The 115,343-nt window shown below is 39.2% G+C and carries 118 protein-coding genes and 2 riboswitches (1 of these 120 only partly in view); of the genes, 69 read left to right on the top strand and 49 right to left on the bottom strand.

Annotation, left to right across the window (positions count from 1 at the left end; translation table 11 throughout):
- Positions 1-54: 54 nt before the first annotated feature.
- The 15 genes from ACFSQJ_RS12675 to ACFSQJ_RS12605 form a co-directional block, all read right to left on the bottom strand.
- Positions 55-480 carry a Fur family transcriptional regulator gene (locus ACFSQJ_RS12675; protein WP_082171028.1) on the bottom strand — a complete coding sequence of 142 codons (426 nt, stop codon included), beginning with the start codon at positions 478-480 and terminating at the stop codon, positions 55-57.
- A gap of 122 nt (positions 481-602) precedes the next feature.
- A complete protein-coding gene (locus tag ACFSQJ_RS12670; protein ID WP_339337330.1) occupies positions 603-1,163 on the bottom strand; it encodes a DUF2652 domain-containing protein in 561 nt (186 codons plus the stop codon).
- A gap of 98 nt (positions 1,164-1,261) precedes the next feature.
- Complete coding sequence (locus ACFSQJ_RS12665) at positions 1,262-2,557, bottom strand: TolC family protein (RefSeq protein WP_339337329.1); 1,296 nt, start codon at positions 2,555-2,557, stop codon at positions 1,262-1,264.
- Positions 2,558-2,566: 9 nt separating this feature from the next.
- Positions 2,567-5,695, bottom strand: coding sequence for an efflux RND transporter permease subunit (locus ACFSQJ_RS12660; RefSeq protein WP_339337328.1), 3,129 nt, complete (start codon positions 5,693-5,695; stop codon positions 2,567-2,569).
- 3 nt (positions 5,696-5,698) lie between these two features.
- On the bottom strand, positions 5,699-6,769 hold the full coding sequence (locus tag ACFSQJ_RS12655; RefSeq protein WP_225603953.1) for an efflux RND transporter periplasmic adaptor subunit: 1,071 nt from the start codon (positions 6,767-6,769) through the stop codon (positions 5,699-5,701).
- A gap of 435 nt (positions 6,770-7,204) precedes the next feature.
- Entirely contained in the window at positions 7,205-7,795 is a 591-nt protein-coding gene (locus tag ACFSQJ_RS12650) for a helix-turn-helix domain-containing protein (RefSeq protein ID WP_225603954.1), read from the bottom strand.
- Between the two features lie 153 nt (positions 7,796-7,948).
- On the bottom strand, positions 7,949-9,019 hold the full coding sequence (locus tag ACFSQJ_RS12645; RefSeq protein ID WP_225603955.1) for an iron-sulfur cluster-binding domain-containing protein: 1,071 nt from the start codon (positions 9,017-9,019) through the stop codon (positions 7,949-7,951).
- Positions 9,020-9,126: 107 nt separating this feature from the next.
- A complete protein-coding gene (locus ACFSQJ_RS12640) occupies positions 9,127-9,543 on the bottom strand; it encodes a hypothetical protein (RefSeq protein WP_225603956.1) in 417 nt (138 codons plus the stop codon).
- A 111-nt stretch (positions 9,544-9,654) separates the two neighbouring features.
- Complete coding sequence (locus tag ACFSQJ_RS12635; RefSeq protein WP_225603957.1) at positions 9,655-9,897, bottom strand: heavy-metal-associated domain-containing protein; 243 nt, start codon at positions 9,895-9,897, stop codon at positions 9,655-9,657.
- 110 nt (positions 9,898-10,007) lie between these two features.
- Complete coding sequence (locus ACFSQJ_RS12630; RefSeq protein WP_225603958.1) at positions 10,008-10,514, bottom strand: plastocyanin/azurin family copper-binding protein; 507 nt, start codon at positions 10,512-10,514, stop codon at positions 10,008-10,010.
- A gap of 181 nt (positions 10,515-10,695) precedes the next feature.
- Positions 10,696-11,082 carry a hypothetical protein gene (locus ACFSQJ_RS12625; protein WP_225603959.1) on the bottom strand — a complete coding sequence of 129 codons (387 nt, stop codon included), beginning with the start codon at positions 11,080-11,082 and terminating at the stop codon, positions 10,696-10,698.
- Between the two features lie 53 nt (positions 11,083-11,135).
- Complete coding sequence (locus ACFSQJ_RS12620) at positions 11,136-12,086, bottom strand: cation diffusion facilitator family transporter (RefSeq protein ID WP_225603960.1); 951 nt, start codon at positions 12,084-12,086, stop codon at positions 11,136-11,138.
- A gap of 12 nt (positions 12,087-12,098) precedes the next feature.
- The gene (locus tag ACFSQJ_RS12615; protein ID WP_225603961.1) at positions 12,099-12,371 is read right to left on the bottom strand and encodes a DUF5661 family protein; all 273 of its coding nucleotides are present in this window, start codon (positions 12,369-12,371) and stop codon (positions 12,099-12,101) included.
- Positions 12,372-12,391: 20 nt separating this feature from the next.
- Positions 12,392-14,803, bottom strand: a complete 2,412-nt coding sequence (locus ACFSQJ_RS12610; RefSeq protein ID WP_225603962.1) for a heavy metal translocating P-type ATPase — start codon at positions 14,801-14,803, stop codon at positions 12,392-12,394.
- Between the two features lie 90 nt (positions 14,804-14,893).
- Positions 14,894-15,457 carry a helix-turn-helix domain-containing protein gene (locus ACFSQJ_RS12605; RefSeq protein ID WP_339337327.1) on the bottom strand — a complete coding sequence of 188 codons (564 nt, stop codon included), beginning with the start codon at positions 15,455-15,457 and terminating at the stop codon, positions 14,894-14,896.
- Positions 15,458-15,710: 253 nt separating this feature from the next.
- Here ACFSQJ_RS12605 and ACFSQJ_RS12600 point away from each other — a divergent pair, with 253 nt between their 5' ends.
- From ACFSQJ_RS12600 to ACFSQJ_RS12565, 8 genes are all read left to right on the top strand, one after another.
- Complete coding sequence (locus ACFSQJ_RS12600; protein ID WP_249601195.1) at positions 15,711-16,556, top strand: RteC domain-containing protein; 846 nt, start codon at positions 15,711-15,713, stop codon at positions 16,554-16,556.
- A gap of 263 nt (positions 16,557-16,819) precedes the next feature.
- Positions 16,820-17,173, top strand: a complete 354-nt coding sequence (locus ACFSQJ_RS12595; RefSeq protein WP_249601196.1) for a helix-turn-helix domain-containing protein — start codon at positions 16,820-16,822, stop codon at positions 17,171-17,173.
- A 12-nt stretch (positions 17,174-17,185) separates the two neighbouring features.
- Complete coding sequence (locus tag ACFSQJ_RS12590) at positions 17,186-17,494, top strand: helix-turn-helix domain-containing protein (RefSeq protein WP_002978404.1); 309 nt, start codon at positions 17,186-17,188, stop codon at positions 17,492-17,494.
- Positions 17,495-17,579: 85 nt separating this feature from the next.
- Positions 17,580-19,055, top strand: coding sequence for a DUF3945 domain-containing protein (locus ACFSQJ_RS12585; RefSeq protein ID WP_249601197.1), 1,476 nt, complete (start codon positions 17,580-17,582; stop codon positions 19,053-19,055).
- Between the two features lie 6 nt (positions 19,056-19,061).
- The gene (locus tag ACFSQJ_RS12580; RefSeq protein ID WP_249601198.1) at positions 19,062-21,155 is read left to right on the top strand and encodes a type IA DNA topoisomerase; all 2,094 of its coding nucleotides are present in this window, start codon (positions 19,062-19,064) and stop codon (positions 21,153-21,155) included.
- A complete protein-coding gene (locus ACFSQJ_RS12575; protein ID WP_249601199.1) occupies positions 21,145-22,026 on the top strand; it encodes an ORF6N domain-containing protein in 882 nt (293 codons plus the stop codon). The genes ACFSQJ_RS12580 and ACFSQJ_RS12575 overlap by 11 nt, the downstream gene beginning before the upstream one ends.
- A gap of 146 nt (positions 22,027-22,172) precedes the next feature.
- The gene (locus tag ACFSQJ_RS12570) at positions 22,173-22,610 is read left to right on the top strand and encodes a DUF1896 domain-containing protein (RefSeq protein ID WP_120181168.1); all 438 of its coding nucleotides are present in this window, start codon (positions 22,173-22,175) and stop codon (positions 22,608-22,610) included.
- Complete coding sequence (locus ACFSQJ_RS12565; protein ID WP_120181169.1) at positions 22,597-28,017, top strand: N-6 DNA methylase; 5,421 nt, start codon at positions 22,597-22,599, stop codon at positions 28,015-28,017. Before ACFSQJ_RS12570 ends, ACFSQJ_RS12565 begins: the two co-directional genes overlap by 14 nt.
- 54 nt (positions 28,018-28,071) lie before the next feature.
- On the opposite strand, the gene mobC is transcribed toward ACFSQJ_RS12565, so the two are convergent.
- The 7 genes from mobC to mobA all read right to left on the bottom strand — a co-directional run bounded on the left by mobC (position 28,072) and on the right by mobA (position 34,125).
- Positions 28,072-30,072, bottom strand: coding sequence for a conjugal transfer protein MobC (gene mobC, locus ACFSQJ_RS12560; protein WP_120181170.1), 2,001 nt, complete (start codon positions 30,070-30,072; stop codon positions 28,072-28,074).
- A 225-nt stretch (positions 30,073-30,297) separates the two neighbouring features.
- Complete coding sequence (locus ACFSQJ_RS12555; RefSeq protein ID WP_120181171.1) at positions 30,298-30,831, bottom strand: GNAT family N-acetyltransferase; 534 nt, start codon at positions 30,829-30,831, stop codon at positions 30,298-30,300.
- The gene (locus ACFSQJ_RS12550; protein ID WP_120181172.1) at positions 30,832-31,290 is read right to left on the bottom strand and encodes a GNAT family N-acetyltransferase; all 459 of its coding nucleotides are present in this window, start codon (positions 31,288-31,290) and stop codon (positions 30,832-30,834) included. It lies immediately after the preceding gene.
- A gap of 16 nt (positions 31,291-31,306) precedes the next feature.
- Entirely contained in the window at positions 31,307-31,636 is a 330-nt protein-coding gene (locus tag ACFSQJ_RS12545; RefSeq protein WP_120181173.1) for a DMT family transporter, read from the bottom strand.
- A 75-nt stretch (positions 31,637-31,711) separates the two neighbouring features.
- Entirely contained in the window at positions 31,712-32,275 is a 564-nt protein-coding gene (locus ACFSQJ_RS12540; protein ID WP_120181174.1) for a Crp/Fnr family transcriptional regulator, read from the bottom strand.
- A 126-nt stretch (positions 32,276-32,401) separates the two neighbouring features.
- Positions 32,402-33,685, bottom strand: a complete 1,284-nt coding sequence (mobB, locus tag ACFSQJ_RS12535) for a conjugal transfer protein MobB (protein WP_120181175.1) — start codon at positions 33,683-33,685, stop codon at positions 32,402-32,404.
- Positions 33,686-33,687: 2 nt separating this feature from the next.
- Positions 33,688-34,125: a conjugal transfer protein MobA gene (mobA, locus tag ACFSQJ_RS12530; protein ID WP_120181176.1), complete on the bottom strand. Its 438-nt coding sequence runs from the start codon at positions 34,123-34,125 to the stop codon at positions 33,688-33,690.
- A gap of 699 nt (positions 34,126-34,824) precedes the next feature.
- On the opposite strand from mobA, the gene ACFSQJ_RS12525 reads away from it, so the two are divergent.
- From ACFSQJ_RS12525 to ACFSQJ_RS12510, 4 genes are read left to right on the top strand one after another with little or no spacing between them, the layout of a single operon-like run.
- Positions 34,825-35,592, top strand: a complete 768-nt coding sequence (locus tag ACFSQJ_RS12525; RefSeq protein WP_019974889.1) for a ParA family protein — start codon at positions 34,825-34,827, stop codon at positions 35,590-35,592.
- Between the two features lie 12 nt (positions 35,593-35,604).
- Entirely contained in the window at positions 35,605-36,009 is a 405-nt protein-coding gene (locus ACFSQJ_RS12520; protein WP_066434606.1) for a DUF3408 domain-containing protein, read from the top strand.
- Positions 36,009-36,314: a DUF3408 domain-containing protein gene (locus ACFSQJ_RS12515; RefSeq protein ID WP_066434593.1), complete on the top strand. Its 306-nt coding sequence runs from the start codon at positions 36,009-36,011 to the stop codon at positions 36,312-36,314. Before ACFSQJ_RS12520 ends, ACFSQJ_RS12515 begins: the two co-directional genes overlap by 1 nt.
- Before the next feature lie 12 nt (positions 36,315-36,326).
- Complete coding sequence (locus tag ACFSQJ_RS12510) at positions 36,327-36,962, top strand: hypothetical protein (RefSeq protein WP_019974892.1); 636 nt, start codon at positions 36,327-36,329, stop codon at positions 36,960-36,962.
- A 56-nt stretch (positions 36,963-37,018) separates the two neighbouring features.
- Here the strand turns inward: ACFSQJ_RS12510 and ACFSQJ_RS12505 are convergent, their stop codons facing one another.
- The 3 genes from ACFSQJ_RS12505 to ACFSQJ_RS12495 are packed head-to-tail and all read right to left on the bottom strand — an operon-like array spanning position 37,019 to position 40,336.
- A complete protein-coding gene (locus ACFSQJ_RS12505; RefSeq protein WP_026357461.1) occupies positions 37,019-38,773 on the bottom strand; it encodes an ATP-binding protein in 1,755 nt (584 codons plus the stop codon).
- Positions 38,774-38,775: 2 nt separating this feature from the next.
- Entirely contained in the window at positions 38,776-39,981 is a 1,206-nt protein-coding gene (locus ACFSQJ_RS12500; protein ID WP_019974894.1) for an SIR2 family protein, read from the bottom strand.
- A 55-nt stretch (positions 39,982-40,036) separates the two neighbouring features.
- A complete protein-coding gene (locus ACFSQJ_RS12495; protein ID WP_019974895.1) occupies positions 40,037-40,336 on the bottom strand; it encodes a helix-turn-helix domain-containing protein in 300 nt (99 codons plus the stop codon).
- Positions 40,337-40,540: 204 nt separating this feature from the next.
- On the opposite strand from ACFSQJ_RS12495, the gene ACFSQJ_RS12490 reads away from it, so the two are divergent.
- The 17 genes from ACFSQJ_RS12490 to ACFSQJ_RS12410 all read left to right on the top strand — a co-directional run bounded on the left by ACFSQJ_RS12490 (position 40,541) and on the right by ACFSQJ_RS12410 (position 52,746).
- Entirely contained in the window at positions 40,541-40,846 is a 306-nt protein-coding gene (locus ACFSQJ_RS12490; protein ID WP_002979435.1) for a DUF4134 domain-containing protein, read from the top strand.
- Between the two features lie 11 nt (positions 40,847-40,857).
- Entirely contained in the window at positions 40,858-41,190 is a 333-nt protein-coding gene (locus ACFSQJ_RS12485) for a DUF4133 domain-containing protein (RefSeq protein WP_019974897.1), read from the top strand.
- Positions 41,187-43,691, top strand: coding sequence for a TraG family conjugative transposon ATPase (locus ACFSQJ_RS12480; protein ID WP_123860958.1), 2,505 nt, complete (start codon positions 41,187-41,189; stop codon positions 43,689-43,691). Before ACFSQJ_RS12485 ends, ACFSQJ_RS12480 begins: the two co-directional genes overlap by 4 nt.
- Positions 43,692-43,717: 26 nt before the next feature.
- A complete protein-coding gene (locus tag ACFSQJ_RS12475) occupies positions 43,718-44,350 on the top strand; it encodes a DUF4141 domain-containing protein (RefSeq protein WP_019974899.1) in 633 nt (210 codons plus the stop codon).
- Between the two features lie 2 nt (positions 44,351-44,352).
- Positions 44,353-45,348, top strand: a complete 996-nt coding sequence (gene traJ, locus ACFSQJ_RS12470; RefSeq protein WP_249601200.1) for a conjugative transposon protein TraJ — start codon at positions 44,353-44,355, stop codon at positions 45,346-45,348.
- A 19-nt stretch (positions 45,349-45,367) separates the two neighbouring features.
- Positions 45,368-45,991, top strand: coding sequence for a conjugative transposon protein TraK (gene traK, locus ACFSQJ_RS12465; RefSeq protein WP_249601201.1), 624 nt, complete (start codon positions 45,368-45,370; stop codon positions 45,989-45,991).
- Between the two features lie 12 nt (positions 45,992-46,003).
- Positions 46,004-46,432, top strand: a complete 429-nt coding sequence (locus ACFSQJ_RS12460) for a hypothetical protein (protein ID WP_066439692.1) — start codon at positions 46,004-46,006, stop codon at positions 46,430-46,432.
- Between the two features lie 19 nt (positions 46,433-46,451).
- A complete protein-coding gene (locus ACFSQJ_RS12455; RefSeq protein ID WP_377767295.1) occupies positions 46,452-46,739 on the top strand; it encodes a nitrogen regulatory IIA protein in 288 nt (95 codons plus the stop codon).
- Entirely contained in the window at positions 46,726-48,060 is a 1,335-nt protein-coding gene (traM, locus tag ACFSQJ_RS12450; protein ID WP_066439696.1) for a conjugative transposon protein TraM, read from the top strand. The genes ACFSQJ_RS12455 and traM overlap by 14 nt, the downstream gene beginning before the upstream one ends.
- Before the next feature lie 24 nt (positions 48,061-48,084).
- The gene (gene traN, locus ACFSQJ_RS12445) at positions 48,085-48,978 is read left to right on the top strand and encodes a conjugative transposon protein TraN (protein ID WP_066439697.1); all 894 of its coding nucleotides are present in this window, start codon (positions 48,085-48,087) and stop codon (positions 48,976-48,978) included.
- Between the two features lie 21 nt (positions 48,979-48,999).
- Complete coding sequence (locus ACFSQJ_RS12440) at positions 49,000-49,560, top strand: conjugal transfer protein TraO (RefSeq protein ID WP_066439701.1); 561 nt, start codon at positions 49,000-49,002, stop codon at positions 49,558-49,560.
- 11 nt (positions 49,561-49,571) lie between these two features.
- Complete coding sequence (locus ACFSQJ_RS12435) at positions 49,572-50,021, top strand: DUF3872 domain-containing protein (RefSeq protein ID WP_066439702.1); 450 nt, start codon at positions 49,572-49,574, stop codon at positions 50,019-50,021.
- Between the two features lie 111 nt (positions 50,022-50,132).
- Complete coding sequence (locus ACFSQJ_RS12430; protein WP_066439704.1) at positions 50,133-50,414, top strand: molybdenum ABC transporter permease; 282 nt, start codon at positions 50,133-50,135, stop codon at positions 50,412-50,414.
- A gap of 62 nt (positions 50,415-50,476) precedes the next feature.
- Entirely contained in the window at positions 50,477-51,277 is an 801-nt protein-coding gene (locus ACFSQJ_RS12425) for a TIGR02391 family protein (protein ID WP_066439705.1), read from the top strand.
- Positions 51,278-51,430: 153 nt separating this feature from the next.
- Complete coding sequence (locus ACFSQJ_RS12420) at positions 51,431-51,742, top strand: helix-turn-helix domain-containing protein (RefSeq protein ID WP_066439706.1); 312 nt, start codon at positions 51,431-51,433, stop codon at positions 51,740-51,742.
- A complete protein-coding gene (locus tag ACFSQJ_RS12415; protein ID WP_066439707.1) occupies positions 51,723-52,022 on the top strand; it encodes a helix-turn-helix domain-containing protein in 300 nt (99 codons plus the stop codon). The genes ACFSQJ_RS12420 and ACFSQJ_RS12415 overlap by 20 nt, the downstream gene beginning before the upstream one ends.
- 274 nt (positions 52,023-52,296) lie before the next feature.
- Positions 52,297-52,746, top strand: a complete 450-nt coding sequence (locus tag ACFSQJ_RS12410) for a response regulator transcription factor (protein ID WP_066439708.1) — start codon at positions 52,297-52,299, stop codon at positions 52,744-52,746.
- A gap of 278 nt (positions 52,747-53,024) precedes the next feature.
- Here the strand turns inward: ACFSQJ_RS12410 and ACFSQJ_RS12405 are convergent, their stop codons facing one another.
- The 11 genes from ACFSQJ_RS12405 to ACFSQJ_RS12355 all read right to left on the bottom strand — a co-directional run bounded on the left by ACFSQJ_RS12405 (position 53,025) and on the right by ACFSQJ_RS12355 (position 60,859).
- Positions 53,025-53,831 carry a PRTRC system ThiF family protein gene (locus ACFSQJ_RS12405; RefSeq protein WP_055133019.1) on the bottom strand — a complete coding sequence of 269 codons (807 nt, stop codon included), beginning with the start codon at positions 53,829-53,831 and terminating at the stop codon, positions 53,025-53,027.
- Entirely contained in the window at positions 53,831-54,553 is a 723-nt protein-coding gene (locus ACFSQJ_RS12400) for a PRTRC system protein B (RefSeq protein WP_123860962.1), read from the bottom strand. The genes ACFSQJ_RS12405 and ACFSQJ_RS12400 overlap by 1 nt, the downstream gene beginning before the upstream one ends.
- Positions 54,550-55,716 (bottom strand): hypothetical protein, encoded by a 1,167-nt coding sequence (locus tag ACFSQJ_RS12395; RefSeq protein ID WP_213189191.1) that lies wholly within the window; start codon positions 55,714-55,716, stop codon positions 54,550-54,552. Before ACFSQJ_RS12395 ends, ACFSQJ_RS12400 begins: the two co-directional genes overlap by 4 nt.
- Before the next feature lie 17 nt (positions 55,717-55,733).
- Positions 55,734-55,952, bottom strand: a complete 219-nt coding sequence (locus ACFSQJ_RS12390) for a PRTRC system protein C (protein WP_002978317.1) — start codon at positions 55,950-55,952, stop codon at positions 55,734-55,736.
- A gap of 27 nt (positions 55,953-55,979) precedes the next feature.
- Complete coding sequence (locus tag ACFSQJ_RS12385; protein ID WP_123860964.1) at positions 55,980-56,582, bottom strand: PRTRC system protein E; 603 nt, start codon at positions 56,580-56,582, stop codon at positions 55,980-55,982.
- A 12-nt stretch (positions 56,583-56,594) separates the two neighbouring features.
- Complete coding sequence (locus ACFSQJ_RS12380) at positions 56,595-56,789, bottom strand: hypothetical protein (protein ID WP_123860965.1); 195 nt, start codon at positions 56,787-56,789, stop codon at positions 56,595-56,597.
- 14 nt (positions 56,790-56,803) lie between these two features.
- On the bottom strand, positions 56,804-57,142 hold the full coding sequence (locus tag ACFSQJ_RS12375) for a molybdenum ABC transporter ATP-binding protein (RefSeq protein ID WP_123860966.1): 339 nt from the start codon (positions 57,140-57,142) through the stop codon (positions 56,804-56,806).
- 17 nt (positions 57,143-57,159) lie between these two features.
- Positions 57,160-57,537 carry a hypothetical protein gene (locus ACFSQJ_RS12370; RefSeq protein WP_228445162.1) on the bottom strand — a complete coding sequence of 126 codons (378 nt, stop codon included), beginning with the start codon at positions 57,535-57,537 and terminating at the stop codon, positions 57,160-57,162.
- 58 nt (positions 57,538-57,595) lie between these two features.
- Complete coding sequence (locus ACFSQJ_RS12365) at positions 57,596-58,669, bottom strand: DUF932 domain-containing protein (protein ID WP_249601202.1); 1,074 nt, start codon at positions 58,667-58,669, stop codon at positions 57,596-57,598.
- Between the two features lie 44 nt (positions 58,670-58,713).
- Positions 58,714-59,106, bottom strand: coding sequence for a single-stranded DNA-binding protein (locus tag ACFSQJ_RS12360; protein ID WP_123860968.1), 393 nt, complete (start codon positions 59,104-59,106; stop codon positions 58,714-58,716).
- A 427-nt stretch (positions 59,107-59,533) separates the two neighbouring features.
- A complete protein-coding gene (locus ACFSQJ_RS12355; RefSeq protein ID WP_228378468.1) occupies positions 59,534-60,859 on the bottom strand; it encodes a site-specific integrase in 1,326 nt (441 codons plus the stop codon).
- A gap of 417 nt (positions 60,860-61,276) precedes the next feature.
- On the opposite strand from ACFSQJ_RS12355, the gene ACFSQJ_RS12350 reads away from it, so the two are divergent.
- The 4 genes from ACFSQJ_RS12350 to ACFSQJ_RS12335 all read left to right on the top strand — a co-directional run bounded on the left by ACFSQJ_RS12350 (position 61,277) and on the right by ACFSQJ_RS12335 (position 68,610).
- On the top strand, positions 61,277-61,591 hold the full coding sequence (locus tag ACFSQJ_RS12350) for a YdhR family protein (RefSeq protein WP_377767291.1): 315 nt from the start codon (positions 61,277-61,279) through the stop codon (positions 61,589-61,591).
- A 660-nt stretch (positions 61,592-62,251) separates the two neighbouring features.
- A riboswitch (SAM riboswitch) is annotated at positions 62,252-62,385 on the top strand.
- 197 nt (positions 62,386-62,582) lie between these two features.
- Entirely contained in the window at positions 62,583-63,875 is a 1,293-nt protein-coding gene (locus ACFSQJ_RS12345; protein ID WP_377767290.1) for an O-acetylhomoserine aminocarboxypropyltransferase/cysteine synthase family protein, read from the top strand.
- Positions 63,876-63,964: 89 nt separating this feature from the next.
- Positions 63,965-67,351, top strand: coding sequence for a bifunctional aspartate kinase/homoserine dehydrogenase I (gene thrA / locus ACFSQJ_RS12340; RefSeq protein WP_377767288.1), 3,387 nt, complete (start codon positions 63,965-63,967; stop codon positions 67,349-67,351).
- Between the two features lie 92 nt (positions 67,352-67,443).
- The gene (locus tag ACFSQJ_RS12335) at positions 67,444-68,610 is read left to right on the top strand and encodes a trans-sulfuration enzyme family protein (RefSeq protein WP_377767287.1); all 1,167 of its coding nucleotides are present in this window, start codon (positions 67,444-67,446) and stop codon (positions 68,608-68,610) included.
- 42 nt (positions 68,611-68,652) lie between these two features.
- On the opposite strand, the gene ACFSQJ_RS12330 is transcribed toward ACFSQJ_RS12335, so the two are convergent.
- Positions 68,653-69,486, bottom strand: coding sequence for a sugar phosphate isomerase/epimerase family protein (locus tag ACFSQJ_RS12330; RefSeq protein ID WP_377767286.1), 834 nt, complete (start codon positions 69,484-69,486; stop codon positions 68,653-68,655).
- Positions 69,487-69,660: 174 nt separating this feature from the next.
- Between ACFSQJ_RS12330 and ACFSQJ_RS12325 the strand changes: the two genes are divergently transcribed.
- The 13 genes from ACFSQJ_RS12325 to ACFSQJ_RS12265 all read left to right on the top strand — a co-directional run bounded on the left by ACFSQJ_RS12325 (position 69,661) and on the right by ACFSQJ_RS12265 (position 84,132).
- Positions 69,661-70,071: an RrF2 family transcriptional regulator gene (locus ACFSQJ_RS12325; RefSeq protein WP_377767285.1), complete on the top strand. Its 411-nt coding sequence runs from the start codon at positions 69,661-69,663 to the stop codon at positions 70,069-70,071.
- 159 nt (positions 70,072-70,230) lie between these two features.
- Complete coding sequence (locus tag ACFSQJ_RS12320) at positions 70,231-70,857, top strand: phosphoadenosine phosphosulfate reductase domain-containing protein (RefSeq protein WP_377767283.1); 627 nt, start codon at positions 70,231-70,233, stop codon at positions 70,855-70,857.
- A 67-nt stretch (positions 70,858-70,924) separates the two neighbouring features.
- A complete protein-coding gene (locus ACFSQJ_RS12315) occupies positions 70,925-73,015 on the top strand; it encodes a HEPN domain-containing protein (RefSeq protein WP_377767282.1) in 2,091 nt (696 codons plus the stop codon).
- Positions 73,008-73,775: a uroporphyrinogen-III C-methyltransferase gene (gene cobA, locus ACFSQJ_RS12310; RefSeq protein ID WP_377767281.1), complete on the top strand. Its 768-nt coding sequence runs from the start codon at positions 73,008-73,010 to the stop codon at positions 73,773-73,775. Before ACFSQJ_RS12315 ends, cobA begins: the two co-directional genes overlap by 8 nt.
- Positions 73,775-74,353, top strand: a complete 579-nt coding sequence (locus ACFSQJ_RS12305; protein WP_377767280.1) for a precorrin-2 dehydrogenase/sirohydrochlorin ferrochelatase family protein — start codon at positions 73,775-73,777, stop codon at positions 74,351-74,353. Before cobA ends, ACFSQJ_RS12305 begins: the two co-directional genes overlap by 1 nt.
- A gap of 12 nt (positions 74,354-74,365) precedes the next feature.
- Entirely contained in the window at positions 74,366-75,427 is a 1,062-nt protein-coding gene (locus ACFSQJ_RS12300) for an NAD(P)/FAD-dependent oxidoreductase (protein WP_377767279.1), read from the top strand.
- Positions 75,428-75,579: 152 nt separating this feature from the next.
- Positions 75,580-75,681: riboswitch (SAM riboswitch) on the top strand.
- A gap of 78 nt (positions 75,682-75,759) precedes the next feature.
- On the top strand, positions 75,760-76,755 hold the full coding sequence (locus ACFSQJ_RS12295) for a homocysteine S-methyltransferase family protein (protein ID WP_377767278.1): 996 nt from the start codon (positions 75,760-75,762) through the stop codon (positions 76,753-76,755).
- Positions 76,756-76,758: 3 nt separating this feature from the next.
- Positions 76,759-79,482 carry a methionine synthase gene (metH, locus tag ACFSQJ_RS12290; RefSeq protein WP_377767277.1) on the top strand — a complete coding sequence of 908 codons (2,724 nt, stop codon included), beginning with the start codon at positions 76,759-76,761 and terminating at the stop codon, positions 79,480-79,482.
- Positions 79,483-79,643: 161 nt separating this feature from the next.
- Positions 79,644-80,597, top strand: coding sequence for a methylenetetrahydrofolate reductase [NAD(P)H] (gene metF, locus ACFSQJ_RS12285; protein WP_377767276.1), 954 nt, complete (start codon positions 79,644-79,646; stop codon positions 80,595-80,597).
- A 60-nt stretch (positions 80,598-80,657) separates the two neighbouring features.
- Positions 80,658-81,758 carry an acyloxyacyl hydrolase gene (locus ACFSQJ_RS12280; protein WP_377767275.1) on the top strand — a complete coding sequence of 367 codons (1,101 nt, stop codon included), beginning with the start codon at positions 80,658-80,660 and terminating at the stop codon, positions 81,756-81,758.
- Between the two features lie 8 nt (positions 81,759-81,766).
- Positions 81,767-82,579, top strand: a complete 813-nt coding sequence (locus ACFSQJ_RS12275; protein WP_377767274.1) for a head GIN domain-containing protein — start codon at positions 81,767-81,769, stop codon at positions 82,577-82,579.
- Between the two features lie 58 nt (positions 82,580-82,637).
- Entirely contained in the window at positions 82,638-83,723 is a 1,086-nt protein-coding gene (locus ACFSQJ_RS12270) for a serine hydrolase domain-containing protein (protein WP_377767273.1), read from the top strand.
- Between the two features lies 1 nt (position 83,724).
- On the top strand, positions 83,725-84,132 hold the full coding sequence (locus ACFSQJ_RS12265; protein ID WP_377767272.1) for a group III truncated hemoglobin: 408 nt from the start codon (positions 83,725-83,727) through the stop codon (positions 84,130-84,132).
- A 240-nt stretch (positions 84,133-84,372) separates the two neighbouring features.
- On the opposite strand, the gene gldA is transcribed toward ACFSQJ_RS12265, so the two are convergent.
- Both gldA and ACFSQJ_RS12255 read right to left on the bottom strand, forming a co-directional pair.
- Complete coding sequence (gene gldA / locus ACFSQJ_RS12260) at positions 84,373-85,266, bottom strand: gliding motility-associated ABC transporter ATP-binding subunit GldA (protein WP_377767270.1); 894 nt, start codon at positions 85,264-85,266, stop codon at positions 84,373-84,375.
- 58 nt (positions 85,267-85,324) lie between these two features.
- Positions 85,325-85,885 carry a porin family protein gene (locus tag ACFSQJ_RS12255; RefSeq protein WP_377767269.1) on the bottom strand — a complete coding sequence of 187 codons (561 nt, stop codon included), beginning with the start codon at positions 85,883-85,885 and terminating at the stop codon, positions 85,325-85,327.
- Between the two features lie 326 nt (positions 85,886-86,211).
- Between ACFSQJ_RS12255 and ACFSQJ_RS12250 the strand changes: the two genes are divergently transcribed.
- From ACFSQJ_RS12250 to ACFSQJ_RS12235, 4 genes are all read left to right on the top strand, one after another.
- A complete protein-coding gene (locus ACFSQJ_RS12250; RefSeq protein ID WP_377767268.1) occupies positions 86,212-87,042 on the top strand; it encodes a prephenate dehydratase in 831 nt (276 codons plus the stop codon).
- Positions 87,039-88,181 carry a pyridoxal phosphate-dependent aminotransferase gene (locus tag ACFSQJ_RS12245; RefSeq protein ID WP_377767267.1) on the top strand — a complete coding sequence of 381 codons (1,143 nt, stop codon included), beginning with the start codon at positions 87,039-87,041 and terminating at the stop codon, positions 88,179-88,181. The genes ACFSQJ_RS12250 and ACFSQJ_RS12245 overlap by 4 nt, the downstream gene beginning before the upstream one ends.
- A gap of 38 nt (positions 88,182-88,219) precedes the next feature.
- The gene (locus ACFSQJ_RS12240; protein WP_377767266.1) at positions 88,220-89,080 is read left to right on the top strand and encodes a prephenate dehydrogenase; all 861 of its coding nucleotides are present in this window, start codon (positions 88,220-88,222) and stop codon (positions 89,078-89,080) included.
- Positions 89,081-89,202: 122 nt separating this feature from the next.
- Positions 89,203-90,285: a chorismate mutase gene (locus tag ACFSQJ_RS12235; RefSeq protein ID WP_377767264.1), complete on the top strand. Its 1,083-nt coding sequence runs from the start codon at positions 89,203-89,205 to the stop codon at positions 90,283-90,285.
- A 67-nt stretch (positions 90,286-90,352) separates the two neighbouring features.
- Here the strand turns inward: ACFSQJ_RS12235 and ACFSQJ_RS12230 are convergent, their stop codons facing one another.
- Positions 90,353-91,165 (bottom strand): hypothetical protein, encoded by an 813-nt coding sequence (locus ACFSQJ_RS12230; RefSeq protein WP_377767263.1) that lies wholly within the window; start codon positions 91,163-91,165, stop codon positions 90,353-90,355.
- Positions 91,166-91,271: 106 nt separating this feature from the next.
- On the opposite strand from ACFSQJ_RS12230, the gene rsgA reads away from it, so the two are divergent.
- The 10 genes from rsgA (at position 91,272) to ACFSQJ_RS12180 (ending at position 100,308) form a co-directional block, all read left to right on the top strand.
- On the top strand, positions 91,272-92,219 hold the full coding sequence (rsgA, locus tag ACFSQJ_RS12225; protein ID WP_377767261.1) for a ribosome small subunit-dependent GTPase A: 948 nt from the start codon (positions 91,272-91,274) through the stop codon (positions 92,217-92,219).
- Positions 92,220-92,221: 2 nt separating this feature from the next.
- On the top strand, positions 92,222-92,674 hold the full coding sequence (gene dtd / locus ACFSQJ_RS12220; protein ID WP_377767260.1) for a D-aminoacyl-tRNA deacylase: 453 nt from the start codon (positions 92,222-92,224) through the stop codon (positions 92,672-92,674).
- Positions 92,674-93,000 (top strand): nucleotide pyrophosphohydrolase, encoded by a 327-nt coding sequence (locus ACFSQJ_RS12215; RefSeq protein ID WP_377767258.1) that lies wholly within the window; start codon positions 92,674-92,676, stop codon positions 92,998-93,000. Before dtd ends, ACFSQJ_RS12215 begins: the two co-directional genes overlap by 1 nt.
- Before the next feature lie 44 nt (positions 93,001-93,044).
- Complete coding sequence (locus ACFSQJ_RS12210) at positions 93,045-94,274, top strand: 3-phosphoshikimate 1-carboxyvinyltransferase (RefSeq protein ID WP_377767256.1); 1,230 nt, start codon at positions 93,045-93,047, stop codon at positions 94,272-94,274.
- A gap of 85 nt (positions 94,275-94,359) precedes the next feature.
- Positions 94,360-95,409: a tRNA preQ1(34) S-adenosylmethionine ribosyltransferase-isomerase QueA gene (queA, locus tag ACFSQJ_RS12205; RefSeq protein ID WP_377767255.1), complete on the top strand. Its 1,050-nt coding sequence runs from the start codon at positions 94,360-94,362 to the stop codon at positions 95,407-95,409.
- A gap of 82 nt (positions 95,410-95,491) precedes the next feature.
- Positions 95,492-96,532 (top strand): 23S rRNA (adenine(2503)-C(2))-methyltransferase RlmN, encoded by a 1,041-nt coding sequence (rlmN, locus tag ACFSQJ_RS12200; RefSeq protein ID WP_377767254.1) that lies wholly within the window; start codon positions 95,492-95,494, stop codon positions 96,530-96,532.
- 135 nt (positions 96,533-96,667) lie between these two features.
- Positions 96,668-97,645, top strand: coding sequence for a polyprenyl synthetase family protein (locus ACFSQJ_RS12195; RefSeq protein ID WP_377767253.1), 978 nt, complete (start codon positions 96,668-96,670; stop codon positions 97,643-97,645).
- A gap of 85 nt (positions 97,646-97,730) precedes the next feature.
- A complete protein-coding gene (locus ACFSQJ_RS12190; RefSeq protein WP_377767252.1) occupies positions 97,731-98,294 on the top strand; it encodes an RNA polymerase sigma factor in 564 nt (187 codons plus the stop codon).
- A gap of 112 nt (positions 98,295-98,406) precedes the next feature.
- Complete coding sequence (locus ACFSQJ_RS12185) at positions 98,407-99,147, top strand: hypothetical protein (RefSeq protein ID WP_377767251.1); 741 nt, start codon at positions 98,407-98,409, stop codon at positions 99,145-99,147.
- A gap of 81 nt (positions 99,148-99,228) precedes the next feature.
- The gene (locus tag ACFSQJ_RS12180; protein ID WP_377767249.1) at positions 99,229-100,308 is read left to right on the top strand and encodes a hypothetical protein; all 1,080 of its coding nucleotides are present in this window, start codon (positions 99,229-99,231) and stop codon (positions 100,306-100,308) included.
- On the opposite strand, the gene ACFSQJ_RS12175 is transcribed toward ACFSQJ_RS12180, so the two are convergent.
- On the bottom strand, positions 100,309-100,551 hold the full coding sequence (locus ACFSQJ_RS12175) for a zinc-ribbon domain-containing protein (RefSeq protein ID WP_377767248.1): 243 nt from the start codon (positions 100,549-100,551) through the stop codon (positions 100,309-100,311).
- A 73-nt stretch (positions 100,552-100,624) separates the two neighbouring features.
- Between ACFSQJ_RS12175 and dnaG the strand changes: the two genes are divergently transcribed.
- A complete protein-coding gene (dnaG, locus tag ACFSQJ_RS12170; protein ID WP_377767247.1) occupies positions 100,625-102,598 on the top strand; it encodes a DNA primase in 1,974 nt (657 codons plus the stop codon).
- 54 nt (positions 102,599-102,652) lie between these two features.
- Here dnaG and ACFSQJ_RS12165 read toward each other — a convergent pair whose 3' ends face one another.
- Together ACFSQJ_RS12165 and nadE are read right to left on the bottom strand one after the other, a co-directional pair.
- On the bottom strand, positions 102,653-103,282 hold the full coding sequence (locus tag ACFSQJ_RS12165; protein ID WP_377767246.1) for a response regulator: 630 nt from the start codon (positions 103,280-103,282) through the stop codon (positions 102,653-102,655).
- A 152-nt stretch (positions 103,283-103,434) separates the two neighbouring features.
- A complete protein-coding gene (gene nadE / locus ACFSQJ_RS12160) occupies positions 103,435-104,238 on the bottom strand; it encodes an NAD(+) synthase (protein ID WP_377767244.1) in 804 nt (267 codons plus the stop codon).
- Between the two features lie 65 nt (positions 104,239-104,303).
- On the opposite strand from nadE, the gene gldB reads away from it, so the two are divergent.
- Both gldB and gldC read left to right on the top strand, forming a co-directional pair.
- Entirely contained in the window at positions 104,304-105,275 is a 972-nt protein-coding gene (gldB, locus tag ACFSQJ_RS12155; protein WP_377767243.1) for a gliding motility lipoprotein GldB, read from the top strand.
- Complete coding sequence (gldC, locus tag ACFSQJ_RS12150) at positions 105,275-105,610, top strand: gliding motility protein GldC (RefSeq protein WP_377767242.1); 336 nt, start codon at positions 105,275-105,277, stop codon at positions 105,608-105,610. Before gldB ends, gldC begins: the two co-directional genes overlap by 1 nt.
- A 1-nt stretch (position 105,611) precedes the next feature.
- Here gldC and ACFSQJ_RS12145 read toward each other — a convergent pair whose 3' ends face one another.
- Complete coding sequence (locus tag ACFSQJ_RS12145) at positions 105,612-106,196, bottom strand: DUF1287 domain-containing protein (protein WP_377767241.1); 585 nt, start codon at positions 106,194-106,196, stop codon at positions 105,612-105,614.
- Between the two features lie 2 nt (positions 106,197-106,198).
- Positions 106,199-106,678: a hypothetical protein gene (locus tag ACFSQJ_RS12140; protein WP_377767239.1), complete on the bottom strand. Its 480-nt coding sequence runs from the start codon at positions 106,676-106,678 to the stop codon at positions 106,199-106,201.
- Positions 106,679-106,767: 89 nt separating this feature from the next.
- Here ACFSQJ_RS12140 and ACFSQJ_RS12135 point away from each other — a divergent pair, with 89 nt between their 5' ends.
- Entirely contained in the window at positions 106,768-107,142 is a 375-nt protein-coding gene (locus ACFSQJ_RS12135) for a GTPase (protein ID WP_377767238.1), read from the top strand.
- A 47-nt stretch (positions 107,143-107,189) separates the two neighbouring features.
- Here ACFSQJ_RS12135 and ACFSQJ_RS12130 read toward each other — a convergent pair whose 3' ends face one another.
- The 4 genes from ACFSQJ_RS12130 to ACFSQJ_RS12115 all read right to left on the bottom strand — a co-directional run bounded on the left by ACFSQJ_RS12130 (position 107,190) and on the right by ACFSQJ_RS12115 (position 110,299).
- A complete protein-coding gene (locus tag ACFSQJ_RS12130) occupies positions 107,190-107,579 on the bottom strand; it encodes a hypothetical protein (RefSeq protein WP_377767237.1) in 390 nt (129 codons plus the stop codon).
- Between the two features lie 114 nt (positions 107,580-107,693).
- The gene (locus ACFSQJ_RS12125; protein WP_377767236.1) at positions 107,694-108,821 is read right to left on the bottom strand and encodes a helix-turn-helix transcriptional regulator; all 1,128 of its coding nucleotides are present in this window, start codon (positions 108,819-108,821) and stop codon (positions 107,694-107,696) included.
- A 90-nt stretch (positions 108,822-108,911) separates the two neighbouring features.
- A complete protein-coding gene (yihA, locus tag ACFSQJ_RS12120) occupies positions 108,912-109,529 on the bottom strand; it encodes a ribosome biogenesis GTP-binding protein YihA/YsxC (protein ID WP_377767234.1) in 618 nt (205 codons plus the stop codon).
- Positions 109,530-109,534: 5 nt separating this feature from the next.
- Positions 109,535-110,299 carry an alpha/beta fold hydrolase gene (locus tag ACFSQJ_RS12115; RefSeq protein ID WP_377767233.1) on the bottom strand — a complete coding sequence of 255 codons (765 nt, stop codon included), beginning with the start codon at positions 110,297-110,299 and terminating at the stop codon, positions 109,535-109,537.
- Between the two features lie 234 nt (positions 110,300-110,533).
- On the opposite strand from ACFSQJ_RS12115, the gene ACFSQJ_RS12110 reads away from it, so the two are divergent.
- The 5 genes in view from ACFSQJ_RS12110 to ACFSQJ_RS12090 are tightly spaced (at most 12 nt apart) and all read left to right on the top strand, a layout consistent with a single transcriptional unit that may run on beyond the window.
- Positions 110,534-110,992 (top strand): division/cell wall cluster transcriptional repressor MraZ, encoded by a 459-nt coding sequence (locus ACFSQJ_RS12110; protein ID WP_377767232.1) that lies wholly within the window; start codon positions 110,534-110,536, stop codon positions 110,990-110,992.
- Positions 110,979-111,887, top strand: a complete 909-nt coding sequence (gene rsmH / locus ACFSQJ_RS12105; RefSeq protein WP_377767231.1) for a 16S rRNA (cytosine(1402)-N(4))-methyltransferase RsmH — start codon at positions 110,979-110,981, stop codon at positions 111,885-111,887. The genes ACFSQJ_RS12110 and rsmH overlap by 14 nt, the downstream gene beginning before the upstream one ends.
- Positions 111,888-111,899: 12 nt before the next feature.
- Complete coding sequence (locus ACFSQJ_RS12100; RefSeq protein WP_377767230.1) at positions 111,900-112,220, top strand: FtsL-like putative cell division protein; 321 nt, start codon at positions 111,900-111,902, stop codon at positions 112,218-112,220.
- A complete protein-coding gene (locus ACFSQJ_RS12095) occupies positions 112,221-114,230 on the top strand; it encodes a penicillin-binding protein (protein WP_377767229.1) in 2,010 nt (669 codons plus the stop codon).
- Positions 114,227-115,343: the 5' portion of a UDP-N-acetylmuramoyl-L-alanyl-D-glutamate--2,6-diaminopimelate ligase gene (locus ACFSQJ_RS12090; protein ID WP_377767228.1), read on the top strand. It continues 347 nt past the right edge of the window; 1,117 of the gene's 1,464 nt are visible here — the first part of the coding sequence; it begins with the start codon at positions 114,227-114,229; its stop codon lies beyond the right edge, outside the window. The genes ACFSQJ_RS12095 and ACFSQJ_RS12090 overlap by 4 nt, the downstream gene beginning before the upstream one ends.

Genomic DNA, 115,343 nt, shown 5'->3' with positions numbered 1-115,343 from the left:
AAGCAGCCATATCCTGAAATATGACTGCTTTTGATTAACCGATTGGGATAAAAATTATTTTTTCTTAACGAACCTCGAACATTCGTTACACATTCCTTTCATCACGAAATTGACACTTTCCAACAGAAATTTATCGGGAAGCTGAATGGGCGGTATGGAAATGCTTTCAAGGCAAAAGGTATTTTTACAACGGTTACAGTTAAAATGTACGTGCAGCTCGCCAACGGTACACATACAGGTATCACTGCAAATGGAATACTTCATTGAGCCGGAACCGTCATCAATCGTATGGATGAGCAGGTTGTCGTGAAAAAGGCTCAACGTTCTGAAAATGGTCGATTTATTGACAGTTTCCAATTCGGTTTCCAAATCGGTAAGGCTGAACGCTTTTTTAAAGTCAGACATTGTTTTAAAAATTAACAGCCTAACTGATGTTGGTTTTATACTCCTGTTCAATAATTTTTGTTCCAAGCGTTCCATTTTTAGTATTTTATATGCTGTCCGTAGCTAAGGTGATTACACAAAAATAGACAACCTTGCTGCCGACAATTTTACGATATTCTTTGTTTGATTTATGATATTTACTGTTTAGGTTTTTACAGCTAATGTATGTAGCCGATTTCGGGCAAATACATACAGTCATCGCAATTGTCGTATTCTACGGTTGCTTTTTCGGGTTGGTCGAAATTGGCTTGTAAAAAAGCATCAGAAAACAAGGCATAAGGCGGATGTTCGGCAATATGATTTTTCAGCATCTTGTGTGCTTCTACCACAGGTGCGCCGTAGAGCTTCTCGAATTTCCCGATTTTGTATTTGGTAAATTCTCCATAGTGTACGATTATCTTCAGCGAAAGCGGAATTTCGATTGCCAGTTGCATTGCCAGGCGTTTGAGTTCCTTTTGAAAATCGTTGTACATCTGTTCTATCTGCATCAGGGTTTCTTCAAAAGTGGGCAGGTTATGGTGCTTGTAAAATAGTATGGCATCGCCCTCTATTTCCGAAATTTCAAGGCAAAGGATATTGCTGTCCATTATTGATTTGAGCAGGCTTTCGGTTATATATTTACCAACAAACATATTGGATTTGATAACGAAATCTGTAAAACCTGAAATGTCGGGTATCATTACCATTCCTTTTTTATTATCGGCGGTATGTTCTTGCATTATTCCATCGTATTATTAATTAAAAATGCAGGGGCGTATGACTGCCCCTGCATTTTGAGTATATCAGTGCCGTAGCATTAACTCCATTTCAACAAAAGCTATTTTATCTGCCCGATGGCTTTGCGGTACACTGCTTCGGCAATTTTGTACCGTACTTTTGCATCTAACATATTGCTGTATGCTCTCTGCCAAAGTGTTTCTGCTATCAGCACATCTTCTCCGGTAATAGTTCCGGCTTTAAAGCGGTCATTACTCAATTTAAGGTTCTCGTCAGCTTCGGTTAATGATGCCTGCATCAAATCAATATTTTTTGTCTGTAATTGCAGGTTAAGTGTTGCCTGCTCAACCTCCACATTGATTTGGCTTTTCAGTTCTTTCAAACCGTATTCAGCCGAACGGATTGTCGCTTCCTGTTGTTTTACTTTTTCCCGTTTGCTTCCCCAGTCGAAAACAGGGATATTCACGCTTAGCATACCGAAGTAGGTCAGCATATGTTTTTTGGTCGGGTCGCCAAAGTTGATGCCCTCTTTTCCAAAGGCAGCCACTCCGTTAAGTGCTAAACCAACGGTTGGTTTCAGGTCGGCTTTGAGCATACTTTTTGTTAGTTCGCCTATTTTAACGGCATTGGCAGCCAAATCAATTTCCGGTCGCACGGCATCGGTGTTTTGCAAAATGCCCTGATTTGAAAAGTCGCCCGTACTCAATGTATCAGCTACGTCTATCACTGTGGGGTCTTCCATTCCGATTAACTGGCTCCATCTTCTTTTTGCCAAAATGAGCTTGTTTTCCGCTGCCTGTAAGCGGGCTTCGTTTTCGTTTTGAAGCACCTTTGCCCGCAACACATCGTTTTTGTAAATCAATCCTGCTTCAAACTGATTGTTCAGGAAAGTGTAATGCGAAGCCAGTTGCTTTTTAACCTGCTGTTCCAGTTTTATTTCTTCCTTTGCCTGCACTACAAGCCAGTAAGCGGTTTCGGTAGCCAATAATACTTCATCTTCGACCAATCTTTGTTGAGCGTTGCTCATCTGTATATTGGTTTCCGCCATTTGCTTACCGTACTTAATTTTACCTCCGGTATAAATCGGCTGTGTAACGCTGACCATTGGTGCAAGACCATATTCGGGAAGCATTGTGTTTAACGGTTCGCCAAAGTAAAAGGCGGTTGCCGAAGCATCCAGTTTCGGTCTGCCTGCCACATCAGCAATCCGCTTGTCGGATTGGGTGGCAATTACGTCCTCTTTGGCTTTGCCTATCCTGTTGTTGTTTTTTAATGCCAGCTCTTTGCTTTCCGCAAGGGTTAACTGCTGTTGTGCAAAGAGGTTGTTTGTTCCCTGCAAAAGAGCGAAACCGCATATAAAAACCTTTATGACTGTTTTATATCTTTTCTGTAACATAATCCCTTTTTATGATAAGTATTTTTGGTTGTGAGCATCGGCATTCAATTCTTGTTGCTCATCCAACTGTTTGTTTTTTGGTGGTTTTACGAACCTGTAATACAATACTGGAACGATAAACAAAGTAGTAATCATTGATACCAGAATACCGATTGAAATGGTACTGGAAATCGGTCCCCATTCCGGAGAGCCACTCGCCATTAACGGTATCAAACCGATAGCCGCCGCCATTGAGGTAAGGAAGATGGGACGCATTCTTCTTTTGGCTGCTAATAAAGCTGCTTCTCTAATTGTATGACCGTGCTCGCTTACCAGTTCATCCGCATAGTCAACGAGGATAATCCCGTTACGAACCACAATACCCAATAAGGCGGTAATACCGATGATTGCCATAAACCCGAACTCGTAACCTGTAAGGAACAAGCCTAACATTGCACCAAGCAAGCTCAACGGGAACGAAGCCAGTACAATGAATACTTTACCAACACGCTTGAACTGGAATAACAGGACAAGGAAAATGAGGACGAAACTTATCATAAAAGCTTTTCCCATTTTGGGACCGCTTTCCAGTCCGTCTTCATATTCGCCACCGTAGGCAATCTTAATGCCTTTCGGTAATTTCAGGCTGTCAATTTTCGGCTGTACCTCTGCAAATACTTCTGCGGGTTTTCTGCCTAACTGTGCTTCGGAAGAAACGGTTAACGTTCTTAATCCGTTACGGTGTACAATAGCCCCAGTATGCCAAGACGGTTGTAAATCTACCACTTGCTTTAAAGGTACTTTAGCACCGAATGTTGAATTGATGTACATATTACCCAAAGCATCCAGACTTTCCCGGTCGGTTTCGTCTGTACGCAATACAATGTCGATGGCTTTATTGCCCTCCCACATTTGTGATACAGGGTAGCCTTTTATTTTTGCACCGAGTGCGTGAGCAATCTGCGCTTTGCTAACGCCTAAACGCAGGGCTACATCTTCTTTAACAACGGCTTTCAGCCCTACATAATCATTCTGATAATCGGTGCGCACCCAGTTAGAGCCTTTGGTATTTTCCAGTAATGCCGCAACCTGTTTGGCTACTTTTTTCTGCTCGGTCATATCCTTGCCAATCACACGTATCTCAATCGGTGCGGGCTGCTGCTTCTTGCTTAACTGCCTTACCCGTACATAACCGTTCGGCAAGTAGTTGTTGAATTTCTGCACATACTCATCAATCATTTCAGAAGTGGCATCCTTGCTTGTGGTATTGATGAATATCTGCGCAAAGTTCTCACGTGGGTGCTCCGGTGCGTAGGTGGAGTAGAAACGTGGCGAGCTTGTACCTATAAAGCTCGCTGTGGTTACAATTCGTTTATCGCCTGCAATTTCTTTTTCTATCTTCTTAACGGCTGTTTCGGTTTCGTGGATATTTGTACCGTTATCCATCCACAATTCAAGGTTAAACTGGTTTCTTTCAACGATTGGGAAAAACTCGGTTTTCACCTGACTACCTACCACGAACGAAAGTAAAAAGATGAATATTCCTGCTACCAATGTGGTTTTCTGCCATTTCATACAGAACTCGATAGCTCTGTCAAAGCCTGCCTGCATTCTGTCTAAGAAATTGCGTTTCTTCGGCTTTTGGGCATCGTGGCTTTTCAATCCTTTTTTCAGGAAGTGGTAACACAAGTAAGGTGTAAGGAACAAGGCTACCAAGAACGAAACTGCTAAGGCAATAGTTACGGTAATCGGTATCCATTGCACAAACTCCCTTGTTAGTCCGGTTAGCGTAAATGCCAACGGCAGGAACGATAGGACAATGGTTAGTGTAGCAGTAAAAATTGGAACCATTAATTGCGTTGCACTTTGCCAAGCGGCAGTCCACGACGGTATTTTTTCGTCCACTTTCTCAATGTAGTTATCCACTACGATAATGGCATCATCTACTACCATCCCCAGTACAATAATCATTGCCGCCAAACTAACCTGGTGCATTTCGATACCAAGTAAATTTAGGATAGCGAATGTTACGGCAATTGTAACAGGTGCGGCAATAGCAGAAATTGTAGCCACTCTAAACGGTAGCAGAAGCATCACTACCAAGATAACGGAGGCAATGGCAATACCGAACTCAATAAAGAAATGCCCCAAATTCATATCCACCACTTTGGGTTGGTCGACAATAGTGTTGACCTGCACATCTGATGGCAGGATTTCTTTTACTTCAGCAACTTTTTGTGTCAGCGCATTTCCCAAATCGACAATATTCTGTCCGGGTTGCATTTCTACGGTCAGCATCATTACATCATTTCCCGCAACCGTAATTTTACTTTTCAGGTCTTCGTATCTCCTTTCGATTTTGGCTATATCACGCAAGCGGATATTGCCACCCTGCGGAGAACTATATACAATAAGGTTTCCGATTTCATTTTCATTCTGATACTGCGCATCTGTAAAAATGAGGAAACGGTTTTTGTCAATCTCAATATCGCCGCTCGGAATGGTTACATTCTGTTGGCTCAATGTTGCTGTGATTTCATTGATACCGAAGCCGTATTGTTTCAATACATCTTCACGCAGGGTAATGAATATTTGCTGCTTCTGACCGCCGTATCGCTTGATTTTGGAAACCTGCGGAATGGTCTTAATACCGTCTTCCAGTTCGTCCAGATAATTTTCTAACTGGGCGTAAGAACGACCGGGAGCTGATACAGCAATCATCTGAACGACCACATCGCCGAAGTCGCTGTTCACATACGGTCCCTGTACGCCCCGTGGCAATATCAGAGGCATATTGGCATCCAAACCGTGTTGTAAGGTGTTCCAGAATTTTTTGGTGTCCTTTACATAGTCCTGCAATTCTACCGTTACAACTACCTGTCCGGGCTTACTTTCCGAATGGGTTTTATCTTTTTTGATTTCCTCAAAACCGAACAGGTATTGTTCCAGTTTATCGGTAACTTCTTTTTCCATCTGTACTTCGTCGCTTCCGGGATAGAAAGCCACGACAAGCCCCGTTCTGACTGTCACACGGGGGTCTTCACTTCTCGGCATCGTCATTAATGAAATCAGTCCTGCAAGCACCATAATAACGGTAATCGCTATCGGTACTTGCGGAAATTTCATTGCCGCTTCAATGATGTTTATTTTCCTTTTCATAAATTATTCAGTTTTTGGAGCGGAGGTTGTTACCGATGCTGTTTCTGCTTTTACTTTTTGCCCGTCTTTGACGTTTTTTTGTCCGGCAAGGATAATGGTTTGGTTTTCTTCAAGCCCATTGGTAATAATGACTTCATCGCCTACGATTTTGCCAACGGTTACCCTTGTCAGCTTGGCGTTGTTGTTCTTATCTACCACGTACACGTGAGGGATTTTATCAACGTTGTTCACGATAGCGGTAAGCGGTACACGTACCTGCTTAACCTTAACTGGAACGCCTGCAAGCACTTGGGTAATCATTCCCGGCATCAGCACACCACCGGGATTGTCAAGGCGTACTTTCAGTGTATATGCTTTGGAAATTTCATCAGCCACGGGATTGATGATTGTGATTTTGCCCGTGAAATTGCGTTGCAATGTAGGTATGTGCATATCCACCTGCATCCCTTGTTTAAAGTTCCCGATTTCGCTTTCGGGTACTGCGAACTGCGCATATACCATATCCGTTTTTACGATGGTAAAGGCAGGTACTCCCGGTGCTGCGATACCGCCCACCTCGGCGGCTTTCACGGTTATAATTCCGTTGGTAGGCGAATGCAGGCGGCTGTCGGAAATGCGCTTGCGGTTAATCTTTTTGTTTGCCTGCGCCTGTGCTACTTTGGTTTTGATGTCGATGTAATCCTTTTCGGGGAAGCTCCCTTTTTTGTACAGTTCATCAAATCTTCTGAACGCATCCTCGCTCTGTTCAAGGCTTGCATTGGCAATCTGCAATGCGGCTTCGTACTCGGTGGCATCAATGCTTGCAAGGAATTGTCCTTTGCTTACACGTTGTCCCTCATTTACGCCCACACTGTTAATTGTTCCGCTTACGGCAAAACTTACGGTAGTCATATTATCGGGTACAATAGAACCCGAATAGGAAACGGACTGCTCTGTTTCCGAACTGTTGATGGTGGCTACGGTTACTACCGGAGGCTCCTCTTTTAACTGTTTTTCTGCTTGTTGCTTACAGCTTTGTATTAAGCCTGCTCCCATTACGAAGAGGGATAGCAAGCCAATTTTATGTGTTCTCATTTTAAATTTATTTTGTTACTTAATTTTTGGAGCAATGCGCTATTGATTTTTCCTGTTTCAACATATTTTTAAATTCTATGGAAAAGCTATCCGTCAGTTTTGGGAACCTGGTTGCAAATGCTGAATAGCTTTTTTGTTATCCTTTGTTCGGGCGTAAAACGGAACGGGGTTCTCCTGCAAATAGCCGGATTAAGTGCAGTTGTTGTATCTGTCATCTTATTTGTTGTTAAACTTTGAAAATCTTAAAATATCAGGAGCAAAGGTCGGGTTAGCGCCATAGAGCAGCCATACGAAATGACGGGTAAAAGTTGTGAAATTTACTTTTTTGAATGGCTTGTATGTGCCGTAAACAAACAGAGCTACTGATGTTTCAGTAGCTCCGATGTCCGCATTAATAAATTCAGCGTATTGCCTTGTTGATGGATTGAAAAACCCTTAATGCGGGGTATGCTCTTCGTCCATTTGCATATTTAGGGTATGCTCGTGCTCCTGCTTTACCTGCCTGAAATAGCTTGATGTAAAGCCTGTGTGCTTTTTCAACTGGTTGGAAAGGTATGCCTGACTGCTGTACCCCAATAGGTGGGCAATCTCGGTCAAAGACATTTCGGTATCTGCCAAAAGCTCTTTTACCTTTTCAATTTTCCGATGAATGATGTACTTTTCAAGTGTTATTCCCTCTGCCGAAGAAAATAAGGCACTCAATGTATCGTAGTTCTTGTGCAGCTTATTACTGATTAAGGTCGTGAATTTGGTAGGCGTTCCGCTATCCAGTTGCATCCTGATACCTTTTTCTACCAACTCTTTTATCTTGTTTATCGTTTTTTGGTTTTTGTCGTACATCAGCTCAAATCCGTTGCTTTTCAGCATCGTTTTGATTGCTCCCAACTTCTGCGAAAAGTCTTCCGTATCTTTTAAAACCACTTGTCCCAGTTTTATATCCAAAACCTCAAAACCCAAAGCTGTCATTTCCTGTTCAAGAACATACATACATCTATTGCACACCATTCCTTTTATTAATAGTGTCATAGCTTCTAAAAATTGTATTAATCCCTTTATTCAGGGGTCAAAATTCTGCATTTGCTACCTACAAAGTGTTATGATATTCCGGTTTTGTTTTGTGAAATTTTATGAAAATCGGTGCAGTAACATTAAATATTATAAACTTACTTGTGTGCGGTATTACTGTACCGTAACACAAACATCCGCATTCATCGGGTAGCTTTGGCAAAGCAAAATTATTCCCTCTGCAATATCCTGTTCGGTCAATGCGGCATTGTTTAGCATCCGAACTTCTCCGTCTGTCTTTACAGCCCAACAAGCTCCGCAGGTTCCGTTCTTACAAGAACTCGGCACATTGATATGATGGGCTTTCATCGCATCCAAAAGCGACTGCTTCGGCTGAACCTCAATGAGCGATGTACATTCAAAAGTCTGCGTTTCATCATTAATGTAATTTTCCTCGTAGTAGTTTACAATCACATCTTTGGCATTGCCGTCCGTTTCCATATTGCCCGCATCTATCGGTATGGGGTCGAAGTATTCCAAATGGATATGCGTTTCGGGAATGTTCAAGCCCGTTAAGGCATCCCTGTACAAATCCATCAGCCCATTGGGTCCGCAGATGTAATAATGGGCTTCGGCAACCTCGCCAACCAGTCTTTTGATGACGGAACGCAAAACAAGCAAATTGAACCTGCCTGCAACGTGGTTGATTTTGGTTGAAACAAATTCGGGTGCGGTAAAGGAATAGCAGATGTTCAGCTTTTCATCCGCCTGCATCGCTTCCAGTTCATTCCAGAATATAGTATCTTCCGGCGATTTGTTGCTGTACACCAGTAAGGGAATTGGATTGGTGCTTTCAATGCTTTTCAGCATTGCGTATAACGGCGAAATACCGCTGCCGCCTGCCAATAGTACGATTTGGGATTGTTCTGCTATCGGTTTTTCCAAAACAAAGTTTCCAAAGGGTGCTTCTATTTCCCAGTTTTCGATATGGTCTGCATTATCCAAAATGTAATTGCTCATTTTTCCGCCTGTGACCCTTTTAATGGTAACGGCGGGAAATTCTTCAGACGGCTTAGAACTGAACGAATACGAACGTATGAGCAGTTCGCCGTTTACCGTAAGCCTGATATTAAGGTATTGACCGGGCAGATAGGTAAATGCCTGCTGCGCTGTGTCAAAGTATATGGTAATGGTGTCTTCGGTTTCCTTTATAATTTTGTGTGTCTGCCACGTGTATTTCTTCATCTCTCGGTAGTTTCCTGTCTTCCATTGCTTATAAAAAGAAAACCTCTGCTTTAGTACACAAAGAGAGGTTAATGAAGACTTTTATTTAAAAGTTTGCTGTTCTGACATTATAATTTGTTTTGTCTATCCTGCTGTCTTTTGATGATTTCGAGCTTGTTTTTTCGTATTTGCTTAAAATGTGCAGACGTTAATCCTGTATAGGTTATTAACTGACCCGATAGTTCAGTCGGCTTTTGGTAGCCTAATGCTTTTGCTATCTGCGATATGGATTGTTCGGTGTACACCAGTAATTCTTTTACCTTTTCGATAATACGCTTTATAAAAATAATTTCAAGGGTGATATTGCATTTAACAAGGAGCAGGTTATTCAACTGCTGGTAATCCGTTTGTAGCTCGTTAGTAATTTGGACGGTAAATGGTGCGGATGTACCTGTATCCAATCGTGTCTGAATATTCAGGTCTGCTACCCCGCAAACTTTCGTCATTATTTCCGAACAGTCGCCTGAATTTTGTTTATGTGACATAGCTTCTTATTTATGGAACAACGTTCTAAAGTGTTTCATATTTTCTTTGAAATAGTTTCGAGAAAAAAATCCCGGAGACGCACTTTCATACATTCCCGGGATTGCCCAAATTTAATTGCAGCATCCGGTTGAGCAACTTGAAGCCTCATTGCTGTCGCCGCCAACTTTGTAGCCTGCTTTTTCAATCGCCTCAACCAGCTCTTCTTTTACTTCATCGCTTTCAACTGAAACAGCCAATTTTCCTGCTTCTAATTTTTCGATTTTGATGCCGTCTATGTCTTTGATAGCACCGTTTACTCTTGCCTGGCAGTGTGCACTTTGCATATCTGGTATGCTTAATTCTACATTTTTCATTTTGAACTTGTTTTTTTTATTGTTCTACAAATTTCCGTATTTAACGGTGAGTTACTATTATGCTATTCCTTGTAAGATTTGTGATTTTTACTGATTTAGAAATTGCCGTATTATTCTACAATGAACTTGCCTTTCATATAGATGTAATGACCAGGAAACGAGCATAGGAAATCATACGAACCTTTTGCCGGAGCAGCAAAGGTGATTTCGGCGGTTTGCCCGCCGCCAATCATATCGGTTTTGGCAATAATGGAGTTTTCCATTCCCTTTGGAATGTAGCCGTTCTCCTTAGCATCTATTGATGCATTGGCAAAGGCGTTAAAGTCTGTCCCTTGTGCAAGAATGACAACATTGTGCCCCATAGCTTCAATCGGTGCTTTGCCGATGTGCTTCAGAATGAGCTTTACAGTTTGTCCCTCTTTGGCTTTAAGTTCGGTCTTGTCGAATTTCATATCATCTCCGCCATTAATGGTAATTACGGCTTCGTTACCAGTTTCTGCTGGTGCAACCGTTTCTTCTGTTTCGGGATAAAGGCTTTCCTTTGCCTTTTCTTCTTTTGGTGTATTGTTACAGGCAGTAAAAGCGATTACCGACAATGCTAACACTAACTTTTTCATTTCTATTTGAGATTTTATTTGTTTTCTGATATTGCAAATTTCAGCACATTACGGCAGTTCCTTATTACGCTTTTCCCTGATAGATTTGTGATATTTACTGATTTGGAAGTGCATAAAAAAACGGCAGTTCCTGTTGAATGGAACTACCGTTAAGCAAACGCAATAAAGCTAAATTCGATGATTATTTTTTCAGTTTATCCGCAGGTGGGTTGTAGTCTGCCAAAGCAGTTACCCTTACCGTATCTACTCCTGTAATATCCCAAGTGATAGGTATCATTACCATATATTCGCACTTCGGGCACATATCGCCCTGCGAACCTATCATTTCTTTATGCCCCGGACAACCCGTAATCAGGTGTCCTGACGCATCAACTAATTCGCCTTTTTCATTTCTGTTTTTTGCGGTTGTTTTTTCGGCAGGTTTTTCAACCTGTTCCGTAGCGTGGTCGTGTCCATCGCCCGCTGTGTGTACGTGTCCGTCCTTTGCTGTTTTGGTATCGCCACCGCAAGATGCCAAGAGGATAGTTAACGAGGCGAATGCGCCTATCAATAATTTGCTCACTTTCATTTCTATTTCCTTTTTAGAGATTAAAACTTGTTTTTAAATAGTATTCAACTGAATTAATGATGATGATGGTCGTGTCCTGATGGGTCTGCCTTTACATTGCACAATACTGAATTATCGTGTGTATGGGCAGGTGTTTCTAACTGAATAGTTACGTGATGAATGTTCAGGTGTTCCAAATCGTGCTCTATTTTACGAAGCATTACTTCACTTTCTCCAATCGTCATTTTTTCATCAACTACGGCGTGGCAGGTAAGGGCGTTCAAACCGCTTGTAATCGTCCAGATATGCAGGTCGTGAATGCCGCTGATACCGTTGGTGTTCAGGATTTTTCCAGTTACCTTTTCAACCTCAACATTCTCCGGTGTGCCCTCCATTAATACGTGTACCGATGATTTGGTTACTAAATAACCGCTTCTCAATACCAGTATGGAAACGATAACACTTGCCAATGGGTCTGCCCATCCCCAACCAAAGAACATAATGAGCAAGGCTGCGATGATAGCACCAACCGAACCAAGCATATCGCTGATTACGTGCAGGTATGCGCCACGCATATTGAGGTTTTCTTTTACGTCAGCCCCACGCATCATTATCCAGGCTACAAGCACATTAACGAGTAAGCCGATGAATGCCACGATGAGCATACCGCTTGATTGAATTTCCGGCGGGTTTTGGAAGCGTTCTATCGCTTCGTAAATGATATAAGCTGAAATCAAAATCAGCGTTGCGCCGTTGATAACCGCCGCCAGTATTTCAAATCTTTTGTAGCCGTAGGTCTTGCCGTAGTCGGCTACCTTGCTGCTGAACTTAAATGCCATCAATGCAATGAACAATGATACCGCATCGCTCAACATATGTCCGGCATCTGCTAATAATGCAAGGCTGTTTGTCAGTAATCCGCCGATTACCTCTACTGCCATATACAACGTAATGATAACCAAGCTAATGGTTAAGGTCTTTTTATTCGCACTGTGCGAGTGGCTGTGCCCGTGGTCGTGTCCCATATTCTTTCTTAATTATTCGTTGCCTAATTGTGGAACTTCCATTCCAAAACCTTTGTACAATCTTGTATAATAATCTGAAAATGCGTTTAAGTGGGATAAGGCAATTTTTGCCGTAAGAATAGGGTCATTACCTGTTACATTGGTTGCCTCATCTTGCAAGCCGTGTTCCAGTTCCACTTCAAGCCCTACACGAAACTCATTTAATGGAATTTTATTCCAGTCAATATTCAACTGGTCGCCAATAGATTTGGCTTGCTCTGCCGTAAAATGTGTTTTCTTTTCCATTGTCTTTAATTTTTTAGAAGTTATTTTTTCCATTTTAAACGTAAACTATTGCTTACCACACTCACACTGCTTAATGCCATTGCCGCTCCTGCAATCATCGGGTTTAATAAGAAGCCGTTGATTGGGTAAAGAATACCTGCTGCAATAGGAATACCGATAAGGTTGTAGATGAATGCCCAGAACAGGTTTTGCTTAATGGTAGCAACGGTCTGCTTTGATAATCTTATTGCCTGTGGTATTTTGGTAAGGTCTGATGAAATGATGGTCATTTTAGCTACGTCCATTGCGATATCCGAACCTTTACCCATTGCGATACTGACATCGGCTGTTGCTAAAGCTGTACTGTCATTGATACCATCGCCAACCATCGCTACCACTTTGCCTTGTTGTTGCAGTTCTTTTACAAAGTCGGCTTTGTGCTGTGGCAATACTTCCGCTTTGTAATGCTTGATACCTGTTTGTTGTGCAATGGCTTTGGCAGTTGCTTCGTTATCTCCGGTCAGCATATACAGGTCAATGCCCATATCCTGCATTTCTTTGATAGCTGCTACCGATGTTTCTTTGATTTTATCGGAAATAGCCACTACCGAAAGTGCCTGTTTGCTGTTTGCAAACCAAATAACGGTTTTGGACTGTTTGCCCCATTCATCGGCTTGCAGTTGCAGTTGCTCCCCAATGGTAATCTTGTTTTCAGCTAAGAGCTTTTTATTACCTACAAAATAGGTTTCGTTATTGTGATTGGCTTTTGCTCCTTTACCTGTAATACTGTCGAAGTTTGATAACGTAGTGGTAGAAACTCCGTCCAGATGTTTAACAACGGCTTCCGCCAACGGGTGTTCCGATTGTTTTTCGATGCTCAATAAAATATCTTTGGTCGCATCGTCATTGTTCAGCCATTGGATGCCTGTAACCTGTGGTCTTCCCTCGGTAATGGTTCCGGTTTTGTCTAAAACGATAGCGTTTACTTTTTTAGCCAATTCCAGACTTTCCGCATCTTTAATCAAAATACCGTTTTCAGCACCTTTACCAACGCCCACCATAATAGCGGTTGGTGTTGCCAAGCCCAAAGCACAAGGACAAGCAATAACCAATACGGTAACGGCTGCCAATAATCCCTGTACTACACCGTTATCGCCACCCAAAATGAACCATAGTACAAATGTCAGGATAGCAATACCCATTACTACCGGAACGAAAATACCTGCGATTTTATCGACCAATTTCTGTACCGGAGCTTTGCTTCCCTGTGCATCCTGTACCATTTTGATGATTTGGGCAAGCATTGTTTCTTTGCCCACTTTAACCGCCTTGAACTGGAAGCTGCCTTTTTGGTTGATTGTACCTGCAAATACCTTTTCGTTTTCTTTTTTCAGTACAGGTACAGGCTCGCCGCTTAGCATACTTTCATCTACATACGAATTGCCCGATACCACCATACCATCTACCGCAATTTTTTCGCCTGGCTTAACTAAGATAATATCGCCTGCGTTCACATCTTCGATGGCTTTTTGTCTTTCCGTACCGTCAGCTTCTATCACGATAACCGTTTTCGGCTGTAAGCCCATCAGTTTTTTAATAGCTGATGAGGTGTTTCCTTTGGCTTTTTCTTCCAGCAGCTTACCTAACAGAATGAATGCGATAATAACGGCGGCTGCTTCAAAATACACGTGAGCGTGTAAGCCTCTCTGATGCCAAAAGTCCATAAACAGCATATTGAATACACTGAATATATAAGCAATACCTGTACTCAATGCTACGAGGGTATCCATATTGGCAGAACGGTGTTTTGCCTGTTTCCACGCATTAATAAAGAAGTCTTTACCTAACCAAAGGACTACCGGAGTGGAGAATGCCCACATTATCTCATTACCGTAAGGCATATCCATAAAGAACATACCGATAATGACTACCGGAAGCGATAGGATTACCGCCCAAATGGTTTTGTTTTTAAGTTTTCTGAATTTTTCGGCGTGGATAGCTTCTAATGTTTCCTGCTGCTTGTTTTCGTCTTCAAGCAGTAAGTCATAACCGCCATCCTGTACCGCCTTTCTGATTTGCTCGGAATTGGTCATATTCGGCAGGAACTCCACGGTAAGGTTGCCCGTACCAAAGTTTACCGAAGCATCTACCACGCCCGGAGCGTATTTTACCATACTCTCGGCACTGCCCGCACAAGATGCGCAGGTCATACCCAATACGGGATATGTATGTTTAACGGTTGGAACGCCGTAGCCTAAATCTTTAATCGCTTTTACAGCTTCTCCTACTACCTCGTTATCATTTACGGTAATAGCCGCCCTGCGGTTATTTAGCTCTACTTTGTGGGTTTCTACGCCTTTTACCTGTGCCAGTCCTTTTTCGACTATCAATGCACAGTGTTCGCTTTCTACATCCTCTAAAGGAATGTAAACTGTTTCTTTATTTGTTGCCATATTTCGATTGCTTTGTTTTCACATTGCAAAGTTGGCAACAATAAGGGGGAGTTCTATTGTGAAATTATGGGTTTGATTTGTAAGATTTACTTAAACCTTATCCAAAGGCTTGCGCTTGTCTTCCCGTATCTGCTTGAAATGGCTTGGTGTAAGTCCGGTTACTTTCTTGAACTGGTTGCTCAAATACGCCACGCTCGAATAATTCATACGGTCGGCAATTTCGCTTAAAGACAGCTCATCATATACCAAAAGCTCTTTTGCCTTTTCTACTTTCTGTGCGATAAAATATTTCTCAATGGTCGTGCCCTCAATATCGGAAAACAGGTTGGAAAGATAGTTGTAGTCGTTGTGCAGCGCATCGCTCAATACATCCGAAAGATTGGTTTTGGCATCATTGTCCTGATGGTGCACCAAATCAATGATAACATTTTTTATCTTCTCAATCATCCGGCTCTTTTTGTCGTCAATGACCTGAAAGCCCAAAGGGTCTAAAACATTTTCCAATGCTTCACGCTCTTTTGTGGTTAAATCTTTTTTAAGGGTTATTTCGCCCAACTTTATATTGTTAGCCTCTATACCGAGCTTGTCGAGTTCGTTTTGAACTACGAGAATACAACGGTTGCAGACCATATTTTTGATAAATAATTTGCTCATATTTCCCTAAATCACTGTTCATATTATTGCATAAATACGCAAAGACAAATTTAGGATTAAAATTTAAGTATTTATTGATTGTGAGCGACTAAGTGATACGGGTAAGGTTTTTTACAGGAGAAAACAGGCATAAATGGTTCAAAATCTTCCCCATTGTAGGGGCATATTGGCAGTTAAATCCCTGTTTATTAATAACATTTGTGCAGGTACACTGTATCAGTAACAAAGTATCAGTAACAAAATCCTCCCTACTATGAGAAAATCATTAGGCAATATTGTTAGCGAAATTCAGGAGAAGGAACGGAAACTATCACTTACGTGCTCGGGGCTGATTGAAGAGGCTTTTCAAATGACGGTTTATCTTCAGGAGCTACTGGTTTCGTCAAAAGAATGTGTTTTAAATTCGGGCTTTGTCAATGAGGCAAAAGAGATTGAGTTTTTCAAAATGGTTAAACCCCAAATCCTGGGCAAACTCATCTACTACAATAAGCTCTACCGGATAGAAACCGCTTGCCCGGTTAATAACGGGAAAATGTATCATACTTATTTCGCTAACCATTTACAGGAGTTAAAGATTGAATTTAGGGAACATATCTGCAACTCCCATTTTTATAGGTACTACCGTTCGGGCAGGGTGGATAAGGATAACGAATACTTTAAGCGAGGGCAGATAAATTACCTCGATGGGCTTAACAGTTACGTCTTTGAAATCGACCCGCAATTCTCTACCTATTACGATTACAAAGTAGCCCGCATCATCGCTAATGACCTATTATACGCCTACCTCTTAACCAAAATCAACCCCGAAGATAATCTCGATGTATATTTTCAGAACGCAGAAGGTATCAAAGAACTTTCTTGGACGGACAGCAAAAACGCACTGGTTGAGCTGATGTATGCCCTGTACGCATCGGGCGCTATTTCAGGTGGTAAAATCGGCATCCGAAAGCTCACTGCCATTTCGCAGGTCTTATTCCGAATTTCACTGACCGATGTGCATCACGCATTCCATAGAATGAAAACCCGTGCAGGCTCACGGACATTATTTTTAGACCAGTTGAAACAGGCTCTTGAAGAATATATGGATAAGGATTTATAAATAGTCCGTCCGTAAAGGGTTTGAAAGCAATACACATTCCGTATTGCTTTTTTTTGTGCCTGCACTTACCCATATATGCCAATTGGCAAATGGACTTATTTCCATAACCGAAAAATGGGAAAATCTACCGAAACTCTTATTTAATAAGGGTTTACGACAAATTGTAAAATTTTCAAAAAAACGCTTTTTCAATTGGCAAGCATTGGCAGACAAACACTGCCACAGTTCTGAATTTTGTCCTGTGAACATTAAACAGCAGTGCTATGAACATTATAACAGTTGACGAAGAAGTGTGGAAGCACCTCAATGAACGGTTGAAAGCCATAAGCGAATATATCCTCAAACTTGAAGATACAAGTTACGATAGCTTATGGCTCAACAATCACGAAGTCTGCCAGTATCTCCACATCAGCGAAAAAACATTGTGGCGTATGCGTACCAACGGGCAGATTGCTTTTTCAAAAATGTATGGACAGTATTACTATACGATTGGTGCTATCAAGGAAATGCTCAACGCAAACGCTGTGCAGACCACCAATGAATATGTAGAAGAGCTTATGGCGAAAGGCAAAAGCTATATCGAAAAAGGCAGAAAGCTGAAATCAGGTAATAATTAAAGGCGTACTCGTATGAATATCGACAAAATGGAATTTGTGGCGTGGATGGAACGCATAATGGATAGGCTTGACATTCTCGGCAACCACATAGACGATTTACAAAAGAAGCGCAACAGCATAGACGGCGAGGAATTACTGGATAATCAGGATTTATTGCAAATGTTGAAAATAAGTAACCGTTCCCTGCAACGGTATCGCTCCATCGGCAAGCTCCCTTATTATACCATTAGCGGAAAACTGTATTACAAGCTGTCCGATGTGCATCAGTTCATCAGGGAAAGTTTTAACCCTCCCTTGCCCAAACTGGATGCCAATAAGTGACAAACACTGCCTTTGACTGCCACATAATGCAAATCAGTGAAGGCTTCCTTTACATTCGACAGTGAATTTTTAAAATTTTCAGATTATGAGCGAAGAAACAACTAATAAACAGGATATGCCTGAACAGCTATCGGACATATTACTGGTGCTGGATAAAGAGAAAATGAAAATCCAAGCCGTAAAGAGTATTGACGAAAACGGGAAAATGGAAACCGTAGAACCCACAAAGAAGAACCAAAACCAGTTTATGCGTGTGGACAAAAGCGGTGATTTCTTTTCCAACTTCTTTTCCAATTTTTTCAGTCAGTTAAAGAACCCTACCAATTTTTCATTCTTCAAAGTGCCTGCACCTCTTGCTATTGATAAAGCACAGGAGTTGCAAAAGCAGGTAGATAAGCCTACTCCCGAGGGCGAAAAAGTGATGAAAGAATACGAAGTGAAGACAGAACCACAGCAGGATAAAAAACAAGAAAATCAAAATAATATGGCAACAGCACAAACAACACCGGAAGTAAGCGAATATCGCTACAAGCCGGAACAGATTGATTGGGACACAATGAAAAATCTCGGGTTAAGCAAGGAATATCTTGAAAAAAGAAACCTGCTTGACCCTTTGCTACGAGGTTACAAAACCAATGAACTTTTACCGATTGGCGTTAATTTCGGAGGTTCTGTTCTTCGCACAGATGCCCGCCTGTCTTTACAGCAAGCCGAAGATGGAAATGTTATCGTAGCAATACACGGTATCAAAAAAGAGCCTAACCTCCACTTCGAGTTTTTTGGTCACAAGTTTACCGATGAAGACAAGAAAAACCTGCTCGAAACGGGCAATATGGGGCGTGTCGTTAATTTGGTAAATTCCAAAACAGGCGAATTGATGCCGTCTATTATCAGTATTGACAGGCTGACAAACGATGTAATTGCATTACGGACAGAGTTCATAAAAATTCCCGATGAAATTAAGGGCGTAAAGCTGAATGAGGAACAAAAGCAAACTTTAATGGAGGGTAAACCGCTAAAGTTAGAGGGTATGATTTCCACCAAAGGAACGGAGTTCTCGGCAACAGTACAGTTCAATGCAGACAAGCGTTATGTGGAGTTCCTGTTTGACCGCAATAATTCCAACAGGCAAACCCAAAGCAACGGTCAAGCCCAAAGCAAAGGACAAAATAATCAGCAAAGCCAACCGCAGGAAGCTCCAAAAACATTTAGGGGCAAAGAGCTGACCGATGAGCAACATAAGGATTTCAAAGCAGGTCAAACCATCTACATTGATGGATTAAAAGATAAAAAAGGGCAACCTTATCAGGGCTATATCACTTTCAATAAGGATACAGGAAAAACCGGGTTCGAGTTTCCCAATCAGTATAAGGAAAGAGTAAAACCCACCGAAGCCCACAAAACGCAGACTGCCGTCAATTCGGAGGGCAAAACCAACGAAGCGACCAAAAACGTCCAAGAGCCTTTAAAGTCCGGGCAGCAAAGTCCAAAAAACAAGCAGCAGCAGGAACAACAGGAAAAGCCCGAAACCCCTGCAAAATCCAAAGGCAGAAAAATGTAGTACGATATGAAAACAATTATTGCAGAAAAACCAAGCGTAGCAAGGGAAATAGCCGGACTTGTGGGAGCATCCGATAAAAAGGACGGCTACCTGACAGGTAACGGCTATTTTGTTACGTGGGCATTCGGTCATTTAATAGGACTGGGAATGCCCGAAGATTATGGCATTTCGGGATTTGATAAAGCATCCCTGCCGATATTGCCCAACCCGTTTTTATTGACCGTCCGCAAGGTCAAAAAAGATAAAGGGTACACCGCCGATACTGGCGCATTAAAGCAATTGAAAGTCATTGAGCAACTTTTTAAGCAAAGCAACAGCATCATCGTTGCTACCGATGCAGGTCGTGAGGGCGAACTCATTTTCAGGTACATTTATGAGTACCTGAAATGCAACAAGCCTTTTGAACGCCTTTGGATAAGTTCACTTACCGAAAAGGCAATAAAGCAGGGTTTTGACAACCTGAAAGACGGGGCAGCATTTGACGGATTGTACCAGGCTGCGCAAGGCAGAAGCCGTGCCGACTGGCTTGTAGGCATCAATGCTACACAGGCATTGAGTATAGCCGCAGGTAACGGTATCTATTCGCTCGGAAGAGTGCAAACACCCACACTGGCTTTGATATGCAAACGCTACCTTGACAATAAGAATTTCACGGTAAAGAAATACTGGCAGATACAGTTGATGCACAACAAAACGCAGGTTGATTTCAAAAGTATTTCCGCTACCAAATGGGAAGAAAAGCAACTTGCCGATGATACCCTTAGAGCTATTCAGCGTGGCACAACGGCAACTGTTACCTCGGTAGAAACCAAAAGCGTTACAGAACAACCGCCCTTGCTTTTTGATTTGACAGGCTTACAAAAGGAAGCTAACAAAAGACTGAAATTATCTGCTGAAGCAACGCTTAATATCGCACAAAGCCTGTACGAAAAGAAATTTATCACGTACCCACGTACCGGAAGCAAATACATTCCTGAAGATATGTGGGCTGAAATTCCAAACCTTGTGCGGGCATTGCAGAACCGTGAAGATTGCAAGCAAGCCCTTACCAAAATCAAATGGGGACGGTTCAACAAACGTATCGTGAATGACCTCCGTGTAACGGACCATCACGGTTTGTTGATTACGGATAAAGTGCCGTCCGTACTCAATGCAGACGAAAACAAGATTTACAATATGATTGCGCTTCGGTTGCTCGAAGCCATATCACAAGCCTGTGTCAAAGAAATAACCGATGTATCATTACAGGTATTGCATTACGACTTTACGGCAAAAGGCTGTAAAATTCAGGAAGCGGGTTGGCGTTCCATCAAAGGAAGTTTTACCGATGATGGCGAAGAGCCGGTACAGGAACTACCTGAACTGAATAAAGGCGATGAACTCAAAATAAAGGAAGCCGCCGTTTTGGAAAAGCAGACCAAACCGCCAGTGCTTTACACCGAAGCCGGGCTTTTGTCGGCTATGGAAACCGCAGGGAAAGAAATCGAGAACGAGGAAGAGCGCAAAGCCCTCAAAAATATCGGTATCGGTACTCCGGCTACAAGAGCCGCCATTATCGAAACCCTGTTTACCCGCAATTATATCCAAAGGGATAAACGTTCATTAATCCCTACGGAAAAAGGATTGCAGGTGTACGGGCTTGTCAAAGACCGAAAAATTGCGGATGTGGCAATGACCGCCGAATGGGAATTGGCATTGCAGAAAATCGAGAACAACGAAGCGGATGCCGGAACATTTCAAAAGGAAATGGAAACCTATGCCAAATCCATTACCGATGAATTGCTGCAAACTTCTATTGCTCAAAACAACCTACCGAAGTTGGTTTGCCCTAAATGCAAAAGCCAGCAACTCATTATCCGTGATAAAATTGTGAAGTGTCCCGATGAGGTTTGTAGTTGGGTACAGTTCCGTATCGTCTGCGGTGTGCAAATCAGTATCGAAAATGTAACAAGCCTTGTCAATAAAGGCAAAACCTCTTTAATCAAAGGAATGACAAGCAAAGCAGGTAAGAAATTCGATGCGTATATCGTGTTGAATGCCGATTGTAGTACCTCTTTTGAGTTTGAGAAAAACAAAAGCAGTAAACGCAATGGAAAATAAACCGTCAATCGTACCCAAAGAAATCAGGAACCTGATTTATACTATCCGGGGCAAACAGGTAATGTTGGATAGTGACCTCGCTGCCTTATATCAGGTAGAAACAAAGAACCTGAACAAAGCCGTTAAAAGAAATATTGAGCGATTTCCTGTATCATTCTGCTTTCAACTGACCGAAGAGGAAGTTGAAAACTTGAGGTTCCAAATTGGAACCTCAAGTTTGAGCTACGGCGGCAGACGTTATTTACCCTATGTTTTTACCGAACAAGGCGTTGCAATGGCATCTGCCATACTCCGTTCAGACATAGCCGTTAAAATGAGTGTTGAAATAATGGAAGCCTTTGTAGAAATGCGGCGTATGCTTATTAGCAATGCTTCTTTGTTTCATCGTTTGGATAATATCGAGTTAAAGCAACTGGAAGCCGACCAAAAATTTGAAGAGATTTTTAAGGCTTTGGAAAGTGATAAGCTGCACAGCGAAAAAGGCATTTTCTATAACGGGCAGGTTTTTGATGCCTATGCCTTTGTTTCCGATATTATCCGCAATGCCACAAGTTCCATTATCCTGCTTGATAATTATGTGGATGATACCGTGCTTACGTTATTGGGGAAACGCAAAGACAATGTAACAGCCACAATCCTTACTAAAAATATCAGTAATCAATTACGGTTGGATTTACAACGCTACAATAGCCAATATCCTCCGGTAGATATTGAGCTTTTCTCCGATGCCCACGACCGTTTCTTGATTATTGACCATACAGAACTCTACCACATCGGGGCATCACTCAAAGACCTGGGCAAAAAATGGTTTGCCTTTTCAAGAATGGATATTGAAGTCGGCAGGATGCTTCAAATCTTGAATAAGCCATAAAAATGAACCTCCGAATTATCGGAGGTTTTTTGTTGCCTATTACGCCAAATCCTGCCTTTCAAAGCCAAACCCTGCAACATTCTCATAGGCATTTGCTCCTGCTTCTAATTTTAGGATTTAAGTAAAATTCTAAAACAAAATATAGTATGGATGTACAGCAAAAAGACCTATCGTATTTCAGATTACGACTGCAAGAACTGTTAAACAGTAGCTTCCCCGAAAAGGCACACGACCAAAAATTTATCGACCAGCGTTCTTCGTGGGCTTCCAATGCTTATGAGGGTGCTTTCAGGGCGGGAAACCCCATTGAGCAATGCAATGAAATAGCCAACTACATACTTTTTGAGGGCTTACACTTCTCCAAATTCGACACTGTTTTTCAGGTGGTATGCAATGAGTTTGATACCGTAATGGCAGATGAGGAACTGCGACCGTTTGCCCTTAAAATGTTCCCTGTCTGTGAGGCTGTTCTCGCAGGATATGAATTAACCGATGATTTCGCCTACGGTTATGAGTTTGATTTACTCTATACCGAACTGACTGGAACCATCGCAATATGGATAGAGGAAAATGGGCTTCAGTAAGAAGCAACATCTCCAACAGAATATTGATGCCCTGCGAATTGCTTTTAAACTGGAAAAGGAGAAACGGCAAGCCACCGTAGGCGAAAGACTGCTAATGATGCAATACAGCGGATTTGGCGGTCTTAAATTCGTGCTGAACCCCATAGCCAACGAAATAGACATCAATCATTGGAGAAAAACCGAACACGACCTTTTCCCTATTACGCAGGAACTCCACCAACTGCTCAAAGAAAATTCCGAAGACGATAAGCAATACCGCAGGTATGTGGACAGTATGAAAAGTTCCGTACTGACAGCTTTTTATACACCGCCACAGGTAATAGATGCGATTTCCGCAACCTTGCGTGAAAGAGGTCTGAACATTGATAAATTCCTTGAACCGTCCGCAGGTATCGGCTCATTCGTACAGTCCTTTTCGGAAAACCAACAAAGTATTACCGCTTATGAAAAAGACTTGCTCACAGGCAAGATTTTAAAACAGCTTTACCCCGAAAGCAATATCCGTGTAAGTGGTTTTGAAGAAATTCTCGAAAAGGAACAAAACAGCTATGATGTAATTGCCAGCAATATACCATTTGGCGATACTTCCGTTTTCGACCTTTCCTATTCCCGTAGCAGGGACAGTGCAAAAGTACAGGCAGCCCGAAGCATACACAATTACTTTTTTCTGAAAGGTGCTGATATGCTCCGTGAGGGCGGTTTGTTGGTTTACATTACTTCACAGGGCATTCTGAACAGCCCTAAGAACGAACCCATACGCAAGGCGTTAATGCAGGATAATAATCTGGTTTCGGTTGTTCGCTTACCCAACAATCTTTTTACAGAATATGCAGGTACAGAAGTCGGAAGCGACCTGATTATCCTGCAAAAGAATACGGCAAAACAAAATCTGACCGAAAGGGAAGATCTGTTTTGCCAAAGCAGGCAAACAGAATACAATACACCTGGTAATGCACTCTTTCAGGACAACACAAGGATTGTGCATACCGAACGTAAATTAGATACCGACCCATACGGACAACCTGCATTAATCTATACGCATAAAGACGGCGTTGAGGGAATTGCCAAAGATTTAAAACAAATGCTTTCCGAAGATTTTGGCAAGCACCTGAATATAGGTTTGTACAAAGGCGAACGGAACGATGAACCTATAATACAAATTCCGATTGAACCAACGGTTACACCTCCGGTTATTGAGCCTGTAATCATTCAGCCAAAACCGCAACCTGTACCCACGCCTGTAACCCATCGGGAAAGCCCACAGGAATTAAAGCAACTAAGCATCTTCGACCTGTTTGAAAATGCGGACGAACCTGTAATGGTTGCTGCTCCGCCCAAAAGAACCACGCAAGCCAAAAGGCAAAGCACTAAAACAAACCGCCGTGCAATAGGTCGCCAAACCGACCTGTTCAGTGCGATGCAACAACCTTATACGCCTCCTGTTACTAATAGACCTACCAATGGAAATACATCAGCCAACGGCAAAAAACAGGAAGTTATCGGCGACCTGTTTTCAAGTATCAATGAGAATGGCCAAGCTGATAAGCCAGCTATTCCCGATACCATTCCCGAACCTGCTCCGTACAGTGGCAAACTGCAATCGTTCCATCGCAACGATTGCCTTGTGGTGGATAATGGTTGGGTCGGTCATCTGCAAGATGTAGATATAGCAGACGGTACGGCTGTATTCCACCCTTTACAGTTACCGACCTTACAGAAAGCAAGAGCCGAAGCGTATATCGGGGTGCGTGATGTTTACCAACAGCTTTACACAAAAGAGGCACAGCATCAGACCGAATACAAAGAAGAAAGGGAAAACCTTAATCGCCTTTACGATGCCTTTATTAAAAGGTACGGCAACCTCAACAGTGCCGATAATATCAAGCTCATCAAAACGGATAGTTCCGGTAAGGAAATCCCTTATTTGGAACGTGTTATTGGTGGCGTGGTACACAAAGCCGATATATTCAGCAGACCTGTTAGTTTTTCTACTATAACCATAGCAACGGATAATCCCGAAGAAGCGTTATCAGCTTCGTTGAACAAGTACGGAAGCGTGGATTTGGACTTTATGTCCGAAATCAGCGGTATGCCTGACGATGCTTTGAAAGAAGCCTTACACGGTCGTATCTACTACAATCCACTTCAAAAGGAATATGAAATAGCCGAACGCTGGATTGCAGGGAACGTAGTGGAAAAAGCGGAGAAAGTCAGAGCCTATCTCGAAAGCAATCCCGATGATACACAAGCCAAAGAAAGCCTTACCGTATTAGAGGAAGCAAGACCAATACGAATTGAATTTGAAGAACTCGATTTTAATCTGGGCGAACGCTGGATACCCACAGGTATTTATGCCCGGTTTGCATCGCACCTGTTCGATGCAGAAGTCCGTGTCCATTATTCCGACAGTGCCGATGACTTTTCCGTAACCTGCAAACAGAAGAACGTACACATTTGGGAGAAATACGCCGTCAAAGCCCAAAGCCGGACGTATGATGGGATTGCCCTGCTCAAACACGCCCTTGTCAATACCACGCCCGATATTTCAAAAACAATAACGGTTGAAGGCAAAGATGTCAAAGTGCGGGATATGGAAGCCATACAAATGGCGAATACTAAGATTGATGAAATCCGCAACGCCTTTACCGATTGGCTTCACGCCCAAAACGATGAGTTCAAAACAAGGCTGACCGACCAATATAATGATACGTTTAACTGTTTCGTCCGCCCTAACTACGACGGCACACATCAGGAGTTTCCGGGATTAGACTGCAAGGGCTTAGGCATTAATGACCTGTATTCGAGCCAAAAGGATGCCGTTTGGATGATAAAGCTCAACAACGGGGCAATTTGCGACCACGAAGTAGGTGCAGGAAAAACGTTGGTAATGTGTACGGCTGCACAGGAAATGAAGCGTTTGGGGTTAGCCCATAAGCCTATGATTATCGGGCTGAAAAGCAATGTTCACGAAATTGCCGAAGCCTACCGCACGGCTTACCCACACGCAAAAATTCTGTTTCCTGGCAAGGAAGATTTTACGCCCCAAAAACGCCTGCGGATTTTTGGCGACATTAAAAACAACGATTGGGATTGTGTGATACTGACACACGACCAATTCGGAATGATACCGCAATCGCCCGAAATTCAAAAAGAAATACTCCAAATAGAATTAGACAGCGTAGAGCGTAACCTCGATGCCCTGCAATCGCAAGGCAAGGAAGTTACCAGAGGGATGCTTGCCGGAGTAATCAAGCGGAAAGAAAACCTCGAAGTCAAGCTCAAAACCCTGCAACACGATATTGAAAACCGAAAAGATGATGTGGTGGATTTTAAGATGATGGGCATTGACCACTTGTTCGTTGATGAAAGCCACCAATTCAAAAACCTGATGTTCAACACAAGGCATACAAGGGTTGCCGGATTGGGCAATGTGGACGGAAGCCAAAAAGCATTGAACCTGCTCTTTGCTATCCGTACTATTCAGGAGCGTACCAATGCGGATATGGGAGCAACCTTTCTTTCAGGAACTACCATCAGCAACTCATTAACGGAACTATATCTGCTGTTCAAATACCTGCGACCACGGGCATTGGAAAAACAGGGCATTCATTCTTTTGATGCGTGGGCAGCTATCTATGCAAGGAAAACGACCGATTATGAATTTTCTGTTGCTAACAACATTGTAGCTAAAGAACGTTTCCGATACTTTATCAAAGTGCCGGAACTGGCACAATTCTACTCCGAAATTACGGATTACCGAACGGCAAAAGATATAGGAATTGACCGCCCCAATAAGAACGAGGTGTTGTACAATATACCGCCTACTCCCGACCAGGAAGAATTTATCCAAAGTCTGATGGAATTTGCAAAAACAGGAAAAGGAGAACTACTCGGAAGAGCACCTTTATCTCCATCGGAAGAAAAAGCAAAGATGCTCATCGCAACGGACTACGCCCGTAAAATGTCTTTGGATATGCGGATGGTAAGCGGTGCGTATGATGACCACCCCGATAACAAGGCTTCGCATTGTGCGGCAAACATTACCAAGTATTACAACCAATACAACGCACAGAAAGGAACACAGTTCGTTTTCTCCGATTTGGGAACCTACAAGCCGGGCGAATGGAATGTGTACTCCGAAATCAAACGCAAGCTCGTGGAAGACCACGGCATACCTGCAAACGAAATCCGTTTTATACAGGAAGGCAAAAATGATAAGCAACGTAAGGAACTTATCAAAGGAATGAACGAGGGCAAAATCCGTGTGTTGTTCGGTTCCACAAGTATGCTCGGAACTGGCGTGAACGCACAGAAAAGAGCCGTTGCCGTTCATCATCTCGATACGCCGTGGCGACCAAGCGACCTTGCTCAAAGGGACGGCAGAGCCGTTCGAAAAGGTAATGAGATTGCCAAATTCTTTGCCGATAACAAAGTAGATGTGATTATCTATGCCGTAGAAAAATCATTGGATAGTTACAAGTTCAATCTGTTGTACAATAAGCAACTTTTTATAGACCAATTAAAAAACAATAACCTCGGCAAACGTACTATTGACGAGGGCAGTATGGACGAAAAATCGGGAATGAATTTTTCGGAATACGTGGCTATCCTATCAGGAAATACAGACCTGTTGGATAAAGCCAAATTGGAAAAACAGATTGCCGGGTTGGAAAGCGAAAAACAGGCGTTCAACCGTTCAAAGTATAGTGCGAAGTACAAATTGGAAGATTATACGGAAATGTTGCAAAGCACTCAATCTCGTTTAAACCGTATGAGCCTTGATTGGAATAATCTGCAAGAGCGTATCCAAAAACGGTCAGACGGTACAATCGTAAATCCTGTACAGTTGGATGGCTTACCGCCCAATGCCGATATTAAACAAATCGGTGCAAAACTCAACCAGATTGCGGACAAAGCCCGAACCGGAGGTCAGTATGAAGAAATCGGTACGTTATACGGATTTACGCTTTTGGTAAAAACGGAAATGTCCGAAAAAGAGGGTGTGGATATAAGGGTAAACCGTTTTTTGGTACAGGGCGAGGGCAATATCAAATATACCTACAACAACGGTGTGATTGCTAAAGATGAAAAGCTGGCTGCTACGAACTTCCTTAATGCACTGGAGAAATTGCCCGGCTATATCGAGCAGGAGCACAAGAAAATTACGGAGATACAAAAAGACCTGCCCATTCTTCAGGAAGTGGTTAACGGTACTTGGTCGAAAGAAAGTAAACTGGGCGAACTCAAAACGGAACTGGCTGCCGTAGAAAGAAAGATACAGCTATCTATTACACCAGAAACCAAACAAGATGCTCCGGAGCAGGCAGAAAAGCAGAAAGAAGCTCCAAAGGTTCAGGAAAGCATTATACGGACAAAAGGTATTCATTTGCCTCGTGGCGTATTGTAAAACCTGAACGGGCAGGCAATAAAAAAGGGAGGTCATTTAAGCCTCCCTTTTAAATTATCCGTCCTGTACCAAATGCTGCAAGTTCGGGTCATTCTTGATACGCTCCATTTCGCTAACAACAATATTCAGGATGTCTTTTTTTATCTGTTTGTAATTGCTTTCAATTTCCTGCTTCATTTTATCCTCGCCCTGCTCATTTACAAAAGATAAGATTTGGGGTATCTTTTGGTAGGCTTTGGTTTCGGCGGCTACCTTTTCATTATCTACCACGATTTCGGCGTGAAATATCTTTTGCTCGATACGTTCATCAAAGTTATCCGATACAGAACCGACAAACATACCCTGTGTAAGCGTTGAAATTTTGGAAGCCGGAATAAGGCTGTCTAACTGTGTGGAAATAGAGGTGGATTTATCATTGCGGTTAATGGTCATACTCTGACGTTTCTGTAATACTTTACCGAAACGCTCCGAAAGACTTTTTGCCGTTTCTCCAACCACCTGACCACTGAATATATTACCTACCGTATTCTGTATTACCTTGCTTTCCTTGTCGCCGTAATCCCTCGTTAATTGCGAAAAATCCTGGAAGCCCAAACATACTGCCACCTTATTACTTCTCGCAGTTGCAATAAGATTATCCAGTCCTCTGAAGTAAATCGTGGGTAACTCATCTATGATAACCGAACTCTTTAATTGTCCTTTTTTGTTGATGAGCTTGACAATTCGGGAATTGTACAACCCTAATGCTGCTGAATAAATATTTTGGCGGTCGGGATTGTTACCCACGCACAAAATCTTCGGCTCGTTCGGGTTATTGATGTCGAGTGTAAAATCATCCCCGGTCATTACCCAGTACAACTGCGGGCTAATCATTCTTGACAAAGGTATTTTTGCCGATGCTATCTGCCCTTGTAACTGGTCTTGTGCGCCACCTTGCCACGCATCCATAAAGGGCGACAAATAGTTTTCCAAATCGGGGTATGAGGTTAAAATCGTGAATACGTCCGAATACTTTTTGTTCAGCAATTCAATGGCGTGTGGGAACGTACAATACTTGCCATCCTCATAGATTTTCAGATACCAAATAATAGCAGCTAAAAGAATAATTGGGCTTTCCACGAAAAAATCGCCTTGCTTCTGTATCCACGACCTGTTGAGGTTTAGCATTATGGTATAAGCCGCTTCGTAAGCATCAGAAATGTCGGTCATAAAATCGGGATTGAGTGGATTACAACGGTGGCTCTTGCGTGGGTCGTCGAAATTTATCACGTAAAATTTCGGCTGTACCTTGTATTTATCCCGGTGCTTTAGTAAATGATTGTAGGCGATAGTCGAAAGGTCGTCAAACTTGAAATCGTAGATGTACATACTAAAGCCTTTTTCTATCTGCTGCTTGATGTAGTTGTTTACGATGGCATAAGATTTACCGGAACCCGGAGTACCCAACACGATTGATGCCCTGAAAGGATTTACAATGTTTATCCAACCGTTGTTCCATTTGCCTTTGTAGTAAAATTTGGTGGGCAGGTTGACGGAATACTCGTTTTCCATCAGCTTGGTTTCCTGTTGAAAGCTCTCGTTTTCGTTATTGAAAACATCGTCCATTAGGTTGGTACGGAGCAATCGGCTCATCCATACGCCTGCCATCAGCAAGGCGATATAACCTAACGAGATAGTAAGAATATACAGAAATGTGCTTGTTGCGGGGGATAGCTTTAGCAATGGTGTGTTCAGGAAGAACAGCGCAAAGCCAATGCCCAACGCCACATAAATTTTAGACCAGGTTATCTTCTCATTCTTTACACCCTTTGTCCCTAAGCAACTCAAAGCCAGTAAAACCAAAGCGAATGCTTTTGTATAAAGGGTATGTGAAAACAAGCCCGCCGTACGGTCGAAATTGCCTAACATCTTGTTGATTACTTCCAACGTCCAGCCACGTTCTAAAAAGAAACCGTAGCAGAACCAATAAAGGTGCATCAGCACCAAAAGAATACTGACTGCCCGCATAAAAGCCATTATTTTGGCAAGCCCTCTTAAATCGTCTTCTCCCTGCATTATTTTAAGTTTTAATGTTCGGGCGTGAATTTAAAGGCTGTTGCTGTCGGCTCTTAAAATATGGCAGTAAGTGGCGTTGTGTGGCAGTATTTGGCAGATTAGTATAAAATGAAAAAGGTAGCAAATCGCTACCTTTTCAACCTTATTGTAAAATTGATTTTGTCCTTATTCTTTCTCAAAAGTAACGGCTTCGTCCATCTCGCCCCTTGTGAGGCTCAATTTAATTTACAAAATCCTCTCTTCTAATTTTAATTTCATCATTATATCGGTTTGTTCATCATCGCCTAATTTGAAAATATGCTTGTCAAATTCAACAAAACCATTTTTCTTATAAAAGCTGATTGCCCGAGGATTTTCTTCCCAAACACCTAACCAAACGTAGTGTGCATTTTTCTGTTTGGCAATTTCAATAGCTTTTTCATAAAGCACTTGTCCGACTTTTTTACCGTGAAATTCCTTTAAAACATAAATGCGTTCAATTTCAAGTGCTGTGTCGTCTTGCAATTCTGTTTGCGATTGCCCGAAATTGATTTTCAAATAACCAACTAATTCGTTTTCAGATAAGGCAAAATAAAACTCGGAACTTTCATTGTTCAATTCTTCTATTAGCTTTTCATTGGAAAATCCCTCCTCTAAATATGTTGTCATATTCTCTTCTGTATTACTCGAAGAAAATGTTTCTGAAAATGTTTGTCTGCCTATCTGTTGCAGTTGTTCAATATCGTTTAATGTTACTTTTCTTATTTCCATTGGTTCCATCTATTTTAAATTCCATTCGTAGTTAAGCCATTCGGTATTTTCTCTTGCTCCTAATCGTTCATAAAATTTCACTCCTACTTTATTCCACGGTGCAACCGTCCATTTTATTTGACTGCAATTATTTTGTTCTGCTTCAGTTTTTAACGCATTCATTAGTTGTTCGCCAATTTTCTGACCACGATAATTTTCGTCCACATAGAGCTCTTTCATATAAATAGCAGGACGGTTTTGGGCTGTATAAGGAAGAAAATAATAAACCAACATTCCTGCGATTTTATCATTATCTTCTGCCACAAGGCAATAAAAATCGGGTGGGTTTTTCTTAAATCCGCTGTTTCTGACAATTTCGGGTGTAATGGCAAAACTGTCAATGTATTTTTCAAAAACAGCCAATTCTTTCATTAAATGCCAAACTTTCTCGCTGTCCTTTTCTTCGGCTTTTCTTATTGTTATATTCATTTTTTTAAAACATTATTTAATGAGCTGATACGGCTTTCAGCCCGACAATCGAGCCTATTAAAGTGATAAGAAAAAGTATTCGCAGAAATGTTGCAGGCTCTTTAAATACAAGAATACCGACTAAAACTGTTCCGACTGCTCCGATACCTGTCCATACGGCATAAGCCGTTCCGATGGGCAAAGTTTGGGTTGCTTTAATCAAAAGTCCCATACTCATAGTAAGGGTAACGAGAAAACCTGCATACCACAAATACATTTCATTTCCTGTTGTTTCTTTTGCTTTTCCCAAACAGAATGCAAAAGCCACTTCAAACAACCCTGCTACAACTAAAATTATCCAATTCATTTCCTTTGTTCTTTATCTGCAAAGGTCGGAAACGGAATTGAGGTGAAATTTTACAAATGATAAAAAATGAGCCGTTCACTTTATTTCTGCCCTAATTCTGCTCAAACTGACTTGTGTTATACCTAAATAAGAAGCAATGTGTCCTAATTGCACTCGCTGGACTATATCGGGACTGTTTTTCAAAAGTTCCTTATATCGTTCGGTAGCTGTTCGGACTTGTCGAGAAATAAGCCTTTCTTCTGTTTTTATAAGTTCTTTTTCGGCAAATCTTCGCCCCCAATTTGCAATATGTATATCATTCTCAAAAAGTCTTTGTAAGACTGTTGTTTTCAGTTTATATAATTCGCAATCTTCCAACAACTCTACATTTTCATATCCTTTCTGATTGGCTATATAGCTTTTCATTGAAATAATAGTATCGCCCTCTTTGCCAAACCAAAAAGTGATTTCATCATTATCTTTATATGAATATGCTCTTGCTACACCTTTCTTTATAAAGTAGATGTTCTTTTCAATTTTATCAGCTCTCAAAAGAATATGCCCTTTTTTATATTTAACCTCTGTAATTGATTTCTTGAGCAATTCTTTTGAAGTATCTGGAAGCGGATATATATTCTCAAGTAAAAGGTCTATGTTCATTAATCCAATGCTGATTTGTTGTAACAAAATTACAAAATAAAAAAATGAGCTTCGTTATATGTGGTGTGAAGACTGAAGCTGTACAACCTTAAAAATGAAACATATATTTCAATCAATAGATATTTTTTACAACCTACTACCTTTCTTCTTTTTCTTCTTCATTTTATTGGCAAAATCCTGTTCCTCGTAATCTTCGCCCTGGGCTTCGGGCAATAAGCCTCCCAGTGCTTCAATCAAACCATCTTCGTGTTTACCAGTAGTTAAGAAGTCGAACAAATGGTGTGGTTCTTCCGCAGGAAGATCCGCATCATTTGATGTAGATATTTTCGGTTGTAATTCAACTGGCTCTTTAATCTCCGGTTTGATATTATTGTTCCAATAATCATTAAAGGCATTGGCAGAAAGTTCCTTGCTCAAACGTGAACCGTTCCAAACCGCTTTAGAATTGTGGTCTATAAATGTCATTCCGTAAATACGCCCTGTATCATTCCTCCGCACCACTACGTTAATTCCCTGCTCGGCTAATTGCTTCTTAAAGCCCATTTCATCAGTTGTTGATTTCAAGGCAATGGTAACGGCTGATTGTAAGGTCTGCTTGGTTGGACTATCTTTTAAATCCGTTTTGCATTTCGCAAAATACAGTTCCAAAGCCGGAAGCCCTGCATCTTTACCAAACAAAGAAGCCTTGAACGGATGCCCGGCTCTTTCGCCTTTCTCGTTTAAAGGAATGTATAATAAACCCTGCCGTAGCTGCCCCTGCAATTCGCCCTCTACTTTTTCGGTGGTAATATTGAACAGGGAAAGCAAGGCATTGTATTCGCCCAAAGTCTGAAACTTATAGTAATTTGGTAAGTGGCGAACTACTGAAGCGATTTGACTTTTCACATCTCCAGCTTTGTAGTTTACCGGGCGGAAAACCTTGTCGTTCTGCCGATGCTCCTTATCAGTTGCGGGTATCAATCCGTGTTTTCTTTCCAACTCACGGCACACATTCATAGACCGCATTTTCTCGAACTTGTCCGAAATCTTTTTACCCTCTTCGTCCACGCAAACCGATACAATGTGTATATGGCTGCGGTCAATATCCGTGTGTTTGAACACCACAAAAGGCTGTTCTCCGTAACCCATTTCCCGCATATACTGTTCTGCCATCTCCCTAAACTTATCATCGCTTACTTTATCATTCGGGTCAGGATTGAGCGAAATATGCAACGTATGTTTTTCGGTATTGCGGTTGGCTATCAGGTAAGGCGCAAAAGACTGGGCTAATTGTGCAACGGAATAATGCCCGTTAGCGGTTTCAATCATCTTATTGGCAAACAAAATCTGTCCGTTTTCATTCTCCACTTTGAGCTGATTGTACGCCAATGCTCCGTATAAATTTCCGCTTCTACCGATTTTCGCTATCATTTCTAAGGCTGTTTTTTCAGGTACTTTGCTTCAAATTCCTCGGTTAGCTGAATAATTTTTTGGCATAGCATCGCCATTTCAGCCGTCTGTTTTTCCAATTTGTAGAGGAACGCTGCCGCTTTTTTCTCGGAAAAATGCTTGTACAACAGCTTTACAATCTGGTTATAATTTACACCTATGGAACGGAACTGGCTGTGAAAAGAGGTTAGCCGCATATAAAAATCAACCGTTCCTTTGTCAATCTGAATGGTCTTTATGGTCTTGTCAAAGATGCAGGACGTTATGAAATGCGCCTTTACCTGCATACCTGATTTATCAAACAGGGTAAGAAAACGGGCGTGTTCCTGCTCGTTAAAGGAAATCGTATAGCGGATGGTCGCCGGGTCTTCTTTTGGGCGGCGTCCGGTCTTTTTCAATTGCTTTTTGTTGTTATCGTTCATCACTAATCCATTTTAAAATCCATACAAAACCCTGACTTCGGAAGGTGTTTTCTGCCCCCTGCAAAGGGCAAGTTGTTTTGAGCATCGGAAATCATTCCGAGATGCTCAAAACACAACTTGCCGTGTTCCGTTGAACACAAAAATCCGCCCTTCGGGACGGATTAAATGTAACAGGGAAAACGGCTCGATGCCGTTCCCGTTACCCTCCATTTTGTCAAAAGACTTTTGCATAAATCCGTTAATAATAATCATTGTACAAAGTAAAGCCCTACCTGTAAGAGTATTGCAATGCGATACCCGGACAAAGACTGCCTTTGAGTGCCAAACACTGCCACACCTCAATCAGCGGATAAATCAATCGCTTTATTTGCCGTATAATTTTAGTGCAGGTAGTAAAAAATGTATTTCGACAAAGAAGAAAATCAGGTTTGCAAACAGGCAGTTTGGAATAAAAGCATAAGGTTTTAAAAGCATAAAACAATAAAAGTGTAAAAGCATAAAAGCGGTAAAGCAATTTACCTATTGTAAGGTTTGCCACTTGCTAAAGAATGTGCCTGACAAGGCAAAAATGAAAGCAAATACCTGTGCAGGAAAGTACGCAAAAGGGAATGCAGGAATATAGGAATGAGGTAATAATCAGATAAACCAATATTCAATCCTGCAAAACAAATAAAGTGTGTAACAATAAATTTTTAAATAATGGAAACAACAAAGAAAACTTTAAAAATCAGCTTCTCCACCCAAAAAGGCGGTGTGGGAAAATCTACAATGACCACCTTGCTGGCAAGTGTGCTTCACTACCGTTTAGGTTTTAATGTGCTGGTGATGGACTGCGACTTTCCGCAACACAGCCTGACCAATATGCGTGAACGGGATAAGAGAACCATAATGCAGAACGACTACCATAAAAAGGCGGCAATGAAGCAGTTTCAAGCCATCAACAAAAAAGCGTACCCGATTATCAAATGCAAGGCTGAAACAGCTCTGGAGAAAGCATCGGAATACAGAAGCCAGTCGGCGGTTGTGCCGGATGTTATTTTCTTCGACCTGCCGGGAACAGCCAATACCAAAGGTGTACTGACAACCTTAAAAAAAATGGACTTCATCTTTTCGCCCATTACTGCCGACCGTTTGGTAGTGGAAAGTACATTGGGCTTTACCAAAGCCTTTCTCGGACTTCCCCAAACGGACGAGGGCAATCCCGAACAAGAGATGTGGCTGTTCTGGAACCAAGTGGATGGCAGGGAAAAAACAGGTTTGTATGATGCGTATCAAAGTGTCATCAAAGAACTCAACCTGCCCATAATGGAAACAAGGATAATGGACAGCAAGCGTTTCCGAAAGGAAACAGACGACACAGGCAGTTATGTATTCAGGTCAAGTTTGCTGCCTGCCGAACCACAGTTAATGAAAGCAACTAAAATGGATTTGTTTGTCGAGGAATTTTTAAAAATCACTCATCTATAAAAATAGTAAAGTATGGCTTCAGATAACAAAAACAACGATTTTGAAAAGCCCAATGTTGATGAGGAATACCTTATGAACGTCATAAGCGGCGATGAGCCTGTTGCTCCACCGACCATTAACAAAAAGCAGGATGTACCAAAGGAAAACAAGCCCAGGGAAAAAGCCCGTAACAGTTCATCAAAGAAAGCGGACTACGAGGAAACGTTTTTGGTCAATCGTTTTCCATCGGGGCGTAATGGCAAGGTCGTTTACATACGCCCTGAATACCACGAAAGATTGCTCCGCATCGTTCAACTGACAAGGGAAGAAAGAACAACGCTCTACTCTTACATTGACAATATTCTTGAACATCATTTCAGGGAGTACGGGGACGATATTACCGATTATTTCAATGAACATTTTAAACCCATTCTATAATGAAGAAAGATAAAAAGAACAGGAATACTGTTGCAGCCGGCAGCAACTCCGATACAGTTAGCAATACAGCTAAAACAACCTATGAAAACGCATTTATGCAAATGAATAAAATGCAGAAAAGAGGCAATAAAAGCATATACCTAAGTCCTGAACATCACGAGCGTTTAACCCGCATAGTCCAGATTATAGGCGATGATAAAATACCCTTGTTTGCCTATCTCAATAATATTCTTGAACATCATTTTAAAGTATTTGAAGATATGATTACAAAAGAGTTCAACGAAAAGTACAAAGGCTTGTTTTAAAAAACCTACGTTATGGAAATAGTAATTGTGATATGCCTGCTGATAGTCATTGTCCTGCTTTTACAGGATAAGATTGTCATTAAGAAAAGGACAAAACAAGAACCTCCGCAGAAGAAAGTCAATCCGAACCTGCCCGATATTATGGGGCAGCCAAAATCCGTAGAACGCCTTTCAATGCCAAACGCTGCCAATGAACGCCAAATTGAGGAACCGGAGATAAACCCCGCTAATTTAGACATTGAATACGACGAAAATGAAAACGTCGGCATTCAAATCCGCAAGGAAGAGCTGGACGAAGTTTTCAGTAATATACCTGATTTGGAGGAAGAGGAAGAAGATTGGAACAGGTACGGAATATCCGGTGGCGATGACGGTTTTGCCCAAGGGGTTACCTTTGAAGAACTAAGCTCCGTGGGGGTGTTGCTCCAAAAAGAAGAATTGGAACCAGCCCAAAAGGAAACAGCGATAGCCATAGTTCAAAAAATACAGGGAACCGAATTATTCAGCCTATTGGAGAATTCTATGGAAGATGCTTCCCGAAGAATAGCCGAGCTTTTGGATAGCACCCTTTCATCTGAAACGGAAGACAGTTCTTCCACTTTGCGGAAAAGTGATTTGAGTGATTTTGACATTGGGGAGTTTGTTTAGGCAAGCTCCCTTTTGTATGTTAGACACAAATTAAAAATTGTTCAAACGCTATAAAACTAAGTGCCCGCTATTTTTACAAATTTTGGAGTATCGAACTTCGGTGTAATTGTTGGCATATCTACTTTGACTGATATTGGCATTGGAAAATCAACTCCCATAATAATTGCTTCTCCTGACCCTAAAGATGGTAAAAAAGAAAGAGTTTCTTTATTGGCAGTCGAGCAAGCACTCGCGATTGCTTCCTTATCTTGATAATTTATCAGCCTATGAGTAATGAATGTTCCCATTTGACTTAGCGTACCAACAGGAATATCTCTTGGCATTTGTGTTGATAAACATAGAAATAATCCATATTTACGACTTTCTTTAGCAATGTTATCAAAAGCATTTAATTCTGTGCTTTCAAAATATTCATCCTTAATTTTCTTGTTTAAAAACTGATGGGCTTCATCTACAAAGAGAATTAGAGGATTTTCTCTGAAAATATTAGTTCGAGCTTTATTCAATAAGTATCTTCCCAATGAATTTGCCAAGATTTCTCTTGCCTGAAAATTATAAGGTACATTTTCAAAACCAATTCTTAAAATATTTAATTCTGGATTATTCAAAAACTCGTCTATCTTGGTTATTAGGTTATTTGTGGTTGGAGCATTAAATCCAAACATACCGGAATAATCATTGTCCGATATTACATTGTTAACACGCATTATTAAACTCGTTGCATTTCCATAATTTCTTTCATCTCTATTGTTTGCCCAACGGTCGTTGAATATTTGAAAACATTCATTCCCTATTTGCCTGTGGAGTAGATTTATACTGAAATTATTTATTGTGAAATCTTCTATAATAGATTTATAAGTAAAGTAGGCATTATTATATGCCGCAGTAATATTATTTTGTTTTACAACTAATCCATTATTTATAACTACTTGCTGACCCCTGAATGTAAAAGTATCGTTAGTTCCATCATTATTATGTCCATTATTAGGAATATTCCCTAATAAGCAATGTGCAACTTTTAACGACTTAATAGCTTCCAATAAAACGGGTTGCTGTACTTGTCCTGATGGTCTGAACAGAACGAATAAATCATTAATGGTTAAATTCTGATATGGAAAATAGCTTTCTGAAATCAGTGTTGAATGGTCAACTTTTGGATGAGCATCAAATGTAGAGTATTCTCCCGTTGGGTCTAAGATTATAGCTTTTGCTCCGGTTTCTATAACTCCCTCAATAAATTTGCTGATGGTATAACTTTTCCCTCCTCCTGTTGTACCAACAACCGCACAATGACGACTAAATATCGCTTGCAAAGAAATATCTACGGGAACATTTTTATCGTATATCAAATTCCCCATTCTAAAAGTAGGAGAATGTTCGATATTTTCGGGTTTTATGCCAAAGGTTTTGAAATGTGTAGAAAGAAATTCCGACGAACAAATGAATACCTTAGAACCAATGAGTGGGAGGCTATTTATCCCTTTTTCTATTCTACTCGGGTCAAACAAATCAAATGATAAAAGAATTTCTATTCTTCCTACTGGATGAAATGCTTTAGTTGAAAAAGTTCTTTCACTTAATTCCAACCGTTCTTTTTCAGGTAACGATATTTCCAACATTTTTCCCAGAAAACCTTTTTCCTCTCCCTCAACAACAATATAGTTTCCTACAAGTCCACCTCTCAACACTTCTGCGTGGTGAACAAATGTTTTCATCAAAACAGAAGACGGGAAATGCACTTTCACAAATGCAGGGGATACAAAATTTACATACCCAAGAAAATGACTGTGATTAAAGGGGCTATTGCTCATATCTAACTATTAGGGATATTAATTACTATTTGTCGTGTATCTTCCTGATTGTAAGATTTTAAGTCAGGATAATTCTTAGCGAAATCCTCAAAGGTTTCTGAAACAATAGATATATTGGAATATTTGTTTGCAGCATCAATAAAGGGTTTCATATTTTCGTTGGTTTCATCTATCCCTTTATTTACAATCATCAATTGAAAGCCTGGATTTTGTTCCAAGGCTTCGATGATTGCGGTTACGATATGTTTATCCCCGAAACTAAAGCCTATTGTAATAAGGAAAACATTCTCCTTTCTCAAATTGGACTGGAACCTCGACATCATTTCAAAATACGGCTGTTCATAAGAGCTTTCATATTTTGATTGATGTGGATATATCATCAATGGTTCGTCAGGTTCTTCTTTTTGTATAATCTTGTTGTCTTGCTTTTCCCAATTTACAGAACCGTGTAATTTGTACAAATGGAAAACTTTTTGAATAAAATTGTCTTCTTCTTTTACTCTACTTTGATTGCGGGAAACAATATCGTAATCATAATTACGCCCACTAAATATTCTTGGTTGAGAAAATGAAAACCCGTCTATAACAACAAAATTGCTTTCACAAGCTGATTGTTCAAACATTAGGTCATAATTCAATGTAAACAGCTTAAATCTTGGTAAAGTAACTTTGCGTTTCGTTATTTTATTTAATAAGAGCGTATGTGGCGAATTATCTGGCAAACTCAATTGACAGGCTTCTTTGATAAAATCTTTAATTTTGTTTACACAATCCTCAATATCTATATCCTCTTTGGGTATATATGGTATAGCAGGTGTTGCCATAGAAAGAACCTTTTCTAAATTCTTTACTATAGAGCCATCATCCCATTTTTCATCGTAGCCAATAGTTTCAAGTAACTTTCCAAAAACATCGGCTGTTAAAAGAGCTTCCGCATCATCCCATAAGTTTGCCATCGACTTACCCAACTTCCCATCTTTTCCCCAACCAATAGATGACCCTGCACCAGTTAGAAGTAATAAATTCTCAAACTGATTATTTAGAGTTTGGGAGTATTTATTCCTATTTGTTGCAATTGCATAATCAATTCTATTTTCGGTACTTTCTTTGAAATCGTGAAGTTTGCCGTCGATATATACTTTTATATCAGTAGCATCACTATCATCATAAGCAACAGAACTGTTATTGTTGAGTAAAATGTATTTCATATTCGCATATTTTATTTGTTAACCTTTTTATTGCCAAAGAAGAGTTGTTAAAAACCTAATCTGCATTATTCTTGATTGCATTTAATTCTTTTAAAACAATTTTTAAAGCCTGCTTTCCTATTTCTTTATCGTCAATAAGTCCCTTTATTTTATCTGAAAACCATAAAACCAATAGCTCATCAATTGGGGTATTCAAAAATTCTGCAAGCTTTTCGATGTGTTTTCTTGGCAATGGTCTTTCTTCATTTTCGACTTTACTGATAAAAGCACTATCCAGTTCCAATGCAGCCCCAACTTCCCGTAGGAACAATCCTTTACTTTCTCTTAGTCTTTTTATGTGTTTTCCAAATGCCATTTTGCTTTTTTAAGACTTGTCTAAATATGTCAAATTTAAGCAAAATAGTTTAATAAATACGGATTTAGACTTTCTATAAAGCCACTCACTGCCAAATCATTCCTTTGACTGCCACTTTATTATAACGCCCTGATTTCTGAAACACCTTTGTTCCGAAAGTCCGCAAGGTGCGGGATAACAATAACAAATTAATGTGTTTCAATTATGGAAAAACAGAGAAAAAAAGTTTTGCTGGCAGCCGTGGCTATGCTGTCAGGAATTGGTGCGTTCGCACAGGGAAACGGCTCGGCAGGTATCAACGAGGCTACCCAAATGGTAACTTCCTATTTCGACCCCGCAACCCAATTAATCTACGCCATCGGTGCGGTCGTGGGCTTGATAGGGGGCGTTAAAGTTTACAATAAGTTCAGTTCGGGCGACCCCGACACATCGAAGACTGCGGCAAGCTGGTTCGGTGCGTGTATCTTCTTAATCGTAGCGGCTACCATCCTGCGTTCATTCTTCCTTTAATCCTTTGCTTTATGAACAATTACAACATAAACAAAGGCATTGGCAGGACAGTGGAATTTAAGGGACTGAAAGCACAATACCTGTTCATTTTCGCTGGCGGACTGCTCGGTACGCTCATCCTCGTGATGATACTGTATATGGCAGGCGTAAACTCTTACATCTGCCTGTTCCTCGGAGCAGGCGGTGCTTCGCTCATTGTGTGGCAGACCTTTTCACTAAACAGGAAGTACGGCGAACACGGGCTAATGAAAATCGGAGCAGGAAAAAGACATCCCCGATACATCATTTGTCGCAAGCCTGTACACCGCTATCTGAAATTCACTCCTAAATCGAATGCCCTATGAGAAACGTTGCAAAGACAACAACGCTGGAAAACAAATTTCCTTTGTTGGCAGTAGAAAACAACTGCATCCTTTCCAAAGATGCGGACATTACCGCCTGCTTTGAGGTTCGTTTGCCGGAACTGTTTACGGTAGCATCGGCGGAATACGAAGCTATTCACTCCGCCTGGCATAAGGCTATCAAGACCTTGCCGGATTTTACGGTCATCCACAAACAGGATTGGTACATCAAAGAAAGCTATGCTCCCGATTTGGCAAAGGAAGACCAAAGTTTTTTGGCTAAATCCTACCAACGCCATTTTAATGAGCGACCATTTCTGAACCATTATTGTTACCTGTTCCTGACCAAGACCACTAAGGAAAGAATGCGTATGCAAAGCAACTTCAGTTCGCTTTGCAAAGGTACGCTCATACCAAAGGAAATCAGGAACAAGGAAACGATACACCGCTTTATGGAAGCGGTGGCACAGTTTGAGCGTATCGTGAACGATAGCGGTTTCATAACCCTGCAACGCCTTACCGAAGATGAAATCATCGGAACGGACGAAAAGCAGGGATTGTTGGAACAGTACCTAACCCTGTCAAGGGAAAGCGGAACACCGATGCAGGACATCGCACTCGGAACGGAAGAAGTCCGTATCGGAAACAAAAGGTTGAGCCTGCACACCTTGTCCGATACAGACGATTTGCCCGGAACGGTATCGGCTGATACCCGTTTTGAAAAGCTATCCACCGACCGGAGCGACTGCCGTTTGTCGTTCGCTGCTCCCGTGGGATTACTCCTTAGCTGTAACCATATCTACAACCAATATTTGTTTTTGGATAACAGCGAAGACAACCTGCAAAAGTTTGAAAAGTCCGCCCGCAATATGCACTCTTTGGCAAGGTATAGCAGGGCAAACCAAATCAACAAAGAGTGGATAGAAAAATACCTGAACGAAGCCCACAGCTTCGGTCTGTCGTCTATCAGGGCACACTTCAACATTATGGCGTGGTCGGAAGACCCTGCGGAGCTGAAACAGTTAAAGAACGATTGCGGTAGTGCATTGGCATTGATGGAGTGTAAGCCTCGCCACAACACTACGGACGTAGCCACTTTGTTTTGGGCTGGAATGCCCGGCAATGCAGGCGATTTTCCGAGTGAGGAAAGTTTTTACACTTTTATCGAACCTGCCTTGTGCTTCTTCACAGAAGAAACCAACTATCACAATTCGCCCTCGCCGTTCGGTATCAAGATGGCTGACAGGCTTACAGGAAAACCTATCCATTTGGATATTTCCGACCTGCCTATGAAGTGTGGCATTATCACGAACCGGAACAAGTTTATACTTGGTCCGTCAGGTTCGGGAAAATCGTTCTTCACAAACCATATGGTAAGGCAATACTACGAACAGGGCGCACACGTATTGTTGGTAGATACGGGTAATTCTTATCAGGGCTTATGCGAACTCATCAAAGGAAAGACCAAAGGTGAAGACGGTGTTTATTTTACGTACACCGAAGGCAACCCGATTGCATTCAATCCATTTTACACGGATGATGGGGTTTTCGACATCGAAAAGAGAGAAAGTGTTAAGACCTTAATATTGACACTATGGAAACGTGATGATGAACCGCCAACCCGTTCGGAAGAAGTGGCATTATCCAATGCCGTATCAGGTTATATTGAACGTATCAAAACAGATGATGTTTACCCATCATTCAACGGTTTCTACGAGTATGTCAAAGGTGATTACCGCAAGGTACTCGAAGAAAAACAGGTAAGGGAAAAAGACTTTGACATTGCAAATTTCCTGAACGTCCTCGAACCCTACTACAAGGGTGGCGAATACGATTATCTGTTGAACTCCGACAAGCAGTTAGACCTGCTTTCCAAACGCTTTATCGTGTTTGAAATTGATGCGATTAAAGACCACAAAATCCTCTTTCCCATAGTCACAATTATCATTATGGAAGTTTTTATCAACAAGATGCGGAGGCTGAAAGGTATCCGAAAACTCATCCTGATTGAAGAAGCGTGGAAAGCGATTGCCAAAGAAGGAATGGCGGAATATATAAAATATTTATTTAAAACCGTCCGCAAATTCTTCGGAGAGGCGATTGTCGTTACGCAAGAGGTAGATGATATTATCCAGTCGCCCATTGTAAAAGAAAGTATCATCAACAATTCCGACTGTAAAATCCTCTTAGACCAGCGTAAGTATATGAATAAATTCGATGACATACAGGCAATGTTGGGGCTTACAGATAAGGAAAAAGGTCAGGTACTTTCTATCAATATGAACAACGATGCAAGCCGACTGTACAAAGAGGTTTGGATTGGCTTAGGTGGTACGAACTCGGCAGTCTATGCCACCGAAGTTAGTTTGGAGGAATACCTCGCATACACCACCGAAGAAACCGAAAAAATGGAGGTAATGCAATTAGCTTCCGAATTGGACGGTAACGTAGAACTCGCCATTAAGCATATCGCAATGCAAAGGCGTGACAAAGCAAATCAATAGTCATTAACATTTTAAAATTCATAAAAATGAAAAAGTTCCTTTTTATGGTGTGTACGGCACTAATGCTCGCCGTAGCACCGTCCGCAAAAGCACAATGGGTAGTAACCGACCCCACAAATCTGGCATCGGGTATTCTCAACAGTGCGAATGAAATCGTACAGACTTCTTCCACGGTATCCAATGTAATTAAAAATTTCAAGGAAGTGGAAAAGGTGTATAAACAGGGTAAGGAGTATTACGACAAGCTACAAGCTGTAAATAATCTTGTAAAAGATGCACGTAAGGTACAGCAGACTGTATTGCTTGTCGGTGACGTATCCGAAATGTATGTTACCAACTTCGGTAAGATGATGAACGACCCGAATTTTTCTGCACAGGAATTGGCAGCTATCAGCAATGGTTATTCGGCATTGCTGAATGAAAGTACCGAACTGCTGAAAGAACTCAAACAGATTGTAACCTCATCAAGCCTTTCGCTGAACGACAAAGAGCGTATGGATATTATTGATAGAGTGTACAAAGAAGTAAAGGAATACCACAGCTTGGTACGCTACTATACCAATAAGAATATCTCTGTAAGTATTCTAAGAGCAAAAAAGCAGAACAATACCAAAAGAGTGCTTGACCTCTATGGAACTCCTAACCAAAAATACTGGTAGTTATGGAATTTCAAAATCTTCACGAAGTCCTACGCTCATTATATGATGAGATGCTCCCACTGTCCGCCGATATGGCGGCAGTGGCTAAAGGGATAGCCGGATTGGGGGCTTTGTTCTATGTTGCCATAAAAGTATGGCAGGCTTTGAGCAGGGCTGAACCCATTGATATGTACCCTTTGCTTCGTCCTTTCGCTTTGGGGCTTTGCATTATGTTTTTCCCAACTATCGTATTGGGAACAATCAATGCCGTGTTAAGTCCGGTGGTACAGGGTACTCACACAATCCTCGAAAATCAGGTGCTTGACCTCAACAATTTGCAGGCGAAAAAAGACCTGCTCGAACGGGAAGCTATGCTACGAAATCCTGAAACAGCCTATCTCGTATCAAATGAGGAATTTGATAAAAAGCTCGAAGAATTGGGCTGGTCGCCCGGCGATTTGATTACGATGTCGGGAATGTATATGGATAGGTTTGCCTACCAAACCGAACAAGCTATTAAGAATTGGTTTCGCAATCTGTTAGAGGTACTGTTTCAGGCGGCAGCTTTGGTTATTGATACCATAAGGACGTTCTTTCTCATTGTCCTGTCCATACTCGGGCCGATAGCCTTTGCGATAAGCGTGTGGGACGGTTTTCAGTCCACGCTCACGCAATGGCTGACCCGATACGTCAGCGTTTACCTGTGGTTGCCTGTGGCAGACCTGTTCAGCTCTATGCTTGCCAAAATACAATCCCTCATTATCGAAAAGGATATAGCAATGCTTGCCGACCCTACTTACATACCTGATACGAGCAATACCGTGTACATCATTTTTATGATTATCGGCATCATCGGGTACTTCACTATCCCGACAGTAACAGGTTGGGTAATCCAAGCCGGAGGCGCAGGAAACTTTACCCGCAATGTAAACTCCACAGCAATGAAAGCCGGAAACATCGCCGGAGCAGGCGCAGGCTCAACAGTTGGAAACATCGGCGGTAAACTGATGAATAAATAATCATTAATCATTCTAAAAAATGGAATTTAAAACGCTAAGAAATATCGAAAACAGCTTTAGGCAGATAAGATTATATGCCATTGTGTTTGCGGTTCTCTGCATTAGCGTGGTAGGTTACGCCGTATGGCGTTCCTACCGCTTTGCAGAAGAACAACGCCAAAAAATCTATGTGCTGGATAATGGAAAATCGTTGATGCTTGCCTTATCGCAAGATGCAAGTATCAACCGACCTGTGGAAGCAAGGGAACACGTCAGGCGTTTTCACGAACTCTTTTTTACGCTTGCTCCCGACAAGAACGCTATCGAAAGCAATATGAGCAGGGCATTCAACCTTGCCGATAAATCAGCTTTTGATTATTACAAAGACCTGTCGGAAAAGGGCTATTACAGCAGGATTATTTCGGGGAATGTACAGCAACGCATTGAGGTGGATAGTGTCGTGTGCAATTTCGACACCTATCCTTATGCGGTGCGTACCTACGCCAAACAATTCATTATCCGTTCGAGCAACGTGACCAGGCGTAACCTGATTACTTCCTGTTATCTCGTGAACTCTGTCCGTTCGGACAACAACCCGCAAGGCTTCAACATCGAAAAGTTTGCAGTGATAGAAAACAGGGATATAGAAGTTATCGAACGCTAAAAAAACAATCTTATGGAAGCATTATCAGATTTAAGCACGTTTGCAAAAATCCTTACCGATAAAGGATATAACGGCTATTTCCATACGCAGGGAGCGTATGCTGGAAAGTTGAAGGAAAGTATCGGCGAATACCTCGAAAACTGCCAAAAAGGTACAGATAGTTTGCCTAAACAGGACTTGTTGCTGACGGGCTACCTGCAATGGTCGGGCGAAGACAAGCCAAGTGTAGAATGCAGTATGTGGGTAAAATACCTGAACGGCAAATTCTCGCTTAACAGAATGGAGGTTGCAAGGAAAGACCAATTTGGGCAACTGCTGAAAAAATCGGAACTGACAAACCTGTCAGTCATATCCGCACCCAAAGCGGTTGAGGCAGTCGCTTTGGTCAATGAAGAACCGAAGCAAAAGGCAGGTCAAAGTCCTAAGCGTTTCAAGCTATAACAACAGAAATAGTAAGGTTATGAAAAAACTAAGAGCAAATATGGACAGGTACTTTGACAAGCTGGACGAACGCTGGCGGGCATTGCTCTTGCGGAAACAGCACCAATACACACTTTACTTTTTTGTGGGGTATCTACTGCTTACGGCAGGTGTCATTTGCAAAGTATGGTACGATACCTCAAAGTCGGGTAACGATATGGTCATTGAGCATATCGAAAACCCTGTCCTCAAAAAAAGTGAAAGTCCTGCAAGATTGCAGGACACATTATCAACAATTCTAAAAAACAAGATTTATGAAAGAAAATGAGAACAAAAAGTCGGTTGTTCGGGTAACGGAAGGGAACCAGGCAGCAACCACTGATGTACTGCAAGACGGTACACAGAACAAAGCCGAAAAGCTCAAAAAGCCACTCATATTTGGCTTAATGGGAATTGTCTTCGTAGGTTGTATGTACCTCATATTTAAACCATCCGCAGACAAAAAGGAAATTGAGAACATCGGGCTGAACGATGCAGTACCGGAGGCTACCGGAGCAGGAATGCCTGCCGACAAAGGCAAGGCTTACGAGTTGGAAATGCTGGAACGCAAAGAGCAAGAAAAACGCAATGCACTTACCACGCTTTCTGACTATTGGAATACTGAAGACAAAAAAGAGCCTAATGATGAATTTCCCGAAGAAGACGAAAACAGCAGCTATGGCGTTGGCAGAGGTTCGGGAAGAAACGGCAATCCTGCATTGAGCAGTTACCGCAATGCACAAAGCACATTGGGTTCATTTTATCAGGATAACAACTCTGAAACAACAGAACTCCGCAGGCAATTGGACGAACTAAAAGAACAATTAGCCGAGAAAGATGTACCTAAATCTGTAACCGTTGATGACCAGCTTGCCATAATGGAGAAATCCTACCAGATGGCGGCAAAGTATCTGCCAACAGGTACAAATTCGACAGAAGCCCCACCTGCTAAGGATGCAGGTACGGCTACCGCAGGTTCAACTCAAAAGGAGCATTTTGTGGCATTCACACCTACAAGAAAGAACACCGTTTCCGCTTTGTATCGTGAGCCTACGGACAGTGCCTTTTTAGCCGATTGGAGCGAAACAAGAAACCGGGGCTTTTATACCGCAGGTTCTATTGAGCAAACGGCACAACCGAAAAACAGTATCAAAGCCTGTGTACACGATGCGCAAACGGTTATTGGCGAAACAGGGGTACGATTGCGATTGTTAGAGCCAGCCCAAACGCCTCAACGTACCATTCCGAAAGGAACGATTGTAACAGCTAATGCCAAATTTCAGGGAGGTCGATTGCAGCTAAAGATTACCTCCGTAGAATTAGAGGGCAACATCATTCCGGTTGATATTACTATTTACGATTTGGACGGACAGCAAGGCTTGTACGTTCCGTATTCGCCCGAAATGAACGCCCTTACCGAAATGGCGGGCAATATGAGCCAGACTTCGGGAACAAGCATAATGCTCACGCAGAATGCAGGACAACAGGTTGCTGCTGATTTAAGCCGTGGCGTGGTACAGGGTGTTTCGGGCTATTTCGCCAAAAAGGTAAGAACCCCAAAGGTTACGCTAAAAGCAGGGCATCAGGTCTTCCTTGTATCTAAAAAATAATGTTGAACTCAAATAATTTAAACAATGAAAAATCATTTAAAAACCTTTTGGGCATTTGCCCTGATACTCGGCTTTGCCGTACAATCTTACGCACAGGATAGTGCAAAAACTCCGCTTGCATTAGGCAAGATAGAACCGTATAGAATGGAAGTTACCTACGATAAAACTTCACATCTTATTTTTCCGACCGCCATCCGTTATGTGGATTTGGGAAGCGAATACCTGATTGCTGGAAAAGCGGAAGATGCGGAAAATGTATTGCGTGTAAAAGCATCGGTAAGGGAATTTGAAGCGGAAACCAATTTTTCAGTTATCACAAATGACGGGCGTTTTTACAGTTTCAATGTGTATTACAGTCCCTATCCCGAAGCGTTGAGCTATGACCTCTTGACAATGCAAAAGGCGGTTGATAAAGCCAACGGAAACGATGTGCTTTTTGAAGAATTGGGCAACAATTCGCCATCATTGGCAGGCTTGCTTTTGGAAACCATTTACAAAAAGGACAAACGTATTGTAAAGCATATCGGGGCTAAGAGTTTCGGTATTCAGTTTATCCTCAAAGGTATCTACATACACAACGGCAAATACTATTTCCATACGGAATTGAGAAACCGTACCAATGTGCCGTTTCAGATTGATTTTGTGAATTTCAAAGTGGTGGATAAAAAGGTAGCCAAACGTACCGTAGTGCAGGAACGCCCGATGATACCGCTTAGGACTTACAAACCATTGGATGAGATTGGCGGAAAAACGACCGAGCAAAACGTGTTCCTGTTAGACCAATTTACCATTGCCGATGACAAGGTACTACTTATTGAGATTTTCGAGAAAAACGGTGGCAGGCATCAGACACTCCAGATAGAAAATTCCGACTTAATCAAAGCTCGTTTGATTAACGATATGCACCTGAAATTTTAATAACCTTTTAAAGTAAATAATATGAAAAAGTATATCTATACCGTGATGCTCATCTTTATGGCCATCACGGTCACACAGGCACAAAGAATGTTACCTAAACAGAAAGGATTGGAAGTGAGTACGGGTGTGCTGTCCGATGATAAAATCGGTAACGATTATTACATCAATGTAGCAATGACCGTAAACGGCAAAAATGGTAACTACCAGCTTTGGGCGTTGGAATATACACACCAATACCACGATTATAAAGACCTCCGCATACCGCAGGAAACTTATACCGCAGAGGGCGGTTACAGTTTCTTCCTGTTGGGCGATGTTCGTAAGAACATCACGCTGAACTTTGGAATAACAGGCGTAGTCGGTTACGAAAGCATCAACCGTGGCGAAGCAATGTTGTATGACGGAGCGAAGATACTGAGCGAAGACAATTTTGTTTACGGAGCAGGCGGACGGCTCACATTTGAAACGTACCTGTCCGACCGTTTTGTGTTAGTCCTGCAAGGGCGTACAAAGGTTTTGTGGGGTACAGACTTGGAACAATTCCGACCGTCCGCAGGCGTGGGATTAAGGTTTAATTTTTAAAATGTAAAATGATGATAGCAATATTCAATAAATTCAGGATAGGATTAAGCTCAATATATATACTCTTGGCAATCCTCACGGCTTCGGTTACGTTGGTATCTTGTAGCAAAGACGATGAACTCGAAATACAGAACGATTTCCCTTTTGAGGTCAAAGTAATGCCTGTACCCAAAGATATTGCCAGTGGGCAGACCGTAGAGATACGGATTACCATACAGCGAACAGGCAATTACAGCAACACGCAATATTTTCTCCGCTACTTTCAATTTGACGGTCAAGGCACATTGCGGTATTATGACGAACCACCGTATTTGCCAAACGATTTGTATTCGTTGCCAACGGAGCAGTTCCGGTTGTATTACACTTCGGCATCTACCGTATCACAATCCTTTGAGGTTTGGATTTCCGATAACTTCGGTAACGAAAAGCAGTTGAGCTTTCAGTTCAACAGTAGTGATTAATGCTACTTATATAAAAGCAAAACCGACTGTTACAGGTCGGTTTTTTGCTTTTCAGCTTTCGGTGTACGTTGTTTTTTGTTTAAATTTACTTGAATTATAATCTTAACGGGTATGGATACAGTTACGGCTCAATTGGTGTTTGGTATTATTGTTATCGTTATTGCGATAGTGCTTATTTATTGGATAAACCGCAGGAAATTTTATAGGCGTAATGGTATGGGTGCAGAGGGATTTTCGAGTTTTGAAGCATCTGTATTTACCCGTTTTATAGAACGTGTCGGCAAATGGATTGCATACGCTTTGATAATTCTCGGTATTGTCTGTATATGGACTTATAGCCAAATGAAAAAGGACAAAGAGAAGCAACAAGTGGAGATACCTAACTCGAAATAAGTATTTTTATGGAAATTTAGATTATATGATTTAGTATTCATAATAAAGAGGAAAATTATAAAATGACAAAATCCTTTGATGACATAACCCTACGAAATATATCTGATATTATATCAAATATACTGACACATACGAAAATTACAGAACATTTATCAGGTGCTGGTATTTCTCAATCTCAATATGGCACAAATAAAACAGACAGATTGTTTTATGCTTTAAAAGAAAGACAAGCACAAGACAGATGTGGAAATAATGTATTGGCATTTGTTGTTAGATTATTAAATCCTAAAAGATATAATTCCGAAGATGAATTTGAAAAAGATAGAACAACTATCAATGAGAAACTTGTTTATGAAGGGATAGAAATTGATAAAAGTGGACAGCCCCGACAAGTTGATAAGGCGAAAACTATTTCGGAAGCAAAAAGCAGGTCACTAAAAATCAAAGAAAAAGTACACGGAATTGGAGTTCATTCAGAAATTTTGCCTTATTGTGAAGCTGAATGGTTAAAGGAAAATTATTTTCACGCTATACTTGAAATTACGAAAAGTGTAGCAGAGAGGCTTAGGCAAAAAAGTGGCTATACTTCAGACGGAGCAGATTTAGTTGATGATTGTTTTGCGTTGGGAAAGGACAAAAGACCTATGCTTGCTTTCAATACTCTGAAAAATCAAAGCGAAGAAAGTGAACACAAAGGTTTTGGAAATTTCTGCAAAGGATTTTTTTCTATGTACAGAAATCCAAAAGCACACAACCCCAAAATATTGGAAGATACCCAACTTTCACAAATGACAGAAGTTTTGGTTGTAGCAACAATTATTCACAACAAACTTGATAACACTTATAAAACGGGGCTTAAATAAAAAAAATCGGATAGCTCAAAAGGTTATCCGATTTTTCGTTTATGGCAAAAGTAAAAAGCCAAACACTGCCTTTCAACGCCAATCAATGCAACCTTTCCCAATCCTGCAATAAGCCTTTATAAATTCGACTTCCACAGAAAAAATGAGCAAACAATGGAAGTTATTGCAATACAAAAAACCGCATTGGACGGAATGAAGAATGACCTAAGGGAACTTTTGGAAATGACCGAAAATGCCACACGAAAATATACCCCGATTTTCAAAGAGGAGCAATGGCTCGATAACCAGGAAGTGTGTTTGATGATGAACATTACCAAACGGACTTTGCAGACCTACAAGGACAAAGGCTTATTACCATATTCCAAACTGAACCGCAAGAATTATTATAAACGCTCGGACGTACAGGCTTTACTCGAAGCCGGACAGCCGTACAATACCAACGACAATGGATTTACTGACGAATGAAACGGAAGAAATCATCGCCCATCAGGAAATGATAATGCAGTTGAGAAACCGTATTGAAGAAATATTAAAAAATTACCGTCCTGTAATGAACGGAGAAATATACTTGTCGGGCGAAGATGTGTGTAGGCTGTTACATATCAGTAAACGGACTTTACAGCAATACCGTGACGATAATATCCTGCCGTATATACAAATTGGGGGTAAGATTATTTATAAGGAAACGGATATTCTGACCGTCTTAGAACAGAACTATATAACCAATGACAGACATTGCTTCTAATTAATTTGGTTCTGACTATGTTTCAACGGAAGGACTTTAGTATATTTGCTATGTAAAATATAACAATACTTAAAGTGTTTTTGCTTTAGGTCTTGGTACTGAAAACTGGTAATTTTTTGTATCCCCAAGACAATAAGTAAGAACGCTCACGTCATAGGCGTGGGCGCTCGCTTATTCGGGGATTAAGGCGTACCAGTGCCTCAGTATCGGTAAGTGTGGTTGCCTGCGCTTCTTTTTTTTGTGCAGGGCTACATCAACTCAAAAAAGTAATGATATGGAAACTGGTACAGCACAACAAAAAATTGCCCTCGCCTTTATCAATGATAAAAGCCCGATTTTGGATTTGACCTGCAACGACCTCGTTGCTTCAGGAATTGAAGTATTGTTCCGTTCTGAAAACATTGAAGACGGACTATCTCAATTACCAGCATTAAAAACACTTCCCAACATTTGTATTATTGACCTTGATTTTTACAATAAGAATGTGCTGGCACAGCTTCAAGAATTGAGAACACAATATCCAACCATTAACCTGATTGCACATAATGATATTGATGCAGAAAAAGCCGTAAAACCTCTTTTGGAAATTGGTTTTACAGGTTATTTGCTCATTGGTAGCGATACGGACGATTTTAAAAAAGCTATTGATGTTGTTACCAATGGCGGTAGATATTTTAGTGTGGGAGTAGCGGAAATTGCACAGGAATATTTCAGTAATAAGTAACGTTCCGATTATAATAGTATAAAATATCTGTTCTAATCAAGCGGCGTTCTTTTGCTTCTTTTCTTTGGTCGCTTATGTGAAAAGAAAAGAAGTCATTGCATACCTAATCATTGGGATAATGAATATCCCACACAATAATGTCGCAACCTGTTTGGTAAAAGGTAGAGAAAGGAAATTGTGTAGCGGTGCATTTTGACAAAGGGGTTGCACCGATTTGATGCAAAAAGACTGTCCCGACCATCGGGAGGATCTGTCTTTTTGCCGCCCGACTTTTCGGGTCAGGCGACTTTTATCGGGTGGGTGCGGAAATCTTTCAGATTGTGAAAAAATCCTTTGTATTCAGTCATTCCCCTGCGAAATAAGTTCCACAGCAAAGAACAACCCATTTGGGTTAATGAGGAATTGATAAACAAGTCCTGGTGTTCCAACGCTTCGGCAAGGGAGCAACTTGGCGTGTTATCCTCTTGTTCGGATTGCTTCAGCAATTCGCCAAATTCATCGGTAACAAATGGCAGGCTTGCCACCGTTTGGTATTTCTCTGAATTGGGTTGCTTTATCTCTCCGATAGTAGATAGTAGCACTTGTCCTGTATCTTGGCTGTTGCCAAAATCCAACCAATATTTCGGCTCATCTTGGTAGTGTCTGCGGTAACTTATTTCTTTAAGAATTTCAGCAACGCCAAACCTCGCCTGTACATTGTCCACACAAGTAATAGTAATGATTGCCCTTGCTTTTTCGGGTATTCTACCAAACTTGTCCTTTTCAAATTTTACCGTTTCGGCTTTCCAATTTGTACCGATGCAACGATTGATACGGTTTATCAATGCAACCGATTTGTACAATCCTGTTTCACTTTCAAAAAAACGCTGTCTGCCTAAATTGGCACTCGTGATAACATCATCATCCCAAAGGCGGACTTGCAACCCTGCGTGTCCCAACGCTATCAAGCTCTCGTTTATTTCCATTAAAGCGGTCAATACTTTTGAGCCTGTGCCACCTGCCCCGATAAGGTTTACCGAAATTGGGTTTGTCGGATTGAGCAGATAATTGTCCGTAAAATGGATTGCTGTTTTTGCTGTATTCATCACAATAGATTTTTAAGGGTTTTGTTATTCTTTTTTAATACTTCTTTCGGAAAAGGTTTATCAGTATTGATAAGGTCTTTCCAAAGGTTTACAATGTTTTTTTTCGTGAGGTTCTCGCATAATGAATGGCTGAAATAGGAATTAAAAAAATAATGTTCCCACGCCTGTGTAAATTCCTCAACCGAAGCCGAATTTTTAATATCAATACTAACAGTACCCATACATACATTGCCCTTTTCGTAGATATTGAAGAAAGGTGCGTAATGCAATGGCGTTTTCTCGGTGGGTCTTCTGTCGCTTGCCAAAGCAAATACAGTAAGACTGCTTTTGCTCGCTAACCAAAGCATTGGCGGTACTTGTGCCATTCCGTTGGATATGCCCAAACTATCCACAAAATACAGTTGTCTTTGCTGTGCTTTGGTGTACCATAATACTATACCTTTTTCAGCATTTGGATTGATATGCAGAATGTTTGTAGGCAATATTCCCTTTGACTTTAAAAAGGCTGTGTTCTTTTCTTCATCGGTCTGTAACGCCTTTGCCAATACGTTGGCTTCTTTTACGGTCAATGGGTGGGCATTGATAGGCGTTCCGTTGCTATCCATATCGAAATGCTCCACGTACATTGCTGTATCTGTTCCTTTGGTTTCATAGAAAACCAAAGCGGATTTTGGATAGTATAATGTGCCGAAATCTTTGGTTATGTCGTTTACGGTGTTCATTTTTCTGTTGTTTTATAGTTATATAATAAGTAAGAAAGGTCATCCAACAATTCAAACAGGCGATTTTCAAAATCAAGGTTGCCTTGTGTTATTTTACTGCCGTCAAATGCTTTGCAAATGGTCGGCTCTTCCATTTTTCCGTATTCGTTGAACTCATTGTTGATGCTTTCGGAAAGGCTTTCATATAGCCAACCTTTGGTATCTGCGATAAATGAAATGTACTTTTCCATTCCGATTGCTTCGGTTTCGTAATCATCGTCATAAGGGTCTTCTTCGGGCAATGGTGCGTTTCTAAAAAAAGTTGCTTTCGGATATTCAGTACAAAGGGCAAACGCATTACACGCTACCTGCCAACATTCCCTGTCGAACGTGTCAAGGCTTTTAAATCGGTTCAAACGCTGTTCAAATATCTTTAGATTGCTTCGGTTAAATAACTTTTGTTCTATCCTGTCGCCAATATATTCGGCATTTCTCAACTCACTTCTATATGTTTCTGTTTCGTCCGTTTCCTCGTCCTGTTCTACCCAATCTTTATGCGTTTCATACAACCAATACAAATAGCTGTCTTCCTGCCTGTAATACGGCACATCGGCAATATGGTACAGATAACTGCATACCGATACAAGTAGCTGTGCGGTCTTTTTACGCTTCGGGTCTTTGAGCATTTTAAAGAGTGGTGCAATAGGAATATAATACAAGGTTGTACCTACATTATACCTTTCCTCACTTACAAAAAAGGTTTTCTTACTATCCTGTACCAATTTGAAACTGTCCCAATTTATGTTGGTACGTTTTACTTTGGTTTCCATATCCCACATAGATAATACTACATTGTATGGAAACTCAAAATCTTGGGTTTGCATCGGTTCAATGCTGTAATGCTCGGCAAGTCGGGAAAGGGACTTGTAAAAATCCCTCTCCGTTTTCTGACAAGCCTGTACGGATTGTGCTGTTTTCAGTTTAGGCAGAAACGTACACTTTAGAATACCATTGGTAGCATTGCTATCGGTACGGATTTCTGCTTGTCTTTCTGCACTTGGTTTGCGTCCTTTGGTCTTTGTAGCCAATTTGCGAACTCGCCCAACTGTCGGTGTAACTGCTGTTGTCGTTTCTGTTCGGGTATATTGATTGTTCCCGATATGATGTTGCGTTGCATAATTCATCGTTTTAAAATTTTGGTTTAACCTTTCGTACCCATTACGCTCTCAAATTTGTACTCTACCGCATCGTCTTTTATCTGTGGTGCAGATGCTTTTGCCGTTGTCAAAATCGGGTACATATTGGCGTAAAAATTCATTACGGCTTCCACGCTCCAACGTGGCTCTGGGTCGGTCAGTCTGATGTCCTGTCCTTTGTCTTTGAGTATGAAAACTCGTTCTAATTGCGTTGCTAATAACATAACTTTCTAATTTTGGGGTTAACACTTTTATTCTTCCTCGTCCGCTTCATCAATAGGATAATCGGCAGTAACTTCTTCCACCTTTGGCGGTTCGGGTGTAGCTTCTTCCATTGCTCCGAAAAGGCTCGGTGTTGCGAACTTGTCGGACAATGAAGTTTTGCGTTTGCGTATCTCGTCCGCTTTTTCGGGAAACTCCGTTATATCGGGTACTTTCATCCACGCTTCGCGGAACTTGCCCTCTTTCTCCAACTCGTCAGCCTTTACCATAGCATCTTTAAATTTCTTGTCTTTGGCTTCTTTTTCCTTTTTCTCCTTTTCTGCTTTTTCTTTCTCGATTGCCGATTGCTTTTTAACTTCTTCCAATTGCTTTAAGAATTTTTCCATATCCACCATTAAGCCCGATACCTTTTGTATAGGTGTGGTAATCTGTTCAAAAAATCCCTCGTCAAACTCTTGGGGTGTGGCGTTAAATGTCAATGGGGGAATAAGGTTTTTGGCACTATCTCCGCATTGTTCGTTATTGAGCAATACTGTTACGATTAGGTTGCTTTCTATTCCTTTTGAAATGTTCAGTTGCAATACTCCTGTAAAGTCCAACTGCTGTATCTGATTGAAAAAATTTGTGTTCATCGTTCTTTGATTTTAATTGTTGTTTAACCGTTTTTTGATTGCTTTTAGTTTCTCGTATATGTCCATCCAATAGGCATTTTGCCTTTTATCGAAGTCTGAAAAACTTTTGTCCTCGTGGCTATACCCTGTATTTCGTTTGGCAATACAGATAGCTTCTTTTAGGTCGGTTACTTCAATTTCGTAACCGTTCAAATCCGTTATTTTCATACCTGTTCTAATTCTTATTTAGTGATTTCCGCTATTTGGTCAATCCTGCCGTAAACAATACTTCTAAGGCTTGTTTTGTCGGGGGCGTTGTATTCTGCCCAACTGCCGTACTGCTTCACTACATAGGTTTTCAAAATATCCTCAAACCCGAAGCGATAACCCATAAGGGGTACGGCTCTTTTGAAGTAGGCATTTCGGTTTACTGCTTCCGCAAGCCAATTTTTTTCTGCTCGGCTCAACTTGTCGCTTTTGTTCAGTTTTTCCCTTAGTAGGTAAACCTTTGCATTTTGCAGGGTTTCCAATTCGGGAACATCGTAGCGTACAAACTTTGTGGCTATTGCTGTCGTTTCCATTGTATCTGCTTTAAGTGTTATGAATTAGTTTCAGCATCGGTGTATTTTCCATTTTCATAGTAGCCTATAAGCCGTTCCCAAAGCCGTATTAGGCTGTCGGTATCTACATAGAAATACTCTGTTCTGTTGCAATAGATGATGTATATAGCTTCATCCCTGTATTGCGTTTCAAGGCTTTTTTCTTTAGCCATACTTTTGGCTTCGTCTATGGTTTTTGCTTTCATATTCTGCTGTTTTGTATCGTTATCAATCTTTACTATATCCACAATGGCACATTCGGGACAACCCTCTACGGCTGTTATCTGCTGTATTGCTCTCTGCTTTCCGCTAAGTGATACTACTGTCAGCGTTACTTTGCCTGTGTCGTGTTTCAGCGTTGCTTTATAGGTTTCCATTGTCATAGCTGTTGTTTATAATAGGCTACCACCGATTAAGGCGGTAGCCTGTGGTTATCTAATTAAGGTTTAGGATTTCCGCACCGTCCAGAGCAAATGCAGTACATAGTTCAAATGCTTTCTGCGATTTGAGTTGGGCAGTACCACCCAATACAATGCTCTGCAACTTGGCTTCGTCATTCTTGTAACTCCTTACATTCTGATAGTAGCCTGTCACAGAATTGTACGCTCCGAACAACGTACCTTTGGTAGTGTCCATTTGTTGGGTGTCGCTTATCATAGCATACGCAAAAGCATCCTCAACGACATTTTTGAACACGGTGGAAATTTCATCTTCCGCACCTTTTTTGATTAGGTCAAGCGTTTCCTTATTTGGGCAAAGTGCCAACTGTATTAGCTTTCTTACTTCTCGGTCTGTTACCTTTACTTTTGCCCATTCGTTGAAAATGCCCTCTAATTGGTTGCTCAATGTGTTGGCAAGTCCCATAATCTTGTGAGCGTTCTCGATACGTTGTTTTGCTCCCGAAGTGTGCTTGATACGGACTACATTGGTCATACTGCGTAACGAAGCATTCAGCGTGTTTTGGCATACAATACGGATAGGCGTAAATGCGGCTGTGATACTTCCGCTACCATCGTGCGAAGTGGTTAGGAAAATGTACTTTTCCGTAACATCATCGCCATTGCCTACACGGATATAGTCGGGCAATTTGGCTGTGATAAAAACACGTTCTCCGTTGCCTAACGCTCCTGCGGTTTCGTACAGAATGCCCTCGCCACCGCCTACAATGGCATCAAAGAAATTAAAGGCTTCACGGTTTTGTACGATATGGTAATCCTTACCGACTACGCCCAATACTGCATTGTTATCGGTGCGTATGTTGGCGAAATAGTTAGGTACTTCTAATTCGCTACTGTCTATCTCTATGCCGTTGGTGGTTTCGATAATGCCCGAACCTTTGGTAAATAGTGGGGATTTTACGACTTCGTAATCTAACCCTGCGTATTTGATTGCTTCCTCACTTGTCGGGTATTGTTCTACGATTTGACCTAAACCGTGCCACGCTTTTTGTTGTACGCTAAAAAATGAATAACGTCCTGTTCTCTCGTTGAAATTGATATTATGTGCCATAATGCTTAAAATTTGATGTTTAAAAAATGATTGAATACTCGTTGTTAGAATGGGAGGTCGTCATCTGCTCCCTGTGCAGTAAAGCTGTTGTTCTCGGCTTGTGCAGTAGCCTGTATGGTTTCGGCTCTCTTACTACCTCCGTGCAGTTTGATTTGAGAGGTATGAAAGTTCAGCCCCGAATGTGCTTCGCCGTTTTTGCCTATCCACGCCCTTGTGCTTATTCTGCCTGTGAGTTCTACCAAAGTGCCTTTTGTGAGTAGGCTTGCCACGTTTGCAGAAATCCAATAGGCACAATCGAAATAGGTTGTTTGCTCTATTCGTTCACCTTGCTTGTTTTTGTAGCTTTCATTGGTCGCTACTGAAAAGTTTACTACCTGTTTTTCGTTCGACAATGTGCGTACTTCCGCATTTTTTGTCAGTCTTCCGATAATGTTCATAATCGTCCTGTTTTAAAAGTTTTACATTTTGTTACGTTCGCTTTTCTCGTTTCCTGCTTCCTGTTGTGGTTTGCTCCGCTTCGCTTCGCATAATTTTTTCCAAAAGAAAAACCGGAAAAAAGAAAGCAGATAATCCAAGCGGGCAATAGCGAAAACCAAGAAAAAAAATGATTTAATGGGGGTTCCTTTAGGGGGAAACCGTTCATTCATTTTTTTTATTGGTGGGTGTGTGCGGTGGCTGCCCGCTATAACTTAGCTGCCTTTTTACCGGTTGATTGTGGAAATATTCTGTTCTAATTTTTATGGAATAAATGACCAGGCTATGAGAGCCTGAAATAGAGGTTGGAATAATCGAAAAGTAAGGGCATAAAAAAAGCAGGATAGTTAAATCCTGCTTCAATCTGATAAGTAAAGAATGCACTAATTTTTAAACCATAATTTCTTCGGTATTGTAAATTTTATCTGCGTTTGTATGTTCATTCAATAATGCTATTTCTTCCCGTTCCATTTTAATAATAAACGCATCTTCCATTGCCTTAAATTTAGGCGAAACCAAATCCATATCCTTACTGATTTTTTGGCTGGTAATCTTAGCATAAATCTGTGTAGTGGAAATATTCTTATGACCCATCATTTTGCTAAGGCTTTCAAGCGGAACACCCTCGGTCAAAAACATTGTGGCGAATGTATGACGGGCGGTGTGGAATGTAACTTTCTGTTCTGTAACAATACCCGCTTCCTCAATAAGTTTACCTATATGCGTGTTGCAAGTCGCATTGGATGGCATTGGGAATACAAAATCATTTCTTGTAGCTCCACGATATTTCTCAATGATGCGTTTGGGGATTTCCAAAAGACGGACGTTGGAGGCAACATCTGATTTCTTTCTCCTGCTGATTATCCATTGGTGTCCATCAAAGAAAGACTGGATATTGCTCCATTTCAGTTTCTTAATGTCTATGTAAGAAAGCCCTGTGAAGCAACTGAAAATAAAAAGGTCTTTTACAAGTTCATATCGAGGCTTAGATGGTTTCAGGAGCATTAAGGTTTCTACATCCTCTTTTAAAAGGTAGCTGCGGTCGGTTTCTTCCATACTGATTTCATAATCCTCAAAAGGATTATCCCGTATCAAGCCTTTTTTAATAGCCAATTCTGCCAAAGCAATAACTGGCATTGTGTAAACCCAAACCGTATTATGGGTACATTCCTTATCAATGCGAAGAAAGAAATCAAACTCACGAATAAAATCAGAAGTGAGTTCCCGGAAAGCCATATCGTCCCGATGGTAACGCTCCCTTATAAATTCGCTAAGATGGTTGTAAACAGTGTTGTATTTGCTATACGTGCTTTGAGAGCGTTTTCCCTTAGCGACCATTTTTTCAAAGTCTTCATTTTGGTCTTTAAAGACTTTTAGTACGGCATCGTCCATTACACCAACACCCAAAAACGAGAGCTTTACTTTCTGTGCGGTCGCAAAACCCTCGTGCTTCAGCATATCTTCGTAAATCTTGTCGATACGACCCCGTACGTTATCCAGCTTTTGGTTAATGTTCAAAGCGGTGGCACTCTTGCCCTCAACTCTTCCGTATTTTAAATCCCAATTTTTCGGGTTAATTTCTAACTTTGTTCCCAAAGTTTTAGCTGTTCCATCAATGGTAATACGTGCCATAATCGGTGCATTACCGTTCTTTTTCAGTTCGTTCTTTTTCAGGTAGAAAAGCAGTTTGAACGTGGACTTTTTTGTCTGTTCCATAACTCAAATGTTTAATGTTTAAAATTAAATTACATTGAGTTACAAGGGAATGTAAAAAAGGGTGCAAAAGACTGAAATATAAACAGTTAAGCTATGTAGTTACCTTTATCAATCGGTAACGAATTAGTAACCTAACCTTGTGTTTTCAAGCCCAAAACCTATCAGACACCGAGTTCCAAACTAAGACTACTGTTTTATAAAGCATTGTATAGCAACGGGTTTAATCGTTTTGCTTATTTTTGCTTTTTACTAATCTTTTTAATTCAAAATATAATACAACTCCTTTAAAGTATCGTAATCAACAAATAATAACATAAACCTTGTAGTCGATTTTTAAGACTTTTCGGGCTATCTTAAAGGGCTATCTCATAAATACTTTTGTTGCTGTAATTATGAATCATTTAAAATTTAAAAACAATGAAAACAGCAACAGCAGTATTATCAGTTAAATTTAATTCTTCACACAATCAAGAAAAGCTCATGCAAGTGTGTAATGAAGATTTGAATGTATTTAGAAATGTTCCCGGACTTATTCAGAAGTATTATATAGCCGAGGAAAGCTCCGGCGCAATCAGTGGTATCTATTTATTTGAAACCAAAACCTCTAGAGGTACATTCTGGACTTCAGAATTAGCCGCTAAGATACCTGAGCGCTATGGCGTTATTCCAGAAACCTTAAGGGTAGAAGAATACGACATGGCCATTGTATTAAATGAAACTGTATTGACCTAAAACAAAGAAACCGGTCATCGATAACAGCAATGGCCGGTTTTCTTTTTAGAAACTTAATTCAAAGGCAAAAAACTCAAATTAGACATTGCCATAGGTTAACTATATAAATATTAGGTCTTGGAAACACATAAAATAAAGAATCGACCCAAATGGTTTGGATGGTACACTTTCAAAACCCATAATATAAAAGGGTGTTGGGAACAAATTGATGGCAGAGAGAATAACATACAACCACATTCAATTCAATTCAAATAGATCAAAAATCGCCTATCCAATAATACTGAATTAAAAATTATTGCCAAAAAAGAGCTGAGGTAAAAAACAAGTCTTTTGTTCTTTCTGATTAGTCATCAATTTAATCAGGTTCGAACTTAAGCCGTATATGCCTTATTGCTAGTACTCGCCTTCTTCTGATTCCCGAAAGCTTTCGGTATGTGGGTTTTCTATTCGGTCTGTATTTGGCAAAACACAAAACTAACCATATACAAGACCGTTATTTCGAACTGAACAAAGTGAGTGTGCGAACTCTCAAATAAAATCCACCAAACCACTAGACTTTTGTTAAATTTTTAAATTCCATTAGGTTTTTAATTTTTTCTGACCTTATATTTGTCCTTGAATATACCTTGTGTTATTCTTAAAGTTCAAACACGTATTGAATAGTTATCAAGAAAGGTGGAGGGATTAGACCCTATGAAGCCTTAGCAACCCTTAGCTCGTGCTGATTCAATCAGCATCTAAGAAGGTGCTAAATTCTATCTTTATCCTGAACTCGTTTCAGGACTTGTTGAATCTATCGACTTGGTTTAAAGAATAGATAACGAAAAACAAATAGCCTTCGGCTATCTTTTCTATTTCTTATAACTTTTTGATTTTACCTAACTATCGTCGGATAGCGGGGGTTTGGCTTTTTATTTTTTCTGCGAAGGCAGAAATCTATTTAAAAACCGGTATTCCTTAAGACAAAAACGGAATACATAAAAACAAAATCATGAGTAATCAAAAATTAGCAACAAATGCCCTACATGCTGGGCACGACACTACACAAACTGGTGGGACAAGGGCAGTGCCTATTTACCAAACGTCGTCTTATGTCTTTAATGACACGGACCATGCCGCAAATCTTTTCTCTTTAGGCGAGCTTGGGTTCATTTACACCCGTTTGAACAACCCGACCAATCAAATACTACAAGATAGACTTGCTGCCGTTGAAGGTGGGGTAGGAGCAGTGGTATTTGCTTCCGGTACCGCGGCAATTTCTACTGGACTTTTAACCCTATTAAAGGCCGGGGATCATATCGTAGCTTCGAGCAGCCTGTATGGTGGAACTTTTAACCTGTTAAATGTGACCCTACCAAGATTGGGTATTACTACCACTTTTGTTGATGCTTCTGACCCTACCAATTTTGGAGCTGCGGTTCAAGAAAATACCAGGGCCATCTTTGTGGAGTCTTTAGGAAATCCAAAACTGGATGTATTGGATTTAAAAGGAATTTCGAAAGAAGCAAAGACTGCAAAAGTGCCATTTATTGTTGATAATACCGTGGCAACTCCGGGCTTGTTAAACCCAATTGAACATGGCGCAAACCTTGTAATACATTCATTGACAAAATACATTGGCGGACAAGGTACTTCACTTGGTGGAGCAATCATTGATGCTGGAACTTTTGATTGGACGAATGGTAAATTTCCAGAATTCACCGAGCCATCTGCCGGTTATCACGGATTGGTGTATAGCGAAGCTTTAGGGGCTGCTGCATTTACCTTTAAATTGATTTTAGAAGGCTTACGCGATTTTGGTGGGGCTTTAAGTCCTTTCAACGCTTTTCAGATAATTCAAGGTTTGGAAACCTTGCCCGTACGAATCAAGCAGCATAGTGCAAACGCACTGGAATTAGCTGAATGGTTGCAGGATAGGGAAGAAGTGGCCTGGGTGAACTACCCTGGACTAAAAGGAAATAAATACTACGATTTAGCCCAAGAATATCTACCAAAAGGGCAAAGCGGATTGGTCACCTTTGGTGTAAAAGGTGGATTTGAAGCGGCGAAAAAGCTAACGGATGCCACTAAGGTATTCTCTTTATTGGCAAATATTGGAGATACCAAATCTTTAATTATTCACCCGGCAAGTACCACCCATCAACAATTGACCGAAGAGCAACAAGAAAGCGCAGGTGTTGGTCAAGATTTGATTCGACTTTCGGTTGGTCTAGAGGATATCAATGATTTAAAAGAAGATTTAGAACAAGCGTTCGCAGCAGTAGGAAAACCAGTTTTGGCTTAATGTTTTACCTGTAAGTTCGAGCGGAGTCGAGAACGATTTATTTGACATCTCGACTCCCCTTGATATAACAGGAATATAATTTTAAAGTAATGCTCCACCAATTAGAAATTAAAAATTTCACCACCTTAAGCGGTCATCAACAAGACATTCAACTGTCTTATGAGCTGTTTGGTCAACCTTTACATACTGCACCAATCGTATTAGTGAACCACGCCTTAACAGGTAATTCTAATGTTGCCGGTGAAAAAGGATGGTGGTTGGATATTATTGGAGAAGAAAGGTGTATAGATACAAGCACTTATACCATTCTTTCCTTTAATATTCCGGGTAACGGTTATGATGGATTCGTCATCGAAAATTACAAAGACTTTGTGGCCGGTGATATCGCTAAAATCTTTCTACTGGGTTTAAAGCAGTTAGAAATTTCAAAGCTTTTTGCATTAATAGGTGGGTCTTTAGGTGGAGGAATTGCCTGGGAAATGGCGGCTATAAACCCTGAAATCACCGAGCATTTAATTCCCGTTGCATCGGATTGGAAATCTACTGATTGGCTTATTGCCAACTGCCAGATTCAAGAACAGATTTTAATCAATAGTCGGCAGCCTGTTCATGACGCGCGTATGCATGCCATGCTTTGTTACCGTACGCCAGAATCTTTTAAGGAACGATTTCAAAGGGGAACCAATGAAGAATTACAAGTCTTTAACGTAGAAAGTTGGTTGTTGCATCATGGTAAAAAGTTACAAGAGCGCTTTCAGTTGTCTGCCTATAAATTAATGAATCAGTTATTGCGTACCATTGATATTACCAGAGATGGGAATAAGGCTTTTGAGGAGTTACAGAATAGTGCGACCAATATTCGTATTATCGGGGTAAATTCTGATTTGTTTTTTACCGCGGAAGAAAATAAAGAGACGTTCAAACAGCTTGCGCAGACCAAAAGCAATGTCACTTATGGCGAGGTAGAATCCGTTCATGGGCATGATGCTTTTTTAATGGAGTTTCAACAACTAGAAAAACTCTTGAAAGGTGTTTTTCAAAAAGAAAAGACCCAGAGAGGGCTTAAGATTTTAAAGTTTGGTGGTAAATCTTTAAGCAATGGAAAAGGTTTGGAACGTGTGCTTCAAATTATAGAAGATACATACACCAAAGGTGGGCCTATTGGGGTGGTATTGTCTGCTCGTGAAAATGCAACCAATACCTTAGAAGGTTTGTTGCAAGATGCCGTAAAAGGAGAGGTGAACAGTGAATTATTATCAAATTTTGAACAGTATCAAAAGTCTTTTAGTTCAACAATCGACTATGGCCATGAAATAGCACATTTATCAAAACGATTGGAGGGTGTTTCTTTGATTGGAGACTATAGCTCAAAAACCAAAGATGAGGTACTATCCGTTGGAGAATTGATATCATGCAAACTGGTGGTGGCTTTGCTGCAAGAAAGAGGCTTTCCTGCGGTATTAATAGATTCTAGAAACTTACTTCGTACCGATAGTAATTTTGGTAATGCACAGATTGATGAAGCCGTTTCAAAAACAAATGTAGTGCAAAGATTTTCAGAACTACCGATAGATTGTATACCTATTATTGCCGGATTTATCGCAGCCAATGAAAACGGTGAAACTACGACCTTAGGTAGAAACGGCAGTAATTATACAGCTGCGCTTTTTGCAAATTATTTAGATGCCGAAGAGGTGTTAAACTATACACATGTAGATGGAATTTTTACGGCAAACCCCGACTATGTTAAAGAAGCAAAGGTCATTGAGCACCTGTCTTATGCAGAGGCCAACGAACTGGCGAATTTTGGGGCAACGGTTTTACATGCAAAAACAATTATTCCATTAATTGAGAAAAATATTCCATTCCGAATTTTAAACACCTTCAATCAAAATTCAAAAGGGACCCTTATCAGTTCAAAAACAAAGAAAGATGGTATTAAATCACTTTCTGTTATCGAAAATGTGTCCTTAATAAACCTAGAAGGTAGGGGGCTGTTGGGCAAAGTTGGTGTAGATGCCAGAATCTTCTCCACCCTTGAAAGACATCAGATTAACGTGGGTATTATTTCCCAAGGATCTTCAGAACGCAGTATTGGTTTGGTAGTGGCTGCGGATAGGGCAGAGGAAGCGAAAAGAGCCCTAGATCTTGAATTCACGTCTGACTATTCGGCAAAAGATGTAAATACCATTACCATTAAAAAAGACATTTCGGTCATATCGATTGTAGGCCAAGATTTAAGTACGTTTCATGAGCCTTATAATGCATTGATCAAGAATGGTATTGTTCCGCTATTGTTCAATAATACAATTTCGGGTAAAAATATAAGTCTGGTGGTAGAAAGCGGTGTTTTACAAAAAGCACTTAATGTAATGCACGGTCAAATCTTTGGCGTTAGCAAACGTATCAATTTGGTGGTATTTGGGCATGGCACCGTAGGCGGTACCTTTATTGAGCAATTGTTAGACTCACAAGATAAAATTAAACACCGAAAAGGGCTTGATTTGCGAGTTTTTGCCGTTGCCAATTCCAAAAAGTTGTTGTTGAATGCCAATGGTATTCAAAAAGATTGGAAACAAGATTTAGCGACAAAGGGCTCATCTTATAATTTGGGCGATATTGTGAGTTTTGCCAATGAAAACCATTTAGAAAATTTAATAGCTATTGATAATACAGCGAGTACTGATTTTGTCAACAATTACTTTGAATTGATTGCCGTTGGTTTTAATCTGGTATCATCAAATAAAATCGCGAACACCCTCGATTTTGATTATTATCGGTTGGTGCGAAGAAACCTTGCTAAGTATCAAAAACAATATTTGTATGAAACAAATGTAGGTGCTGGGTTGCCTCTAATTGATACCATAAAACTATTGCATTTATCCGGGGAAAATATCACCCGGATAAAAGGTGTTTTCTCGGGTTCTTTAAGCTATATTTTCAATACGTTCTCTGAGGCCGAAGTTCCTTTTTCTGAGGTAATGAAAGAAGCAATGTCAAAAGGGTTTACAGAACCTGATCCTAGGGAAGACTTATCTGGGAATGATGTGGCTCGAAAGCTATTGATTTTGGCCCGTGAATTAGAACTTAAAAATGAGTTTGCCGACATCAATATTGAAAGCTTAATTCCTCCAGAATTACGAAAAGTAAGTAAAGAAAAGTTCCTTGGTAAATCAACTGTTTTAAATCAAAAGTTTGAGGGCATAAAAAAAGCTCAGCAAGAAAACCATGTATTGCGATATGTGGGTGATTTATATGGTGATTTGCAGAAAGATAAAGGTATTTTGGAGGTGAAGTTGATTTCAGTACCCATGGGCAGTGCTTTGGGCCAAATATCGGGTTCAGACTCTATTATTGAAATCTTCACGGAGTCTTATGGAGAAAATCCGATTGTCATTCAAGGAGCCGGGGCAGGAGCTGCGGTTACTGCCAGAGGCGTTTTTGGTGATGTTTTACGAATAGCGGAGAAATTGTAATAAAGTTTAATCTAGAGATTGTCCCCTTGAGGGGACTTTAGGGGTGTAATTAAAACTAATAATAGATTCCTGCCTTGTAGGACTGACACAAAATGGATAATAAAAAATTCGAGACCAAAGCAATAAGAACGCAAATAGAGCGTACACAGTTTCTAGAGCATTCAAGTCCTTTATATCTAACTTCAAGTTTTGTCTTTGAAGATGCCGAAGACATGCGAGCTTCGTTTGCTGAGGAAAAAGACCGAAATATTTATTCTCGTTATTCCAATCCTAATTCAAATGAGTTTGTGGAAAAAGTTTGCGAAATGGAAGGTGCTGAAGCAGGCTTTGCATTTGCTTCTGGCATGGCAGCGGTTTTTTCAACCTTGGCCGCATTATTGAATAGCGGCGACCATATTCTCTCCGCAGGTAATATTTTTGGCTCGACACATTCCTTGTTCAATAACTTCTTTCCGAAATGGAATATCTCCCACAGTTATTTTCCTATTGATGATTTTGATGTTATAGAAAGTTTGATTACCCCGAATACCAAGTTAATCTATGCTGAATCACCAACAAATCCGGGTGTTGATGTTCTAGATTTGGAGGTTTTAGGAGGCATAGCTAAAAAGCACAACCTTATTTTGGTTATTGATAATTGTTTTGCTTCTCCTTATCTACAACAACCCATGCGATTTGGTGCTGATTTGGTGATTCACTCAGGCACCAAATTAATGGATGGCCAAGGACGCGTGTTGGCTGGAATCACAGTGGGTAGTTCAGAATTAATTGATAAAGTGTATCGCTTTTCGCGTATTACGGGTCCTGCACTTTCTCCCTTTAATGCTTGGGTACTTTCAAAAAGTTTGGAGACTTTGGCAATTCGTGTAGATAGGCATTGTGATAATGCATTAAAAGTGGCGGAGTTTCTTGAAAGCCATGAGAAAGTGAATTGGGTAAAATATCCTTTTCTAAAATCGCATCCTAAATATGAAATTGCAAAAAAGCAAATGAAAGCAGGGGGTTGTGTGGTTGCTTTTGAGCTAAAAGGTGGATTAAAGGCAGGTCAAAAATTCTTCGATTCCATCAAGCTATTGTCACTCTCTGCTAACTTGGGCGATTCGAGGAGTATTGTAACGCATCCAGCATCTACAACACATAGTAAACTTACTAAAGAAGAGCGTCTAGCATCTGGAATAACCGATGGTATGGTACGCATCTCAGTAGGCCTTGAACACTCAGATGATATTATTGCTGATATACAACAAGCATTACCTTAAATTCATTTTGACTTTAGATGGGTTTGAAACTAAAGGATACTTTTACTCAAACCCAAATGATTTTATACCCTTATGACTTACTTTAATGGCTTCTAAGGGTTTCATGGTAAAGGTTTTGTCTTGTTCGACCATATAGTATTCCATTCCCGACTTATCTTTTTCGGCCAAAATGCGGGCAAAGTCAATAGTGCCATTACCTACTGGGGCAAACTTACCATCTTTATCCATGTCTTTTACATGCCATATCTTAAAGCGCCCAGGATATTTTTCGAAGTAGGCTAGGGGATCGGTCTTTGCTTTGGTCACCCAAAAGAGGTCCATTTGAAAATTCACATATTTCGGGTCGCAGTTTTCTAATAAGTAGTCAATAGGAACAATACCATCGGTATCTTTAATGAATTCAAAATCGTGATTGTGGTATAATAGCTTGAGTCCAGCTTTAGCCGCTTTTTTGCCCAGTTCATCAAGAATATTAGCCAAGTTTTCCGCACCACCGGTCATACTCATCGTATTAGTGGTAGTATCATAATTGAACAAGCCCATTGGCGGAATCGGCACCACAAAATATTCAAAACCAGCGGCTTTTGCATGCGCCATTTCAATATCGGCATTGTCTAAAGTCACACTGCTTTGGTGGGTGCTAACGGGTATTAGGTTTTGTTCTTTAAGAAAAGCTTTAAAATTCGAAGGAGTCATACCGTAATATTTTCCGTCTTTATAACCCGCTGCTTCTACATAGGCATAACCTGTTTCAGATACGGTTTTTAATGTCATCTGAGCATCATCTGTCATAGCATCCCTAACGGTATATAATGCTAACCCGCCCATTTTTGATTTTGTGGTACAGGATAAAACGGTAAAGATTAATGATATCATTAAAAAGGTGCTTTTTGAAAAATTACGGTTAAAAATTTTCATTAAATGAGAAATTAGTTTGTTTAGGTTTTAAAAATAGTATTTTTTGAGTTGTGCGCTCTAAGCCCAAACAAAGAGGAGCAGTGTAAGCTATTAGCTTGGCATGGCTTTGACAAATTTTGCTATCTTCGTCTTATGCTCTCTAAGAAGACGAAATACGGACTTAAAGCACTGACATTCTTGGCTTCACAACCAGATAGGGAACCTGTGCAGATTGCTGAAGTTGCAAAACAAGAAAATATTTCCCAAAAATTTTTAGAAAGTATTTTACTAACGCTACGTAGAAATGGCTTTTTAGGCTCAAAAAAAGGAAAAGGCGGTGGGTATTATTTAATTAAAGAACCGAAAGACATTCAAATGACTTCTGTCATGCGGGTGTTGGAAGGACCTATAGCTATGGTACCCTGTGTAAGTCTCAACTTCTATGAAAAATGTGATGATTGCCCTAATGAGGGTGTTTGCTCGGTAAACAAATTAATGCTTAAGGTACGCGATGCCAATTTGGAGGTCTACCGGAATACAACTCTAGCTGACTTAATTTCTTAAATTTTTCGAATTCTATTTTTTAATTTTCCTAAAAAAGCGTCTGCAATTTTATTAATCTACAAAAACTATAGGGTTAACATAAATTTAATTTGAATTTATATTTCAAAATTGGAAATTTGTTTTATGTTTGTAATTCCTATTAAATCTATAGGATAATATATGAAATTTTCAATAGACCAGATTTCGAGGTTTAACAAGCAGTTTAGGGGTATTCCACCTGAGGAAATAATTAGTTGGGCGGTAAATCTTTCGAATAAAAGAATAGTAACTACGAGTTTTGGTAAATACTCAGCAGTGCTATTAAGTACATTTCAAAGAATAGATCCTATGGTAAAGGTTATTTGGTGTGATACTGGATTTAACCTTTCTGAAACCTATGAACATGCTAACTATTTGACCAATAGATATAACCTTAATTTACAGACTTATGTTCCAAAAGAAACTAGGTCTTATACTGAACATCGATTGGGATTCCCAAACGTAGATGAGCCAGGTCATAAAGAGTTTTCTGATATTGTAAAGCTAGAGCCTTTTAGACGAGCACTGGCAGAACATCAACCTGAGGTCTGGTTTACGAATATAAGAATACGACAAACGGCATTGAGAAGTGCAAAGGATATTTTGAGCTTAAGTAATGAAGGTATTTTAAAAGTGAGTCCTTTTTATTATTGGACAGATGATGATTTGGATGATTATTTAGAAGCACATGAACTTCCTAAGAACAGTAGTTATTTTGACCCTGTAAAGGCTTTGGAAAGCAGGGAATGTGGCATTCACCTACAGTAATATGTTTACGATAAATTAAAATTAGTATTTCTAATTAATCTATAAAATTGATAGGAAAAATAGAATAATGAAAAGTTTTAGAACAGAAATAGAAAATCCTATTGTAGAAAAAGATATTCTAGAATTGGAACGTAAAATACATGAATTTCAAGAAGGTAAATTAGACGAAGAGAAATTTCGTAGTCTACGTTTAGCTCGAGGGGTCTATGGTCAGCGCCAGCAAGGAGTTCAGATGATTCGTATTAAACTGCCTTATGGCAAAGTTACTTCAAAACAACTAAAACGTATTTGTGATGTCTCCGATGAATATTCTACGGGTCGTTTACATATTACCACACGACAAGATTTACAGATTCATTATGTGGATTTAAATCGTACACCAGAATTATGGGCAGAATTAGAACGTGATGAAGTTACCTTGCGTGAAGCATGTGGCAATACGGTACGTAACGTAACAGCTAGTGAAACTGCTGGTATAGATATAAACGAACCATTTGATGTTTCTCCATACGCAGACGCCTTATTTCGCTACTTTCTTAGAAACCCCATCAGCCAAGAAATGGGTAGAAAATTCAAAGTTTCTTTTTCAGCAAGTGATGCGGATACTGGATTATCGTATATGCACGATTTGGGCTTTATTGCAAAAATAAAGGATGGTGAAAAAGGTTTTAAGGTAATGTTGGGAGGAGGTCTGGGCTCCCAACCCCGTCATGCCGATGTGCTTTTTGAATTTTTGCCATCCGATAAAATTATTCCCTTAATGGATGGGGTCATTCGTGTTTTTGATAGATATGGTGAAAGAAAGAGCAGAGCCAAAGCTAGAATGAAGTTTTTGCTTAAAGATTTAGGTCTAGAAGGTTTTAAAGAATTATTGGCTAAAGAACAGAAAGCCCTTCCGAACACTACAGTGCCAATTGATTCATTGGCTTATCCAAAGGTTACAGTGGCCGATGTGAATGTTCCTCATGTGCAAATTGCAGGTGAATCAGCCTTTGAGCGATGGAAGCTGACCAATTTAGTCCCTCAAAAACAAGATGGTTATGTGGGCATTGGAATTAAAGTTTTACTGGGAGATTTTTATACGGATAAAGCAAGACTATTAGCAGACTTAGTAGCAAACTATGCCGCCGGTGAATTTCGACTATCTCTTCGGCAAAATATCTTGATTCCTTTTGTGAAGAAAGAATTAGTTCCTTTTTTCTATGTGGAATTAGAGAAATTGGGTTTTGTGGAAGCAGGTTACAATAAAGCATTGGATATCACCGCCTGCCCAGGAACGGATACCTGTAATTTGGGTATTTCAAGTAGTACTGGCATTGCTGTAGAATTGGAACGAATTATAAAACAAGAGTATCCACAGTATATCAGTAATTCAGATGTTGTCATCAAAATCAGTGGTTGTATGAACGCTTGCGGTCAGCATAATATGGCCAATATTGGTTTTCAAGGAATGTCGATACGCACAAAAGACAAATTAGTGGCACCGGCATTACAAGTTTTATTAGGTGGTGGTAACATTGGCGATGGTGAAGGGCGTTTTGCCGATAAGGTAGTTAAGATACCCAGTAAGAGAGGACCAGAAGCACTAAGGTTAATTTTAGATGATTTTGAAACTAATGGAAATGGCTTGTCTTATGCTGATTATTATCGGTCAAAAGGAGAACATTATTTCTACGATTTCCTAAAACCGTTGACGGTTATTGAAAACCTGACTCAAGAAGATTTTATCGATTGGGGCAATACAGAAAAATATGAAAAAGCGATTGGTATTGGTGAATGTGCTGGTGTGGTTATCGATTTAATAGCAACTCTACTCTTTGAAAGCGAAGAGAAACTGCAAAAAGCCTCGGAAACACTTGGTGAAGGTAGATGGGCGGCTAGTATTTATCACTCATACTCATCTATGGTCAACTCTGCAAAGGCTTTACTTACTGCCGAGAAGACCAAAGTAAATACGCATGCAAGTATCATTAGAGATTTTGATGAAAAATTTGTTCAATCGGGAAGATTGACTATCGGCGGTGGATTTGAAACATTGGTACTTCAATTAAATAAAAACGAGCCTACGGAGGCATTTGCAAAAAGCTATTTAGCCGATGCAAAAACCTATTTGAATCAGGTGACAGAGTTTAGAAAATCAGAATTGACACATGCTTAAGAAAGGTAAATTAACCGTTGTTGGAGCTGGTCCTGGAGATGCAGAATTAATTACTTTAAAAGCAATAAAGGCATTGCAAAGTGCAGATGTTGTTTTGTATGATGCATTGATCAATACTGAGTTGTTGAATTATGCCCCAAACGCAGAAAAGATATTTGTTGGTAAACGCAAAGGATGTTATTCCTATCAACAAGAGCAAATTAACGAGCTAATTTTACAAAGAGGTCAGTTAAGAAAACATGTAGTTCGATTAAAAGGAGGCGATTCGTTCGTTTTCGGACGAGGAGCCGAAGAGATGCAATATGCCGCGGAATATGGCATCGATGTCGCTGTAGTACCAGGTATTTCATCATCACTTTCAGTTCCTGCAAATCAGCACATCCCAGTCACTAAAAGAGGTTTTTCTGAGAGTTTTTGGGTAATAACAGGCACTACAAAAGAGCATAAACTATCAAATGATATTGCCTTAGCAGCTAAGTCAAGTGCGACTATTGTCATTCTAATGGGAATGTCGAAACTTACTGAAATTATGGCCTTATTCAAGGGGGAAGGAAAATCAGAAACTCCAGTAGCCATAATTCAAGAAGGTACAACAGAAAGAGAAAAAATAGGAATTGGCACTGTTGCTTCGATTGAATCCAAGGCAAGGGAGCAACAGCTGTCCAATCCTGCGATTATTATTATTGGTGAAGTTGTACATCACAGAACACAACTACTGGCTTTAAAAAACAAACACGCACAAGAATCAATTTTGGTATAATGGAAAGAAACAATTTATATCCTATTTTTTTAAAAACTGCTCAACTAGAGGTGTTGATTGTTGGTGGTGGGTTTGTAGCTGAAGAAAAACTACATTTTTTAACTAAATCAAGTCCAGACGCAAAGGTTACAATTGTTACTCCAATGATAAGAAAAAAGACCTTGGACTTAGCTAAAAGGTTTGGCGCCAAAATAGTTTTAAAGGTATATAGCAGAAAATATTTAAATGGAAAACACATTGTAGTAGCAACTACAGATAGTCCTCAGGTAAATGAAAAAGTATATAACGACTGCAGAAAGCAAAATAAGTTGGTAAATGTTGCCGATAACCCACCATTATGTGATTTTTATATGGGAGGTATTGTTACCAAGGGTAATGTAAAAGTAGCAATATCTACAAATGGAAAATCACCAACAACAGCAAAAAGACTGCGTCAATTTTTTGAAGAAGTTATCCCTGATGATATCCATAAAATGGTTCAAAACTTGAATGATTTTAGAAAAACAATTAAAGGAGATTTTGAGGAAAAAGTGGATAAAATGAATGAAATCACTGAAGAATTAGTAAAAAGTGCATAAAAAGAAGCAAAAATGATTAAAATAGATATACTCATCATAGGTGCTGGTCCAACAGGATTGTTCACCGTTTTTGAAGCAGGCTTATTAAAATTAAAATGCCATTTAATAGATGCTTTGCCTCAACCAGGAGGGCAATGTTCAGAAATTTATCCTAAAAAACCGATTTACGACATTCCTGCTTTCCCTGAAATTCTTGCTGGTGATTTGGTGGATAATTTAATGGAGCAAATAAAGCCTTTTGAGCCTGGTTTTACCTTGGGGGAAAGAGCAGAAACTTTGGATAAACAAGAGGATGGTTCTTATATAGTTAGTACCAATAAAGGAACACAACATCAGGCACCGGTAGTTGTAATAGCTGGGGGCTTGGGTTCTTTTGAACCACGTAAACCACCAATTGATAATATTATTGAATTCGAAGATAAAGGGGTTGCTTATATGGTAAAAGACCCGGAGGTATATCGAGATAAAAAAGTTGTCATTGCAGGTGGCGGTGACTCTGCATTGGATTGGGCTATTTTCTTAACCAATGTTGCCTCAGAAGTTTCTTTGGTACATCGCAGAAACGAATTTAGAGGGGCATTAGACTCCGTTGAAAAAGCATCAGAGTTAGCAAAACTTGGCAAAATAAAATTGTTTACCGAAGCACAGGTGAAGAAGCTTTATGGAGATGAAAAATTAGAAGCAGTGGTCATTAAACATAATGATCCAGATAAAGGAGAGACCTATTTAGAGGTAGATAATTTTATTCCTTTATTTGGTCTATCTCCAAAATTAGGCCCACTAGGTAACTGGGGATTAGAAATTCAAAAGAATGCAATTAAAGTGAATAATGCCAAAGATTATCAGACCAATATTCCTGGAGTTTTTGCTATTGGAGATGTAAACACCTACGAGGGTAAATTAAAGCTGATTTTATCTGGTTTTCATGAGGCTGCTGTAATGTGTCAATACGCATATCAAATTATACATCCTAATAAACGCTTTGTTATGAAATACACAACTGTTGGCGGTGTGGAAGGTTTTGATGGTTCTAAAAAAGAAGCAAAAAAAGAGGTTGTTCAAAGTATAGTATAAATTTTGTTCCTAATTTTTATTAGCAATTAACCCTTTAATCGATTTTCTGATTAGAGGGTTTTTATTTAAAAGAATAGCCAAAAAAAGGGGCATTAATTTGTTTAAGAGTAATCTGTGGCTTTAATTTGTACCTAGTTCATTAAAAAACTGAATTGTTATCAAGAAAGGCGGAGGGAATAGACCCTATGAAGCCTTAGCAACCCTTTATCTGTAAAGAAGGTGCTACATTCTACCCAATTGGGATTAGATAACCTAAATGAAAGCTATTCTTTCCTTTTCCTTACTTGATACTTACAATTTTATAATTACGCAATTTGCGTAAAAATCGTATTATGATTAAGGATTTGCTACATAAGAGAATATTGATTTTAGATGGCGCTATGGGCACTATGTTACAGCGCTATAAATTCACCGAGGAAGATTTTAGAGGAGAGCGCTTTAAAGATTGGGAGCATCCCTTACAAGGGAATAACGATTTATTATCGCTGACCCAGCCAGAAGCTATTGTAGAGGTGCATCGTAAATATTTTGCTGCGGGGGCAGATATTGTAGAGACCAATACTTTTTCAGGTACGACTATAGCCATGGCAGATTACCATATGGAAGAATTGGTGTATGAGTTAAACTATGAGTCGGCCAGAATTGCCAAAAAAGTTGCAGAAGATTTTACTGCTAAAGAACCAAACAAACCGCGCTTTGTGGCAGGGAGTATTGGTCCAACCAATAAAACGGCAAGCATGTCCCCAGACGTAAACGACCCTGGTTATAGAGCGGTTTCTTTTGATGAATTACGGATAGCTTATAAACAACAAGTAGAGGCCTTATTAGATGGCGGTGCAGATATTTTGTTGGTTGAAACTATTTTTGACACCTTAAATGCTAAAGCAGCCCTTTTTGCTATAGAAGAGGTAAAAGAAGAACGCGGTATCGAAGTGCCTATTATGGTGAGCGGGACTATCACTGATGCTTCTGGGAGAACATTATCTGGTCAAACGGCTGAGGCGTTTTTAATATCAATTTCACATATACCCATTCTTTCTGTGGGGTTCAATTGCGCCTTAGGTGCTAAACAGCTCGTACCGCATTTAGAAGTAATATCTGCAAAATCTGATTACGCTACTAGTGCCCACCCTAATGCAGGTTTGCCAAATGCTTTTGGTGAATACGATGAAACCCCAGAACAGATGGCTTCTCAAATTAAAGAGTATGCAGAAAAAGGATTAGTTAATATCGTTGGGGGTTGTTGCGGAACAACACCAGAACATATTACTGCTATTGCCGAGGTGGTTAAGCAATTTGAGCCAAGAAAATTGACTATAGAAATCTAATTAATGAAAGAAGCAAAACCAAAATATCTAAAACTTTCTGGTTTAGAACCTTTACTTGTTACACCAGATAGCAACTTCATTAATGTAGGTGAACGCACCAATGTTGCTGGTTCAAAGAAGTTTTTAAGGCTTATTAAAGAAGAAAAGTTTGATGAAGCTTTAGAAGTGGCACGTCATCAAGTTGAAGGCGGTGCTCAAATCATCGATATTAATATGGATGATGGTTTAATTGATGGTAAACATGCCATGGTTAAGTTTCTGAATTTAGTTATTGCAGAACCCGATATTGCCCGTGTTCCTATTATGATAGATAGTTCTAAATGGGAGATTATTGAAGCAGGTTTGCAAGTGGTACAAGGCAAATGTGTGGTAAACTCCATTAGTTTAAAAGAGGGGGAAGAGGAATTTATCCGTCAGGCGAAATTGATTAAAAGATATGGAGCGGCGGTCATTGTAATGGCTTTTGATGAGGTTGGCCAAGCAGATAACTTGGAGCGACGTATAGAGATTGCAGAACGCTCGTATAACGTGTTAGTAGATAAGGTAAAATTTGCACCAGAAGATATCATTTTTGATCTTAATATTTTTCCGGTGGCAACAGGAATGGAGGAACATAGACGTAACGCTATCGATTTTATTGAGGGCACACGCTGGGTTCGCAACAATCTTCCGCATTGCAGTGTAAGTGGCGGTGTGAGTAATGTTTCTTTTTCTTTTAGAGGGAACAATCCGGTACGTGAAGCCATGCATTCAGTCTTTTTATATCACGCCATAAAAGCAGGTATGAATATGGGTATTGTAAATCCAGCGATGCTTGAAATTTATGATGATATTCCAAAAGATTTATTAGCTCATGTAGAAGATGTTATTTTAAATAGACGGGACGATGCTACCGAACGTTTGCTCGATTTTGCGGAAACCGTAGTTGGTAAGACCAAAGAAAGTACGGTTGATTTGTCTTGGCGCGAAGAGCCCTTGCAAAACCGAATAACAAGAGCCTTAGTTAAAGGTATAGACCAATACATAATTGAAGATATTGAAGAGGCCCGCCAAAAAGCTACAAAACCCCTTGAAGTTATTGAAGGCAATTTAATGACTGGTATGAATGTCGTTGGCGACTTGTTTGGCAGTGGAAAAATGTTCTTACCACAAGTGGTAAAATCTGCAAGAGTCATGAAAAAGGCTGTGGCGTATTTAGAACCATTTATTGAAGAAGAAAAACTTAAAAACCCTCAGTTAACTGATGCAAAAGGAGCAGGTAAAATTCTAATGGCAACAGTTAAAGGCGATGTGCATGATATTGGAAAAAATATAGTGAGTGTAGTATTAGCCTGTAACAACTATGAAATTGTGGATTTGGGGGTAATGGTACCTCCAGAAAAAATTATTTACGCCGCTATCGAACATAATGTAGATATTATTGGATTAAGCGGATTAATAACCCCTTCACTTGATGAAATGGTTTTTTTGGCAAAGGAGATGCAACGTCAGAATTTTCAAGTGCCCTTATTAATAGGTGGAGCAACAACTAGCAAAGCCCATACAGCTGTAAAAATAGACCCTCAATATAAAAGCGCAGTAGTACATGTTAATGATGCATCTAGAGCTGTAACCGTGGTCGGAGATTTATTGCAAAAAGAAAGTTCAGATGCTTATAAAGAAAATCTAAAACTAGATTATGAAGCGTTTAGAGATAAGTTTTTAAAACGTACTAAGAAAAAGGAATACAAATCTTTGCAGTTGGCTCGTGCCAATAAGTTTAAAATAGATTGGAATACTGCGGAAATTGTAAAGCCCAAAAAATTAGGAGTTCAAGTAATTGAGAATTTCGATTTAGGAAAACTTGTAGATTTTATCGACTGGTCACCTTTCTTTAGAAGCTGGGATTTACATGGAAAATACCCTGATATTTTATCGGATGAAGTTGTAGGTAAACAAGCAAGTGAACTTTATGCTGATGCTCAAGAAATGCTCAGTAAAATAATTAAAGAAAAACAGTTAAAAGCAAAAGCTGTTTTTGGGCTATTTCCTGCAAATACAATTGATGAGGATGATATTGAAATAAATCTTTCTGTCAGTTCGAGCGAAGTCGAGAACAAGGAAAAGAATGAAGCCTTTGTATTCAGAACCCTCCGTCAGCAATTGCAGCGGCGAGAAGGCGTTCCAGACTATGCATTGGCAGATTTTATCGCTCCCAAAGAAAGTGGAAAACAAGATTATATAGGTTGTTTTTGTGTGACCACTGGTTTTGGTACTGCAGAACTAGCCGCTGAATATGAAAAAAATCTGGATGACTATAATGCCATTATGGTTAAAGCCTTAGCTGATCGTTTGGCGGAAGCTTTTGCGGAATACTTGCACAAAGAAGTTAGAACGACACATTGGGGCTATGCGGCCAATGAAGATTTAAGTAACGAGGATTTAATTAATGAATCGTACAAAGGCATACGCCCCGCACCGGGCTATCCTGCATGTCCGGATCATTTAGAAAAGTTGACCATATGGCAATTGCTCAAAGTAGAAGAAACTATTGGTGTGCAACTAACAGAAAGTTTGGCCATGTGGCCAGCTGCCAGTGTAAGTGGGTATTATTTTGCTAACCCGCAGGCTAAGTATTTTGGTTTGGGTAAAATAAAACAAGATCAAGTAGCAGATTTTGCAAAAAGAAAAGGAATAGCATTGGAAAAAGCTAAAAAATGGTTGGCTCCGAATATTGCAGATGATTGATTTTAAGATAAAGATACGTTAGGGATTGAGGTTTTGTTGAAGCTCCTTTTCTGTCATATCGAGCGCAGTTGAGTTAAAAGAAAGAGCGACTACCGAAAGCCCGACCTTTAGGTAACGCCCTTAAAGAAAGTAAAATAGATACTGAAACGAGTTCAGCATATATGAAAGTAACAGACCATTTAAAAAAAGCCAAAGGGGAAACCCTTTTTAGTTTTGAAATTATCCCACCGGTAAAGGGGCGCAATATTCAAGAATTGTATAATAACATTGACCCATTGATGGAGTTTAAGCCTCCATTTATTGATGTAACTACCTCACGTGAAGAGTACGTTTATATTGATAGGGATGGTTTATTGGACAAAAAATTGACTCGCATGCGGCCAGGCACTGTAGGTATTTGTGCATCTATAAAACACAAGTATGATGTTGACACGGTTCCGCATGTGCTTTGTGGAGGTTTTACTAAAGAAGAAACGGAGTACCTGTTGGTAGATTGTCATTATTTGGGTATTGATAACGTTATGGCTTTGAGAGGTGATGCCATGCGTGAAGAGAAGTATTTTGAACCAACAAAAGGAGGCCATCCTTACGCAATAAGTTTGGTAAAACAGATTCAAGATTTAAACTGTGGGAAATATTTACATGAAGTTATTGAAACCGATGATTGTGCAGATTTCTGTATTGGGGTCGCAGGTTATCCTGAAAAGCATTTAGAAGCTCCTTCTTTAAAATCAGATTTAAAAAGACTGAAAGAAAAAGTAGATGCCGGAGCCGATTATGTGGTTACGCAAATGTTTTTTGACAATAAAAAGTATTTTGAATTTGTAGAGGCCGCAAAAGAAATTGGAATAACTATTCCTATTATCCCAGGCATAAAACCCATTGCGGTCAAGCGACATTTACAACTATTACCGCAAGTTTTTAGAATAGACCTGCCTCAAGATTTAATTGATGCGGTTGACGATTGTAAAACGAATAAAGAGGTGCGAAAGGTGGGTATTGATTGGGCAATTGAGCAATCTAAGGAGCTAAAATATGCCGGTGTTCCCGTTCTGCACTATTATTCGATGGGCAAATCGGACAATATCGCCGCCATTGCAAAAGAGGTATTTTAATGGTTGTTCTAAAGAATTAGACTTTACTACTCTCAAATCTAATTGGTACTTTTACGCTTCATGAAGCACCTACTATCACTCCTATTTTTAGGATTTTTTGTCTTTGGTTTTTCTCAGGGTCCTGAAATACCAAAGAAATTTGTTTTAGATCTTAGCCAGTTTAACGGCTCAATTCTATTGCACAATACTGATATATCTCACTTGATAACCGAACACCCGGTCGGGTTTATATTGGGTTTTAATAGAAAACGGTATGGAGATGAAGCTTGGGAGTCTGAGTTTGGATACCCTGATAGTGGGTTTACCTTTGCTTATCAAGATATGAAGAATCCTGTTTTGGGTAAGCATTTCGGACTTTATGCCCATTATAATTTTTACTTTTTAAAACGTAATGTTCAGTTACGAATAGCGCAGGGTGTTGCGTATAATACCAACCCATATGATAGGGAAACTAATTTTAGAAATAATGCTTATGGTTCTCACTTGCTTAGTTCTACAATGTTGATGTTGAATTATCATAAAGAGAATTTAATTGCCGGTTTAGGTTTTAAAGCTGGGCTTTCGTTAATACATTACTCAAATGCCAATTTTAGGGCCCCCAATACATCTACAAATACCGCCGCGCTTAATTTTGGCATAACCTATGATTTAGATGGAGGTGTCGAATATGATTTTAAGCCAAAACAATTTAAAGAAAAAATTTCGGAACCTATTCGCTACAATCTTGTTTTAAGAGGGGGCGTTAACGAGAGTGATGTTATCAATTCAGGGCAATATGGATTTGCGATTTTCTCTGCTTATGCGGACAAAAGATTAGGTCGAAAAAGTGCTATTCAATTCGGAGCGGATATTTTCTTTTCTAATTTTTTAAAAGATTTGATTCGTTTTCAAAGCATTTCATTTCCTGAGCTTGACGTAGCTCCCGACACCGATTTTAAACGTGTGGGGGTATTTTTAGGCCATGAGCTTTTTATCAATAAGTTAAGTGTGGTCACTCAATTAGGTTATTATGTGTATTATCCTTTTGATTTTGAAGGAAAGGTGTATAATAGAATGGGCTTAAAACGCTATTTTGGTGATAAGGTATTTGGCAGCATCACACTAAAATCGCATGCGGCCGCTGCGGAAGCTGTTGAATTTGGAATAGGAATACGATTATAGATATACGTATGTCAGCTAATAAATTTTTAATCGGAAGTGACGGTCAGGTCGAGCGGAGTCGAGACCTTTTCTGGGTATTTCTAGTATTGGCCAATTCTCTTTTTATTTTAAGCTGTAACTCCGAAAAAGCCCCAGATTGTTTTCAAAATGCCGGAGACATCGTTCGAGTTCAGGTTGAAGTTCCTCAGTTTACAACAATTACCGTTTTTGAAAACTTGAACTTAGTTTTAAAACAAGGAGATGCCCAACAGATAGAGATTGAAACTGGTGAATTTTTATTGAACGAGGTTACCGCAAAAGTAGAAGAAAACCGTTTGATACTTAGAAATGAAAATAACTGTAATTACGTTCGTGATTATGGTTTAACAACAATATATGTTACTTCACCAAACATTTCTGAAATAAGGAGTAGTACTGGCCTTTTAATTTCTAGTGACGGTGTATTAAATTATCCAAATCTCAGTTTAGTATCTGAAAGTTTTAATAATCCTGAAACGGAAACAACAGATGGTTCATTTGATTTAGAATTGGCTTCAGAAACTGTCGCAATTGTTGTAAATGGAATCGCCTTTTTTAAACTGTCGGGGATAACCAATAATTTTAATGTAACGATAGCAGCAGGAGATTCTAGAATAGAAGCCGAAGATTTAGTTGCACAAAATATAGGTGTTAACCATCGTGGTTCCAATGATATTTTGGTTAATCCGCAACAGCGAATAAGCGGAGTAATCCGAGGTTATGGTAATGTAATAAGCCTTAATAGGCCTCCAGAGGTATCGGTCGATGAGATTTTCGAGGGTCGATTGATTTTTAGAAATTGATTGCAATTAGGGTTAATAAAAAACCAGCTTTACCGATTTTATAATTACGCATTATTAAGTGAATTCATTCATCACATACTTAAGCAATATTTTTACCCATCAGGTCAAAGTAAAGTCTTTGAAAGGGCTTTCGGGTCTTAAAAAATCTGATGCCATTCTTCATAACTTATGTGTTGAGAAGAGTATTCCTGGTCTGGCCATTACCATTACAAAACGAGATGAAATACTGTTTCAAAAAGGATTTGGCTACTGTGATATTGAAAATGAAATACCAGTTAACCCAAAAGAAACAATTTTTAGAATTGCCAGTATTTCAAAATGTATCACTGGGTTAGCCCTAGGTAAAATGGTGGAGGAGGGGCTATTAGAATTTGATGATTCATTTTATAAATATGTACCTAATTACCCAAAGAAAGCATATGACTTTACGCTTCGGCAATTGGCGAGTCATACCGCAGGTATAAGAGCATACCGAGGGAAGGAATTTGGTCTAAACCAACCATTTTCAATTGCAGATAGCCTCGAAGTTTTTAAAGATGATCCGTTGATGTTTAAGCCAGGCAAAGGTTACCTTTATAACAGTTTTGATTTTGTGTTACTCTCATTGGCAATGCAAGAAGCAAGTGGAATGCCTTTTGAGCAATATGTGAAAGAAAAGGTTTTGGATCCACTTGGAATGAGAAATACCATTCCTCCGTTACAACACCCAACTATCGGTTCGAGCGTAGTTGAGAATCAAGCTAAGTTTTATACCAAAACACCAATCGGTTTTAAGAAAGCCATTGAAGTAAATAATTTTTATAAACTGGCAGGTGGGGGCTATCTGTCTACAAGCGATGATGTGGCTAAACTAGGTCAAGAACTACTCGATAAAAACTTATTAGAAAAAGAGACCTATCTAGAATTGCTCACCGCGCAACTAGTTGATCAAGAGTCTATTTATTATGGGCTTGGTTTTCAAGTAAGCGAAGATAACTTGGGCAGAAATTTTGTAGGTCATGTAGGGAGTAGTGTTGGAGTGTACTCTAACCTATTTGTTTATCCAAATGAGAAACTGGTAGTATCTATTCTTATCAATTGTACAGATTCTAAAGTGCAGAATAGTTTGGATAGTGCCATTAATACTCTTGTTCATCTTGGATAGCATGAAAAAAAGAATAAAAATTTCGGGTCGTGAAGAAGTTCATTTACTGGTCACTAAGTTCTATGAGAAAGTTCGCCAAGATAATGAGATAGGCCATTTTTTTAATAGAACAGTTCAAGATTGGCCAGAGCACATTGAAAAGCTTACTGATTTCTGGGAAACCAATTTGTTCTTTGTTCAAAAGTATAAAGCAAATCCACTACAGGTACACGCAGATTTAGACAAGGAAATGGGCTATACCATTTCAAACTACCACTTTGGGATTTGGCTTCGCCATTGGATTGAAACCATAGATGCCCATTTTATAGGCGAGAATGCAGAAAAGGCAAAACAAAGGGCACGAAATATAAGTGTACGCATGTTTATGGCCATTTTCGAACAACGGCAAAGGGCAAATAAGAACACTTAAACCAAATTTTTAAGTCGTTCATAGAAAAATCAAGTGTTTCATGAAGCAAAAAATATAATTTCATGACAAATATGATTCACAATGCGAAAGTGTGCAGTGCTTTTTATTTTTCTTCTTTTAGCCATAATCTTGTTTAAAGCTAACGCTGATAATAACGAGGAATCGCTAGATCAGAATATCTCAAAAGAATTAACATCTCCTGAAAACGAAGGCCTAGTTACAAACTAACAGCGTCTAACACTAGGTCGTTAGTTCAGTAAACAAACTTTCTAAATTTTTATTTTTTCTGCTTAGCTGTAAGGTTTTCAGCTCATTATCGTGTGCAAAATCAAATACGGTTGGTCTCATATCTTTTGAGGTATTAAAAACAATTTCGTAGACAAAACCACCTGTATTCTTAACGGAAGAAACATTCGGCATTTTATTTAGCAATACTTCTTCTACCCGGTAATCAAATTCTACCTCAATAATTTGTTGCTCGGCTTCGCGTAATTCCTCCAATTTTTTGTCTGCTACCAATTCTCCTTTATTGATAATAATTACGCGGTCACAAACAGCTTCAACCTCCTTCATAATATGTGTAGAAAGTAGAATGGTCTTTTCTTTGCCAATCTCACGAATCAATTTGCGTATTTCAATCAGTTGGTTAGGATCAAGACCTGTTGTTGGCTCGTCTAAAATTAGAACGTCAGGGTTATGTAATAGTGCTGCTGCCAGACCCACACGCTGGCGATAGCCTTTTGATAGTTGTCCTATCGTCTTATGTGCCTCTAGGGTTAATCCAGTTTGTTCAATAACTTCATTTACGCGTTCCTTTGAAACCTTATAGATATTAGCATTAAAAGCTAAATATTCTTTAATGTACATTTCTAAATAGAGCGGATTGTGCTCTGGTAGATAGCCAATGCTCTTTTGTACGTCAAGTTTCGATTTTAAAACATCAAAACCGTTAACTTCAGCTTGACCTGAATCTGCATTGTGGTACGTGGTCAAAACACGCATCATGGTAGATTTTCCTGCGCCATTAGGTCCGAGAAAACCAACGATTTCACCTTTCTGAATGGAAAATGAAATATTATCTAACGCTTTTTGGCTACCAAAAGATTTGGTAATGTTTTTAACAGAAATGGACATACAAAAGTGTTTGAACTATATAAAAGTACACTATCATATGTCCATTTCATAAAATTAGTTACAGAAAGAAATATCCTATTGAAATCGTAATGTTAGCATTTTTAACATCAGAATCTTCGGCAATATCGCTCAGGCCTAGATTATATCTAGCCTGAAAGAATAGTCCTGAATCAAGTTTGTATTGCGCTCCAAGAGCGGCACCAAGGTCAAGACTGTTTATATCTTCAACATCACCTTCGTTACCATTATCATCTTCAACACCGCTATTGATATTGATGCCGAATTGAGGTCCAACTTGTAAGCTAAATCCTTGAGCTACAACAATATCAGCTAAAACAGGTACATTTAGATAGTCTAATTTTAAGGTAACGTCAAATTCATCGTCTTTTGCACCCTGTTGCGAATAAATTAGCTCGGGCTGAATGCCAAATTTTTCTGAGACACCTATTCTGGCCACTGCTCCAAGGTGAAATCCCGTTCTTGAACTTGAGTTTTCAACATCATCTCCGGTCACATTAGCGAAATTGGCACCGGCCTTGGCACCAAAAGAAAAATCTTGGGCGCTTAAACTGCTAAAACATAAAAGCAGTGCAAATGATAAGTAAATTGTGTTTTTCATGGTTGAATAATTTTAGGGTTTATATAAATTGGTGTATAACGAAATTAGAGATAAAAAATTTTATATAGCATTTTTTTGATAAAAGTGTAATTATTGATTAAAATTTTAATCAAATACTTAATAATGGCTAAAAATGGAATAATTCTTTTGATATTAACATAGAATGCTTAATCTTAGCCTAGAATTTTAGCAAAATGAAAAGAACGTATTACTGGAACGGTTTTTATTTTTATTTCTTTTTTAAAAGAAATACAGGACTGTTGTAGTATACCTTAAGTATAAAAAACATTTGAAGTCCTGATATAAATCAGGGCTTTTTTTTTGGAATGAATTTAAAAATAGCCATACAAGGAATTAAAGGAAGCAATCATCATCAAGTTGCTAAAGAGTTTTTTACGGAGCCTTTTGATTTGGTAGAGTGTTTGTCTTTTGATAAACTAATTGAAGAGTTGCTCAATGGCACTGCTGACAAAGCTGTAATGGCTATCGAAAATTCAATTGCAGGAAGTATTATTCCAAACTATAATTTAATTTACCACAACCAGATACATATTATTGGAGAGCACTATTTGAACATTGACCATAATTTAATGGTTAAACCAGGGCTGACTATTGAAGACATTACCGAGGTGCATTCACACCCGATGGCTCTTTTACAGTGCAAAGACTTTTTTAAGGCTTATCCAAAAATTAAATTGGTCGAAGATGTTGATACAGCTGAAACGGCAAAACGGATAGAAGAAAAAGAATTGAGAACCGTAGGGGCTATTGCCCCGAAAGTGGCAGCTGACTTGTATAATTTAGACATTATAGCATCCGCCATTCAAACGATAAAAAATAATGCCACTCGCTTTATAATCCTAAAAAAGCAGAACAAGGTACTGCCCAAAGAGGCGATTAACAAAGCTTCTCTTCGTTTTATCACTGACCACAAAAGAGGCAGTTTAGCAGCAGTGTTAAATGTTATGAGTGATTGTAATATGAACTTAACAAAAATTCAATCTTTACCTGTGATAGAAACGCCTTGGAAATATGCATTTTTTGTGGACGTTACGTTTGATGCCTACACAGATTTTGAAAAAGGTAAAGCGTTACTAAAAATCATGTCCGAAGATTTTAGGGTTTTGGGCGAGTACAGAAATGCTTTGAAAAAATGATTACGGCAGATAGATTAAAATCGGTTCAAGAATATTATTTCTCTAAAAAACTAAGAGAGGTAAGAAGTCTGATTGCACAGGGCAAACCTACCATTAATATGGGAATTGGCAGTCCAGATTTGCCTCCTTCCCCAGAAGTTTTAGATGCCTTAAAAGAAGCTATTTCAGAGCCAGGTGCTAGTCAATATCAGAGTTATCAAGGACTTCCAGAACTGAGAGAGGCAATGGCGGAGTTTTATAAAAACAAGTTTGGTTTTAGTCCTAATCCTACAAGTGAGGTTCTGCCCTTAATGGGTTCAAAAGAAGGAATCATGCACATTAGTATGGCTTTTTTAAATGCTTGCGATGAGGTACTATTGCCGAACCCAGGTTATCCGACTTATGCTGCAGTAACCAAGTTAGTGCAGGCAATACCGCGCACTTATGATTTAAAGGAAGAAAATAACTGGTTTCCTAATATAGAGGAACTCTCTAGAAAAGATTTATCAAAAGTAAAACTGATGTGGGTCAGTTATCCACACATGCCAACTGGTGCAGTTGCATCCAAAGAAAAACTAGCGACTCTGGTGGCATTTGCAAAAGCACATGATATTTTGTTGGTCAATGATAACCCTTATAGTTTTGTGTTGACCAAAAATCCTACGAGTATTTTAAGTATTAATGGTGCGAAAGATTATTGTTTAGAACTAAATAGTTTAAGCAAAACCTTTAATATGGCCGGTTGGCGCGTAGGTATGTTATTGGGAAATTCAGAAAATATCAATGCTGTTTTAAAGGTAAAAAGCAATATGGATTCTGGCATGTTTTATGGAATTCAAAAAGGAGCAATCGCAGCTTTAAAAAGTAATAGTGATTGGTTTGATCAATTAGATACTGTTTATAAAAAACGAAGAAATTTAATGTTTGAATTGGTAGATAAATTAGGTGCAACATATGACAGTAAAGCTGCAGGTATGTTTGTTTGGGCAAAACTACCAAAGGGTTCAAAATCATCAGAAGCGTATATCGATGAGTTGTTGCACAAGAAAAATATTTTTATTGCTCCAGGTACCATATTTGGTAGTAATGGAGAAGGATATATTCGTTTTTCGCTTTGCGTGAAAGAAGAAAAAATTAGAGAGGCAATAAGTAGGTTTTAATTAAACTGTCAGGTCGAGCGGAGTCGAGACCAAGAAATATGAAAGTAGTAATAATTGGTGTTGGGTTAATAGGAGGGTCTTTTGCCAAAGACCTTAAAAAACTCCGTCCAGGAAGTCAAATTTATGGAATAGATGCTAATTCAACACATCTAGAAACGGCACTATCCTTGGGGTTGATAGATGAGAAGTCTGACTATAGTGATTTGCCAAACGCAGATATGGTGATTATTGCTATTCCTGTGGATGCTTTGGTAACCGAACTACCAAAAATTTTAGATGGGGTAGGTGAAGAAACCGTCGTTTTCGATGCTGGTTCTACAAAATCTTTGATTTGTAAGGTGGTAGAGAATCATCCGAAGCGAAGAAACTTTTTAGCATGTCACCCCATTGCCGGAACTGAATACTCAGGGCCCGAAGCAGCTATTGAAAATTTATATGATGGAAAAACAAATATCATATGTGAGGTTGAAAAGACTGCTTTTAAACTTCAAGAAACTGCCTTGAAACTTTTTCAAGATATGGGTATGCGCATACGCTATATGAATTCTGACGCACATGATAAGCATATTGCCTATGTATCCCATTTGTCACACATCAGTTCATTTATGTTAGGAAAGACTGTCATTGAAAAAGAAAAAAATGAACGTGATATTTTTGACATGGCAGGATCGGGTTTTGAAAGCACGGTACGTTTGGCAAAGAGTTCGCCGGCGATGTGGACACCCATATTCGAGCAGAACAAGGAAAATGTTGTTGAGACCCTTGATGAGTATATTCAAAATCTAGAGGAATTCAAGCAACTGCTTTTAGAGGATGATTTTGATGGAATCTACAATGAAATGAATAGCACTAATAAAATAAAACAAATCTTAAACGGAATTCCTTTGACTAAAAAGTGAGTTCAAACAAGAATAATCAGTCTAATAACAAAAACAATTAATTAAAAGCAGAAGATTACAATTGGTGAAATACTAAAACCTTTACCCTTCACCCTTTTAAACCTTCATCAAAAAAAGAAGTAATGGAGAATACTAAAGAAATGAGAACATGGTTGGATGATATGGGTTTAGACCATCCACTAGTAATAGCAGGGCCATGTAGTGCAGAAACCGAGGAACAAGTATTGCGTATTGCGCATGAGTTGAAAGATACCGATGTTAACTATTACCGCGCAGGAATATGGAAGCCCAGAACGCGACCTGGTAATTTTGAAGGTGTTGGTGCTTTGGGTTTAAAGTGGCTTCAAAAAGTAAAAGCGGAGACTGGTTTGAAAACAGCTACCGAAGTCGCTAACCGCAATCATGTAGAATTGGCTTTAGAGCATGACATCGATTTATTATGGATTGGGGCAAGATCAACAGTGAGTCCTTTTATTATGCAAGAATTGGCAGATGCTCTTGAAGGTACCGATAAGATTGTATTGGTAAAGAATCCTGTAAATCCAGATTTGGCCTTGTGGTTGGGCGGTATAGAACGTTTGCATACGGCAGGAATTAAAAAGTTGGGGGCTATTCATAGAGGCTTTTCTACTTACGAGAAAACTAAATATCGTAATATTCCGGAATGGCAATTAGCGATTGAATTTCAGAATAGATTTCCTGACCTACCGCTAATTAACGACCCTTCCCATATTACCGGGAAGCGCGACATGATTTTTGATGTTTCGCAAACTGCTCTGGATTTAAACTTTGACGGATTGATGATAGAGACACATCACGACCCTGACAATGCATGGAGTGACGCAGCACAACAAGTGACCCCAGCTAAATTGGTTCAGATTATGAAAGATTTGAGAATTAGAAAAGAAACCGATGAAGAGGCGGAATACAATACAAAACTGAGCAATTTAAGAGCCCAGATAGACGTGGTTGATAATCAACTCATAGAAACTTTAGGAAAGCGAATGAAAATTGCCGATAGCATAGGAAAGCTTAAGAAGGAGAAAAACGTAGCCGTTTTACAATCAAATCGATGGAACCAAATTTTAGGTGCTATGATTTTAGAAGGTGAAAGCAAAGGACTGAGTGAAGAGTTCGTACTTCGAATGTTCAAGGCGATTCACCAAGAATCGATTAACCATCAAGAAAAGATAGTTAAGGCCTAGCCAAAACTTGAATTTATGTAAAAAGCCCCGGTAATACCGAGGCTTTTTTTAGTTCTTAATACTTTGTTTATTGTATCGAAAAATCAAAAACAGATTGATTCTGTCTTCCTTGCGGCACTTGTCCTTGATACAAGAAAGCATACTCTCCTGGCTCAAGAGAGGTTGGTGTTACTTTAAATACATTACCTTCAATTTCTTCAATATCAAAACCTATGGCGAGTTTAGGGTCAACACCTTCATTGCTAGAAAGCCAATTACTTTTTCCAGTAATTACCTCTCTAAGATTTTGCTTTTCCCTAACCTTAAGTTGCACTAAAACAAACTCATTAGGGTTACTTGCAACTCTAAACCACCAATTTAAAAGCCCAGCTTGGTTACCTTGGGTGTTTTGAAGATTATCAACCTCTGTCGTCGCAGGATTAAATTTAAAAGTAAATTCTGGTCTATTGGTTTTAATAACGTTATTGCTCTTAGTTCTTGGCAATCGTGCCTTTTGTTTGGCGTTAATAAAGCCCGAAACTAATTTCTGAGCTACTTGATTACTGTTTTTTCCGGAAAAAACGGCAGGTTGTATCAACTCATTTTCTCCATCTTGGTTTACAAAATAAATACCAGTTTTAGATTTTGTGTTTTGTTTTGACTTTTCCATAACAAGAGAAAGTACCTCTGAAGACGCGCCCGCTTTCTTCAAAGCTCCTAACCCAGCTATTGAAGCATCAAACTTTACATCTGAGGTGTATATTTTGTCTATGATCATCGAATCGTCAAAACCAAGCTCCATCATTTGAATAATGCTTTCATTGGTAATAACCTCTTGTGCACTAATAAAATTAGAAAAGGCACAGAGTAAAAAAGTAAAAAATAGATTTTTAAGTTTCATTGTAAAGCTGATTTTGAATTATTTAGTATTCAATAATACTATAAAAAGGAATAAAAAGAAAGTCGTTTCTTTGTTATTGTATGTATTGTTAATAATAAAGTATTTAATGCGCGGAACTGTGTATAAGTCTACAGGAAGTTGGTACACTGTCAAGTCTATTGATGGTGATTTTTACGAATGTAGAATTAAAGGAAAGTTTCGTATAAAGGGTATTAAAAGTACCAATCCGATAGCTGTAGGTGACGATGTTCTTTTTGAATTGGAAAAAAAGGGAGACGAAACGATAGGTGTTATTCATGAGATTCGTGAACGCAAGAATTACATTATAAGAAAGTCGGTAAATTTATCTAAACAAACACATATCATTGCGGTTAATTTAGATCAGGTTTTTTTGATGGTAACCCTCAACAACCCGACAACTTTCACAAGTTTTATTGATCGCTTTTTGGTCACGGCAGAAGCGTATGAAATACCTGCGATTTTGTTGTTCAATAAAATCGATGCTTACAATGAAGAAGAACTAGCTGAAATTAATTTTCTGATGAAAACCTATGAAGCGATTGGTTACAAATGTATTTCAATTTCTGCCAAAGAAGGTAATGGTATTGAGGAAGTAAAAGCAATGATGATGGATAAAACAAGTATGTTCTCAGGTCATTCCGGTGTTGGTAAGTCCACTTTGGTCAATGCTGTAGAACCGGGTCTTCATCTAAAAACGGCCGAAATTTCAGAACAACATTTACAAGGTCAGCATACTACAACATTTGCCGAAATGTATGACCTTTCTTTTGGAGCACAAATTATAGATACCCCTGGTATAAGAGGATTTGGAATCGTTGATATGGAGAAAGAGGAAATCGGCGATTATTTTCCTGAATTTTTTGAACTTAAATCAGAATGCAAGTTCAATAATTGTATGCATTTGGATGAGCCTAAATGTGCTGTAAAAGATGCTCTAGATGAGAATAAATTGACTTGGAGCAGGTATCGTAGTTATGTGCAAATGGTGAACGGTGAAGATGAGAATTATCGAGTTGATATTTATAAAGAATAAGAATGCGTGCAGTTATACAGCGAGTTTCTAAGGCGAGTGTGACCGTGAACGAAGATTTAGTGTCAGATATCGCTACGGGATTGTTAATCTTAATAGGCATTGAAGACGCCGACTCTGTAGATGATGTAAAATGGCTATCCAATAAAATTGTAAACCTTAGAATATTTAATGACGAAAACGGTGTAATGAACAATTCTCTTTTAGCCGTAAACGGAGATGCCATTGTGGTCAGCCAATTTACCTTACATGCGAGCACTAAAAAAGGAAATCGACCTTCATATTTAAAAGCTTCAAAACCAGCGCTAGCAGTTCTATTATATGAAAGTTTTATAGCACAAATAGAACAAGATTTAAAGAAGAAAGTCGGCAGTGGTGTTTTTGGTGCAGATATGAAAGTGGATTTATTAAATGACGGTCCGGTGACTATTATAATTGATACCAAAAATAGAGAATAATGAACATAGAAAACGCTCAAAAAGCAGTCGATATTTGGATTAAGGAACATGGTGTTCGTTATTTTAACGAGCTTACGAATATGGCGCAACTAACCGAAGAGGTCGGTGAAGTAGCTCGTATCATTGCCCGTAGGTATGGTGAGCAAAGTGAAAAAGAATCTGATAAGAACAAAGATCTAGGCGAAGAACTGGCAGATGTGCTCTTTGTTGTTTTATGCCTTGCCAATCAAACGGGGGTAAATTTACAACAGGCATTTGATAAAAAGTTAGATTTAAAAACAAAACGTGATCACGACCGTCACCACAACAACGAAAAGCTCAAATAAACCTATATTTGAGTTTTTATTTTTACCAATCTAACAAGACAATTTTGAAACTTCATCTTTCCGCTCCTTCGGATAATTTATTAAAGTCTGCAATTGAGATTACGGGGTCTAAAAGTGAAACCAACAGATTACTTCTGCTTCAGGCTCTTTTCTCAAATATTAACATAGACAATCTTTCCAATTCAGATGATGCTCAAGTAATGGCCAAAGGCTTAAAAATAGCTGATGGAGAAGTAGATATTCATCATGCCGGGACCGCAATGCGGTTTCTTACATCCTATTTTGCATCACAAGAGCAGAAAAATGTAGTGCTTACCGGTTCAAAAAGAATGCAAGAGCGCCCCATTAAAGTACTTGTAGATGCCTTAAGAAGTTTAGGCGCAAAAATTGAATACGTTAAGAACGAAGGTTACCCACCATTACGAATTACAGGTACTGCTATTACAAGCTCTAAAGTAAGCTTGCCTGCGAATATAAGTAGCCAATATATATCCTCATTGTTACTCATTGCTCCAAGCTTAAAAAATGGTCTTGAAGTTGAATTGATAGGTAAAATAACCTCTGTCCCCTATATTAATATGACCTTGGCTTTACTTAATGGGGTGGGCATAGAAACCGAATTTACTGAGAATATAATTCGAGTGAAACCTAAGGCCAAAGTTGAAAAAGCCAATTTGGTTGTAGAATCAGACTGGAGTGCAGCTAGTTATTTTTACAGTATTGCAGCATTGTCGAAAGTGGGGAGCGAAATCAAGCTATCCGCCTATAAAAAAAACTCTTTGCAAGGAGATAGTATTCTTAGTGAAATCTATAAAGAGTTTGGCGTAGAAACCGAATTTTTAAAAAATCAGATTGTACTTAAAAAAGTAAACAAAGTTGTAGAAAAGAAAGTGGCATTTGCACTTGAAAATGCACCTGATATCGCACAGACAATCGCCGTAACTTGTCTTGGTTTAAACGTGGACTGTCATCTTACAGGTTTGCATACACTACCGATTAAAGAAACGGATAGATTGGCCGCTATGAAAACCGAGTTGGAAAAATTAGGAGGAAAAGTTGCTTTAACAAATGAAAGTTTAAATTTAACAGCTAGTGAAAATTTAATTCCTAATGTTGCCATTGACACCTATAATGACCATAGAATGGCCATGGCTTTTGCTCCAATTGCTTTGAAAATTAATCTTGGTATTAACGAATCCGAGGTGGTGTCCAAATCTTATCCGGATTTCTGGAAGGATATGAAAGCTATTGGAATGGAAGTGCGAGAAATCTAATTTTTGAATTAATTGGGTAATTGCTTGACAACCCCTGCCTTCAGATTGTATATTTGCCATCTTTGAAAAATCCAAATAGAACTTCATGAAATTATCAAACTTTAATTTTGACCTTCCAAAAGAATTATTGGCCGAATATCCTGCAGAAAACAGAGATGAATCTAAATTGATGGTCATTCACCGTGAAACCGGTAAGATTGAACATAAAATGTTCAAGGATATGATTGATTATTTTGATGAGGGTGATGTAATGGTGTTGAATAACACAAAAGTTTTTCCTGCAAGACTTTACGGGAATAAAGAAAAAACAGGAGCACGTATTGAGGTGTTTTTGCTACGCGAATTAAACGAAGAACAGCGCCTTTGGGATGTGCTTGTGGATCCAGCGCGTAAAATAAGAATTGGTAATAAATTGTATTTCGGAGATGATGAAAGCCTAGTGGCTGAAGTTATCGATAATACAACTTCAAGAGGGCGTACCCTCCGTTTTTTATATGATGGTTCTTACTTGGATTTTAGAAGAAAATTAAGACAGTTAGGTGAGACACCTCTACCAAAATATATCAAAAGAGACGTTACCCCAGAAGATGAGGAGCGGTACCAAACTATTTACGCTAAGCATGAAGGTGCAGTTGCTGCACCTACCGCCGGCTTACATTTCTCAAAACATCTTTTAAAAAGATTGGAAATAAAGGGACTTGACTTTGCCGAAGTTACGCTTCACGTAGGTTTGGGAACTTTTAATCCAGTTGAGGTCGAAGATTTGTCAAAGCACAAAATGGATAGTGAGGAATTGGTGATTGACGAAAAAGCCACGGAGATTGTTAATAATGCCAAGAAAAGAAAAAAGCGCGTTTGCGCGGTTGGCACTACGGTAATGCGCGGACTGGAAAGTGCCGTGTCTTCTGACCATACATTGAATACATTTGAGGGGTGGACAAACAAATTTATATTCCCCCCATACGATTTTAGTATTGCAAATGCTATGATTACCAATTTCCATTTGCCGAAATCAACTTTGTTAATGATGGTTTCAGCTTTTGTGGGTCATGATTTAATGAAAAAAGCATACAAACAGGCTATTTTAGAAGGGTATCGTTTTTACTCTTATGGAGATGCAATGTTAATCATCTAAATAATACTAACATTCCCACGAGAGTGAGAATTTAGAAAAATCCCGATGTAGTCGGGATTTTTCATTTCCTACCTTTGTTAAAGTGAAACAAGATAAAAAAGACATACGCGCACTTACGAAAGATCAGTTGAGAGATTTTTTTGTTTCCCAAGGGGATAAGGCTTTTCGTGGTAATCAGGTCTATGAATGGTTGTGGCAAAAAGCTGCTCATTCTTTTGATGTGATGACCAATGTTTCTAAAGAAACGAGAGATATGTTAGCGGCAAATTTTGTTATCAATCATATTAAGGTTGATCAAATGCAACGAAGCTCTGATGGTACCATAAAAAATGCGGTACGCCTTCACGATAGTTTAATTGTAGAGTCCGTTTTAATACCAACAGCTACCAGAACTACGGCATGTGTTTCTAGTCAAGTAGGTTGTAGTTTAGATTGTAAATTTTGCGCCACATCTAGATTAAAACGAATGCGCAATCTAAATCCTGATGAAATTTATGATCAAGTGGTAGTCATTGACAATGAAAGCAGATTGTATTTTGATAGGCCGTTGAGCAATATTGTTTTTATGGGCATGGGAGAACCCTTAATGAATTACAATAATGTTCTTAAATCCATAGAAAAAATTACTTCAAAAGAAGGTCTGGGTATGTCTCCTAAGCGAATTACGGTTTCAACGTCAGGGGTGCCCAAAATGATTAGAAAAATGGCCGATGATGGGGTGAAATTCAACCTTGCGGTTTCCTTACATTCAGCTATAGATGAGGTGAGAACTTCGATAATGCCCTTTAATGAAACCTTTCCTCTTAAAGATTTACGGGAAGCCCTTGAATATTGGTATGCTAAGACCAAAAATAGAATTACTTATGAATATGTAGTTTGGAACGGAATTAATGACACTCAAGCAGATGTAAATGCATTGGTCAAGTTTTGTCGTTTTGCCCCTTCTAAAGTGAACATTATAGAATATAACCCTATTGACGATGGCGAATTTCAACAGGCATCAAGTAGTGCTATTGAAATGTATCAAAAAACTTTAGAGGCTAATGGAATTACTGTTACGATACGACGTTCTCGTGGTAAAGATATTGATGCGGCATGTGGTCAATTGGCCAATAAATCTTGAGTTTTTGATCGATTACCTAAATTCTTGACGCTAGTTTTTGTTATTCGTCTTAAAACTACAATCCAACTGCATACAGCTCTACCTTTTTCGCTACTTTTGATGTACAAACCAAAGCAGTCCAGTCCGACTCCATAATTGAAAATTGTAGCGCAAATACGTGAGCCCATTGAAAACGAAATGGAACTTTTTGAAGAAAAGTTTCGTGGCTCAATGTCCTCTAAAGTTGCGCTTTTTAATAGAATTACCTACTACATCGTAAATAGAAAAGGGAAGCAGATGCGCCCCATGTTCGTTTTTTTAACGGCCAAGCTTTTGAACAAGGGCCAAGTCTCGGAGCGAACTTATACCGGAGCTTCAATTATTGAATTGATTCATACAGCTAGTTTGGTTCATGACGATGTCGTAGATGACAGCAACAAGCGTCGCGGCTTTTTCTCTATTAATGCACTTTGGAAAAATAAAATTGCCGTTTTGGTGGGCGATTATCTTTTTTCAAAAGGATTACTGGTGGCTTTAGAAAAGGGTGATTATGACTTATTGCAGATTATCTCCAATTCGGTAAAAGAAATGAGCGAAGGCGAGCTGTTGCAAATTGAAAAAGCCAGACGCCTTGATATTACCGAAGAAGTTTATTATGATATCATTAAGCAAAAAACTGCTACACTTATCGCTGCTTGTTGCAGTATGGGGGCAGCTTCGGTAAAACCAGATTCAGAAGAGGTTGCTGTTTTTAGAAAATTCGGGCAATTGTGCGGTATGGCATTTCAGATAAAAGATGATTTGTTCGATTATGGCAGCGAACGTATTGGCAAGCCTACTGGTATAGATATAAAGGAGCAAAAAATGACACTTCCTTTGATATACGCTTTGAACAATAGTTCTAAAGATAAAAAGCGTTGGTTGATCAACTCCATAAAAAATCATAACAAAGACAAGAAACGTGTCAAAGAGGTCATTGCTTACGTGAAGGAAAAAGGTGGGCTGGATTATGCCGTGGTAAAAATGCTTCAATTTAAGGATGAAGCCTTGTCTTTGTTGAATAACTACGAAGACTCCGAATATAAGAGAGCACTTATTTTAATGGTGAATTACGTGGTGGATAGAAAAAAATAACTACCCAGGGCAACCTTTTTAAATCTTCCTGCGTCTATATTTATAGAAGCGTCCATTTAGCACAAACAATACAAACCGAGAACTTTTGAAAATTATTTCATTTTATAGTAATGAAAAGCAATTGCTTAAAAAGGCAATCTCTGGCAATAGAGATGCACAACGCACTATTTATGAAAAATTTGCCCCTAAAATGTTAAGTGTTTGTAGGCAGTACATTAAGGATGTGCATTTTGCAGAAGATGTCATGGTAAACGGTTTTGTAAAGGTCTTTAAAAATTTGAGCGCTTTTGAACATAGAGGAAGTTTTGAAGGTTGGATCCGTAAAATAATGGTTCGTGAAAGCATATCGTACTTGAGAAAACAACAGTTTGTGGTCTTTGATGATGAAATAGTGGATAAAAATGAGCGATTTGAGAGTAGTTCAGCTTCTATAATCGATGTTGAAGGGGTACAGCAACTCATAGATGCTTTGCCTGAAGGGTATAAAATGGTTTTTGTGCTCTATGCTGTTGAAGGGTATAAACATCATGAAATTGCCAAGATGTTAGAAATTTCAGAAGGAACTTCAAAGTCGCAATTATTCAAAGCAAGAAAATTGCTTCAAGAAAATTTAAGATTAAAAGGAATAACAAAAACAGTGTCGTACTGAGGTGTTACCCTGAGCTCGTCGAAGTGTAGTCCAAGTGCTGTCAGAGTATTATTGTAAAGTATAAGATGTCACACTGAGCCTGTCGAAGTGTAGTCGAATTAGTAGAAAGAATATGGAAAAGTTAGAAAAACATATAAAAGAAAAGTTGGAGGAACGTAAGATTTCGCCAAGCACCACAGCCTGGGAGCGTGTGGAATCTTCTCTGGGCGCTGACGTTCAAAAAAGTAGCAGAAATGGCTATTGGTATGCTATTGCCGCATGTTTAATAGGTCTTCTGGTAATCTCGGTGGTATTCTTTAATACACAGAATAATGAATCCGCTACTCAAATAGTAAATGTTGAAAGCGAAAAGGATAGTAATTCTGAAAGTAATGAACAAACTGATATTGTAGTGACCAGTAACGAGAAGAATAACATTCAAATTGTTGAAGAAGGTAACCGACCGAATCCGGTGACTAGTCCTATCAAAGAAGACGCCATTCAAAGTAACAAGGGTTTAGCGGTTGTGGAACCTTTATCTGACAGAGAGAAAGTAGTTAAAGATAGTTTTGTAAGTACAAAAGCCGAAGATTTGATTATCAATAAAAAAGTTGAGGAAGTACTTGCTACGGTAATTAATCTCGAAAGTATGGCCAACCAGGTTACAGATGCAGAGATTGACTCCCTTTTAAGAAGCGCTCAACAAGATGTTTTAAAAGAACGCTTGTTTCAACAAGATGGTAAAGTAGATGCCATGGCCTTACTCAATGAAGTTGAGATTGAGTTAGACCAATCTTTTAGAAATAAAATCTTTGAAAAATTAAAACAAGGTTTTTTTAAGGCACGCACCGCAGTAGCTGACCGAAACCAATAAATTATTCATCAATCAAAAGCTCCCAATTAAATTCCTCCCCTTTCTGGGGAGGTTATGAGGGGGCATAAAATCAAAATCATCATGAAAAACGTTACAACCATTTTAGTAAGCTTGCTGTTATTTTTTCTAACCCAGAATGTGGTAGCTCAAAGCAGTGATTATCAAAAGAAAATAGAAACCCTAAAAAAGCAAAAAGAAAAAATCACCCAACAAGAAAAGAAAGCACTGAAATTAGAGGTGGAAGAAATCAATAAGCGGGTTGAACGTGGTTCTATTTCAAGTTCAGAAGCAGAAACCTTAAAAGCTGAGGCAGCTAAAAAAAGGGCATTGAATATTGATAATAGATTGGCCATTATTGATAATAGAATCGCATTGTTAGAAAGAAATGACGGGGATGTTTTGAGCGATACAAGTGGAGATTCAAATGTAGAAGATCAGATAAGAATAGGCATCGACGTTAATGGAAAACCATTTGAAGAAATCTTTTTTAGTACTAAAAACTGGAAACGAGAGCTTAAATATGATCGACGAACCTATTCTGACTTTGTAATGGCGATTGGTCTTAATAATGCCTTAATTGATGGCCAGTCTTTAGACGATTCACCATATAAAATTGGAGGTAGTCGGTTTTTTGAATTGGGTGTGCAATGGCGCACAAGAGTTTTTAAGAATTCTAATTTTATGAGATTGAACTATGGTTTTTCATTCCAATTTAATGGTCTAAAACCAAATGATAACCAATTTTTTGTAGAAAATGGAGGCCAAACGGAACTACAAGAATTTGATTTACAATTGAGGAAGTCTAAACTACGGATGGATAACTTGGTCTTTCCAGTACATTTTGAATTTGGACCATCAAAGTTTAAGGAAACTGAGAAAACAATACGGTATTCTATATATAAACAATTCAGGTTTGGTATTGGGGCTTACGGGGGATTCAATATTGGTACGCGTCAAAAATTAAAGTATGATTTTAACGGGGAGCGGGTCAAAGATAAATTTAAGAGAGATTACAATACAAGCGATTTAATATATGGGTTAAGTGCTTATACAGGCGTCGGTGGAACTTTGCTTTATATAAAATATGATTTAAACCCGATATTTAAAGATGCAGCTATAAAGCAACGGAACATTTCTTTAGGGCTTCGATTTGATTTATAACTAATTTGAGATTTCTTTTAGCATCTCTTCGTTAAATTCCTCTTTATAAAAAACACGTTTACAATGGGAGCATTCCGCATAGCGGGATGTTCCTATTTTAAATAAGGGTATCCAGAACAAATGAAAATAGTTGGGGCGGATAATCGCATTAACTGTTCCGATTTGCGAGCAATACGAACAGGCTAGGTTTTGTAGGTGTCGTATGGTTAGTTTACCGGGTTTTGTACCGAAGAAAAGAATCATTTTTCACTACATTTGAGTTTGTAATTTACAGAATTAAAACTTCTCAACTAGGGAGGGGATTAAGGGAAGCCTCATGATTTCAAAAACTACCATAGACCAAGTATATGAAACTGCTCGTTTAGAGGAGGTCATCGGTGATTTTGTGCAGCTCAAAAAATCAGGTTCTAACTTCAAAGGGCTGAGTCCATTTTCAGATGAGCGCACACCTAGTTTTATGGTTTCGCCGGTAAAACAGATTTGGAAAGACTTTAGTAGCGGAAAAGGTGGCAACGTGGTGGCGTTTTTAATGGAACATGAGCACTTCACCTACCCCGAGGCAATTAAATACTTGGCTAAAAAGTACAATATTGAAATCGAGGAGACGGAGCAGACCGATGAACAGAAAGAACAGGCCAACGAGCGCGAAAGTATGTTCTTGGTTTCTGAATATGCCAATACATATTTTATAAAAACCTTATGGGAAACCGAGCCTGGTAAGGCAATTGCCCTTTCGTATTTTAAGGAGCGCGGATTTACGGATGAAACTATAAAGAAGTTTGGTCTTGGGTTTAACCCTAATGAATGGGAAGCTTTTACAAAAAGTGCTCTAGACAATGGTTATCAATTAGAGTACTTGGCCAAAACCGGACTTACCATTGTAAAAGAACATGCTGAAGGCGAAACTAAAAAATTTGATAGATTTAAAGGTAGGGTAATGTTTCCCATCCATTCGATGAGCGGGCGTGTTCTGGGTTTTGGAGGTCGAATACTTACCAATGATAAAAAGGCCGCTAAATATTTAAACTCCCCAGAAAGTAATATTTATCATAAAAGCAAGGTGCTCTATGGTATTTACTATGCCAAGAAAGCCATCGCAAAAGAAGATAGGTGTTATTTGGTCGAGGGGTATACCGATGTTATTCAAATGCATCAAAGGGGAATCGAAAACGTTGTCTCATCTAGTGGTACAGCTTTGACCCCTGAGCAGATTCGCCTTATAAATAGGCTGACCAAGAATATTACGGTTCTTTTTGATGGCGATGCGGCAGGGTTGAGAGCATCGCTACGCGGTATCGATTTGATTCTCGAGCAAGGGATGAATGTAAAGGTTTGTTCTTTTCCAGAAGGTGAAGATCCTGATAGTTTTGCCAAAAACAATGCTTATGAAGATGTAGTTCTTTATTTAGAAGAAAATGCTAAAGACTTTATTCAATTTAAAACATCGCTACTGGCCGAAGAGGCCGCTAACGACCCTATAAAAAGAGCGGATACTGTACGTGACATCGTAAATAGCATTTCTAAAATCCCGGATCAGATTCAAAAAGAAATCTACATTCAAGAGTGTGCCAAGATTATGCAAATTTCTGAAGAAGTCTTGTACAATACACTAGCGCAGATTGACAAAAAAGGAGCTGCAGATGCGAATAAAAAAATCAAGCAAGAGCAGAAAGCCTTTGAAGTGGTCAAGAATGATCAGGTGGTTGAAAAAGTAGATGTGCAATATGAATTGGAACGAAAAATAATAGGTATTTTAATACTTTATGGGTTTGAGAGTGATGAGTTCGAAGATCTAGTTTTAAGAGAAAATGATGAAGGTGATTTAGTAATGACAAGTGAATTATCAACCTTAAAAGTATTTGAGAAGATATTTTTAAATCTTCAGGAAGATGAAGTGGAATTTACTAATGAAACATTTAGAAAAGTCTATTTTCAATTGATATCAGAAATGAATGAAAAAGATTCGTTTCAAATAAAGGATTTTGTAAATAATTTAAGTCAAGACTATACGAATGAAGTTACTTCTATATTAATGGAAGAGGAAAAGTATGATATACATGATTGGGAGCGTAAAGATATCTATCCTAAGATGAAACGAAATAGTTTGGTGCAGTTAGTTGATGAAACAGTTTTGACATTGAGGTCTTTTCTAGTTAAAAAAGTAGTTTCCTCTCTTCAAAATAAAACATTGCAGAATGAGGATAATTCCGAAATATTAAAGGAAATTAATGATTATAATAATTTACATGTTTTGTTGAATAAAAGATTGGGTCGGGTTTTATCTTTTTAAAACAAGAAAAACCCCAGATTGCTGGGGTTTTTCTGTATATAAATCATTACTTTTTTAGTATAATTCCAACGCTTTTGCTTGCTGAAGTAAATCAACCAAGTTGTCCACGTTTAACTTACGCATTAACCTTGCCTTGTAAGTACTAACTGTTTTTTCGTTAAGGTTTAAACCTTCGGCAACTTCTTTGTTTCGTTTTCCACTTGCAAGAAGTTTTAATACTTCTATCTCTCTGGTAGATAACTTTCTAAAGAATCTTCTTGGCTTTTGTGAGCCTTCGTCAAAAGCTAAGCGCTGTGCTAATTCGTTTGTAATAAACATATTTCCTTCAGCAACTTTTTTGATGGCCGACACAATATACTCTATGTCGGCAGCTTTCGAAAGATAACCGAACGCCCCGGCACGAATGCTGCTTAAAGCGTAAACATCTTCAGATTGTCCACTGAACATCAGTACTTTGGCTTCAGGAAATTCTTGTTTCATTTTTCTTAGAGTGGCAATACCATTGATATCCGGAATATCCATTTCTAGCATTACAACATCGGGAGAAACTTTTTCTAAAGTTTCAAAAAGTTCAGAAGTCGAAGACACATCGGCAACCACATCAAAACCAGAAGCAGCTTCAAGAACTTGCTTTACTCCTAATCTTACTACAGGGTGACTGTCTGCAATTAAAACTTTAATCATTATAGTAGGTTTTATTTTTTTGTTAAAACTTTTTAGTAATCAATTCCTTACAACAAAGGCAGGGCAATATAGCTAAAATAGTCGAACAAAGATTCATTTTTTTTATTAAAACCATAAAATTTTATGGTTTTTATTCGTTTTACTACGCTGATTTATAGTTGAGTGGTTGTTTTTAACGTTTCCGGAATCTCACAAACAGGTATAGGAATCATCTTATGTTGGTTGGCAGTATTTAATTTTTTATAGATTGTGAAGACTACTTTTTCCCTGTCGGAAAAATCATCGGCCGTTTTTCCTTGGTCATCCATCGCCATCGCCCATTCCAATTCTGGGTAACTTGCGCCTATTTGATCTTCATCGGTTCTACTATCGCCCCAAAGGCCATCTGTGGGTGCTGCTTCTATAATTTCTTGGTTAACTCCTAACAACTTTGCTATTTCGTAAACTTCAGACTTCAGTAAATCTGCAATGGGGCTTAAATCTACTCCGCCATCACCATATTTGGTATAGAACCCAACGCCAAAATCCTCCACTTTATTGCCTGTACCTGCTACTAGGTAACCCTTTAGTGCCGCAAAATAGTAAAGTGAGGTCATTCGTAGTCGTGCACGTGTATTTGCTAATGACATAAATCGGTCTTCTTCTTTTTCAACTTTTGGAAATGCGTCGACTAGACTATCAAATACAGGAGTGAGTTCGACCTTTTGCCTATTTACGCTATTAAAATTTTTTATTAACCATGCAATATGCCGGTCAGCTCTGGTCACTTGGTTTTTACCCTGATGGATAGGCATCTCTAAACATAAAAGGTCAAGCCCTGTTTTGGCGCAAAGGGTTGAGGTTACTGCAGAGTCGATACCCCCTGAAACCCCAATTACAAATCCTTTACATTTTGCGTTTACTGCATATTCTTTTAGCCAATTAACAATATGTTCTATTACCTTTTCAGTTTGCATAGTTCTCTTTTAAAGTCAAAAATTTACCTTTGTGCCTTGTAAAATTAAACCCTGAAAGGTAAAAAATGAAGTTGTTTCAAAAATACTTTCTAATTCTTATCACTATTGGGCTATTTTTTTCGTGTAAAGAGGAAGATAAAAACGAAAAGGCGATTAATGCCATAGCTATGGATGTTGAGCTTATTCGCTTCGATAGGTTGTTCGCAGATGCCACGTCTGAAGATATCCCAGAGCTTAAAGCCAGCTACCCTTATTTGTTTCCTAAGCAATACTCAGACAGTGTTTGGATTGCCAAATTAACCGATACTTTACAAATAGAGCTGGAAGAAGAGGTGAATAAAGTATTTAGAAGTTTTGAAGACGAGTCAGAAGATATCGAGTCGCTTTTTAAACACTTTAAATACTATTTTCCAAGGTTTTATCCTCCTAAGGTGATTACTGTAATTTCTGATGTAAATTATAATGATCGGGTGATTTTGGCAGATTCTTTGTTGCTTTTGGGGCTAGATAACTATTTGGGGGAAGAACATTATTTCTATTCCGGTTTACCGAATTATGTCGCAAAAGGATTGGATAAAGACTATTTAACATCAAATATTGCAAGTGCTTTAGCCAAGCGTGTAAACAAATATCCTAGAAACCGTTCTTTTCTATCTAGAATGGTATACTATGGTAAAGAGTTGTATTTAATTGATAGGCTCATACCAAATACGGAGGACTATCAAAAAATCGGATATACCAAAGAGGAGCTAGATTGGGCAAGAATTAATGAGGAGCAGATCTGGCGGCATTTTATTGAAGAAGAGTTGTTATATAGTACCGATGCTAAACTGGATCGAAGGTTTTTAGATCCAGCACCCTTTTCTAAATTTGGACTGGAATTGGATAGCGAATCACCGGGCAGATTAGGACGTTATATGGGATGGCAGATTGTTCGGGCTTTTATGGACAAAAACCCGAATATTAGCCCAACACAATTACTTAGCCTACCAGCGGATGATATTTTTAAAAAATCAAATTACAAACCAAAAAGATAATGGCAGTAGCACATACTTCAGAAATAAGATTAAAAGTCGGGCTTGACGAAAACAGGGTTCCAGAACAACTCACATGGTCGGCGGAAGATGGCGGTATAGATAATGAAAGTGCAAAAGCGATGATGCTTTCGGTTTGGGATAGCAAAAATCAAGAGTCTTTAAAGATTGATTTGTGGACAAAAGATATGCCCGTAGATGAAATGAAAACTTTCTTTCATCAAACTTTGGTGACCATGGCAGACACTTTTATGAAAGCAACCCAAGACGAAAAGATGACTGCTACTATGAAGGATTTCTGTGATTATTTCGCTGAAAAACTTGAACTTAAGAGTTGAGCTACTTAGAATAACGATAATGCCCAATAATCTTATAATCAAAAAGGCAGTCTTGTAACACTTGGCCAGCTCCGATATTGTGGACGATCAAGTATCGCTTTCTATCACTTGATTTCTGGTTGCTTACTAGCCCAATATGGGTTATTGCTCCACCTAAATTCCAACATACAATATCGCCAGGTTGGTAATCTTCTCCTTTATTTGAGATAGGTTTTGTTTTTCCAAAGCGTTCAAAGAAAACCATCAAGTTAGGTACCCGTCTATGGTCTATGTTTTTATCGGTACGTTTTAGGCCCCAGATTTTAGGATATGCCTTAAAATTTGCGCGCATATCTTCATGAACTTCTTTTTGAAGGTCGATATTTAATTTTCGATATGCCCTAATGATGACATCTGCACAAACACCTTTTGCGGCAGGAATATCACCATTCGGATATGAAATAGAAAAATAACTCGGGTCATAGATTACTTTGTCTTTGGTAAGTATGTATGCAGAATCGGCCAGTTTTTCATAGAAAAGCTCTTGGCCAAACATAAAGCAGCAGTGTATAAAAAATAATAAAGCGAGTATCTTCTGTTTTTTCATTTTTATGATATGGCTTCGTCAAATCTATTGAACTGTCTTTTATGCTCACCTTTTAGTTCTAGGTCATTTTCAATCTTAGTTTTTGTGGGCCGAAGGATAAAAAGATAAATTAATAAGACCCCGCCGATAGTCAAATACAAAAGATTACCTGTCTGACCAAACCATATAATATTAAGAAATGCAGGCCCTTCAATTAAAGCATATTGAATGAGTGAAGCTGATTGTAGTCCGGCTAATTTGTCACGTAGATGTTCTTTTTGTTTTAGCGGTTTTAAAAAAGTGCGGTAGACAACTTTACTTGTAAAAATTGCTACCAGGGCAATAAGCGGGAATATATAAATGAAAATATCTTCTTGAGAGCCATTAGCATTTACTTCTGTATTTAGGTAAAAAAAGATTCCAGCTAGAAGTGGACCGGCCAACATGCCAAAATGAATGATTGAATGGGTTTTGATTATTTTTCTTGGAGAAGTCGCTGTCATTTGCCTGTTAGTTTTCTAATTTGGATTTACTTGATGGAAATTAAAGCTTTAGATGCTAAATTGAGAATAAACCAATGTATTTTTATTCCATGAAAAAGAAAACCCAACAAAAAATCGTTTTTGTGTATAACGCCAATTCGGGTGCAAGAAATGCGTTCATGGATAGTATGCAAAAGGTTTTTAGTCCATCAACTTATGATTGTAAGTTATGTGACATTACCTACGGTGTTGTTTCTGAAAATCGAACATGGAAAAAGTTTAGACAGAATTACCAACATAAAATGGTGTTTCTCCATAAAGATGAATTTGCAAAGATGTATGCCAGTAAATTTGGCTATAAATTCGAGTTTCCGATAGTGCTCATTGAAGGTGGTAATGGTCTGGAGGTATTAATTTCAAAAGAAGAAATGGGTGGTTTAAAAACCTCACATGGCTTAATTCGTTTATTAAAAGAACGAACATAGCTCCCCATTCTGATTAGAAAAAGAGGAGCTAATCTTAATAGAGTCTCTTATTCTACTTTTTCTGCTACCCAAACTGATAGAAACCCCCTGTTTAATGCGTGAGTCGTGCCATATAGCTTGCCATTTTCAAAGTAGAATGCTGTATTGTACTGCCCAGAATTATCACCAGAGGTTAATGCGCCATAGATAATGCCCAGTTGCGTATTAATTTTGCCATTTTTAAGTGCAACACCTTTTCGATAAAAAGTACCCTTCATCTCTTTATTGTCGACACTTGTAATACGCATAATGGCAAAATTAGTGTCACTTTTATCTTGCGGACTCATATCTAATTTCCATTCTCCTAAGAGAACATTAGTGTTTACGTCCATGGCTTTTTGCGAAAAAGCTGAATTCATTAAAGAGAAAAAAATGATTGCTACTACTGTTGTTTTCATGATATATATTTTTTGTTTGATCAAACCTAGGTTATTGTACAGGAGATAGCGCTCCAATTTTAAAATTGAAACCATTTTAAAAACAGGTAGGGGTGTCAAATAAAAAATTGAACCTTAAAAAGAAGTTTTTAATTCACTAGGTGAAATGCCCAAATGTTTTTTCACCGCTCTATTAAAGGAGGACTTGGAATTGAAGCCAGCTTCAAAGGCCAAGCTTAGAAGTGTGAATTTGGAATTTTCAGGTCGTTGCAATAAAAGTTGTAATTCTTCTACCCTCAACTGATTGATATAATCTGCGAACTTTTTTTGCTTTACGGTGTTCAGACATTTGGTTAATAAGTAGGGTTTAATATTCATTTTTGACGCCAAAACACTTAAAGTGAGTTCTGGGTCTTTGAACCATTTGTTTTTTTTCATGGTAAGCTCTAACTCTTTTTCGATATGTGTTAACTGCGCTAGTTCTTCGTTGGAGATTCTAGCTTTTAAATTTTTAAAGTCTTTTCTTTTATAACCTTCAAGGCCCAACCAATAGGTGAGACCTGCAATTCCTATGAAAAATGGATAATAATAAAATTGGGTAAAATAAAAATATGAAGTAAACCGAGCATTATTTATAAAGATGAAGTCTACCAAAAGAATGCCCAATACCAGCGAAAAATAAACTTTGAATGCCATTAAAACCCTTTTAAGCCAGTCCATATTGCCGCTGGATATAGCTGCTTTTAGGTCTGTTGATTTCATTAGTCCTTGCGCTTTGATGGTATAAATGATAATTAAAATACTAGCGACAAAATAAATAGTTGAAAGGTTCATCCAAACTACATAGCCCCAGTAGCCCAGCCAAGAAAGGCTCTCTCTGGAGCCCTCCCAATATAGGTTTTGTAAACGTACGAAGATGCTAAAGCCAATTTGAACTACGAAAGGAATAAAATGTAATAGGTCTTTCTTTTGAAACTTGAAGTTCGGGGCAATATGCGATTTTAAATAAAAATATAATAAGGGACCATGTATCCAGCTAAAATCTAGCATGAAATAATACCAGGTATCATAACGCCCTAAACCAAACAATCGCAGTATTTGAACCAACAGACGATAAGAGAGAAAAAATAAAATTGTCGCAAGCAATCTATTTGCTTGCGCGTTCTCTTTGGTGCTTTTAAGTAAGATGCCTCCATAAATGACCCCTTGTACACAACCGATTGATAGTAAAATTATGATTAGGGTCGTTGTAGTATCCATCATTAATTGAAAATAAGCATTTCAAAAAATAAATCTAAAACTAATCAATTTAAAAACAGAGAAATGGATAATGTCTGTTGCAATAAAAAAGATTTAGCTATTTTTTTTACCAAAAAAACTCTCGTTAATATCGTTGATATATGACAATAGAACTTCTTTTCCCATGCGATTTGACGATGAGGTCACAAAGTGAGGCGGGGCCTCTTCCCATGCGGTTTCTAGAAGCAAGTTTAGATAGGTATTTACGTGTCTTTCTATTGCCCCTGGTTTTAGTTTGTCAGCCTTGGTAAATATGATGGCAAATGGAACCCCGTTAGCGCCCAACCATTCCATAAACTCTAAATCAATGGGTTGGGGTTCATGGCGAATGTCTACCAGTACAAAAGAGCATACAAGTTGTTTTCGCTTTTCAAAATAGGCTGTGATATATTTCTGAAATACTTTTTTATCCTTTTTACTGACCCGTGCGTAACCATAACCGGGCAAATCGACCAAAAACCAATTTTGGTTGATCTTAAAATGATTGATCAATTGTGTTTTTCCTGGTCTGCCCGATGTTTTAGCAAGACTCTTGCGGTCAACCAACATATTAATAAGTGATGATTTACCTACGTTAGAACGTCCGATAAAAGCATATTCAGGCAGCGGCTCCTTAGGGCATTTGGCCACATCTGAATTACTCATTACAAATTCAGCTGAGGTGATTTTCATTTTGGCTAGAAATTACGTTGGGTCAACCAAGATTCTAAAATCGTATTGAATTCATTTGGGTGTTCCATCATTGGCGCATGACCACATTTTTCTATCCAAAAAAGATCTGAATCAGGTAGAAGCTCATGAAACTCTTTGGCAACGTTTGGTGGCGTAACGCTATCATTTTCTCCCCAAATAATACAGGTGGGGGTTTTCATTTTAGGCAAATCTTTAGACATATTATGTCTTATGGCACTTTTGGCAATCGCCAAGGTTTTGACCAATTTCATACGGTCGTTTACCGTTGTAAAAACTTCATCAACAATTTCTTTTGTCGCAACTTCAGGGTCGTAAAAAACATCTTGCGCTTTTTTCTTTATAAACTCATAATCTCCCCTTTTTGGGTAACCGTCGCCCATTGCGCTTTCATAGAGTCCAGAACTTCCTGTAATCACCAAGGCCTTGACCATTTCAGGAAACATTTTGGTGTGAAGTAAACCAATATGGCCCCCCAAAGAGTTTCCAAGAAGAATGACATCTTTTAAGCCCTTGAATTCTATAAAACCTTCTAAGAACTTCGCAAAATTCTTGACTGTGGTTTTCAACATTGGCATGTCATAGATGGGTAGCTCTGGCACCAAAACTTTATATCCTTTTTTAGGAAAATAATCGGTGACACCATGAAAATTACTGAGCCCACCCATTAGTCCGTGAAGTATAATTATAGGAGTGCCTTCACCAATTTCTATGTATCTGTATTTGCCTTCAGAAATAATTTGGTCTTCCATCTAAGTTAGTTGGTCAAGAACGGCAAATATAGGCATTTCATATCATTCAAAATCTTTCGTTCCGCAGTTCTTAAAAGTTGTGAAATCTATCTAAGATGACCATTTTTTATTTTGAAAAGGTGGAATTTATTTATTTCAGAGTGGAAAATTTATTAACAAAGTGGATTTTTGTGGAAATATCTGCAAATAAAATCTATATATTTGAGTTATTAATTATAATTAACACACTTTTAGTTGACTTCAATCGTCGGACAATACGAATGCAAAGCTGATGCGAAAGGGAGAATTAACCTTCCTACCTCGTTAAAAAATAAGCTCTTCCCTTATATCAAGGATGAGTTTGTTATCAAGCGTGCCGTGTTCAAAACCTGCTTAGAACTACATCCTAGGGTAAAGTTTGACGAGGTGATGCAAAAAGTGATGAAAAAGGGTGGTAGAGGCAAGCAATTTGAATTGTTCTTAATGCGATTTACCGCAGGTTTAAAAGAAGTGCCTGTCGATGAAGATACTGGGCGATTGCAAATTCCGAAAAATCTTTTCGAGTACGCCGGTATTAAAAAAGAAGTGGTTTTAAATGCCTCTCACGATAAGATTGAGATTTGGGACAAGGCACAATATGAGGCAACGCTAGAGTCAATGTCAGATGAAGATTACGAAGCATTGGCCGAAAACATTTTTGATGTCGACGAGTGAATCGTACCATAATCCTGTTCTACTTGTAGAGTCGGTAGATGGGCTGAATATAAAAGAAAATGGAGTGTATGTTGATGTCACCTTCGGGGGTGGCGGTCACTCCAAAGAAATATTAAAAAGACTGGGCGAAAAAGGAAAGCTATATGCTTTTGATCAAGACGAAGATGCACTAGAGAATGCGATTGATGATGACAGATTCGTATTGATTAATGAGAATTTTAGGTTTCTACGACAGTTTTTAAAGTTCTATGGCATTCTAAAAGTTGATGGAATCTTGGCAGATTTTGGGGTGTCTTCGCATCAATTCGATGAGGCTAAACGCGGATTTTCAATTCGGTTTGATGCTGATTTGGATATGCGGATGAGTAAAAACAACAGACGTTCAGCTTATGATGTGGTTAACAACTACCCACAAGAAGAATTGGTAAGAGTGCTGTTCGAATATGGCGAGCTGCGTAACGCAGGGGCTATTTCTAAAACGATAGTCGATTCAAGAAACGAAAATCGAATCAAAACAACAGATCAATTAAAAACTGTTTTGAAACCCTTTTTGCCAAAGATGAAAGAGAACAAAATTTTGGCGCAAATCTATCAAGCTATTCGAATTGAGGTTAACCAAGAAATTGAAATATTAAAGGAGTTTTTGTTGCAAACCCCTGAAATGTTGGATAAAGGAGGACGATTGAGTTTGATGAGTTACCACTCATTAGAAGATAGACTTGTAAAAAGATTTATTAGAGATGGTCGATTTGAAGGTGAAGCGGAAAAGGATTTTTATGGAAACACCAATGTGCCCTTAAAAAAGGTTGGTGGATTAATAGTTCCATCGGCAAAGGAGATTGCAAAGAATAATAGAGCAAGAAGTGCAAAGCTGCGTATAGCAGAACGTAGATAAGAATAGTTGAAAATGAGAAAAGGATTATTGGACATACTTAAAGGTAAGTTTTTGGTCGGAGCGGATGCTGCGCCTAAGAACTGGCTTTTTCTGCTCTTCGCTTCCTTTTTGGCAGCTATGATGATCTCTAGTAGCCATCAGGCCGACAAAAAAGTTCATGAGATTTCGCAATTGAATGAAGAGGTGCGGGCGCTTCGTAGCGAATTTGTTAAAAATCGAAGAGATCTTCAGCAGTTAAAACTAGAATCTTCATTGAAAAATGAAGTTGTAGCAAAAGGTTTGCGGCCATCGACAAATCCACCTCAAAAAATAATAGTCAAAACAGAAAACTAAGTGGCAATAAAAGAGAAAAATATAATGAATAGACTCTACCTCATCGCAGGGGGTCTTCTTCTCTTTGCGGTTGCTGTAGTGGTGAAATTGGTGGATATACAAATGGTCAAAGGTCAGACCTATAAGGATATGGCAATGGCCAAGACCGAGAAAATGTTTACCATTCAACCAAATCGTGGTAATATCTATGCTGATGATGGTAGCCTTCTTGCTGCATCGGTTGCCAAGTACGAGATACGTTTTGATGCCAATACGGTCACCGAAAAAGATTGGAAAGCCAACATAGGTCCTTTATGTGATTCTTTGGGCGTATTGTTCAATAGACCTTCTTCATATTATAAACAATTGCTTCGCAAAGCGAGAGCCAATAGAAACGGCTATAAGTTAATTGCAAGAAATGTAGAGTATTTAGATTATGCACGCATGCGCAAATTTCCTTTGTTTCGATATGGCCCTAATCGTGGAGGTTTTATGGAGTCGCATCGCGTAGTACGTGAATATCCGCTTGGCGGAATGGCGGCACGTAGTATTGGCTATGAAAAAATTGATAATGAAGGGCACTTTACCAGAGTTGGCCTAGATGGCGCTTTTGGAAAGGATTTCTTAAGAGGTAATGAGGGAAAACGTCTAAAACAAAAAAGTGCAGGAAGTCAATGGAAACCAGTTGGGTTCGATAATATCGTTGAACCACAAGATGGTCGAGATATTGTAACAACCATTAATACGAACATTCAGGACATCGCCCATCATGCTTTGCTTAAGCAATTGGAACATTACAAAGCAGACCATGGATGTGTAGTAGTAATGGAGACGAAAACAGGAGAGGTAAAAGCCATTTCAAATTTAGGAAGGACTAAAGAGGGTAAGTACTATGAAAGGTTGAACTATGCCGTTGGGGAATCTCATGAACCAGGGTCTACTTTTAAATTAATGTCTATGGTCGCCGCTTTAGAAGACAAAGTGGTAGACACAAGTACCGTTTTTGATACTGAAAAAGGACGGTGGAGAATTTATGATAGAACGGTGAGAGATTCTAAGTGGGGAGGTTATGGTAAAATTTCAATGGCAAAGGCTTTTGCCTTGTCATCGAATACAGCTTTTGCTAAAATGATTCATGAGAATTATAAAGAAAACCCTAAGAGATACGTAGATAGGCTCATGAATATGGGCTTGCATGAAGATTTAGGTTTGCCTATCGTTGGTGAAGGTCAACCTGTAATACGATACCCTGGCGATAAAGGATGGTCTGGCATTTCTTTGGCATGGATGTCCCATGGATATGAAGTAGCAATGACGCCGATGCAAACCTTAGCTTTTTACAATGCAATCGCCAATGATGGTGAGCTGGTTCGACCTCGATTCATCAAAGAGGCGAGAGTCGGGAATAAAGTGCTCAAAGAATTCGGTAAGGAAGTCATAAATCCTTCTATCTGCTCAAAAGAAACGGTAAAAAAAGTTCGTCAGCTCTTAAAAGATGTTGTTGAACAGGATTATGGTACAGGAAATGGACTTTACGCAAAGAATTTTTCCATGGCAGGTAAAACTGGTACTGCGCAGAAAAATTATGTTGCAAAAGACCCGGATAAACTTCAGTACATCTCATCTTTTGTAGGCTACTTTCCTGCTGATAACCCAAAATATTCTTGTATTGTAATTATTCATGAACCTGATAGGGAAGTGGGTATTTATGGCGCTGATGTGGCCGGGCCTGTATTTAAAGATATGGCCCAAAAAATACATACAATTTCGCCGGTTGTAGATGAAGTTTTACCTGTAAAAGTAGAATACGGACCATTAGAAAAGGCTTATGGAAAGTTTTATGCCCATGCTCAAAAAGAATACCATAAAGTTCCCAATTTAAAGGGAATGAGCGGAATGGATGCTGTTGCGATTCTAGAAAATTTAGGGTTACAAGTTGAAGTAAGTGGTAATGGAAAAGTAAAAACACAATCCGTAGCGGAAGGAACAAATATTAACGATGTCACTAAAATAGTCTTGCAATTGTCATGAAGTTACTAAAAGACATATTGTACGGTGTTAGTCTTGCTGCAGTAAGTGGTGATACCAATGTTATGGTAAATCATTTACATTTCGATTCTAGAAAAGTCGAGATGGATGATGTATTCGTTGCTATAAAAGGTTTGATTACCGATGGCCATAAATACATACAAACCGCTATCAATCAAGGTGCAAAGGCAATTGTTTGTGAGAAGCTCCCTGAAATACTTGTGAACGGGGTGACCTATCTAGAAGTGGATAATGGCAACAAGGCCTTGGCTATAATGGCGTCCAATTTTTATGAGAATCCTTCTAAAAACTTAAAATTAGTCGGCGTTACCGGCACTAATGGAAAGACTACTGTAAGTTCATTATTGTACAGTCTATTTAAAAAGGCTGGTTATAAAGTAGGCTTGATATCTACCATCAAGATTATGGTAGACGAAAAAGAATACCCGACTACCCATACCACCCCAGATGTGATGACCATAAATTGGCATTTGCATTTAATGAATCAAGAGGGTGTGGAGTTCTGCTTTATGGAGGTAAGTTCACATGGTATTCATCAAAAAAGAGCGGAGGGCTTGCATTTTGAAGGAGCAATATTTACCAATTTGTCGCATGACCATTTAGACTATCATAAAACTTTTGCCGAGTATAGAGACACTAAAAAGGAGTTGTTCGACGGCCTTTCAAGAACGGCATTTGCACTTACTAATTTTGATGATAAAAATGGCATGGTAATGCTTCAAAATACCAAAGCCAGAAAATATACCTATGCATTAAAATCATTTGCTGATTACAGGGCACAAATTTTAGAAAACCAAATAAACGGCCAATTATTAAAGATTGACGACAACGAACTTTGGTCAAAATTAATAGGTGATTTTAACGCATATAACCTCTTGGCGATCTACGCCACCGCTGATATTCTAGGATTGGAAAAGCTTGAGATTCTAAGACTTATCAGTGAGTTGGAAAACGTAGATGGAAGGTTTCAATATTTTATATCGAAAGAGAAAATTACGGCTATAGTTGATTATGCCCATACGCCGGATGCACTAAAAAATGTGTTGATTACTATCAATGCATTGAGGACTGGAAATGAAAACGTTATCACCGTAG

It is taken from the genome of Croceitalea marina (assembly GCF_042684265.1).
GTDB classification, from domain to species: Bacteria; Bacteroidota; Bacteroidia; order Flavobacteriales; family Flavobacteriaceae; genus Croceitalea; species Croceitalea marina.
The sequence above is the reverse complement of the archived record's forward strand: the minus strand, read 5'-3'. Positions and strand labels throughout refer to the sequence as shown.

Coding starts and splice junctions, on each gene's coding strand:
- ACFSQJ_RS12675 (WP_082171028.1), bottom strand. CDS start 480: ATGGAACGCTTGGAACAAAAATTATTGAACAGGAGTATAAAACCAACA.
- ACFSQJ_RS12670 (WP_339337330.1), bottom strand. CDS start 1,163: ATGCAAGAACATACCGCCGATAATAAAAAAGGAATGGTAATGATACCC.
- ACFSQJ_RS12665 (WP_339337329.1), bottom strand. CDS start 2,557: ATGTTACAGAAAAGATATAAAACAGTCATAAAGGTTTTTATATGCGGT.
- ACFSQJ_RS12660 (WP_339337328.1), bottom strand. CDS start 5,695: ATGAAAAGGAAAATAAACATCATTGAAGCGGCAATGAAATTTCCGCAA.
- ACFSQJ_RS12655 (WP_225603953.1), bottom strand. CDS start 6,769: ATGAGAACACATAAAATTGGCTTGCTATCCCTCTTCGTAATGGGAGCA.
- ACFSQJ_RS12650 (WP_225603954.1), bottom strand. CDS start 7,795: ATGACACTATTAATAAAAGGAATGGTGTGCAATAGATGTATGTATGTT.
- ACFSQJ_RS12645 (WP_225603955.1), bottom strand. CDS start 9,019: ATGAAGAAATACACGTGGCAGACACACAAAATTATAAAGGAAACCGAA.
- ACFSQJ_RS12640 (WP_225603956.1), bottom strand. CDS start 9,543: ATGTCACATAAACAAAATTCAGGCGACTGTTCGGAAATAATGACGAAA.
- ACFSQJ_RS12635 (WP_225603957.1), bottom strand. CDS start 9,897: ATGAAAAATGTAGAATTAAGCATACCAGATATGCAAAGTGCACACTGC.
- ACFSQJ_RS12630 (WP_225603958.1), bottom strand. CDS start 10,514: ATGAAAAAGTTAGTGTTAGCATTGTCGGTAATCGCTTTTACTGCCTGT.
- ACFSQJ_RS12625 (WP_225603959.1), bottom strand. CDS start 11,082: ATGAAAGTGAGCAAATTATTGATAGGCGCATTCGCCTCGTTAACTATC.
- ACFSQJ_RS12620 (WP_225603960.1), bottom strand. CDS start 12,086: ATGGGACACGACCACGGGCACAGCCACTCGCACAGTGCGAATAAAAAG.
- ACFSQJ_RS12615 (WP_225603961.1), bottom strand. CDS start 12,371: ATGGAAAAGAAAACACATTTTACGGCAGAGCAAGCCAAATCTATTGGC.
- ACFSQJ_RS12610 (WP_225603962.1), bottom strand. CDS start 14,803: ATGGCAACAAATAAAGAAACAGTTTACATTCCTTTAGAGGATGTAGAA.
- ACFSQJ_RS12605 (WP_339337327.1), bottom strand. CDS start 15,457: ATGAGCAAATTATTTATCAAAAATATGGTCTGCAACCGTTGTATTCTC.
- ACFSQJ_RS12600 (WP_249601195.1), top strand. CDS start 15,711: ATGAGAAAATCATTAGGCAATATTGTTAGCGAAATTCAGGAGAAGGAA.
- ACFSQJ_RS12595 (WP_249601196.1), top strand. CDS start 16,820: ATGAACATTATAACAGTTGACGAAGAAGTGTGGAAGCACCTCAATGAA.
- ACFSQJ_RS12590 (WP_002978404.1), top strand. CDS start 17,186: ATGAATATCGACAAAATGGAATTTGTGGCGTGGATGGAACGCATAATG.
- ACFSQJ_RS12585 (WP_249601197.1), top strand. CDS start 17,580: ATGAGCGAAGAAACAACTAATAAACAGGATATGCCTGAACAGCTATCG.
- ACFSQJ_RS12580 (WP_249601198.1), top strand. CDS start 19,062: ATGAAAACAATTATTGCAGAAAAACCAAGCGTAGCAAGGGAAATAGCC.
- ACFSQJ_RS12575 (WP_249601199.1), top strand. CDS start 21,145: ATGGAAAATAAACCGTCAATCGTACCCAAAGAAATCAGGAACCTGATT.
- ACFSQJ_RS12570 (WP_120181168.1), top strand. CDS start 22,173: ATGGATGTACAGCAAAAAGACCTATCGTATTTCAGATTACGACTGCAA.
- ACFSQJ_RS12565 (WP_120181169.1), top strand. CDS start 22,597: ATGGGCTTCAGTAAGAAGCAACATCTCCAACAGAATATTGATGCCCTG.
- mobC (WP_120181170.1), bottom strand. CDS start 30,072: ATGCAGGGAGAAGACGATTTAAGAGGGCTTGCCAAAATAATGGCTTTT.
- ACFSQJ_RS12555 (WP_120181171.1), bottom strand. CDS start 30,831: ATGGAACCAATGGAAATAAGAAAAGTAACATTAAACGATATTGAACAA.
- ACFSQJ_RS12550 (WP_120181172.1), bottom strand. CDS start 31,290: ATGAATATAACAATAAGAAAAGCCGAAGAAAAGGACAGCGAGAAAGTT.
- ACFSQJ_RS12545 (WP_120181173.1), bottom strand. CDS start 31,636: ATGAATTGGATAATTTTAGTTGTAGCAGGGTTGTTTGAAGTGGCTTTT.
- ACFSQJ_RS12540 (WP_120181174.1), bottom strand. CDS start 32,275: ATGAACATAGACCTTTTACTTGAGAATATATATCCGCTTCCAGATACT.
- mobB (WP_120181175.1), bottom strand. CDS start 33,685: ATGATAGCGAAAATCGGTAGAAGCGGAAATTTATACGGAGCATTGGCG.
- mobA (WP_120181176.1), bottom strand. CDS start 34,125: ATGAACGATAACAACAAAAAGCAATTGAAAAAGACCGGACGCCGCCCA.
- ACFSQJ_RS12525 (WP_019974889.1), top strand. CDS start 34,825: ATGGAAACAACAAAGAAAACTTTAAAAATCAGCTTCTCCACCCAAAAA.
- ACFSQJ_RS12520 (WP_066434606.1), top strand. CDS start 35,605: ATGGCTTCAGATAACAAAAACAACGATTTTGAAAAGCCCAATGTTGAT.
- ACFSQJ_RS12515 (WP_066434593.1), top strand. CDS start 36,009: ATGAAGAAAGATAAAAAGAACAGGAATACTGTTGCAGCCGGCAGCAAC.
- ACFSQJ_RS12510 (WP_019974892.1), top strand. CDS start 36,327: ATGGAAATAGTAATTGTGATATGCCTGCTGATAGTCATTGTCCTGCTT.
- ACFSQJ_RS12505 (WP_026357461.1), bottom strand. CDS start 38,773: ATGAGCAATAGCCCCTTTAATCACAGTCATTTTCTTGGGTATGTAAAT.
- ACFSQJ_RS12500 (WP_019974894.1), bottom strand. CDS start 39,981: ATGAAATACATTTTACTCAACAATAACAGTTCTGTTGCTTATGATGAT.
- ACFSQJ_RS12495 (WP_019974895.1), bottom strand. CDS start 40,336: ATGGCATTTGGAAAACACATAAAAAGACTAAGAGAAAGTAAAGGATTG.
- ACFSQJ_RS12490 (WP_002979435.1), top strand. CDS start 40,541: ATGGAAAAACAGAGAAAAAAAGTTTTGCTGGCAGCCGTGGCTATGCTG.
- ACFSQJ_RS12485 (WP_019974897.1), top strand. CDS start 40,858: ATGAACAATTACAACATAAACAAAGGCATTGGCAGGACAGTGGAATTT.
- ACFSQJ_RS12480 (WP_123860958.1), top strand. CDS start 41,187: ATGAGAAACGTTGCAAAGACAACAACGCTGGAAAACAAATTTCCTTTG.
- ACFSQJ_RS12475 (WP_019974899.1), top strand. CDS start 43,718: ATGAAAAAGTTCCTTTTTATGGTGTGTACGGCACTAATGCTCGCCGTA.
- traJ (WP_249601200.1), top strand. CDS start 44,353: ATGGAATTTCAAAATCTTCACGAAGTCCTACGCTCATTATATGATGAG.
- traK (WP_249601201.1), top strand. CDS start 45,368: ATGGAATTTAAAACGCTAAGAAATATCGAAAACAGCTTTAGGCAGATA.
- ACFSQJ_RS12460 (WP_066439692.1), top strand. CDS start 46,004: ATGGAAGCATTATCAGATTTAAGCACGTTTGCAAAAATCCTTACCGAT.
- ACFSQJ_RS12455 (WP_377767295.1), top strand. CDS start 46,452: ATGAAAAAACTAAGAGCAAATATGGACAGGTACTTTGACAAGCTGGAC.
- traM (WP_066439696.1), top strand. CDS start 46,726: ATGAAAGAAAATGAGAACAAAAAGTCGGTTGTTCGGGTAACGGAAGGG.
- traN (WP_066439697.1), top strand. CDS start 48,085: ATGAAAAATCATTTAAAAACCTTTTGGGCATTTGCCCTGATACTCGGC.
- ACFSQJ_RS12440 (WP_066439701.1), top strand. CDS start 49,000: ATGAAAAAGTATATCTATACCGTGATGCTCATCTTTATGGCCATCACG.
- ACFSQJ_RS12435 (WP_066439702.1), top strand. CDS start 49,572: ATGATAGCAATATTCAATAAATTCAGGATAGGATTAAGCTCAATATAT.
- ACFSQJ_RS12430 (WP_066439704.1), top strand. CDS start 50,133: ATGGATACAGTTACGGCTCAATTGGTGTTTGGTATTATTGTTATCGTT.
- ACFSQJ_RS12425 (WP_066439705.1), top strand. CDS start 50,477: ATGACAAAATCCTTTGATGACATAACCCTACGAAATATATCTGATATT.
- ACFSQJ_RS12420 (WP_066439706.1), top strand. CDS start 51,431: ATGGAAGTTATTGCAATACAAAAAACCGCATTGGACGGAATGAAGAAT.
- ACFSQJ_RS12415 (WP_066439707.1), top strand. CDS start 51,723: ATGGATTTACTGACGAATGAAACGGAAGAAATCATCGCCCATCAGGAA.
- ACFSQJ_RS12410 (WP_066439708.1), top strand. CDS start 52,297: ATGGAAACTGGTACAGCACAACAAAAAATTGCCCTCGCCTTTATCAAT.
- ACFSQJ_RS12405 (WP_055133019.1), bottom strand. CDS start 53,831: ATGAATACAGCAAAAACAGCAATCCATTTTACGGACAATTATCTGCTC.
- ACFSQJ_RS12400 (WP_123860962.1), bottom strand. CDS start 54,553: ATGAACACCGTAAACGACATAACCAAAGATTTCGGCACATTATACTAT.
- ACFSQJ_RS12395 (WP_213189191.1), bottom strand. CDS start 55,716: ATGAATTATGCAACGCAACATCATATCGGGAACAATCAATATACCCGA.
- ACFSQJ_RS12390 (WP_002978317.1), bottom strand. CDS start 55,952: ATGTTATTAGCAACGCAATTAGAACGAGTTTTCATACTCAAAGACAAA.
- ACFSQJ_RS12385 (WP_123860964.1), bottom strand. CDS start 56,582: ATGAACACAAATTTTTTCAATCAGATACAGCAGTTGGACTTTACAGGA.
- ACFSQJ_RS12380 (WP_123860965.1), bottom strand. CDS start 56,789: ATGAAAATAACGGATTTGAACGGTTACGAAATTGAAGTAACCGACCTA.
- ACFSQJ_RS12375 (WP_123860966.1), bottom strand. CDS start 57,142: ATGGAAACGACAGCAATAGCCACAAAGTTTGTACGCTACGATGTTCCC.
- ACFSQJ_RS12370 (WP_228445162.1), bottom strand. CDS start 57,537: ATGGAAACCTATAAAGCAACGCTGAAACACGACACAGGCAAAGTAACG.
- ACFSQJ_RS12365 (WP_249601202.1), bottom strand. CDS start 58,669: ATGGCACATAATATCAATTTCAACGAGAGAACAGGACGTTATTCATTT.
- ACFSQJ_RS12360 (WP_123860968.1), bottom strand. CDS start 59,106: ATGAACATTATCGGAAGACTGACAAAAAATGCGGAAGTACGCACATTG.
- ACFSQJ_RS12355 (WP_228378468.1), bottom strand. CDS start 60,859: ATGGAACAGACAAAAAAGTCCACGTTCAAACTGCTTTTCTACCTGAAA.
- ACFSQJ_RS12350 (WP_377767291.1), top strand. CDS start 61,277: ATGAAAACAGCAACAGCAGTATTATCAGTTAAATTTAATTCTTCACAC.
- ACFSQJ_RS12345 (WP_377767290.1), top strand. CDS start 62,583: ATGAGTAATCAAAAATTAGCAACAAATGCCCTACATGCTGGGCACGAC.
- thrA (WP_377767288.1), top strand. CDS start 63,965: ATGCTCCACCAATTAGAAATTAAAAATTTCACCACCTTAAGCGGTCAT.
- ACFSQJ_RS12335 (WP_377767287.1), top strand. CDS start 67,444: ATGGATAATAAAAAATTCGAGACCAAAGCAATAAGAACGCAAATAGAG.
- ACFSQJ_RS12330 (WP_377767286.1), bottom strand. CDS start 69,486: ATGATATCATTAATCTTTACCGTTTTATCCTGTACCACAAAATCAAAA.
- ACFSQJ_RS12325 (WP_377767285.1), top strand. CDS start 69,661: ATGCTCTCTAAGAAGACGAAATACGGACTTAAAGCACTGACATTCTTG.
- ACFSQJ_RS12320 (WP_377767283.1), top strand. CDS start 70,231: ATGAAATTTTCAATAGACCAGATTTCGAGGTTTAACAAGCAGTTTAGG.
- ACFSQJ_RS12315 (WP_377767282.1), top strand. CDS start 70,925: ATGAAAAGTTTTAGAACAGAAATAGAAAATCCTATTGTAGAAAAAGAT.
- cobA (WP_377767281.1), top strand. CDS start 73,008: ATGCTTAAGAAAGGTAAATTAACCGTTGTTGGAGCTGGTCCTGGAGAT.
- ACFSQJ_RS12305 (WP_377767280.1), top strand. CDS start 73,775: ATGGAAAGAAACAATTTATATCCTATTTTTTTAAAAACTGCTCAACTA.
- ACFSQJ_RS12300 (WP_377767279.1), top strand. CDS start 74,366: ATGATTAAAATAGATATACTCATCATAGGTGCTGGTCCAACAGGATTG.
- ACFSQJ_RS12295 (WP_377767278.1), top strand. CDS start 75,760: ATGATTAAGGATTTGCTACATAAGAGAATATTGATTTTAGATGGCGCT.
- metH (WP_377767277.1), top strand. CDS start 76,759: ATGAAAGAAGCAAAACCAAAATATCTAAAACTTTCTGGTTTAGAACCT.
- metF (WP_377767276.1), top strand. CDS start 79,644: ATGAAAGTAACAGACCATTTAAAAAAAGCCAAAGGGGAAACCCTTTTT.
- ACFSQJ_RS12280 (WP_377767275.1), top strand. CDS start 80,658: ATGAAGCACCTACTATCACTCCTATTTTTAGGATTTTTTGTCTTTGGT.
- ACFSQJ_RS12275 (WP_377767274.1), top strand. CDS start 81,767: ATGTCAGCTAATAAATTTTTAATCGGAAGTGACGGTCAGGTCGAGCGG.
- ACFSQJ_RS12265 (WP_377767272.1), top strand. CDS start 83,725: ATGAAAAAAAGAATAAAAATTTCGGGTCGTGAAGAAGTTCATTTACTG.
- gldA (WP_377767270.1), bottom strand. CDS start 85,266: ATGTCCATTTCTGTTAAAAACATTACCAAATCTTTTGGTAGCCAAAAA.
- ACFSQJ_RS12255 (WP_377767269.1), bottom strand. CDS start 85,885: ATGAAAAACACAATTTACTTATCATTTGCACTGCTTTTATGTTTTAGC.
- ACFSQJ_RS12250 (WP_377767268.1), top strand. CDS start 86,212: ATGAATTTAAAAATAGCCATACAAGGAATTAAAGGAAGCAATCATCAT.
- ACFSQJ_RS12245 (WP_377767267.1), top strand. CDS start 87,039: ATGATTACGGCAGATAGATTAAAATCGGTTCAAGAATATTATTTCTCT.
- ACFSQJ_RS12240 (WP_377767266.1), top strand. CDS start 88,220: ATGAAAGTAGTAATAATTGGTGTTGGGTTAATAGGAGGGTCTTTTGCC.
- ACFSQJ_RS12235 (WP_377767264.1), top strand. CDS start 89,203: ATGGAGAATACTAAAGAAATGAGAACATGGTTGGATGATATGGGTTTA.
- ACFSQJ_RS12230 (WP_377767263.1), bottom strand. CDS start 91,165: ATGAAACTTAAAAATCTATTTTTTACTTTTTTACTCTGTGCCTTTTCT.
- rsgA (WP_377767261.1), top strand. CDS start 91,272: ATGCGCGGAACTGTGTATAAGTCTACAGGAAGTTGGTACACTGTCAAG.
- dtd (WP_377767260.1), top strand. CDS start 92,222: ATGCGTGCAGTTATACAGCGAGTTTCTAAGGCGAGTGTGACCGTGAAC.
- ACFSQJ_RS12215 (WP_377767258.1), top strand. CDS start 92,674: ATGAACATAGAAAACGCTCAAAAAGCAGTCGATATTTGGATTAAGGAA.
- queA (WP_377767255.1), top strand. CDS start 94,360: ATGAAATTATCAAACTTTAATTTTGACCTTCCAAAAGAATTATTGGCC.
- ACFSQJ_RS12185 (WP_377767251.1), top strand. CDS start 98,407: ATGGAAAAGTTAGAAAAACATATAAAAGAAAAGTTGGAGGAACGTAAG.
- ACFSQJ_RS12180 (WP_377767249.1), top strand. CDS start 99,229: ATGAAAAACGTTACAACCATTTTAGTAAGCTTGCTGTTATTTTTTCTA.
- ACFSQJ_RS12175 (WP_377767248.1), bottom strand. CDS start 100,551: ATGATTCTTTTCTTCGGTACAAAACCCGGTAAACTAACCATACGACAC.
- dnaG (WP_377767247.1), top strand. CDS start 100,625: ATGATTTCAAAAACTACCATAGACCAAGTATATGAAACTGCTCGTTTA.
- ACFSQJ_RS12165 (WP_377767246.1), bottom strand. CDS start 103,282: ATGATTAAAGTTTTAATTGCAGACAGTCACCCTGTAGTAAGATTAGGA.
- nadE (WP_377767244.1), bottom strand. CDS start 104,238: ATGCAAACTGAAAAGGTAATAGAACATATTGTTAATTGGCTAAAAGAA.
- gldB (WP_377767243.1), top strand. CDS start 104,304: ATGAAGTTGTTTCAAAAATACTTTCTAATTCTTATCACTATTGGGCTA.
- gldC (WP_377767242.1), top strand. CDS start 105,275: ATGGCAGTAGCACATACTTCAGAAATAAGATTAAAAGTCGGGCTTGAC.
- ACFSQJ_RS12145 (WP_377767241.1), bottom strand. CDS start 106,196: ATGAAAAAACAGAAGATACTCGCTTTATTATTTTTTATACACTGCTGC.
- ACFSQJ_RS12140 (WP_377767239.1), bottom strand. CDS start 106,678: ATGACAGCGACTTCTCCAAGAAAAATAATCAAAACCCATTCAATCATT.
- ACFSQJ_RS12135 (WP_377767238.1), top strand. CDS start 106,768: ATGAAAAAGAAAACCCAACAAAAAATCGTTTTTGTGTATAACGCCAAT.
- ACFSQJ_RS12130 (WP_377767237.1), bottom strand. CDS start 107,579: ATGAAAACAACAGTAGTAGCAATCATTTTTTTCTCTTTAATGAATTCA.
- ACFSQJ_RS12125 (WP_377767236.1), bottom strand. CDS start 108,821: ATGATGGATACTACAACGACCCTAATCATAATTTTACTATCAATCGGT.
- yihA (WP_377767234.1), bottom strand. CDS start 109,529: ATGAAAATCACCTCAGCTGAATTTGTAATGAGTAATTCAGATGTGGCC.
- ACFSQJ_RS12115 (WP_377767233.1), bottom strand. CDS start 110,299: ATGGAAGACCAAATTATTTCTGAAGGCAAATACAGATACATAGAAATT.
- rsmH (WP_377767231.1), top strand. CDS start 110,979: ATGTCGACGAGTGAATCGTACCATAATCCTGTTCTACTTGTAGAGTCG.
- ACFSQJ_RS12100 (WP_377767230.1), top strand. CDS start 111,900: ATGAGAAAAGGATTATTGGACATACTTAAAGGTAAGTTTTTGGTCGGA.